This window comes from Pedobacter gandavensis (genome assembly GCF_014172405.1).
Lineage (GTDB): Bacteria > Bacteroidota > Bacteroidia > Sphingobacteriales > Sphingobacteriaceae > Pedobacter > Pedobacter gandavensis.
This window is the reverse complement of record NZ_WNXC01000004.1, coordinates 1-115,343: the sequence shown is the minus strand read 5'-3', so window position 1 is coordinate 115,343 and position 115,343 is coordinate 1. Positions and strand designations below refer to the sequence as shown.

Annotated in this window: 89 protein-coding genes and 1 tRNA gene (1 of these 90 running past the window's edge); 51 read left to right on the top strand and 39 right to left on the bottom strand. The window is 40.7% G+C overall.

The window, feature by feature from the left end:
- The 4 genes from GM920_RS12750 to GM920_RS12735 all read left to right on the top strand — a co-directional run.
- Positions 1-8,474, top strand: partial view of an Ig-like domain-containing protein gene (locus tag GM920_RS12750; protein WP_182957806.1) — the 3' portion only. 2,446 nt of this gene lie to the left of the window's left edge; the window shows 8,474 of its 10,920 coding nt (coding positions 2,447-10,920); the start codon falls outside the window, past its left edge; its stop codon occupies positions 8,472-8,474.
- Between the two features lie 16 nt (positions 8,475-8,490).
- Positions 8,491-9,486 (top strand): PorP/SprF family type IX secretion system membrane protein, encoded by a 996-nt coding sequence (locus GM920_RS12745; protein WP_182957804.1) that lies wholly within the window; start codon positions 8,491-8,493, stop codon positions 9,484-9,486.
- An 11-nt stretch (positions 9,487-9,497) separates the two neighbouring features.
- Positions 9,498-11,498 (top strand): OmpA family protein, encoded by a 2,001-nt coding sequence (locus tag GM920_RS12740; protein ID WP_182957801.1) that lies wholly within the window; start codon positions 9,498-9,500, stop codon positions 11,496-11,498.
- A gap of 168 nt (positions 11,499-11,666) precedes the next feature.
- Positions 11,667-15,197: a T9SS type B sorting domain-containing protein gene (locus GM920_RS12735; protein ID WP_182957799.1), complete on the top strand. Its 3,531-nt coding sequence runs from the start codon at positions 11,667-11,669 to the stop codon at positions 15,195-15,197.
- Here the strand turns inward: GM920_RS12735 and GM920_RS12730 are convergent.
- Positions 15,194-16,204, bottom strand: coding sequence for a PorP/SprF family type IX secretion system membrane protein (locus tag GM920_RS12730; protein WP_182957796.1), 1,011 nt, complete (start codon positions 16,202-16,204; stop codon positions 15,194-15,196). The genes GM920_RS12735 and GM920_RS12730 overlap by 4 nt on opposite strands.
- Before the next feature lie 87 nt (positions 16,205-16,291).
- Here GM920_RS12730 and GM920_RS12725 point away from each other — a divergent pair, with 87 nt between their 5' ends.
- From GM920_RS12725 to GM920_RS12715, 3 genes are all read left to right on the top strand, one after another.
- Positions 16,292-16,483, top strand: coding sequence for a hypothetical protein (locus GM920_RS12725; protein WP_182957792.1), 192 nt, complete (start codon positions 16,292-16,294; stop codon positions 16,481-16,483).
- Positions 16,484-16,870: 387 nt separating this feature from the next.
- Entirely contained in the window at positions 16,871-17,383 is a 513-nt protein-coding gene (locus tag GM920_RS12720) for a GAF domain-containing protein (protein WP_182957790.1), read from the top strand.
- Complete coding sequence (locus tag GM920_RS12715; protein ID WP_235964518.1) at positions 17,380-17,823, top strand: GNAT family N-acetyltransferase; 444 nt, start codon at positions 17,380-17,382, stop codon at positions 17,821-17,823. Before GM920_RS12720 ends, GM920_RS12715 begins: the two co-directional genes overlap by 4 nt.
- Here GM920_RS12715 and GM920_RS12710 read toward each other — a convergent pair.
- From GM920_RS12710 to GM920_RS12695, 4 genes are read right to left on the bottom strand one after another with little or no spacing between them, the layout of a single operon-like run.
- Positions 17,813-18,667, bottom strand: a complete 855-nt coding sequence (locus tag GM920_RS12710; protein ID WP_182957788.1) for an N-acetylglucosamine kinase — start codon at positions 18,665-18,667, stop codon at positions 17,813-17,815. The two genes, GM920_RS12715 and GM920_RS12710, sit on opposite strands and share 11 nt — an antisense overlap.
- Positions 18,668-18,685: 18 nt before the next feature.
- A complete protein-coding gene (locus tag GM920_RS12705; RefSeq protein WP_182957786.1) occupies positions 18,686-20,026 on the bottom strand; it encodes a TolC family protein in 1,341 nt (446 codons plus the stop codon).
- Positions 20,023-23,148 (bottom strand): efflux RND transporter permease subunit, encoded by a 3,126-nt coding sequence (locus tag GM920_RS12700; RefSeq protein ID WP_182957784.1) that lies wholly within the window; start codon positions 23,146-23,148, stop codon positions 20,023-20,025. Before GM920_RS12700 ends, GM920_RS12705 begins: the two co-directional genes overlap by 4 nt.
- A 9-nt stretch (positions 23,149-23,157) precedes the next feature.
- Entirely contained in the window at positions 23,158-24,234 is a 1,077-nt protein-coding gene (locus GM920_RS12695; RefSeq protein ID WP_182957783.1) for an efflux RND transporter periplasmic adaptor subunit, read from the bottom strand.
- Between the two features lie 259 nt (positions 24,235-24,493).
- On the opposite strand from GM920_RS12695, the gene GM920_RS12690 reads away from it, so the two are divergent.
- Positions 24,494-26,281 carry a M61 family metallopeptidase gene (locus GM920_RS12690; RefSeq protein WP_235964517.1) on the top strand — a complete coding sequence of 596 codons (1,788 nt, stop codon included), beginning with the start codon at positions 24,494-24,496 and terminating at the stop codon, positions 26,279-26,281.
- A 130-nt stretch (positions 26,282-26,411) separates the two neighbouring features.
- Here the strand turns inward: GM920_RS12690 and GM920_RS12685 are convergent, their stop codons facing one another.
- The gene (locus GM920_RS12685; protein ID WP_202986105.1) at positions 26,412-26,891 is read right to left on the bottom strand and encodes a hypothetical protein; all 480 of its coding nucleotides are present in this window, start codon (positions 26,889-26,891) and stop codon (positions 26,412-26,414) included.
- Positions 26,892-27,186: 295 nt separating this feature from the next.
- Here GM920_RS12685 and GM920_RS12680 point away from each other — a divergent pair, with 295 nt between their 5' ends.
- From GM920_RS12680 to GM920_RS12665, 4 genes are all read left to right on the top strand, one after another.
- Positions 27,187-28,959: an AMP-dependent synthetase/ligase gene (locus GM920_RS12680; RefSeq protein WP_182957781.1), complete on the top strand. Its 1,773-nt coding sequence runs from the start codon at positions 27,187-27,189 to the stop codon at positions 28,957-28,959.
- Positions 28,937-30,661, top strand: coding sequence for a gamma-glutamyltransferase (ggt, locus tag GM920_RS12675; protein WP_182957778.1), 1,725 nt, complete (start codon positions 28,937-28,939; stop codon positions 30,659-30,661). The genes GM920_RS12680 and ggt overlap by 23 nt, the downstream gene beginning before the upstream one ends.
- Before the next feature lie 123 nt (positions 30,662-30,784).
- Positions 30,785-32,098 carry a DUF6089 family protein gene (locus tag GM920_RS12670; RefSeq protein ID WP_182957775.1) on the top strand — a complete coding sequence of 438 codons (1,314 nt, stop codon included), beginning with the start codon at positions 30,785-30,787 and terminating at the stop codon, positions 32,096-32,098.
- A gap of 320 nt (positions 32,099-32,418) precedes the next feature.
- On the top strand, positions 32,419-33,255 hold the full coding sequence (locus GM920_RS12665; RefSeq protein ID WP_182957773.1) for a DUF6266 family protein: 837 nt from the start codon (positions 32,419-32,421) through the stop codon (positions 33,253-33,255).
- 25 nt (positions 33,256-33,280) lie between these two features.
- Here the strand turns inward: GM920_RS12665 and GM920_RS12660 are convergent, their stop codons facing one another.
- On the bottom strand, positions 33,281-33,661 hold the full coding sequence (locus tag GM920_RS12660; protein WP_182957770.1) for a DUF488 domain-containing protein: 381 nt from the start codon (positions 33,659-33,661) through the stop codon (positions 33,281-33,283).
- Positions 33,662-33,791: 130 nt separating this feature from the next.
- Between GM920_RS12660 and GM920_RS12655 the strand changes: the two genes are divergently transcribed.
- The 6 genes from GM920_RS12655 (at position 33,792) to GM920_RS12630 (ending at position 41,174) form a co-directional block, all read left to right on the top strand.
- Positions 33,792-34,250: a MarR family winged helix-turn-helix transcriptional regulator gene (locus GM920_RS12655; protein ID WP_182957767.1), complete on the top strand. Its 459-nt coding sequence runs from the start codon at positions 33,792-33,794 to the stop codon at positions 34,248-34,250.
- Positions 34,231-36,636, top strand: a complete 2,406-nt coding sequence (locus GM920_RS12650; RefSeq protein WP_182957763.1) for a 3-hydroxyacyl-CoA dehydrogenase/enoyl-CoA hydratase family protein — start codon at positions 34,231-34,233, stop codon at positions 36,634-36,636. Before GM920_RS12655 ends, GM920_RS12650 begins: the two co-directional genes overlap by 20 nt.
- Positions 36,637-36,661: 25 nt before the next feature.
- On the top strand, positions 36,662-37,840 hold the full coding sequence (locus GM920_RS12645) for an acetyl-CoA C-acyltransferase (protein ID WP_182957760.1): 1,179 nt from the start codon (positions 36,662-36,664) through the stop codon (positions 37,838-37,840).
- 9 nt (positions 37,841-37,849) lie between these two features.
- Complete coding sequence (locus tag GM920_RS12640; RefSeq protein ID WP_182957757.1) at positions 37,850-39,640, top strand: acyl-CoA dehydrogenase family protein; 1,791 nt, start codon at positions 37,850-37,852, stop codon at positions 39,638-39,640.
- A gap of 130 nt (positions 39,641-39,770) precedes the next feature.
- A complete protein-coding gene (locus GM920_RS12635) occupies positions 39,771-40,262 on the top strand; it encodes an FKBP-type peptidyl-prolyl cis-trans isomerase (protein WP_235964516.1) in 492 nt (163 codons plus the stop codon).
- Positions 40,263-40,271: 9 nt separating this feature from the next.
- A complete protein-coding gene (locus GM920_RS12630; RefSeq protein WP_182957751.1) occupies positions 40,272-41,174 on the top strand; it encodes an FKBP-type peptidyl-prolyl cis-trans isomerase in 903 nt (300 codons plus the stop codon).
- A gap of 15 nt (positions 41,175-41,189) precedes the next feature.
- Here the strand turns inward: GM920_RS12630 and GM920_RS12625 are convergent, their stop codons facing one another.
- Positions 41,190-42,497, bottom strand: a complete 1,308-nt coding sequence (locus GM920_RS12625; protein ID WP_182957748.1) for a cryptochrome/photolyase family protein — start codon at positions 42,495-42,497, stop codon at positions 41,190-41,192.
- 49 nt (positions 42,498-42,546) lie between these two features.
- The gene (locus GM920_RS12620) at positions 42,547-43,455 is read right to left on the bottom strand and encodes a TIGR01777 family oxidoreductase (protein WP_182957745.1); all 909 of its coding nucleotides are present in this window, start codon (positions 43,453-43,455) and stop codon (positions 42,547-42,549) included.
- 153 nt (positions 43,456-43,608) lie between these two features.
- On the opposite strand from GM920_RS12620, the gene GM920_RS12615 reads away from it, so the two are divergent.
- Positions 43,609-44,904 carry a DASH family cryptochrome gene (locus GM920_RS12615; RefSeq protein WP_182957743.1) on the top strand — a complete coding sequence of 432 codons (1,296 nt, stop codon included), beginning with the start codon at positions 43,609-43,611 and terminating at the stop codon, positions 44,902-44,904.
- Here GM920_RS12615 and GM920_RS12610 read toward each other — a convergent pair.
- Positions 44,901-45,389 carry a hypothetical protein gene (locus tag GM920_RS12610; protein ID WP_182957741.1) on the bottom strand — a complete coding sequence of 163 codons (489 nt, stop codon included), beginning with the start codon at positions 45,387-45,389 and terminating at the stop codon, positions 44,901-44,903. The two genes, GM920_RS12615 and GM920_RS12610, sit on opposite strands and share 4 nt — an antisense overlap.
- Positions 45,390-45,727: 338 nt before the next feature.
- On the opposite strand from GM920_RS12610, the gene GM920_RS12605 reads away from it, so the two are divergent.
- The 8 genes from GM920_RS12605 to GM920_RS12570 all read left to right on the top strand — a co-directional run bounded on the left by GM920_RS12605 (position 45,728) and on the right by GM920_RS12570 (position 58,957).
- The gene (locus GM920_RS12605) at positions 45,728-46,432 is read left to right on the top strand and encodes a LytR/AlgR family response regulator transcription factor (protein ID WP_182957739.1); all 705 of its coding nucleotides are present in this window, start codon (positions 45,728-45,730) and stop codon (positions 46,430-46,432) included.
- Between the two features lie 57 nt (positions 46,433-46,489).
- On the top strand, positions 46,490-47,368 hold the full coding sequence (locus GM920_RS12600; RefSeq protein ID WP_317171544.1) for a MerR family transcriptional regulator: 879 nt from the start codon (positions 46,490-46,492) through the stop codon (positions 47,366-47,368).
- Between the two features lie 64 nt (positions 47,369-47,432).
- Positions 47,433-50,225 (top strand): 2-oxoglutarate dehydrogenase E1 component, encoded by a 2,793-nt coding sequence (locus GM920_RS12595; protein ID WP_182957737.1) that lies wholly within the window; start codon positions 47,433-47,435, stop codon positions 50,223-50,225.
- Positions 50,226-50,245: 20 nt separating this feature from the next.
- Positions 50,246-51,469, top strand: coding sequence for a 2-oxoglutarate dehydrogenase complex dihydrolipoyllysine-residue succinyltransferase (gene odhB / locus GM920_RS12590; protein ID WP_182957735.1), 1,224 nt, complete (start codon positions 50,246-50,248; stop codon positions 51,467-51,469).
- A gap of 149 nt (positions 51,470-51,618) precedes the next feature.
- Entirely contained in the window at positions 51,619-52,218 is a 600-nt protein-coding gene (locus GM920_RS12585) for an RNA polymerase sigma factor (protein ID WP_182957733.1), read from the top strand.
- A gap of 63 nt (positions 52,219-52,281) precedes the next feature.
- Entirely contained in the window at positions 52,282-53,505 is a 1,224-nt protein-coding gene (locus GM920_RS12580) for a FecR family protein (RefSeq protein WP_182957732.1), read from the top strand.
- A gap of 169 nt (positions 53,506-53,674) precedes the next feature.
- Positions 53,675-57,106 carry a TonB-dependent receptor gene (locus GM920_RS12575; RefSeq protein ID WP_182957730.1) on the top strand — a complete coding sequence of 1,144 codons (3,432 nt, stop codon included), beginning with the start codon at positions 53,675-53,677 and terminating at the stop codon, positions 57,104-57,106.
- Between the two features lie 21 nt (positions 57,107-57,127).
- A complete protein-coding gene (locus GM920_RS12570) occupies positions 57,128-58,957 on the top strand; it encodes a RagB/SusD family nutrient uptake outer membrane protein (RefSeq protein ID WP_182957727.1) in 1,830 nt (609 codons plus the stop codon).
- A gap of 89 nt (positions 58,958-59,046) precedes the next feature.
- On the opposite strand, the gene GM920_RS12565 is transcribed toward GM920_RS12570, so the two are convergent.
- The 3 genes from GM920_RS12565 to GM920_RS12555 form a co-directional block, all read right to left on the bottom strand.
- Positions 59,047-59,781, bottom strand: a complete 735-nt coding sequence (locus GM920_RS12565) for a head GIN domain-containing protein (protein WP_182957724.1) — start codon at positions 59,779-59,781, stop codon at positions 59,047-59,049.
- A gap of 64 nt (positions 59,782-59,845) precedes the next feature.
- On the bottom strand, positions 59,846-61,504 hold the full coding sequence (locus tag GM920_RS12560) for a M1 family metallopeptidase (protein ID WP_182957722.1): 1,659 nt from the start codon (positions 61,502-61,504) through the stop codon (positions 59,846-59,848).
- A 6-nt stretch (positions 61,505-61,510) separates the two neighbouring features.
- On the bottom strand, positions 61,511-63,388 hold the full coding sequence (locus tag GM920_RS12555; RefSeq protein ID WP_182957719.1) for a CocE/NonD family hydrolase: 1,878 nt from the start codon (positions 63,386-63,388) through the stop codon (positions 61,511-61,513).
- Between the two features lie 148 nt (positions 63,389-63,536).
- Between GM920_RS12555 and lpdA the strand changes: the two genes are divergently transcribed.
- Positions 63,537-64,943, top strand: coding sequence for a dihydrolipoyl dehydrogenase (lpdA, locus tag GM920_RS12550; RefSeq protein WP_182957716.1), 1,407 nt, complete (start codon positions 63,537-63,539; stop codon positions 64,941-64,943).
- Positions 64,944-65,096: 153 nt separating this feature from the next.
- On the opposite strand, the gene GM920_RS12545 is transcribed toward lpdA, so the two are convergent.
- The 5 genes from GM920_RS12545 to GM920_RS12525 all read right to left on the bottom strand — a co-directional run bounded on the left by GM920_RS12545 (position 65,097) and on the right by GM920_RS12525 (position 72,103).
- Positions 65,097-68,288: an efflux RND transporter permease subunit gene (locus GM920_RS12545; RefSeq protein ID WP_182957713.1), complete on the bottom strand. Its 3,192-nt coding sequence runs from the start codon at positions 68,286-68,288 to the stop codon at positions 65,097-65,099.
- A 38-nt stretch (positions 68,289-68,326) separates the two neighbouring features.
- Positions 68,327-69,391 carry an efflux RND transporter periplasmic adaptor subunit gene (locus GM920_RS12540; protein ID WP_182957710.1) on the bottom strand — a complete coding sequence of 355 codons (1,065 nt, stop codon included), beginning with the start codon at positions 69,389-69,391 and terminating at the stop codon, positions 68,327-68,329.
- A complete protein-coding gene (locus GM920_RS12535) occupies positions 69,388-70,719 on the bottom strand; it encodes a TolC family protein (protein WP_182957707.1) in 1,332 nt (443 codons plus the stop codon). The genes GM920_RS12540 and GM920_RS12535 overlap by 4 nt, the downstream gene beginning before the upstream one ends.
- 53 nt (positions 70,720-70,772) lie before the next feature.
- Positions 70,773-71,378: a TetR/AcrR family transcriptional regulator gene (locus tag GM920_RS12530; RefSeq protein WP_182957704.1), complete on the bottom strand. Its 606-nt coding sequence runs from the start codon at positions 71,376-71,378 to the stop codon at positions 70,773-70,775.
- A 116-nt stretch (positions 71,379-71,494) separates the two neighbouring features.
- Positions 71,495-72,103, bottom strand: a complete 609-nt coding sequence (locus GM920_RS12525; RefSeq protein WP_182957701.1) for a TetR/AcrR family transcriptional regulator — start codon at positions 72,101-72,103, stop codon at positions 71,495-71,497.
- Between the two features lie 151 nt (positions 72,104-72,254).
- Here GM920_RS12525 and murB point away from each other — a divergent pair, with 151 nt between their 5' ends.
- The 4 genes from murB (at position 72,255) to GM920_RS12505 (ending at position 74,996) form a co-directional block, all read left to right on the top strand.
- Positions 72,255-73,271: a UDP-N-acetylmuramate dehydrogenase gene (gene murB / locus GM920_RS12520; protein ID WP_182957698.1), complete on the top strand. Its 1,017-nt coding sequence runs from the start codon at positions 72,255-72,257 to the stop codon at positions 73,269-73,271.
- Positions 73,272-73,440: 169 nt separating this feature from the next.
- Entirely contained in the window at positions 73,441-73,971 is a 531-nt protein-coding gene (locus GM920_RS12515) for an RNA polymerase sigma factor (protein WP_062546813.1), read from the top strand.
- A 120-nt stretch (positions 73,972-74,091) separates the two neighbouring features.
- On the top strand, positions 74,092-74,763 hold the full coding sequence (locus GM920_RS12510) for a lycopene cyclase domain-containing protein (protein WP_182957696.1): 672 nt from the start codon (positions 74,092-74,094) through the stop codon (positions 74,761-74,763).
- A complete protein-coding gene (locus tag GM920_RS12505) occupies positions 74,763-74,996 on the top strand; it encodes a cytochrome b5 domain-containing protein (protein ID WP_182957693.1) in 234 nt (77 codons plus the stop codon). The genes GM920_RS12510 and GM920_RS12505 overlap by 1 nt, the downstream gene beginning before the upstream one ends.
- A 73-nt stretch (positions 74,997-75,069) precedes the next feature.
- Here GM920_RS12505 and GM920_RS12500 read toward each other — a convergent pair whose 3' ends face one another.
- Positions 75,070-75,990 (bottom strand): PfkB family carbohydrate kinase, encoded by a 921-nt coding sequence (locus GM920_RS12500; RefSeq protein ID WP_182957690.1) that lies wholly within the window; start codon positions 75,988-75,990, stop codon positions 75,070-75,072.
- A gap of 145 nt (positions 75,991-76,135) precedes the next feature.
- Between GM920_RS12500 and GM920_RS12495 the strand changes: the two genes are divergently transcribed.
- From GM920_RS12495 to GM920_RS12460, 8 genes are all read left to right on the top strand, one after another.
- Positions 76,136-76,212 (top strand) — tRNA-Asn (locus GM920_RS12495).
- Positions 76,213-76,286: 74 nt separating this feature from the next.
- Entirely contained in the window at positions 76,287-76,523 is a 237-nt protein-coding gene (locus tag GM920_RS12490) for a hypothetical protein (protein ID WP_182957687.1), read from the top strand.
- Between the two features lie 23 nt (positions 76,524-76,546).
- Positions 76,547-77,092 carry a 3'-5' exonuclease gene (locus GM920_RS12485; RefSeq protein WP_182957684.1) on the top strand — a complete coding sequence of 182 codons (546 nt, stop codon included), beginning with the start codon at positions 76,547-76,549 and terminating at the stop codon, positions 77,090-77,092.
- A 111-nt stretch (positions 77,093-77,203) separates the two neighbouring features.
- Positions 77,204-78,268, top strand: coding sequence for a sensor histidine kinase (locus GM920_RS12480; protein ID WP_182957681.1), 1,065 nt, complete (start codon positions 77,204-77,206; stop codon positions 78,266-78,268).
- Positions 78,261-78,953 (top strand): LytR/AlgR family response regulator transcription factor, encoded by a 693-nt coding sequence (locus GM920_RS12475; RefSeq protein ID WP_202986104.1) that lies wholly within the window; start codon positions 78,261-78,263, stop codon positions 78,951-78,953. The genes GM920_RS12480 and GM920_RS12475 overlap by 8 nt, the downstream gene beginning before the upstream one ends.
- Positions 78,954-78,972: 19 nt before the next feature.
- Positions 78,973-80,715 (top strand): CocE/NonD family hydrolase, encoded by a 1,743-nt coding sequence (locus GM920_RS12470; RefSeq protein WP_202986103.1) that lies wholly within the window; start codon positions 78,973-78,975, stop codon positions 80,713-80,715.
- Positions 80,716-80,795: 80 nt separating this feature from the next.
- Positions 80,796-81,683: a DUF3078 domain-containing protein gene (locus GM920_RS12465; protein ID WP_182957679.1), complete on the top strand. Its 888-nt coding sequence runs from the start codon at positions 80,796-80,798 to the stop codon at positions 81,681-81,683.
- Between the two features lies 1 nt (position 81,684).
- Positions 81,685-82,014, top strand: a complete 330-nt coding sequence (locus tag GM920_RS12460) for a DMT family transporter (protein WP_182957676.1) — start codon at positions 81,685-81,687, stop codon at positions 82,012-82,014.
- Between the two features lie 75 nt (positions 82,015-82,089).
- Here the strand turns inward: GM920_RS12460 and GM920_RS12455 are convergent, their stop codons facing one another.
- Positions 82,090-83,007 carry a LysR family transcriptional regulator gene (locus GM920_RS12455; protein WP_182957673.1) on the bottom strand — a complete coding sequence of 306 codons (918 nt, stop codon included), beginning with the start codon at positions 83,005-83,007 and terminating at the stop codon, positions 82,090-82,092.
- 231 nt (positions 83,008-83,238) lie between these two features.
- On the opposite strand from GM920_RS12455, the gene GM920_RS12450 reads away from it, so the two are divergent.
- From GM920_RS12450 to GM920_RS12440, 3 genes are all read left to right on the top strand, one after another.
- Entirely contained in the window at positions 83,239-83,859 is a 621-nt protein-coding gene (locus GM920_RS12450; protein ID WP_182957670.1) for an NAD(P)H-dependent oxidoreductase, read from the top strand.
- 130 nt (positions 83,860-83,989) lie between these two features.
- The gene (locus GM920_RS12445; protein WP_182957667.1) at positions 83,990-84,880 is read left to right on the top strand and encodes a pirin family protein; all 891 of its coding nucleotides are present in this window, start codon (positions 83,990-83,992) and stop codon (positions 84,878-84,880) included.
- A 56-nt stretch (positions 84,881-84,936) separates the two neighbouring features.
- Positions 84,937-85,218, top strand: a complete 282-nt coding sequence (locus GM920_RS12440) for a GNAT family N-acetyltransferase (RefSeq protein ID WP_182957665.1) — start codon at positions 84,937-84,939, stop codon at positions 85,216-85,218.
- Positions 85,219-85,354: 136 nt separating this feature from the next.
- Here GM920_RS12440 and GM920_RS12435 read toward each other — a convergent pair whose 3' ends face one another.
- The 7 genes from GM920_RS12435 to GM920_RS12405 form a co-directional block, all read right to left on the bottom strand.
- On the bottom strand, positions 85,355-86,635 hold the full coding sequence (locus GM920_RS12435; RefSeq protein ID WP_182957663.1) for an acetyl-CoA hydrolase/transferase family protein: 1,281 nt from the start codon (positions 86,633-86,635) through the stop codon (positions 85,355-85,357).
- A gap of 141 nt (positions 86,636-86,776) precedes the next feature.
- Positions 86,777-87,670 carry a sterol desaturase family protein gene (locus GM920_RS12430; protein WP_182957661.1) on the bottom strand — a complete coding sequence of 298 codons (894 nt, stop codon included), beginning with the start codon at positions 87,668-87,670 and terminating at the stop codon, positions 86,777-86,779.
- 1 nt (position 87,671) lies between these two features.
- Positions 87,672-88,466, bottom strand: a complete 795-nt coding sequence (locus GM920_RS12425) for a DUF4249 domain-containing protein (RefSeq protein ID WP_182957659.1) — start codon at positions 88,464-88,466, stop codon at positions 87,672-87,674.
- 20 nt (positions 88,467-88,486) lie between these two features.
- Positions 88,487-91,132, bottom strand: a complete 2,646-nt coding sequence (locus tag GM920_RS12420; protein ID WP_182957657.1) for a TonB-dependent receptor — start codon at positions 91,130-91,132, stop codon at positions 88,487-88,489.
- Between the two features lie 107 nt (positions 91,133-91,239).
- Positions 91,240-92,262 carry a FecR family protein gene (locus GM920_RS12415; RefSeq protein WP_182957655.1) on the bottom strand — a complete coding sequence of 341 codons (1,023 nt, stop codon included), beginning with the start codon at positions 92,260-92,262 and terminating at the stop codon, positions 91,240-91,242.
- Positions 92,263-92,297: 35 nt separating this feature from the next.
- Positions 92,298-92,906 (bottom strand): RNA polymerase sigma factor, encoded by a 609-nt coding sequence (locus tag GM920_RS12410; RefSeq protein ID WP_182957653.1) that lies wholly within the window; start codon positions 92,904-92,906, stop codon positions 92,298-92,300.
- Between the two features lie 65 nt (positions 92,907-92,971).
- Positions 92,972-94,099, bottom strand: coding sequence for a metallophosphoesterase family protein (locus GM920_RS12405; RefSeq protein ID WP_182957651.1), 1,128 nt, complete (start codon positions 94,097-94,099; stop codon positions 92,972-92,974).
- A 212-nt stretch (positions 94,100-94,311) separates the two neighbouring features.
- Here GM920_RS12405 and GM920_RS12400 point away from each other — a divergent pair, with 212 nt between their 5' ends.
- Positions 94,312-94,770 (top strand): GyrI-like domain-containing protein, encoded by a 459-nt coding sequence (locus tag GM920_RS12400; protein ID WP_182957649.1) that lies wholly within the window; start codon positions 94,312-94,314, stop codon positions 94,768-94,770.
- A gap of 67 nt (positions 94,771-94,837) precedes the next feature.
- A complete protein-coding gene (locus GM920_RS12395; protein ID WP_182957647.1) occupies positions 94,838-96,880 on the top strand; it encodes a M13 family metallopeptidase in 2,043 nt (680 codons plus the stop codon).
- Positions 96,881-96,956: 76 nt separating this feature from the next.
- Here GM920_RS12395 and GM920_RS12390 read toward each other — a convergent pair whose 3' ends face one another.
- The 4 genes from GM920_RS12390 to recJ form a co-directional block, all read right to left on the bottom strand.
- Positions 96,957-97,385, bottom strand: a complete 429-nt coding sequence (locus GM920_RS12390; protein WP_182957645.1) for a CBS domain-containing protein — start codon at positions 97,383-97,385, stop codon at positions 96,957-96,959.
- A gap of 71 nt (positions 97,386-97,456) precedes the next feature.
- Positions 97,457-98,971 carry a GH3 auxin-responsive promoter family protein gene (locus tag GM920_RS12385; protein ID WP_182957643.1) on the bottom strand — a complete coding sequence of 505 codons (1,515 nt, stop codon included), beginning with the start codon at positions 98,969-98,971 and terminating at the stop codon, positions 97,457-97,459.
- An 18-nt stretch (positions 98,972-98,989) separates the two neighbouring features.
- Entirely contained in the window at positions 98,990-99,724 is a 735-nt protein-coding gene (lptB, locus tag GM920_RS12380; protein WP_182957641.1) for an LPS export ABC transporter ATP-binding protein, read from the bottom strand.
- A gap of 40 nt (positions 99,725-99,764) precedes the next feature.
- Positions 99,765-101,465 carry a single-stranded-DNA-specific exonuclease RecJ gene (recJ, locus tag GM920_RS12375; protein ID WP_182957639.1) on the bottom strand — a complete coding sequence of 567 codons (1,701 nt, stop codon included), beginning with the start codon at positions 101,463-101,465 and terminating at the stop codon, positions 99,765-99,767.
- A 177-nt stretch (positions 101,466-101,642) separates the two neighbouring features.
- On the opposite strand from recJ, the gene GM920_RS12370 reads away from it, so the two are divergent.
- Positions 101,643-102,407 carry an MBL fold metallo-hydrolase gene (locus GM920_RS12370; protein WP_182957637.1) on the top strand — a complete coding sequence of 255 codons (765 nt, stop codon included), beginning with the start codon at positions 101,643-101,645 and terminating at the stop codon, positions 102,405-102,407.
- On the opposite strand, the gene GM920_RS12365 is transcribed toward GM920_RS12370, so the two are convergent.
- The 5 genes from GM920_RS12365 to GM920_RS12345 all read right to left on the bottom strand — a co-directional run bounded on the left by GM920_RS12365 (position 102,394) and on the right by GM920_RS12345 (position 107,902).
- Complete coding sequence (locus tag GM920_RS12365; protein ID WP_182957635.1) at positions 102,394-102,810, bottom strand: response regulator; 417 nt, start codon at positions 102,808-102,810, stop codon at positions 102,394-102,396. The two genes, GM920_RS12370 and GM920_RS12365, sit on opposite strands and share 14 nt — an antisense overlap.
- Positions 102,811-102,955: 145 nt before the next feature.
- Positions 102,956-103,546: a YceI family protein gene (locus GM920_RS12360; RefSeq protein ID WP_182957633.1), complete on the bottom strand. Its 591-nt coding sequence runs from the start codon at positions 103,544-103,546 to the stop codon at positions 102,956-102,958.
- A 96-nt stretch (positions 103,547-103,642) separates the two neighbouring features.
- Positions 103,643-106,522: an aminomethyl-transferring glycine dehydrogenase gene (gene gcvP, locus GM920_RS12355; RefSeq protein ID WP_182957631.1), complete on the bottom strand. Its 2,880-nt coding sequence runs from the start codon at positions 106,520-106,522 to the stop codon at positions 103,643-103,645.
- Positions 106,523-106,597: 75 nt separating this feature from the next.
- On the bottom strand, positions 106,598-107,170 hold the full coding sequence (locus GM920_RS12350) for a hypothetical protein (RefSeq protein WP_182957628.1): 573 nt from the start codon (positions 107,168-107,170) through the stop codon (positions 106,598-106,600).
- A gap of 12 nt (positions 107,171-107,182) precedes the next feature.
- Positions 107,183-107,902, bottom strand: coding sequence for a pyridoxine 5'-phosphate synthase (locus GM920_RS12345; protein ID WP_182957625.1), 720 nt, complete (start codon positions 107,900-107,902; stop codon positions 107,183-107,185).
- A gap of 70 nt (positions 107,903-107,972) precedes the next feature.
- Here GM920_RS12345 and GM920_RS12340 point away from each other — a divergent pair, with 70 nt between their 5' ends.
- Positions 107,973-109,538, top strand: coding sequence for a mechanosensitive ion channel family protein (locus tag GM920_RS12340; protein ID WP_182957622.1), 1,566 nt, complete (start codon positions 107,973-107,975; stop codon positions 109,536-109,538).
- A 143-nt stretch (positions 109,539-109,681) separates the two neighbouring features.
- Here the strand turns inward: GM920_RS12340 and ahcY are convergent, their stop codons facing one another.
- The gene (ahcY, locus tag GM920_RS12335) at positions 109,682-110,998 is read right to left on the bottom strand and encodes an adenosylhomocysteinase (RefSeq protein WP_182957619.1); all 1,317 of its coding nucleotides are present in this window, start codon (positions 110,996-110,998) and stop codon (positions 109,682-109,684) included.
- Between the two features lie 249 nt (positions 110,999-111,247).
- Between ahcY and GM920_RS12330 the strand changes: the two genes are divergently transcribed.
- The gene (locus tag GM920_RS12330; protein WP_182957616.1) at positions 111,248-112,486 is read left to right on the top strand and encodes a hypothetical protein; all 1,239 of its coding nucleotides are present in this window, start codon (positions 111,248-111,250) and stop codon (positions 112,484-112,486) included.
- 282 nt (positions 112,487-112,768) lie between these two features.
- Here the strand turns inward: GM920_RS12330 and GM920_RS12325 are convergent, their stop codons facing one another.
- Positions 112,769-113,734, bottom strand: a complete 966-nt coding sequence (locus tag GM920_RS12325; protein ID WP_182957613.1) for a S41 family peptidase — start codon at positions 113,732-113,734, stop codon at positions 112,769-112,771.
- A gap of 428 nt (positions 113,735-114,162) precedes the next feature.
- On the opposite strand from GM920_RS12325, the gene GM920_RS12320 reads away from it, so the two are divergent.
- The 3 genes from GM920_RS12320 to GM920_RS23720 are packed head-to-tail and all read left to right on the top strand — an operon-like array spanning position 114,163 to position 115,077.
- Positions 114,163-114,516, top strand: coding sequence for an ISAon1 family transposase N-terminal region protein (locus GM920_RS12320; protein ID WP_182957610.1), 354 nt, complete (start codon positions 114,163-114,165; stop codon positions 114,514-114,516).
- The gene (locus GM920_RS23725) at positions 114,509-114,763 is read left to right on the top strand and encodes a hypothetical protein (RefSeq protein ID WP_235964515.1); all 255 of its coding nucleotides are present in this window, start codon (positions 114,509-114,511) and stop codon (positions 114,761-114,763) included. The genes GM920_RS12320 and GM920_RS23725 overlap by 8 nt, the downstream gene beginning before the upstream one ends.
- Positions 114,764-114,765: 2 nt before the next feature.
- The gene (locus GM920_RS23720) at positions 114,766-115,077 is read left to right on the top strand and encodes a transposase (RefSeq protein ID WP_394367961.1); all 312 of its coding nucleotides are present in this window, start codon (positions 114,766-114,768) and stop codon (positions 115,075-115,077) included.
- Here the strand turns inward: GM920_RS23720 and GM920_RS12310 are convergent.
- Positions 115,052-115,343 (bottom strand): transposase (locus tag GM920_RS12310; RefSeq protein ID WP_182957608.1); only part of this gene is annotated, 292 nt, incomplete at its 5' end. The two genes, GM920_RS23720 and GM920_RS12310, sit on opposite strands and share 26 nt — an antisense overlap.

Below are 115,343 nucleotides of genomic sequence, written 5' to 3'. Positions count from 1 at the left end.
CCAGTACCGGACAAAACATCTGTTCCGGAGCAGTTACTACTTTAACCGCAACACCTGCAGCAGGGACTACACTAAACTGGTTCGCAAATGCTACCGGAGGAGCTTCTTTAGCCAGCGGAAATACTTATTCGCCAACAGGCTTAACCACAACTACTATTTATTATGTGGAAGTAAGTAAAGCCGGTTGTGCCAACACGGATCGTGTGCCAGTTACAGTAACGGTGAATCCTGCGATTGTGTTTGCCACAACCACTTTAAACAATGCAACCGCAGCGTCCTTATACTCAAAACAAATTACTGCAGCTACTGGTGGAACACCCGTGTTTAGTTATTCGTTAGCTCCTGATGGTAACTTGCCTGCAGGTTTGAGCCTGTCAACTACAGGGCTGATCTCTGGTACACCAACTGCAAACGCGACCACTGATTATAATTTTTCCATCATTGCGAAAGATAGCAAAGGATGTATCGCAACAACCGCGTTTAACTTGACACTAACCTCAGCACTAACACTTCCTTCTGCAACATTACCCAATGGAGTGGTAACTGTTGTTTATCCAAACCAACCGCTGCCAGTAGCAACGGGAGGGACAGGGCCATATACTTATGTGGCTACGAACACGCCTCCTGGATTAACATTTAACACCAGTACTCCAGGAATCTCAGGTACACCAACACAAGCGGGTACTTATCCGCTGAAGGTAACCGTAACCGATATTAATGGAAATACCATCACTCAAACTTATACCATTGTGGTAAAAGAGCTGTTGGTATTGCCTCCAGCTTCCTTAGCCAATGGTACCGTGGGGATCAATTATCCAGCACAAAAAATTCCTGAAGCAACCGGCGGAACCGGACCTTACACTTATACCGCCACCGGACTTGCACCAGGACATGATTTCAACATCAGTACACGTGAAATAACAGGGATACCTACTACAGCAGGTTCTTATGCAGTACTGGTAACGGTAACAGATGCAGAAGGAAAAACGGCAAGTAATACTTATCCAGTAAACGTTGGTCCTGCATTAGTACTTCCTCCAGCTACACTTGCAGATGGTAATGTTGGCGTAGCTTATACTCCTCAAACGATTCCAGCCGCAACGGGTGGAACTTCACCTTATACCTATACCGCATCGAATCTTCCACTGGACCTGACTTTTGATCCAATCACAAGAGTGATTTCAGGAACACCTGCACAATCTGGTTTGTACAGTGTTTTAGTAACTGTTACGGATAATATGGGAACTAAAGCAACCAATACTTATTCATTAAGAGTCATTGGTGCCCTCTCTTTACCTTCCGCAGCTTTAGCGGATGGAACTGTAGGTACAGCTTACCCAGCAGTAGTATTACCCTCAGTAACCGGTGGAACAGGTCCTTATACTTATACTTCGGCAAATGTGCCAGCAGGATTAACTTTTGACCCAGCTACCAATACCTTGTCAGGAACACCAACAATTGGCGGAACATTTACCTTCCAGATTACTGCAAAGGATGCAGCTAACAATACCACGACTACGGACTATGTCATTAAAGTGAAAGTAGCAGATCCGGTACTGGCATCTACTGGTGCTTGTTCAGGAACAACAGCAACGCTTAGTGCAACGAACTCCCTTCCGGGAATCACCTACAACTGGTATGCTGCAACCGGAAACACCCCAATCTTTACAGGTAATTCCTTTACTACGCCAGCATTAACAGCCAACACTACTTATTATGTGGAGGCGGTTTCCGGGACAGCAGTTAGTAATCGTATTTCGGTTATCGTAACCGTACGTCCAACTCCGGCCTTGGCAGTGGTTACTGGAAACCAAATCATCAGTGCCGGACAAACGGCAACGTTAGTGGCTACTGCTGACGCTGGAAATACCATCAGCTGGTTTAGCACTCCAACAGGAGGAAGCGCGCTTTCAACCGGTGCCAGCTTTACCACACCAACATTAACAGCCGATGCTACTTATTATATTGAAACTCAAAATACATCTGGTTGTGTGAGTGCAACCAGAGTTCCGGTATTGGTTACCGTAACACCACTGCCAACCAATGCGAATTGTAATGCGGCAACAGGACAGCAAACTGCAATTGATGGCATTTGTCTACTTTGTGGGATCACCAATGCAGGAGGATCTACCGATGGAGATCCTGCCACTTTCAGTAGCATTCACTTAACTGTTGGGCTGGGTGCAACCGGGTACCAACGTTTGATCTTTGCAAACCCAGGTAACGCTGCAGATAGCATCCGCCTGGATCTTGGTTTCCCTGTCGGATTAGCAGATGTGGGCGTTCTAAGTGCTGCTACCGTAACCGTTTTTAACGGCACAACCATAGTAAGTACTTACCCATTAAATTCTACTTTAATCAATCTTTCGCTGTTAAATCCAAACAGATTACTGGCTACTGTTCCAGCAGGTGGCGTCTATGACCGTATAGAAATTCGTTTCGGCGCATTAGTTTCTGCCTTAAGTACACTTGATATCTATGGTGCTACCGTGATTTATCCAAATCCAACAGTAGCTGCCGCAGGTCAGACGACTTGTGCAGGAAGCAGTACTACCTTAACTGCTACCGCAAATGGAGATACCAATCTAAAATGGTATGCTACTGCAAATAGTGGAACGGTATTGGCATCAGGGCCAACTTTTACGACACCAATCTTAAATGCAACAACAACCTATTATATAGAGGTGAGCAGAGGTACTTGTGCCAACCTGCAACGTATACCGGTTACAGTAACCATTACTCCTGCACCGACAGAGCCAGTATTGGCTACGGAATTGCCGGTATGTTATGGCAGCACAGCGAGTTTGACGGTAAATAATGTAGTTCCAGGTCTAAATTACAATTGGTATACTGCTGCGACAGGAGGTGCTTCCGTATTCAGCGGTGCAACATTTGTAACCCCAGCCTTAACAGCGAGTACCACTTATTATGTGGAAGCAAACAGTCCTGGTTGTGGTAGTTCTACCCGTACAGCAGTACCGGTAACGGTTAACCCAATCGTGAACCTACCACAAGTTACAGCTTCTGCTACCACAGTTAACGCCGGACAAACGGTAATTTTAAACATCAGCCCGGTAATAGCCGATGTGACTTATAACTGGTATACTGATCTAAATGGAACCAGCCCGGTTTATAGTGGTCCAACTTATATAACCCCTCCACTATTAGTAAACACCACTTACTATGTGGAAGCGAAATCAAACCTGACCGGCTGTCTTTCTTCAAGCCGTGTACAGGTAACCATCAATGTAAACAATGGTGGTAATCCAAATCCAGTACCATGTGAGGCCGCCATTTCAGAAACCAATGGTGTCATCGGTGTAGCCTTGCTTTCAGGAGTATTTAACCCTCAACTGGCATTTGATAATGATACGCAAACAGGGTCATCACTGTTGATGCCTGTAGGTGCTTTAGGTGCCTATGTTTATCAACGTCTCAACTTTGGTAGCATTTCTACTGTTGGAGATACCGTTAAAGTTTTATTAAATACCCCAGGTAAATTACTATCGCTTGGCTTATTGTCAAATATTCAAGTCGGAACCTATAATGGGGCGACTAGTAACAATGATGCAGTTGAAATCAGCAATAACCTGGTTAGCCTACAGCTGTTAAGTAATGATACCCAGGCCTTACTTACTTTTGTGCCTACAGTGCCTTTCGATCAGGTAGAAGTTCGCTTAAATTCTGGTCTTGCCGGTGTATTGTCCAGTGTGAATCTAAACTATGCACAAAGAGTTATGGTGGCGCCAATATTGACCGTTCAAAACCCAACAGCATGTGCCAACCAAGCCCTTACTTTATCGGTGCTTAACCCAAATCCAAGCCTTAGCTATAAATGGTATGATGCTACAGGAGCAACGGTACTTTCAACCGGACCAAGCTTTAGCCCTACAGTAACTGCCAATACCATTTTCTATGTATCCGCAAATACAGCAACTTGTACGAGTTATAAAACAAAAGTTTCTGTAACGGTAACATCCATTCCTGATGCGCCTACCTTACTTGCCGCTAACGTCGAAACCTGTTCAGGAAGCGATGTGGTGCTGACTGTGAAAGACCCCATCAATGGAGTAACTTACAGGTGGTACGATAGTAACAACGTGTTGCAAGCAGGTAAAGATGGTCCTACATTTACCATCCAGAATGTAACCGTTAATGCAACCTATTCAGTAGAGGCCTTCATCAGCTCTTGTAACCTCATTTCTGCCACTAAAACAACGGCTACAATTGTAGTTGGTAACTTAAGTAATCCTGTGGTATTGCCAGAATCAGTGACTGTAAGTTCAGGTGCTCCTGCAGTATTAACTGCAACTTCGAGCACCGCTGGTGCCATCTTTAAATGGTATACTACAATAGATGCTGTTGACCCATTCTTTACCGGTGCTATTTTACAAGTACCTGGAGTAGTTAATTCAGGTGCAGCCAATCTGGTCACTAATTATTATGTAACCGCAGAGCTCCCTGGTGGATGTGCTTCTGTTTCCAGATCTATGGCTACAGTTACCGTACTTCCAGCTGGCCCGGCAGTAGATGCACCTTGCGAGTTTGCCTCCGTTCAGGTCAACTCAGGTGTTGATGGTGTTGCGGTATTAACAGGGGTATTTAATCCTGAAAATGCAGTGGATAATTCTGCAACAACAGCCTCATCATTAGTAATGCCTGTTGGCGCGCTAGGTGCCTCAGTTTATCAGACTGTTGGATTTACCAGCCTGTCGAATATCGGAGATACCGTTCGTGTTCGTGTCACCACACCAGGTAAATTATTGAATCTGGCCTTATTGTCTTCTGTAGAGTTAACTACTTATAATAATTTGGTGAGTAATAATGACATGCTGACTGTAAGTAATCCATTAATTACACTTCAGGTGTTAAGCAACGATAGCGAAGGAATCATTTCTTTCGTGCCGGCAAGACAATTTGATGCGGTAGAATTGAGGTTGAAATCTGGTCTGGCTGCAGTTTTAAGCACCATAGACCTGAACTATGTACAACGCGTACAAATTGCACCAAAAGTAGCAAGTGCCACGGTTTCCGCTTGTGTGAGTACTGGTGCTGTGTTAAGCGTACTTAACCCTAACCCTGATTATATTTATAAATGGTATATCGGAACAGCAACTACAGCCGCTGCAACCGGACCAAATTATTCCACCGCCAGCAACCTTACTGTTGGGGCTTATGACTATTATGTAAGCGTTACCCGCAACAATTGTGAAAGTGCAAAAACTAAAGTCACGGTTACGGTACTCGCTGCACCAGATGCACCGGTAGCTGTAATTGGAAATCCAACAACCGTTTGTCCAAATGCACCTGCGACTACATTGGCAGTAACTGCTGTAGCAGGGGTAACCTACAATTGGTATGATGCCTTAACCGGAGGAAATCTACTGGCTGCAAATACCAGTACTTATACTACCACAGCAAACCTGAGCGTTGGGGAGCACAATTTCTTCGTTGAAGCAGTGAATGCAAATTCATGTGTAAGCACTACAGCGAGAACAAAAATCACCCTCACTGTAAACCCTTCAGCAACAGCTGCTGATATCACGGTGGCAGGTGCTGACCTTCCTTTATGTAATAACAATACAGCTACGCTAACGGCAAACAGTACTACCGTTGACAATCCTGTATTTAACTGGTATAGCGATGAGACCTTGAGCACATTGGTGTTCACAGGACCAATCTTTAAACCGGTTCTTACCGCAAGCACGATCTTCTATGTAACGGTAAGTGGTGATAACAAATGTGCGAACAATGCAGCCAATGCAAAAATAATATCCATTGTCGTAAATCCTCCTGCAATTGCCAGCGACATTAACGTGTCTGGTGCAGGTACGCTATTCTGCGCAGGTTCAAAAGCCAGTTTATTGGCTAGCAGCCCTAATGTGGTAAAACCTGTGTTTACCTGGTATAGCAACGCCGCACTGACAGACCTATTATTCACCGGTCCATTATATGAGCCAGTAGTTACCGCAAGCACCACTTTCTTTGTGAGTGTAAGTGGCGACAATAAATGTCCAAACCTTCCCGGAACTGGTAAGGCGGTAGCCATTACCGTAAATACACCAGCTACTGCCGCTGATATCACCGTAACCGGTAATGGCAGTCCTTTCTGTGCGGGTACAAAAGCAGGCTTAAGCGCAAGTAGCAATACGGTGGACAACCCTCAGTTTGTGTGGTACAGTAATGCCGCACTCACAGTAGAAGTTTTCAGAGGTGCATTCTATGAACCCATTGTAACCGCAAGTACAACCTTCTATGTAACTGTAAGTGGTACGAACAAATGCAGTAACAATGTTGGAAATGCACAAACTGTGGCCATTGTGGTGAATGCTCCGGGAACACCTGCAGATATCAGCATTGCGGGTGTCAATACCAATTACTGTAAAGGTTCCACAGCCAGCCTTAAAGCCAGCAGCGCTACTGTAGATACCCCAATATTTACCTGGTATAACGATGTAAACCTGACGGATGTAGCTTTCAGCGGACCAGTGTTTGAACCAGTATTGAGTGCAACTACAACTTACTATGTAACCGTAAGGGGTGTCAATAGATGTGAAAATGGAATCGCTGGAGCTAAAATAGTCACCATTGTAGTGAACCCTACAGGCCTGGCTTCTGATATCAATGTTGCCGGTAACAATACACCATTCTGTGTGGGTACTAAAGCATTACTAACCGCAACAGCAGATCAAGTGAGCAGTCCGGTCTTTACCTGGTACAGTGATGCAGCGCTTACCGTTGTTGCCTCAAATGGCCCGGTATTCGAACCTGTGGTAACCAGTACAACGACCTATTATGTAACGGTATCCGGTTCAAACAGATGCCAGAATGCCCTGGGTGATGCTAAAATTGTAACCCTGATCGTAAACCCACCAGCAACAGCACTAGACCTGATCGTTTCAGGTGCGGAAGCGCCGGTTTGTGAAGGAACATCAGTTAAATTAACAGCAGCCAATACCACCATTACCAGTCCGGTATTTACCTGGTATACCGATGCTGCATTAACCAATGCAGTATTTACCGGACCGATATTGGAAAAAGTGTTTACCAATACCACCACTTACTATGTGACGGTAAAAGGAGCCAATAAATGTGAAAACCTTCCTGGAACAGCTAAGGAGGTGATCGTAACCGTTAATGCATTGCCAGAAGTACCAGTAATTGTGAATGGTGGAAGTCTGGGAATTTGCGCAGGAGAAAACACCACCCTAAGTGTACAAAGCCCAAGAACAGGAACAACCTACCAATGGTACGATGCCGCAACAGGTGGTACTTTACTAGGTAGCGGATCATCTTTACCAACAGGAGCATTAATCCTGACTAAAGATTACTATTTGCTGGCCACCAATACTTCAGGATGTGGTTCGTCAGCAGGAAGAGTAAAAGTAACTGTAACCGTTAATGTGAAACCTGATGTGCCTTCGGTAGTATCAGCAGCCGTAACCGCTTGTTCAGGTACAAAAGCAGTATTGTCGATCGCCAATCCAGTTGCTGGAATTACCTACAATTGGTACAATACTGCAACTGCAGGAACCGCATTAGGAACCGGCGTTGATTTTACAACCGGTCCAATCAATGCAACCAGTACTTTCTACGCAGAAGCGGTCACAGCCACTTGTGTCAGCACCAGCCGCACTATGGTCGTAGTTTCTGTTTCCGCATTACCAACTGCACCAGCATCGGTTTCCGGAGCAACAGACCCTTTATGTAGCAGTAACACCGCTATATTAACGGTCAACAGTCCAGACCCAACATTGACTTATCGTTGGTACAGTGTAGAAACCGGTGGAACCCACATCATTGAAGGAACCAGCTTTACTACACCTGGATTAACAGCAACCACCACTTATTATGTAGGTAGTGTAAATCCAGCGACCGGTTGTGTCAGCAGCAGTCGTACCACAGTAACCCTGACGATCTTGCCAAAACTTGCTGCACCAATGGTTGCTCTGCAGTCAGCTACCGCAACAAGTATCACCTTCATGTGGGCCGCAGTAACAGGCGCAAGAGGTTATGAAGTATCTGTAGATGGTGGTACCACCTGGTTGACGCCAAGTTCAGGAACAACGGGAATGACGCATATCATCCAAGGCTTAAAACCAGATCAGGATGCCGCAATCAAAGTGAGGGCAATCGGACAATTGGCTTGTCAGATGAGCGATGCAACAACCTTTAGTTCAAAAGCAGATAACCCTGCCGGTAACCAGATATTTATTCCAAATACATTCACTCCAAATAATGATGGTAAGAATGATTTATTGTTTGTGTATGGAAATACAATCGCCAGGATGAAACTCCGCATATACAACCAATGGGGTCAGTTTCTTTTCGAGTCCAATAACATTCAAAATGGATGGGATGGTACTTACAAAGGCGAGATACAGCCGAATGGAGTCTATGTCTACCAGTTTGAAGCCGAACTGAAAGATGGTTCAAAAACAACTAAAAAAGGAACAATAACCCTATTGAGATAATATAAAAACATTTGTTATGAAGAACCTAATTCGAATAATTATACTAAGCGCGTTTTTAAATCTGGGAGCAGAAAGGGTTATCGCACAGATAGATCCGCATTTTTCACAGTATTATGCCCATCCGTTATGGCTAAATCCAGCCCTAACGGGGGTTATTGATGGAGATTATAGAGTGTCTATCAACGCAAAGCAACAATGGGGGTCCGTTTCTAATTCGTTTTTAACCGGGGGCGCGTCATTCGATATGGCCCCCGTTAAAAATCTTGCCTTTGGTGGGATGATCTTAAATCAGCGGGCCGGAGATATTGGATACAATCACTTGTCCGTTCTGGCCTCCGCTGCTTACCGCATTCACTTCGGACAAACCGGAATGAACATGGTCAACTTTGGAGTTCAGGCGGGCTTCCTCAATAAAAGTTTTGATGCCTCCAAAATTACTTTAGGAAGTCAGTTTAATCCGATAACCGGTTATGACCCTAATTTTGGGATCAATGAAAATTATTCCGCAACCAATTCTTTCGTTCCGGATGTGAATGTAGGGATCATGTATTTTGATGGAAACCCAGATCAGGCAGTGAACATATTTGGCGGTGCCATGGCCGCCCACCTCACCAGACCTGTCGACAAGTTTTTGGGTGCAGATGTTAAAATGCCAATTCGCTATGCCGTTCATGGTGGAGCGAGAGTAATGGTAACCGATATGTTAGACATTACGCCCAATGCCCTATACATGAAGCAAGGGACCGCCCGCGAAACCTCTTTTGGTGCTTATGCCAAAGTGACGTTGAACAATGAAACCGACCTGATGTTTGGATCAAACTATCGGGTTGATGATGCCGCCATTGCCTTCTTTGGTATCAATATTAAAAATATGGTGGTTGGATTAAGTTATGACTTCAATACCTCAAGTCTCAATAAGGCTACCCAAGGACAGGGAGGTCTGGAATTGTCTATCTCCTTTACCAGAAGAAAAGGGATTTTTGGCCCTAACTTCTTTTGTCCAAGATTATAACCCTACGTATCATGAAACATAGATTAATACTCGTATTTATGCTGCTCAGCAGTATTGCTTCTGCCCAGTTTGTCACCAATAGTAAAAGGGTTGCAGATATATATTATCAAAATAAAGAATACTATGCTGCTGCGGAATATTATAAAAAAGCCCTGCAGATTTCAGCAGATTCTGCCGGATTTGTAGTGCCTTATGGTTTTGAAAGTAAACTCAAAAAAGATAACCCAAAGAAAGAAGACTATGAACATAGTGTCTACCAGTTGGCAGAGTCTTTAAGGCAATATAAAAATTACAGAGATGCCGAAAAATGGTATGCCGTTGCCCTTAATTTTAATAACCCTAAGTACAGCCTGTCCGATTACTGGTATGGCGTTACTTTAAGAGCCAATCAGAATTATGAGGAGGCAATTACTGCTTTCAAAACTTTTCTAAATAAGAATAAAGGGGAAGGAGAATACCTGGAAAAAGCGAAAACAGGGATTGCTTCCTGCGCGTTTGCCCTGTACGAAGTGAGCCACCCAAGGCTATTTAAACTAAACAGATTAAATAATGACATCAATCAGGCAGGTTCCAATTATACGCCTTTATGGAGCGGCAGTACTCTATATTTTACCTCCTCCAGACCAACAGGAAGTAATGGGAAAAGTGTAGTCTTATCTGATGATAAAAATGCACGTGTCGCCAGAAAACAAAGCCCTTACATCAATGCCATCTATGAAGCTACAGGAAATCTGAGGAAAGAAAAGATTACACTGAGCAAAGTGGCAACCAATGTAAAAGGTAAAGAACTCGCAGCACCAGCATTCCTTCCAAATGGAAGGGTGATGTTTGTGACCATGTGGGACGCTAAAAATACGAGAAAGCTTTATCAGCTGAAGCGTAGCACCAGTGATAAAGATTGGTCGGAACCAGAAGAACTCAGCGCAAATATCAATGTCAATGGTTTCAATGCGATGCAGCCTTTCGTCAGTAGGAATGGAAAATACCTGGTCTTTTCTTCTGATCGTCCAGGTGGATTCGGTAAATATGATTTATGGTATTGCGCCATCCGCGCTGATGGGTCTTTTGGTCAGGCCGTTAATATGGGAAACACCATCAATACTGCCGGTGATGAGGAAGCTCCTTATTACAACAGTAGAACTAAAAAATTACTGTTCAGCAGTAATGGGAAAGTAGGCCTTGGTGGCTTCGACTTCTATGAGAGCGAAGGGGATTTTGACAGCTGGTCTGATCCGCGCAATCTCGGCTATCCACTCAACTCTTCTAAAGATGATCTTTATTTTACACCAATTGATGAAGATGATGTGGAAGGATATATCAGCTCCGACAGGGAGTCTTTATGTTGCCTGGAGGTCTTTTACCTCAAACGCGAATTCCTGAATCTAAGGGGTCAGATCTTCGATTGTAAAACCGGTAAACCATTGGAAAATGTGCTGGTTACCGTATCGGATTCTTTACAAGACTTCATGTTTACCACCAGTACAGATGGAAAATATAATTTTAAACTGAACACCAATCGAAAGCTAAAAATTACCGCTCAAAAAACAGACTATTTTATCAAAACACTCTCGTATTCTTATGATCAGCTCGCGCAAAAAGACACCTTGATTACAGAGGAAATCTGCTTGCTGCGCATTCCTCCACCGGATACGGCGATTGTGCTAAAGGATGTCCTTTATGAATTTGATAAGTATGATCTGACAGAAGATTCCAAAGGAAAATTAGATTTCCTATATACCATCATGGTAGATAATCCAAAGATTGAAATTGAATTGAGTGCCCATACCGATAGCAAAGGTACACCAGAGTATAACCTCGATCTGAGTGATAAAAGGGCGAAAGCTTGTGTGGATTACCTGATCGGTAAAGGAATTGATGCAAGCCGTATGACCAGTAAAGGGTATGGAATGAGCATGCCGGTAGCTCCAAATCATTTGCCAAATGGAAAAGATAACCCAGTTGGAAGAGCCTTAAATAGACGAACAGAATTTAAGGTGACTAAAAGAGAATAAATATCCAGGTTAATATCATAAATTCCCAGGTAAACCCCGGTTTCTGAATCCAATATGATTGGCTTCAAGAGCCGGGGTTTTACTTTTCAGTTCATAATCAGTACTTTGTTGAAAAAACTTTTACCAATGCATTGTCTAAAAATGTAAATTGGTCCTTATTTTTCAACTATGCTCTACTCAAAATATACCATCCTGGTATTTCTGCTCTTTTACTTTGGGATTTCTTATGGACAAACAGTTCAAGTGACAAATGTTCAGGATGCAGGTCCGGGTTCATTAAGGGCCGCTTTGGAAGGAATTCCAAGCTTGAGAACCCTTCCGTATATTATACAGTTCAGTATTCCCGGGCCAGCAACAAATGATGGTTCCCGTACCATCCGTTTACGTACCGCTTTGCCAGTCATCCCTTCTAATGTAACCATCGATGCCAGTACACAGCCCTGGACTGCATTGGGGATATCAGGCGCCAAAGTAATCCTGGAACCAGAAGTGCCAGGGACCACTTTTTCCGGCCTGAGGATCGGAGAGGGTAATGTGTATTTAACACCAGTTTCTAATGTGGAAATCTATGGTTTGTACCTTAAAGATTTTGCAAAGATCACCGATTTAAGGAATGTAAACCAAAATCAGGGTTCAGGAATCGTGGTCAACTACCGAAGTAGTGACCTCAAAATCGGGGCACCAGGTAAAGGGAATGTCATCAGTGGGAACTTAAACGGAATCTGGATTCAAACCCCCTATTATAATTCAGCAGCCACGGTTATTAGTCCAATCAGCATTCAATCCAATTTAATCGGCGTCAATTATGATGGAGTCACTGCAAAATCAAATGTCGCCGGGATTAAAGCAAGCCTCGATGAGACCTCGATAAATATTGGTGGAGATAATGCCAATGAAGGAAATGTGATCTCCGCAAACCAATATAACCTGGTCATTGATCGGATAAATCAATACAATAATCTCCGTTATGAAATCAATATTATAAACAACAAAATTGGAACTGACTACAGCGGAACTATCGATTATCAACGATTGGCATTGTTCCTTTCTTCTGCCGCTTTGGAGATTTCAGGAGTAAAAATCAATGCCATGAGCGCAAACCTCACCATGCGGAACAATGTAGTTTCCGGCAATAGAACGGTAGGTATTTCGATTAAAAGTTCCGACTTTGTCCTGACGGGGAATAGAATAGGTACCGGCATCACCGGAACAGAAAATTTAAAGAATGGTATCGGGATAAAGATTGAAACCGATGCAAAAGGAACCATTGGTGGCGGTGATACTGGTGACGGAAATGTCATTGCCTTCAATGATTTTGGTTTTGAATCCGTATCCAGTAAGTCGGTGAAAATTACCCGGAATAGTTTCTACTGTAATGTCAATACCGGAATCGGGCTGAGCAATTTTATCCCGCAACCTTACATTCAACTCCTGGTAAAACGACCAGGTTTTGTCTCCGGGAAAGCAACACCCAGTTCCGAGGTGGAATTGTTTTATACAGACAACTGCCCCAATTGCGAAGGCAAGGAATATTTTGCCACTATACTAACGGGAAGCGATGGCCGATGGCAATACAATGTGCCACAAAATAGAAATGTGACTGCAACCGCCAGTTTGCAAAATATGACCACTTCCCCATTTGCAAACGGGGATCTGTTACCAAATGAGGCGATCGTGGAAGATGTGACCTGTTTAGGCAATGGCTCCATAAAAGTATTGGAACCGAGGGTAGGCATTATCTTTAAATGGAATAAGGTGTTGTCGGATGGTACACGTGTGCCACTAGGCAATGCGCAAGAAATTCTGAACCTGGAAGAAGGACAATATGAGCTCATCATCAATGATGGTTGTAAAATAATTGAACATGCACCCTTATTTGAGATTAAAGATCAGCGTCTCGGGGAAGCAGTGATTATTGCACCTACACCTGCCTGTGGCCAAAATACTTTTACCTTGACTGCCCATGCAGAGCGGGGGAAGGGAGCTGTCGCTTACGAATGGTTTGATCAGGTAACCGGAGCATCAAAAGGCTTTGGTCGACAGATTACGCTGCCGCAAGGAAGTTATTATGTAATCGCAAGAGATGAGGCAGGATGTGAAAAAACTTCTGCCGTGGTGACGATCAATAGAAAACCAATGCCGGTTGTCATGACCAATGCACTGCAAATTACGCAGGCCAGCTGCGGTCAGGCCAATGGTGCAATCACTGGTTTAACCATAGACGATGTGACCGGGACAGTCAGCTATGTCTGGGATAAGTTAAATGAAAATACGAATGCAGTGCTCATCGCAGGCATTGCGACCACACTGGATTTAACAGGTCAGGAGGGAGGAAGATACCGCTTAACTGTAACGGATAACGGGAGCTGTTCCCCGGTAATCAGAGAATTTAATATTACCATTAGAAATACCATCAGCATCACCGCTGGGCAGATAAGAAATACCACCTGTAACCTGGATAATGGAAGAATTAGCAATGTGGTCATTTACAATGCGGATCAATACGAATGGTTTGACCCTGCAGGGATCAGCCTTGGTAAAAAGTTAGGTTATGTGTCAGGTACAACGCTACCTCTGATGCTGGACCTGAAAGTTGGAACTTACCGTTTACTGGCAAGCCTCAGCAATGCAACCTGTACACAATCAAGCACCTTTACAGTAGCTGCAACCCCGCTACCAGATTATCAGTTTACGCCAAGCATAAGCCCAACTACCTGTGAACTGATTAATGGAAGAATTGTATTGAATTATGCAGCTGGTTCGCCAATTCCTGTTGCTCACCAATGGAAGGACATTAACAATGTGGACCGGACAGGAACGGTCAGGGAATTGAAGGACCTGGAGGCCGGAACTTATACTTTATTTACTTATGATGGGAATGGTTGCGAAGTTAAGTTAGGGCCATTTGTAGTTGGATATACACCTTTACTGGTCATTGAGCCTGCGAGTGGCGTCGTCACTGATGATGGCTGTAGCCTGCTGCGGGGTTCTGTTAAAGAAGTTCGTGTGAATGGAGGAATTGCACCTTATACTTTTACCTGGACCAATGAGGCCGGTGCAAGGGTGCAGTCTACCCAAGACCTGATCGGGGTGCCGGGAGGTAAATATACACTGACTGTAAAAGATCAGACCGCCTGCGGATTGGCGATAAGTCAGGTTTATACCGTCGGCAATCCATCCTTTGTCATTCCAACGCCTGTGATGCATGACCTGAGGGTGTGTTATGCCACGGAAATTATGTTGCCGGTGATTACTCCAGAAGAAGGTACTTATCAGTTGTTTCAAAACGAAGCAGATGTCACACCAATTATGGAATCTACCAATGGACGTTTTGTTTTTAAAGCTTCTAAAACCGCAGATTATTTTCTGAGACGCAAGCTTGGAAGTTGTACCAGTGAGTTTAAAAAGGTCAAGGTGGAAGTAACCAATGATAACCTTGATATCAAAAATACGATGACCCCAAATGGCGATGGGATGAATGATTATTGGTTGATTGCCGGACTGCCGGAAAAGGTGAATGTTGACATTAAATTGTATAGTAGAAGTGGGCAATTGGTCTATGAGTCTTTGGGGCAATACGACAAACCTTTTGACGGCCGTTTTAGAGGGAAGGACCTTCCTGCCGGAGTTTATTATTATGTTATAGACCTTAGAGCAGATTGCAAACCTTTAGGAGGGAGTTTAACGTTATTGCGCTAAAATTGTCTGGTGGCGCATTTTGCCTGATACCTGTTGTTGAGCAAGATGCCCAGTACAATTTCATGGGTGCCATTATTTACCGATCTTAAAGCGGAACTGGTCACATCATAAGAATAACTGACATTCACAAAGGATCCTAGATTTAAGCCTGCAAGCGCAGAAAAGGAGTCGTTGTTCCGGTAACTTCCGCCGAGCCAAAACTTATCCTGGTAAGCAATTTTTAAGCTGGCATCCAGTGTAGGGGGAGCAGAGATCCAGTAGCTGAGCAAAGCGGAAGGAATCATCGCTACATCTTCGTCTACAAAGAATTTATATCCTGCAGTACCATAGAAAACAGTAGTCTGGTAGGCCGATAAGCTTTTGCTTTTTACAGCTGTCGGCACGCGGTAGCCCAAGAGTTGTTTGGCCGAGCCACCAAGAAAGAACCGCGGACTGTATAACCATACTCCAAAACCGACGTCAGGTCTGATCCGGTTGTTGTAATCAGCAGTCAGTAAAGGATCAGAACTGTTGTCTACATTTACACTTTTTACGTCAATGCTGGTAGAGCCCATGCCACCCGAAATACCTACAGAAAGATTGAGGTCATAGCTGAGCCCTAAGTGATAGGCATAAGTCGCATTGACATTTGTTTGCCTCACGCGTCCCGCCTTATCTGTCATCGCATAAAAACCAATCCCATGGTGAGGTTCGGCAGCCGTATAAGAATTCACATAACTACGACTAAGTGGGTTATCTCCATTTCCAGAAAAGGAATTGACGGAACTTCTGACAAAATCGTCCCCTATTGGCGCATGAATAGAAACATACTGGGTAACTGGTGCGCCCTCCAGTCCCCTCCACTGGCTTCTATATCCAAGTTTTAGATCAGTATAGTTGTCGATCCCCGTAATTGCAGGATTGAACAAATAGTTGTTGAAAATGTATTGCGTAGAACGCGGGTTTTCCTGTGCCAGTCCATATAGACTTAACAACAGGAAAATTAAGAGGCTAATTTTTGATTTCATTGTAACTAATTACTAAATCACCTCCAATAATAAGATAAATTTTACTGATAATGAACATGATACTGATTTCTATCCTTAGATTTGTATATGAATTACCCAGAAAGTCACATACAAATGGTTGCCGATACCTTACTTCCCGGCTTTTTACCCAAAGATCCTGAGGAAACCTTATTGGTTTTTCACTTCACTTTACCCCCAAATGAGAGCTATAAAGTAGAATACCTGAAATCTGCTAAAAATGTATGGGAATTTAGTAAATCGGAAAAAGTGATCCGTTAAAAAGTTACATTTATCTTTTATTAAGAAACCACAGGAATTTGATTACTTTTGGTTGATATTCAGTCTGATAGGCTGGATTGGTGTGTGGGCACCTCTATTTAATATGGGATATTAAAGTATTTATAAATTCAATAGCCAAAATAAACAGGCTATAAAATCATCAAATTGTGTAATAATTACCCAGATTGTATCAGGGGATTTGTTGCCCAATTTTTATTGCCTATTATACGAGTAATGGGCAGTCCAATAGCACTCCGCATGAATTATCGTGCAAAGCGCCGTAGGGGTTGATTTATTTCTAATACGCTTTTCTTCCTTTTTACCATAGAGATAGATCATACCTTGGGTATGGTAATTGTTAAAAGGTAATAATTAGATCTTATAAAATTGGAAAACAACACGGGGGGTGTCTTGATTTCATCAAATGAAGAGGCAAGATTAGAAAATTTAAAGAAGTACAAAATCCTATATACGAAGACAGAGCCGTATTTTGATCAGTTGGCAGCAATCACTGCAACGATGATGAATACGCCTATTGCGATGATTAATTTTGTCGATAGGGACATCGTTTGGACAAAAGCTGACCAGCATGGCCAGGCGGGAAAAGAGATGGATCGGGAACTCAGCTTATGCTCTCTCGCCATCTTAAATGAAAGTGTGACGGTCTTTGAGGACTTAATCCAGGATCCAACCATGATGTCTAATCCATTGTTTGTGGGGGAGTCCGGATTGCGTTTTTATGCTGCGGCAGCCATTACCACAAATGAAGGTTTTAGAGTAGGTTCTGTCTGTATCGTGGATAAAAATCCAAGGGTATTTGGAGAAGAAGAGCGTAAGAAACTGGAAAGAATGGCCTTGATGGTCAGATTGGAAATGAACCGTAGAATAGGAATCTCTTGAAAATCGTAAGAACAAAGGAAGCGATTCCTATGGAATTGTTCCTGCTCGCAGATCCTGAAGTAGACAATATCCTGGGTTACCTACACAATGCTTTGGTATATGTGGCGAAGGTAAAAGAGGAAGTGGTAGGGGGCTATATCCTACAAGCTACCGGACATGATCTTTATGAACTTAAAAATATAGCCGTTGCTACTGCTGTTCAGAATAAGGGTTTGGGCACCAGGTTGTTGAACCATGTGATTGAGGTGGTGAAAGAGCTGGACGGCAAATATCTTGAAGTGGGAACCGGAACTTTTGGCTACCAATTGAGTTTTTATCAGCGGGCAGGCTTTAGGGTAGATCGGGTGGATAAAGACTTTTTTCTGTTAAATTATAATGAAGCCATTTTTGAAAATGGCATTCAGCATAAAGATATGTTGCGGTTATTACTTAAACTGTAATACCTTCTTTTCTCAAAATATAGTTGAATATACCAGTAATTGGCTTCTGGTAGATCTTGCCTACACGTACCTGATTTTTTAAGCAGATTTCCCGAAGAATGTCCTGGTAATAAAAAGCAATAGAACCTACAAAGTGGCAATCCAAGGTCTTATAATTGCTGTAATCTTTGATGTTACTGTCTACAAACTCCTGAAAACCATCTCTTAAAATTTGTATGATGTAGGGGTGATCCATATGATCTGCCATAAAACGACTGATCGAGGCGAGGTAGGTATTTGGTGAGGGCTTTTGATATAAATTAGTCACCACTGTTTCTTTATCAATCGGATAAGCCTTAGCGAAAGCTGCACGAAGTTCTGCAGGCATCGTTTCATAAAGGTAACCGGTGATCATCTTACGGCCAAAATAGGTTCCTGAACCTTCATCACCCAAAGCATAACCAAGTCCGTGACGACCGCTATGAACATTCTTTCCATCATAATAAGAGATATTGGACCCGGTACCCAGAATACAGGTTAGGCCTTCTTTATCTCCGCAGGTGGCATACGCAGAGCCAATTAGATCATGCTCCACAGAAACATAAGCCTGTGTAAAAAAAGAAGATATCCCGTTAGAAATGACCTCTACTTTGTCTGGCGAGGAGCATCCTGCACCAAAAAAATAAATTTCTTTAACCTGATCGGCATAGGCGGCAATGTCTTTTTTCCTCGAGAAAAGCTTGAAAATGTCATGCGCATTCAAGAAATAAGGATTAATTCCTTGAGTGCTAAAACTAATGGTTTCTTCTGGGGTGTACCCCATCCAATCCGTTTTAGAGGAACCGCTGTCTGCTACTAATATCATTTGCTAAAAATAACAATCTTATTGAATATTTAACGTTCCGCTGATTTCTTTTAGGCTGATTTCTGTCAATTTTGTCTGATATTGTGCGTCCAGGTATCTGGTAATGGCCATAATCGAATTCCTTTGTGCTTCCCTGAGCTCCAATGGCGCAATGCTGCCCAATCGGTATTTTGCCAGCGTAATGTCCAGGTTTTGTCTGGCAATATCCAGGTTATGCTGCTCTACCTTGAGCAGCTCAAGGTTGGTTTGGTGATTCTGAAAAGCGGTTAGTAACTGGGCATTCAGGTCTAAACGTGTTTTTTCCAGATTGAGTTCCGTAGAATTGATTTCGATTTTCGCATTGCGCTCATTTTGGCGCTGTAAAAAACCATTGAATAGGTTCAGACTGGCGGTTACGCCATAAGTAAAGCCTCTGGCGCGGAACTTTTGGTTAAATCCCGTCGGACTGGTGCTATTGGAAAATTCATAACCACTATTTAGTCCGATGGTCGGATATCTTTGGCCTTTCACCTGCTTTAAGCTCAATTCTGCAATCTTTTTATTGATAAATGCGGATTGTAAAGTTGGACTCAACTGCTCGGTTAAGCCTAACAGTTCCGTATAATTCAGGTTTTTCTCTATTTTAATGGCTTCCTCTACCTCAAAAACCAGGTTCAGGTCTCTGGCCATCACTTGATTTAAACTGACCATGCTATTTCTCAAGAGGTTTTTCTGTTGCAGATAAGTGGAAGTATCCGTATTGTAATCTACAGATGCGGCGAGAACATCTAATTTGGAACCCCTTCCAATAGCCAGTTTATTTTGAGCAATGGTTAATCGCATTTTAGAAATGTCGAGGGCAGTATCTGTCGCCATCACCAGTTGCTGTTGTCTGGCAACGGCATAATACCCACTGATCACATCGCCAACTGTGGTTAGGATGGTTGCTTTCGCATTCACTTCTCCCAGTTTTTGCAGTTCTTTAAGTCGATCGTAATTGGCAAACATCTGAAAACCATCAAAAATGGTCCAGCCTAAGGAAGCGCCATAACTTTGGTTGGTACTCCTTACACCATTCGATTTTTTCTCTACACCGGTAGATGCAGTTTGGACGGTATTCTGCTTGCTGCCACCCTTGCTGTAATCGGCAGTCAGCTGTGGCAGCATTCCTGCATTTCCAGGGTTCACATTGTTCTTCGCAATGCGGATATCATTGTTTACGAGCTTGATGTCGTAGTTGTTCTTTAAAGCAGTGCTGATGGCTTCTTCCAGACTCAGTTTTTGCTGTGCAAATCCTGTCGTACTGCCAACTAGCAACAGGGCAATGGGGAACAATAGGTTCCTGATTTTTAGGTGCTGATAGTGTTTAAACTGGATCATGATTTCTTAGCGTGTTTTTCTGAGGCTTCCTCTGCCAAAGCGGCTTTCAATGAAAGTTCTAATTCTGTATTTGCTTTATGTTCTTTCGACCAGTAGGAATAAATGGCGGGGATCACAAATAAGGTCAGGATCAGGGCAAATAATGTTCCCCCAACGATGACAATACCCATGCCCATCCTACTTTTTGCTGCTGCACCTAAGGCCATTGCAATTGGCAATGCCCCAATGGCGATCGCCAGACTGGTCATTAAAATTGGTCTTAATCTGGAAACCGAAGCTTCACGAATCGCATCATGAACACTTTTTCCAGTTTCTTTCAGCTGATTGGCAAACTCCACAATCAGGATCCCGTTCTTCGTCACCAGACCGATCAGCATGATGGTTCCAATCTGACTAAAGATATTCCAGCTTTGCCCAAATAGCCAGAGTGATAAAAATGCACCGGCAACGGCCATAGGTACGGTAAGGATGATGATGACCGGATCAACAAAGCTTTCAAACTGTGCAGCCAGGATCAGGTAAACCAGCAATAAAGCCAGGCCGAAGGCAAACATGGTATTGGAAGAACTTTCCTTGAAATCTCTGGACTCACCTCCTAAATCTGTCGAGAAGGAATCGTCGAGGATCTTTTCGGCAATCTTGTCCATGGCAGCGATTCCATCTCCTATACTTTTGCCGGGTGCCAATCCTGCGGAAACGGTTGCTGAAATGAAACGGTTGTTTCTATACAATTGTGGCGGACTACTTTTCTCTCTCGCCGTCACCAGGTTGTCAATCTGGATCAGTTCCCCTTTGTTATTTCGAACATAAACGGAGCTGAGGTCTAAAGGATCTTTACGGTCGTCCATTTCAAATTGCCCAATCACCTGGTACTGCTTGCCATTCATAAAGAAATAAGAGAAACGTTGTCCACTTAATCCCAACTGTAAGGCTAAACCAATATCGGAAACCGATACACCCAGGTTTTTCGCCTTGTCACGGTCGATCGTTAAATCAATCTCCGGTTTATTAAATTTAAGGTCCACATCGGAAGTCGTAAAGGTTGGATCTTTTGCCACCTCATCCATAAACAATGGTACTTTCTCCCGTAGTTTTTCGAAGTTCTGTGCCTGAATAATGTAGTTGACCGGCAAACCTCCACGACGGCCCACGGAAATCGTTGGTTGCTGTGTAACCACAACTTTCCCTTCGGTATACCCTCTGGTAATTTTAGTCAGCTTTGCTGCCAGTTGATCCTGTGTCATTTCACGATCTCCCGGATCGGTTAAACCCATCCTGATGAATCCACTATTTGTAGATCCTGAGCCCCCAAATCCCGGAGCAGTAATCGTAATGTTTACCTTTTTTTCCGGAATAGAATCCTGGATCATTTGCGCAATTTTCATCATGAAACGATCCGTGTATTCAAAAGAAGAACCTTCCGGAGTAGTGATCCTCATATTGATGGCACTACGGTCATCATAAGGAGCGGTTTCTTTTGGTAGAATTTGCCAGAAGATCCCAATAACAGCCACACAGACCACAATAATCGGGATAGCCATCCATTTTTTATTCAGGAATTTATTCAGATTTTCTGCATAACTCTCATTTAACCTCACAAAATAAGGTTCTGTCAAGTTGTAGAATTTAGATTTCTCATGCCCTGTTTTTTTCATCAGGTAGGCATTCAACATCGGTGTTAAAGTCAGGGATACGAATGCGGATATGAGGACGGCGGCGCCGATCACAATTCCAAACTCCCGAAAGAGCCGCCCCACAAATCCTTCTAAAAAGATAACCGGCAAGAATACTGCGGCCAGCGTTACCGAGATCGAAATCACGGCAAAGAAAATCTCATTGGAACCTTTAATTGCGGCTTCAAAAGGAGAATAGCCCTCTTCCACCTTTTTGAAAATGTTTTCCGTCACTACAATCCCGTCATCCACCACCAATCCGGTGGCCAGTACAATCGCCAATAGCGACAATACATTGATGGAGAATCCGAAAATATACATGATAAAAAAGGTAAAGATCAAGGATACCGGAATGTCCAGTAAAGGACGGATGGCAATGGCCCAATCCCTAAAGAACAGGTAAATGATGAGAATCACGAGAATCAGGGAAAGGATAATCGTTTCCGCAACCTCTGTGACCGACATCTTGATGAATTTTGTATTGTCTAAAGAGATATTCAGCTTAATATCCGCTGGAATATCTTTCTTTAACTGCTCAAATCTTTTGTCGAATTCTTTGGAAATCTCCAGGTAATTGGCCCCCGGTTGAGGGATTAATCCTACGGCAACCATTGGTTTTCCGGATTCTCTTAAGATAGTTTCTTCATTTTCAGAACCTAAGGCGGCATAGCCGATATCTTTTAATCGGACCACATGATCACCGTCATTTTTCAGGATCAGATTGTTGAATTCGTCTTCATTGGTCAGTTTGCCCAGCGTTTTAACAATCAGTTCCGTATTGGCTCCGGTTATTTTTCCGGAAGGCAGTTCCACATTTTCATTGTTCAAGGCCGTCACAATATCTTGTGTAGTCAGGCCGTAAGCAGCCAGTTTATCCGGAGAGATCCGGATGCGCATGGCATATTTTCGTTGTCCTTGAATTTGAACGCTACTCACGCCGGTAATGGTCTGCAGACGGTCGGCAATTACGTTTTCTGCATAATCACTGAGCTCCATTACATTCCTTTTGTCACTCTGAATGGTCATCGTAATGATGGCATCAGAGTTGGCATCAGCTTTACTGACCACCGGATTCCCATCAATGTCTTTTGGTAAACTTCTTGCCGCCTGGGAAACTTTATCCCTCACGTCATTTGCCGCATCATCAATGTCTTTATTCAGGTTAAATTCTATCGTAATGTTACTGCTTCCCTGATTACTCGAAGAGGAAATGTTCCTGATCCCATCGATCCCATTGATGGATTTCTCCAGAGGTTCTGTAATCTGTGATTCAATGATGTCTGAATTGGCTCCAGGATAGGAAGTCCGCACAGAAACCACAGTAGGGTCGATGTTCGGGTACTCCCGAACACCCAGAAAATTATAGCCGATCACTCCAAAAAGGAGGATCATCAGGTTCATCACGATGGCCAGAACGGGCCTTTTTATACTGGTGGTAGAAATACTCATAAATACAACTTAATTTTTAACCACAGTTACTTTCACAGGAGCATCCTGCTTTAACGACATTGCACCGGTGGTGAGTACGGTATCTCCTACACTTAATCCTGAAGTGATCACAATATGTTCCGCAGTACGGGTTCCTGCTTCTACAGGAATTTGCTGTGCTTTTCCATTTTTACTAATGAACACGGTTTTTCCTTTTAATACCGGAATAATGGCCTCATTTGGAATGAGTATCGCATCTTTTGTAGTATTCAGCGCAAGTTTTATCTTGGCAAAAGAACCTGGACGAAGCTCCTGACTTGCATTTGGAACCATTGCTTTGATCTGAAGTGTTCTGGTGGCAGTATTGATACCAGGCTCTATGGCAAATACGCGTCCTGTAAATGTTTTTGGGTAACCATCGGTCGTAAAGGAGATATCCGCACCCGATTTAATTTGTCCGATGTATTTCTCCGGAACAGAAAAACTGAGCTTTAAAGGGTTGATGCTCGATAAATTGGCAATCACCATAGTTGGAGTTAAATAAACACCCTCAGAAATGGAGCGAAGCCCGATTTTTCCAGAGAATGGTGCATATATAGCGGTTTTGGCCAATTGTGCCCTCACCAGGTTTGCTTGTGCTTTTAGCGATTGCAGGTTGGCTAGAGAAGTATCATACTCTTCCTGACTGATTGCTCCTTTGTCCAATAATTGTTTGGATCGGCTCTCAATTGTTGCACTCAATTTCTGCTTGGTCAAGGCATCCTGTAATTGTGCCTGTATGTCGCGGTCGTTGATTTTTACCAATAAACTGCCTTTCGTTACATTTGAGCCTTCCTGGAAATTAATTTTGGTGACGAGTCCGGACACCTCGCTCCGAAGATCTACTGTCTCATTGGCTTCCAGCGTTCCGGTAATGTCCAGGTTGCTGCTGAAATCACTGGTACTCACCACCACACCATTCACTTGTAATCCTTTGGCCGGGCCACCTTTGCCTTTTGACATTCCCGGGCCATCCCCAGCTATTTTCTTATTGGCAGAAATTCGATAATAAACTAAATAAGCGATGCCTAGAGCGATGAGGATATAGATAATGTACCTTAGTTTCATATTTGTGTGGTGAATGGGATGGTTTAATAAGCAAAAATATTTATTTAAACCGCCTCTAATAGCTTGTATTAAGTATGTTACAGCTTAATTTCCATTTTAAAGGCAACCAAAAAGGATAAATTATAAATTTGCGAAACAGTATGACCATGAAAATGACAGATGGTTTAGCGTAATTTCAGATATTAATAGTAAAACACCAGAGAAAACGCAATTTCTTTAATTGCATTAGGGGAATATTAAAAAAAGTAGGGACAATTCAATGAAAAAAACATTAACAGGATTAGTAATATTACTAGCATTAGGTATGACCGCAAAATCGCAAGTAAAAGTAGGCTTCGAAGTGAGCTTTATAGAACCACAAGCTCATTATGTAGAAATGGAAATGAACATTTCCGGATTAACTAAAGATTATGTGGATGTGAAAATGCCAGTATGGGCACCAGGTTCTTACCTGATTCGTGAGTTTGAGAAAAGCGTAGAAGATTTTACGGCTACGGCAAATGGCAAACCAGCAAAATTTGAGAAAGTAAGAAAGAATGCCTGGAGAGTATATGCTAACAAGGCAAAAAATGTTAAAATCAAATATAGAGTGTACGCATTTGAAGTTTCTGTACGTACTTCTTTCATTGACGACCGTCATGCTTTCCTATCTAGCACAGGTATTTTTATGTATCCTGATGGGATGCTAAACCTGCCAAGCACTGTGAAAGTGATTCCTTATAAAGGATGGACGCAGGTATCTACAGGTCTAGAGCCAGTTGCCGGACAAGCTTTCACTTATAAAGCTGCAGATTTTGATATTTTGTTTGATAGCCCGATAGAAGTTGGAAACCAGGATATCTTTGATTTCGAGGCTTCAGGTGTAAAACATACCGTAGCGATGTTTGGTGGTGGTAACTACGATAAAGAGCGCTTAAAAGTAGATATGGCGAAATTGGTAGAGCAGGGAACAGCCATTTATGGTGAAAACCCGAACAAGCATTATACTTTTATTGTACATAATTTTCAAAGAGGTGGCGGTGGTTTAGAGCATTTAAACTCTACCGTACTTGGTGCTTCGCGTAATGCTTACAATACGCCAGAAGGCTATTTAGGCTTCATGAATTTGGTTGCCCATGAATACTACCATTTATGGAATGTGAAAAGAATGCGCCCGATTGCTTTAGGTCCATTCGATTATGACAATGAAAACTATACCACTAACCTATGGGTTTCTGAGGGTTTCACTTCTTACTATGAGAACAAACTGGTATTGCGTGCCGGTTTTATTGATCAGCAAGGTTTTGCAAGTGCATTAGCAACTGCAGTAGCCAATGTAGCCAATACCCCAGGTGCTAAAGTACAATCGGCGGCAGAATCTAGTTATGATGCCTGGATCAAGGGATATAGACCAAATGAAAATTCTAACAACACCGGCGTTTCTTATTACAGCAAAGGTGAGGTGGTAGGTCTGCTCATGGATATCGAGATCTCCAATGCCACAAATGGTAAAAAGAGCTTGGATGATGTCATGAAAGCGATGTACCTGCAAGGCAAGAAACTGAACAGAGGATATACTGATGCGGAATTTAAGGCAATGGTAGAAAAAATCAGTGGTAAAAGTTTTACTGATTTCTGGGCTAAATATGTGACGGGTACGCATCCATTGGAGTATGATAAATACTTTGGTTATGCAGGTATCAAGATTAAAAATGAAAATGAAGGAAAACAAATTCCTTATATCGGCGTAGCTTCTAAGAAAACAGAAGGTAAAATCTACATCTCTGCGGTATCGAGAAATTCTTCCGCATGGGTAGATGGCCTGAATGTAAATGATGAGGTGGTGAGTGTAAACGGAATTCCGGTTGAAGCTGCTTTAGAGCGTATGCCTGTGATTTCAGGTAGCAAGGTTGGTGATGTCATCACGGTGAAAGTGAAAAGAGACGGAGAAGAGCGTGATTTCAAGGTAACACTAAAAGCAAATCCAAACATAAAACTGATTGCAGAGATCGATCCGAATGCTACAGCAGCACAAGTTGCCGTACGTAAAGGTTGGATGGGCGTTTAAACGTCAATAGATCAGGGTTATTTTAAAGTATAGCCAAAAAGAAAAGGGTTAATTGCATGATTCATGCCATTAACCCTTTTCTTTTTATTCGGTTTTTCTAAGCTGGAATTACCCAGTAGAACGAATTGCTTTAGAAAGTAAAACGTAAAGATAGTCCTACACCTGAAGCGTCAAAATCTGTCTCAGGAACCAATCCAATTGCTGGTTTCCAATCTAAGGAAAGGTTGATTGGCGCATCCGCAAATTTGTAATCCAGACCCAATACACCATCTAAACCTAAATAAAGATCGCTTTCGTTATGTGGTTTGTATTTTACAGATCCTACAGTACCACCAATACCATAATACCAGTTTAAACCAGAAGCATTGCTGATGGGATTATAAATTTCATATAAGCCCGTTACACGGAAATAGCTGTAGTTACCATTTGATCTAAAGTTGGCAATTAAGTCTATCATTTTGTTACCACCCAATGTTGTTTTAAAAGTAACTCCATTAGCTGCACCAAAACGTCCACCAATAGCATTCTTATAACTTTGCGCGTTTGAAGTAGATTGGAATGCAAATGTAGCAATCACGGATAAACAAATAATAGTAAGTAATTTCTTCATAATTGTGTTTTTAATTAATTTTTGTAACCAAGTAGCACCCCTTACAACTATTGTGCCGTTAAGTCATTTTAAAGTATTTTTCTTGTATTATTTATATCGAACATGAGATTGAATTCCTGTTTCATCTGGGTTTTTGCATGGAAATAACGCTTTATTTTAGGCAAATCTGCAACAGAATCTTATCCTGATTCTTCTTAAGAAAAGAAAACATACCATTATAATAATTGGTTTTAATAGCACATATAATTTGTTAGATTTGAGAAAGACCAGATAGAAAATATAAAAATAACCGTATATGGCTGTAAATATCACACGCGTATTTGATTTACTTCAATACAATTTAGAGAATTTTCCCAAAGAGGAGTTTATCAGTGGTAAGGTTAAAGGGGAGTGGAAAAAATATAGTACATCACATTTCTGTGAGACCGTTGATGCCCTCAGCAGAGGTCTGATCGGTATTGGTGTCGAGAAAGGTTCAAGGGTGGCAGTCATGTCTGCCAATAGGCCAGAATGGAACATCAGCGATTTCGCCATCATACAGTTAGGAGCTTATCAGGTTCCTTTATATCCTACACTTGCGGAGCATGACATCAAATTTATTCTGGAGAATGCGGAGGTGACCATCGTGTTTGTGGCAGATGAGCTGATCTATGAAAAAGTGAAGCTGGCTTGTGCAGCTTTACCGCATGAGGTTAAAATTTATAGTTTCAGTCCGGTGAAAGGCGTTCCTTCCTGGGAAGCGCTGATCGAGGCTGGGAAAGCAGCTTCAGATTTGGACCTGGAAGTTTACCGTAGCCAGGTCACACCAGAAGATATCTTAACCTTAATATATACTTCAGGAACTACCGGTACGCCTAAGGGGGTGATGCTGACTCATGATAACCTGGTGAAGAATTTTGAGAAATCTTCGGTGCTGGTTCCCCCCGGACTAAACAAGGCATTGAGCTTTCTCCCTTTGTCGCATATTTTTGAAAGGATGATTGTTTACCTGCACATGTATAAAGGTGCAGCCATTTATTATGCAGAAAGTATGGAAACGATTGTGGCTGATATCCAGTTTGTCAAACCAAATGCTTTTTCTACGGTTCCAAGGCTCCTGGAAAAGGTGTACGATAAAATTATGGAAAAGGGAAAGGCGCTTACCGGAATTAAAAGGGGGATCTTCTTTTGGGCGCTTTCAGTGGCAGAGAAATTTGAATTCGATAACGGTTCTTTTTATAAGTTTAAACTGGCGATAGCCAGGAAGCTGGTCTTTAAGAAATGGCAGGAAGCCCTGGGTGGAGAGATTGTGGTGATTGTTTCGGGTGGAGCAGCGCTGAATGCTCGTTTGTGTCGGATCTTCTGGGCGGCTGGCATGCCGGTGATGGAAGGATACGGTTTAACGGAAACTTCTCCGGTGATCACAGTGAATTATATCGGGGCCACCAGATTTGGAACGGTAGGTCCAACGATTGAAGGGGTAGAGGTTAAAATTGCGCCTGATGGTGAAGTATTGGTTCGTGGACATAACGTGATGAAAGGTTATTACAACCGGGAAGACTTAACCGCTGAGTCGATCGATAAAGAAGGTTGGTTCCATACCGGAGATATTGGTGAAATGGTAGAGGGTCGGTTCTTAAAGATCACCGATCGTAAGAAAGAGATTTTTAAAACTGCAGGCGGTAAATATGTAGCGCCACAAATGCTGGAAAACAAACTGAAAGAGTCTCCCCTGATCGAGCAGGTGATGGTACTGGGTGAAAATAGAAAATTCCCATCGGCTTTAATTATTCCTACTTTTGCAGCGCTAAAAGCATGGTGCGAAAAAAAGGGAATTGCTTATACCAGCAATGAACTGATGATCAAAGACCCACAGGTCTTGAAAAAATACGATGAAATTGTGGCTTATAGCGGCAAGGAATTTGGCAAATGGGAACAAGTGAAGCGCGTGGCTTTGCTTTCCAAAGAATGGAGCATTGAGGGCGGTGAACTTACCCCTAAATTAAGCTTAAAAAGAAAGGTCATTCTGGAGAAAAACGGAGTGATTATAGAAAAAATTTATACAGATGCAGCAGATTATAAAGGCTAAGTTATTGAAGCGTGAAGGTTTGTTTTTAAAGGTACTGGCAATTGCCTTTGTATTGTCGGGCTGTGCCGGAAGGCCATTGGGAAAAAACAGCCCTACCACATACCGCAATGGGATGGTGGTTTCTGCCAGTCCATTGGCTTCAAAAGTTGGCCTGGAAATCTTGAAAAAACATGGGAATGCAATAGATGCAGCAGTGGCTGTGCAGTTTGCACTGGCTGTAGTGTACCCTAATGCCGGAAATATTGGTGGCGGTGGTTTTATGGTCTATCGCTCTGATAGCGGTGAAACCAATACTTTGGATTTTAGAGAAAAAGCTGGAGCTGCAGCATCCAGAGATATGTACCTCGATGCATCCGGTGCACCAATTGTAGACAAAAGTCTTTACGGGCAATTGGCCGCAGGTGTTCCTGGCTCAGTAGCAGGAATGGTAGCCGCCCATAAAAAGTATGGGCATTTGTCTTGGGCAACATTATTAGAACCAGCGATTTTGCTGGCCAGAAATGGTTTTCCACTGAGCAGCCAGCAGGCAGATGAACTTAATGAACTTTCCAGCCGTTTATTGGAATTAAATCCCGATGGGACCGCTTTGTTGAAAGCTGGAAAATGGGCTGCAAATGATTTATTGAAGCAGGAGGAGCTGGCGGTAACGTTGGAGCTGATCCGCGATCAGGGAAAGGCTGGCTTTTACGAAGGTAAAGTTGCCGATCAAATTTTGCAGGAGATGAAACGTGGTGGCGGTATCTTAACCAAAGCAGATTTACAAAACTACCAGGCTGTTTGGCGCAAAGCCATTACCGGCCCCTATAAATCGTATAAGGTTATTACCATGCCTCCGCCTTCCAGTGGTGGGATTGCTTTGATTCAGTTGCTCAAATCCGTGGAACCTTATCCTTTGAAAAGATGGGGCTTTCAGCAGGATTCTACCGTTCAGTTAATGGTAGAGGCGGAGCGAAGGGTATACGCGGATCGTGCCACGCATCTTGGTGATCCGGATTTCTATGCCGTTCCGGCAAAAGCCTTGATGGAAGATCAGTACATTAAGCATAGAATGAAGAGTTTTGATTGGTCGAAAGCCGGTTCAAGCACAGCGATTAAAGCAGGTGTAGTTTCAGGAAAGGAGCATGAAGAAACGACACATTTTTCTATTGTCGATAAAAGTGGAAATGCGGTATCTATTACGACAACCTTAAATGGTTCTTATGGAGCGGGTGTTGTGGTCAAAGGTGCGGGTTTCCTACTGAATAACGAAATGGACGATTTTTCCGTGAAACCCGGTGCGCCTAATATGTATGGATTAGTGGGTGGCGAAGCCAATGCCATTGAGCCAGGAAAGCGGATGTTAAGTTCAATGACGCCATGTATCCTTGAAAAAGATGGAAAACTCTTTATGGTGGTTGGTACCCCAGGTGGCTCAACAATTATAACGTCTGTTTTTCAGACCATTCTAAATGTGATCGAATTCGACCAGAATATGCAGCAGGCGGTTTCTGCTAAGCGGTTTCACCACCAATGGCTCCCTGATGTAATCTATACAGAAAAAGGAGCAATCGATTCAATTACCCGCGTTAAACTGGAAGCTAAAGGCTATGTCATCACACCAAGAGGTCCGATGGGAAGAGTAGATGGGATCCTAAAAACAAAACAAGGTAATTATCAAGGTGGAGCAGATCCACGTGGTGACGATCAATGGCTAGGTTGGTAGCTGTCTAAAATTCTGCACAGTTCAAACCTAATTATAGTCGTTTAAAGCAGTTTTAATAATTGGCCTGAGTATTGAAATGAGTTGCATGATTAAACATTGTAATAATTATTCAATACTTATCTTATGAAACAAAATTTTATTAAAACCCTGCCTGTAGCTATTGCTGCGCTCCTAGTTGGAGGTTCTGTTCAGGCGCAGGATCAAGCAGGTGCAAAGTCTAGTCAGTTGACTACTTGGTCGATTGGTGTAAATGCTGGGGTTTTAACTCCATTATCTCCTTTGGGTGGGAAAAATGATTTTTCCAATTCAAAATCTAGTCTTGGTTACGGTTTGTATATTAAGAATCAGATTACTCCTTATTTCTCTCTACGTTTAGACGGGGTTAGAGGTAAATTGAAAGGTGATAACTCTGAAAACTGGAAAAGCGGTGCGCCAAACACAAGTGCTGTAAATTCCTTTGAAACTAACCTGGAGTATTCAGGAAGTTTAAATGCAGTGGTAAATTTATTTAACATCAGTATGTTCAATGCCAACAGTGCAGTACAATTGTATGCTTCTGCGGGTGCTGGTTTGGCGGGCTACAAAGTAAAAACTTCGGGTACTGTTGATGGTCCATTGGTTGATTATGCAGGAGATAAAACGATCTCTGAATTGATTATTCCGGTTGGATTGGGTGCTAAATTCAAATTGACAGAACGTATGAACTTAGATTTAGGCTGGACTGTTAACTTTGTTGATGGTGATAACCTGGATGGAGTTTACCGTGGTAATAATGACAAATATAACTATGGTTATGCAGGTCTTGAATTTGCCTTAGGAAAAGGATCAAAACAATTGGCATGGCACAATCCGGTAGCTTTAACTTATGAAGAAGCCTTAGCTGCAAAACAAACTGCAAATGCATTGAAAGCTGACAATGATAAATTGAGAGCTGATATGAATGATTTGTTGAAAGATTCTGATGGTGACGGTGTTGCTGATAAATTGGATAAATGTCCAGGTACACCAGCGGGTATCGTTGTTGATGGTGCTGGTTGTCCTTTAAAAGTTCCGGTTCCAGTAATCCAAGAGAAAGTAATCATTACTGAAGCTGATCGTAAGGTAGTAGAAGAAGCGATTAAAAACTTAGAATTTGATTTAGGAAAAGCAACGATCCGTGAAAAATCTTATCCTACTTTAAACCGTGTTGCGGCATTATTAGTAGAGAAAAACTTTAGCCTGAAATTAGGTGGTCATACTGATAACACAGGTTCTATGGCTTTAAATATGCGCTTGTCGAAAGAAAGAGCAGAATCAGTAAAAGCTTACTTAGTGTCTCAAGGCGCCAACCCTTCACGTATTGAAGCGGTAGGTTATGGTCCAAATCAACCAATTGCAACTAACAAAACTGCAGCTGGTCGTCAATTGAACAGAAGAGTAGAATTTACACTTTACTAGTCCTGATTTAATTTCATTTGAAAAGCGTCTTACCTCTATAGGTAAGACGCTTTCTTTTTGTTTTAACTTTTATTTGCAAACCATGCTGGAGTAATTAGGGTTAATATGGCGTTTAATTGCAGTAATTCTTATGCGGGTTTTAGGGGTAGGTTGCTAGGGCCATGCTTGCTTAATTTGCTTGTGAAAGCTGATAAAATGGGGGTTGATATAGGGTGATTTTTACTAAAGTAATTAGTATTATTTCGGTCGATTACTAGTATATGCGATTGTTTATGAGTAGCTTGGTTCCAGTCAATTCAGACGAATTAATCATTTATATCATGGCAATATGCAAAGTGGGGCCTTTTGGGCATCCTTCCGGAAAAATAGGAAATATGGTTTTTTATATGTTAAATGGGCAAGCGGTGTGCCGGAGCAAGGGAAAACCGGGGAAACCAAGTCTAAAACAGAAAGCCAATCAAGAGGCGATGAAGCTGACGATGGAGTTGCTTAAACCGATGAAGGATTTTATCAATGTCAGTTTTAAGCAGGAATCAGCGGGTTCCATTAAAAATCCGCATAATCTGGCGACTTCCTATAACAAAAAACAAGCTTTAACAGGGGAATACCCCAATATAAAAGTCGATTATAACGAAGTGATCCTGAGCCGTGGTACACTGGAAATGGCTGAGGACCTCAAAGTAAGTAAAGGAGTAGAAGGGCTTGATTTAAGCTGGGATTCCGGTATAAAGGAGAACGGTGCTGCTGATGATATCCTGATGGTATTGGTCAGTCACCCAACAAAAAAACGTGCAAGTACTTTTCTTAATGCGGCAAAAAGAGCAGATGGGAGCTGTTTTATCCCGCTAGACAGAGAATGGATGATGACGGAGCAAATGGAAGTTTATGTCTGTTTAAAATCTTCCAATGAAAAATTAATCTCCGACAGTGCTTATGTAGGAAACCTGAATGGTGCTCCGGATAGTCCGCTGGAGAAAGCAGAAAAAATGAAGTTTTTTGCTATTAAAGCCCGTTTTGATCAGGTGGCTGCGGATTATGAAAAGAAAAAAATGGACTATGCGGAGGGCGTCATTGGTACCAAAGCATTCCGATACCTGGAAAAAGAATACCAGGTGTTGAGGGATAAATTGAAACACCTGCCCGGGAAGCCTTCCTGATATATTTATCTTTTGGCTGGCTTTGTTAGCCCTGCATCAGCTGTTCTTCTAGAAAACCAAGCAATACCTGCGCGTGGTTATAGGTCTCGCTATGCGCGGCATATAACAAGGTGATGTGGGCCTGTGTCTTTGTTTTTTCAAGGAGCTCGGCTACTGCCGGATTCTTTGCCAGTTCTTCTTTGTATTGCAGGTTGAAACCTGACCATCGTTCCGGCTGGTGATCAAACCATTTTCGGAGTGCTACACTTGGGGCAATTTCTTTAAGCCAGCAGTCCAGCGCTGCGTCCTCTTTTTTTAAGCCTCTGGGCCAGAGCCGATCCACAAGTATTCTGAACCCATCGCCTTTGGCGGGTTTTTCGTAAATTCTTTTGGTCTTAAAAATCACCTGCTTACTGCGCTTACTCATTGCTATGGAATTTACGATTTATTGTGTAATCAGCCTGATTTTCTGTCTAATAAAATAAAATAATATTTTTTTTCTTTGCTTGCATTTGATTTATTTATTCGATAGCTTTGTTATGCAAGCATAGTAATTAATGAAACAACAAGAGACAGTAGATTATTTCCTGAAGGTGGTTTGGCAGAATGTTTCCAACACCTATAATCAGATCGCTTCCGGGTTCGGAATCACACAGGCCATTGGTTATGTGCTGATCAATATTGAAAAAGAAGGGACCGCTGTTTCCAAACTGGCAGGTTTACTGGGAGTGAAAGCAACCAGTTTATCCAGGATGTTAAACAATATGGAAGAACAGGGGTTAATATATAGAGAAACTTCGATTGGCGACAAGCGTTCGGTGAAAGTTTTCCTGACTGATTTGGGTCGTGAAAAAAGAGCGCTCGCAAGAGAGGTCGTAATTTCCTTTAACGAATACCTGAATACCCATTTTAGTACGCAGGAGAAGAATAATTTGATCGCCTCATTACAGAAACTGAATAAACTTACACTGGCATATAAAATTCCTACTGAAAATTATGAACAAGAAGATAAATAGAGTAGCAGTATTGGGCTCAGGAATTATGGGTTCACGTATTGCTTGTCACTTTGCGAACATTGGAGTTGAAGTACTTTTACTGGACATTGCTCCAAAAGAGCTGAGCGCGGAGGAGCAATCTAAAGGATTGAGCCTGGACCAGCCAGCAGTGAAGAATAGAATTGTAAATGCTGCTTTACAAAACACGGTGAAGACCAATCCTTCCCCTGTTTATACCAAAAAGGTATTGAATAAAATTACCACAGGAAACTTTACCGACGATATGTCAAAGATTGGGTCTTACGACTGGATCATTGAGGTGGTGGTAGAAAACCTGGATATTAAAAGAAAAGTATTTGAACAGGTAGAGCAATTCCGTAAACCGGGTTCATTGGTGACCTCTAATACTTCGGGCATCCCGATTCACCTGATGGCAGAAGGAAGGTCTGCAGATTTCAAAGCAAATTTCTGTGGAACGCACTTTTTTAATCCACCGCGCTACCTGAGGTTGCTGGAAATCATTCCTACACCGGATACACATCCGGAACTGGTGGATTTCTTAATGCATTACGGAGACAAATTTTTAGGAAAAACAACGGTTTTATGTAAGGATACGCCAGCATTTATTGCCAATAGGGTAGGTGTATATTCGATCATGTCTTTACTGCATTTGGTAGAGAAAATGGACCTTACGGTAGAAGAAGTAGATAAATTTACGGGTCCGGCTTTAGGAAGGCCAAAATCGGCGACTTTCCGTACCACAGATGTGGTTGGTTTAGATACGATGATTAAAGTTTCTAAAGGACTTTACGACAATTGTCCGGATGATAAAGCCCATGATCTTTTTAAGCTTCCCGCTTATGTAGAGAAAATGGAAGCCAACAACTGGCTGGGTGATAAAACCAAACAAGGGTTTTATAAAAAAACAAAAACTGCTGATGGCAAAACCGAAATTTTAGCCCTGGATTTAAAAACCCTGGAATACCGTCCTCAGGAGAAAGTGAAATCAGCCACATTGGATATCACTAAATCTATTGAGAATGTAAAAGATAGAATGAAAGTTTTTGCCGCAGGAAAAGATAAAGCCGGAGAATTGTTCCGCGCGTCTTTCTTCGGACTGTTTGAATATGTATCGGATCGCATTCCGGAAATCTCAGACGAGCTTTACCGGATTGATGATGCCATGCGTGCCGGATTTGCCTGGGATTTAGGCCCTTTTGAGGTTTGGGACGCAGTAGGTGTTGCCGATGCAATTGAAGGAATGAAAAAGTATGGACACGAGGCAGCGCCATGGGTTCATGAAATGCTGGCCGCAGGTCATACGGCCTTCTATAAAGTGGAAGATGGTGTAAAAAAATACTATGACATTCCTTCCAGAACTTATAAAGCAGTTCCAGGAACAGAGGCTTTTATCATCCTTGATAATTTAAGAGCCAATAAAACGATCTGGAAAAATGGTGGTGCTTCCATCATTGACCTTGGGGATGGTATCCTGAATGTCGAATTCCATTCCAAAATGAATACCATTGGTGGCGATACTTTACAAGCCATCAATAAAGCGATAGACCTTGCGGAAAAAGAATATAGAGGAGTCGTGATCGGAAACGATGGCGCCAACTTCTCGGCCGGTGCCAATGTGGGTATGATTTTCATGATGGCCGTAGAGCAGGAGTGGGAAGAATTGAACCTGGCCATTCGCATGTTCCAGAACACTTCCATGCGTATCCGGTATTCTTCGATTCCAGTAGTCGTTGCGCCACATAATTTAACGCTGGGTGGTGGTTGTGAATTTAGTTTACACGCCGATCATGTGCAATTGAACGCAGAAACGTATATGGGATTGGTAGAGTTTGGTGTTGGTGTGATTCCTGGCGGTGGGGGGACCAAAGAATTTGCTTTGCGTGCTTCCGATGAGTATAAAGAGGATCAGATTGTGCAAAATGTGTTGAAAGACAGGTTTCTGACGATTGGGATGGCAAAAGTATCGACCTCCGCTGTAGAAGCTTTTGAACTGGGCTATTTGCAGAAGGATAAATATTCGATTTCGATGAACAGGAGCCGTTTGATCGCGGATGCGAAAGCAAAAGCAATTGAGTTGGCTGATGCAGGTTATACGAAACCAGTACCACGTAAGGACATTAGGGTGTTGGGAAAACAAGGTTTGGGCATCGTTTATGCCGGCGCAAATACCATGTATTCCGGTCAGTACATTTCTGAACATGACAAGAAAATTTCGGAAAAGTTGGGTTGGGTCATGTGTGGTGGAGATCTTTCCGCACCAACAGAGGTCACAGAACAATATTTGCTGGACCTGGAAAGGGAGGCTTTCCTATCGCTTTGCGGGGAACGTAAAACATTGGAGCGTATTCAAAGTATTGTGACCAAAGGGAAACCTTTAAGAAACTAATTTTTTCTATTAAAAGACACAGATCATGCAAGAAGCATATATTATAGCAGGATATCGTACCGCAGTAGGCAAGGCTCCACGTGGTGTATTTCGTTTTACCAGAGCTGATGATTTAGCAGCAGATGTGATTAGGCAGTTGGTGGCTTCGGTACCCAATCTGGATACCACACAAATTGATGATGTGATTGTTGGAAATGCAACTCCAGAAGCGGAGCAAGGCCTGAATATCGGGCGTATGGTTTCACTGATGGGCTTGGATACGGATAAAGTACCAGGCGTAACCATCAACCGTTATTGTGCTTCAGGATTGGAAACCATCGCAACAGCGGTGGCAAAGATCAAAAGCGGAATGGCAGATTGTATTATTGCCGGGGGAGTAGAAGTCATGTCGGGTATGCCTTTTGGCGGATGGAAAGTTGTTCCAAACCCTGATGTGGCCATGAAAAACCCGGATTGGTATTGGGGAATGGGCTTAACTGCAGAAGCAGTGGCCAATGAATATAAAGTAAGTCGGGAAGATCAGGACGCTTTCGCTTTTCAATCGAATATGAAAGCAGTGGAAGCGATTAAAAACGGTCACCTGAAAGCAGGTGTTGTGCCGATCACGGTAGTGGAAAATTACCTCGATGCCAATATGAAAAAGAAAAGCCGTAGTTATGTGGTGGATACAGATGAAGGACCAAGAGCAGATACTTCCTTGGATAAGCTCGCAAAATTAAGACCTGTTTTTGCCGCAAATGGTAGTGTAACTGCCGGTAATTCTTCTCAGACTTCTGATGGGGCAGCTTTCGTACTGGTTGTTTCTGAAAAGAAAATGAAGGAATTGGGCCTGGATCCGATTGCACGTCTGGTTAGTTATGGTATCGCTGGTGTTCCACCAAGAATTATGGGGATCGGGCCGATTGAGGCGATTCCAAAAGCCTTGAAAATGGCAGGTATGAAACTGGAAGAACTAGACCTGATAGAGCTGAATGAAGCCTTCGCTTCTCAGTCGCTGGCCGTAATCCGAACTTTAGGTCTTGATGCCGAAAAAGTAAATGTGAACGGTGGTGCAATTGCCCTTGGGCATCCACTAGGTTGTACCGGCGCTAAATTATCAGTACAGTTATTTAATGAATTGAAACGAAGAGATCAGAAATATGGTATGGTCACGATGTGCGTAGGTAGCGGACAAGGTGCTGCTGGAATTTTTGAAATGCTTTAATAAGATATTATGGAAACTACAGACAAAAAAACAATTAAAGGTGGAGCGTTTTTAATTACAGAAACCGATTTCCAGGATGTATTTATTCCTGAAGAATTTGATGAAGAACAACAAATGATTGCGCAGACTTGTCGCGATTTCCTTGCAGCAGAAGTTTACCCAAACCTGGATCGTATCGATACACAGGAAGAAGGATTAATGCCTTCGCTCATGGATAAAGCTGGGGCATTAGGTATTCTAGGTGTTTCCATCCCTGAAGAATTCGGTGGTTTTGGAAAAAACTTCAATACCTCGATGCTGGTTGCCGATGTGATTGGTGCTGGTCACTCTTTTGCCGTGGCACTTTCTGCACATACAGGAATTGGTACACTACCTATTTTGTATTATGGAAATGAAGCGCAAAAAGCGAAATACATTCCTAAGCTGGGAACGGGTGAATGGAAAGCAGCATATTGCTTAACAGAGCCGAATTCTGGTTCAGATGCCAATTCGGGAAAAACAAAAGCAAAGCTTTCTTCGGATGGTACGCATTACCTGATCACTGGTCAGAAAATGTGGATTACCAATGGTGGTTTTGCTGATATCTTTATTGTGTTCGCTAAAATTGATGACGATGCCAACCTGACTGCTTTCATTGTGGAGCGAGATTTTGGGGGCATTACCATGAATCCAGAAGAACATAAAATGGGAATTAAGGGTTCTTCGACCAGACAGGTATTCTTTAATGACTGCCCGGTACCGGTGGAAAATATGCTTTCTGATCGTCAGAATGGTTTTAAAATTGCCGTGAACATTTTAAATATTGGCCGGATTAAGTTATCAGCAGCAGCAATTGGTGCTTCTAAAGCGGTGATCGATACAGCGATTAATTATTCCAATGAAAGGATTCAGTTTGACCGTCCGATTTCTAAGTATGGTGCCATCAGGTATAAACTTGCGGAAATGGCGGCAAAAGTATATGCTGTAGAATCGGCTAATTATCGGGCAGGTCAGAATATTGACGATGCCTATGAGCGATTGGTTGCCGGGGGGATGGATGCCAGTAAGGCGAAACTAAAATCGACGGAAGAATATGCTGTAGAATGTGCAATCCTGAAAGTATGGGGTTCTGAAGTGCTGGATTATGTAGTAGATGAAGGGGTGCAAATTTATGGTGGGATGGGATTCTCTGCGGAAGCGCCGATGGATCGTGCTTATCGTGATGCGAGGATCAACAGGATCTTTGAAGGTACCAACGAAATCAACCGTTTATTGACTGTTGACATGATGTTGAAACGCGCCATGAAAGGCGAGTTGGATTTGATGACACCTGCAACAGCAGTGGCGGCAGAGTTGATGTCTATCCCGGATTTCGGAGAAGAAGACGATGCTTTGTTTGCGGCAGAAAAGAAAATCATCAAAAACCTGAAGAAAGCAACTTTAATGGTTGCTGGTGCTGCGGTTCAGAAATTGATGATGAGCCTTTCTAAAGAACAGGAGATTTTGATGAACATTGCAGACATGGCCGGTTATGTATATGTGGCAGAATCAGCCATGTTGAGGACAGAAAAACTGGTGAGTCTTTCTGGAGAAGCCGCTTGTGAAGGGCAGCTGAACATGATGCGCATCTATTTCGTGGAGGCCGTTGATGCCTTGCAAAAAGCAGGTAAAGAAGCTTTATGGGCTTTCGCCGATGGTGATGAACAACGCATGATGATGGTGGGCTTACGTCGCTTTACCAAAATGGAAGCTTTCAATGTTAAAGAAGCTCGTCAAAAGGTCGCACAGCAACTTATTGCGGCGAATAAATATTGCTATTAACGTATTGATTCATAATTAAACTGGACGCTCTTAATCTGATTAAGGGCGTTTTTTTTGACCAGGTTTTTTCTATTTGTTAAAATTGGTTAAAAATTGCGCCATCGCCAATAAAAGAGTATTTTTGTCTATTATGTTAAAAAATGAGATTTTGCTGTCGTTGTTTCTTTTATGCGGTTTATTTGCTGCATGTCAGAAAACACCTCCCTATGATGAGGAGAAACAGTCGGATCGTGATGCTTCAATTATAGCAAAATATAAAAAGGATAACAACTTGGATAGTGTAAATGTTGATTCTTCAGGTTTGAATTATCGGTTCATAGAGAAGGGTACAGGAACCGTTTTTCCTAAACTAAGCGATAGTATTGTTGTGTCTTTTGAAGCCCGTCTTTTAGGAGCTAGTGCTGCTTTTCAGACCGTTGCGCAAACAGATTCGGTGACGGTAAAGTTGGCGGATGCGATGGAAGGCTGGAGAATCGGACTCCCTAAAATCACTAAAGGAGGGCAAATCAGATTGATTATTCCTTCTGGCTTAGCTTACAAGGATTTTGGCAGTCCTGGTGGAAGCCCTATACCTCCATTTGCCATATTAGATTATACCATTAGGCTAAAGAATATAAAATAGAAAATACAAATGATTAAAAAGTTATCACTTTATACCATTGCCTTCCTGGCGACCATCGTTATTTTTAGTTCCTGCAAAAAGGATGATCAGACTGTTCAGCAGATAGATGCCACTAAACTAACAGCGTACTTTGCAAAAAACAACATTAAAGCCACTCCAGACTCTGCTAATACAGGTTATTATTATGTTTTGAACCAACCTGTTGGCAGTACTGCGGCAACGTATAAAGGTTCAGATTCAGTAAGATACAGCATTAATCTTACTGGTTTATCTACCGGAACGGTATACACTACCACACCTTCGCTTCGTAATGAAGGACAGCGTGTAGGTTCTACTTTTGGTTTTTATGGTAAAGCCATTCCTGCAATTAGTAGTGTATTACAGAAATTACAGCCAGGTGGTAGTACTCAGATTTACCTGCCTTCTAATTTGGCTTTTGGTAAAAATGGTTTCCCAACTGCGGGTATCCCTTCCAACGAAGTAATGGTGGTGACAGTGACTACTTATAAAGAGTCTCAAAAGGCTTTAGATGAGGCGCATATTAAATCTTATTTAACAGCAAATTCTATTGTTGCAGTTAGAGCTGATTCTGGAATCTATGTTCAGACAATTACAGCAGGAACAGGACCAGAGGTGATTGATCAATATTCATTGGTGAATTTCACTTATACACTAAAAACATTTGATAATTCGATTAATGAATCATCTACGTTGATCAGTAGCCCTAAATCGCTGATTCCTGGATTTAAAATTATCATGCCTAAGTTCAGTAAAGGAACTAAAGTGAGGATGTTTATTCCTTCTTGGTTGGGCTATGGAAATGCAGCTACGTCTTCGGCAAATGGAGCGCCATCTATTCCTGCAAACTCTTGTTTGGACTATACTATAGAAATCACAGCAGTGACCAACTAAAATACAAAGGCGGCATTATTCATTTAATGCCGCTTTGAAAGCTTTCAATACTCTTTCTCTAGCAAAAGCATGATCAACAATAGGTTGGACATGCTTTAATTGTTTATAGGCAGGTACCCAATGATCTACATACGCTAGTTTTGGATCAAATTTCTTCATTTGGAGCTCCGGGTTAAATACCCTGAAATAAGGTGCGGCATCATTCCCGGATCCACAGGCCCATTGCCATCCCCCTACATTGCTGGCCATTTCATAATCCAATAATTTTGCTGCAAAATAAGCTTCTCCCCATCTCCAATCGATGAGCAGATGTTTGCAAAGGAAACTCGCCACTACCATACGTACCCGGTTGTGCATGTATCCGGTCGCATTGAGTTGTCGCATTCCTGCATCTACTAATGGGTAGCCGGTATTGCCCTGACACCAGGCTTCAAATTCTTCCGGTCGGTTTCTCCATTGAATATGGTCGTATTTAGGTTTAAATGAACGTACAGCGGTTTGAGGGAAATGCCATAAAATCATTTGGTAAAAATCTCGCCAGGCAAGTTCAGAAAGCCATTTGTCTGCCTTTTGTTCCAGGGCTGCTCTCACTGCTTTTCGAATGCTGATGGTGCCGAAACGGAGGTGGATGCCAATATGTGAAGTCGCATCTGCCGCAGGGAAATCCCTGCTTTTCTCATAGCCTTCCAGCTTGTCTTCGAAATCTTTACCTGGAAATTGTGGTGTACTGATTTCAAATCCGATCTCCTTTAAGCTGGGAATGGGAAAGGGCGCGGTTGACCAAAAATTCTGGAAGTACCTTTCCGTCGGGTAGGCACTCGAATAAAAACTGTTGAGCTTCAGTTGCCATTGACGATAGTAAGGTGTGAATACGGTATAAGGATGCCCATCAGACTTGGTGATCTCATTTTTTTCAAAAATCACCTGGTCTTTGTAACTGTAGAATTTGATGTTTTTTAACTGGAGTTGTTCGCTGATAGCCGCATCTCTTTTGATGGCATCAGGTTCATAATCATGGTTGGCATACACTGCCTTAATCTGGTAATTTTCACAAAGTTCTGCCCAGACTTCTATGGGTTTTCCATATTTGATCAAAATGGATGTACCCTGATTTTTCTGAAGATTGTTGCCGAGTTCTGTTAAAGTTTGATGCAGGAAATTGACCCTGGCATCTTGTTTATTGTCCAGTTTTTCTAAAATAGTTTGATCGAAAATGAATAAGAGCATTACCGGATGTTCGCTTTTTAGCGCATGGTATATGGCCGCATTGTCGTCGACTCTCAGGTCTCTTCGTAACCAGCAGATGTTAATTTCCGGCTTCATGATGGATGATTGGTGATTGGAATATTTATACCTTTTGTTTTTTGCGTGTTTATGCGCGGTAAATATCGGATAAAGCGAGATCAAGTTCCGGATATTTAAATTTAAATCCCGTATCCAAGAGTTTTTTTGAACTTGCATTATTGCTGTTGAGCACCAGTTCACTGAGTTCTCCCAGGATAATCTTTAAGATAAATTCAGGTACATTGATTGGCCAAACGGGGCGATGCAATTGTTTGGCTATCGCTTTTGTGAGGCTAAGATTGCTAGCCGGATGCGGTGTACAGGCATTGTATGCACCGGAGTAGCGCTGGTTTTCAATGGAATCGCTAAACATTTTAAGGAGGTCATCAATGTGCAGCCAGGGAGTCCATTGTTTTCCACTACCGAGTCCAGTGCCCAGGTAATAGCGAATCGGTTTGTCCATTGCTTTGAGGGCACCTTCGTTATGGGCCAGGATAAATCCTATTCTCCATTTCACTACTCTGATCCCCATGGAGAGACCTTGATCGGCTGCTGCTTCCCATTCCCGACAGCAAAGGGCGAGGAATCCCTGGCCATTCGGGTGCTCCTCAGTTACTATTTGATCGCCAGTATCCCCATAATAACCCAGTGCAGAGGCAGAGATGAAGTTTTTAACGGGGGCTTTTTGTTCTTTTATAGTTTTGTATAGGAGCTGCGCCGATAAAACACGGCTATTGATGATTTTTTTCTTGCGTGCTGCGGTCCATTTTTCTGAGGCAATATTCTCCCCTGCGAGGTGGATGATGGTATCTACGCCTGACAAGCAATCCGGGTCAATAGTGGATTGATCTAGGTCCCATAAATATACTTTTACCCCATTGATCTGAATCTTTTTTCTCGACAATATAGAGACTTGATAGCCTTTATCCAGGAGTATTTGAATGAGTTTTTGGCCAATCATTCCAGTTGCTCCGGTAATTAGTACCTGTTTGTTCATGTTTTATATAACCAATAATTATGTGATTAGTTTAATATCACTGATTTATCTGCAAATGTTTGTTGCGCTTTTGTAAATATTGCTTTATGAATTCGTACTAAGCTAAAAATTCGTATATTTTTGTTCATTGTTATGTCAGTTATTCAGTCCTTAATGAAATCTAAAAGAATACTAGTCTGGTTTAGAAATGATCTTCGATTACACGACAATGAAATGTTGGTTGAAGCGCTTGCTAAATCTGAGAGTATTTTGCCGGTTTATTTTTTTGATCCTCAGTATTTTCAGGAGACCAGGTTTGGAACTTTAAAGACAGGTTTCCATAGGGCAAAATTTTTATTGGAAAGCGTAGCCGCCTTAAGGTTGTCTTTTCAAAACCTTGGTGGTGATATCTTGTTGGTTCATGGACGTCCGGAAGATTTTATGGCAAAACTAGTGACTGATTTTGACATTTCTGAAGTCTACCACCACCGGGAAGTGGCTCCGGAAGAGACTATGGTCTCGACCAGAATAGAAGATCTTTTGTGGAAACAGAAGGTCAACTTAAAACATTTTATTGGCCATACCTTATATAATAAGGAAGACCTTCCTTTTCCTATTAAGGATATCCCAGATGTTTTTGCACAATTCAAGAAAAAAACAGAGCGGGACGCAATGGTGAAATCTTGTTTTCTCAGTCCTGAGGAGATCATTTTTGTGGAGAATGAAGATTGGGGCGTTTTACCAAGTCTTGCCGATTTAGGTTTTGAAGCCGATCGCGAGGAATTTCCTGCTTTTGAATTTATTGGTGGCGAGGATGCCGGATTAGCACATTTGAAGGAATTGTTGCTGGAAGGTGCAGAAATTCATCAGAAACCATTAAAAAACACAGGAGATAAGCCAGGTTTTTCTTCCAGATTATCTGGATGGCTTTCCATAGGTTGTTTGTCGCCAAGGAAAGTATATTGGATGCTGAAGGAGGGGGAAGCGGAATTTGGCGGGAATACGAATTTTAATCACATTCTTTTGGGTTTATTGTGGCGCGACTATTTCAGGTTCATGTTTAAAAAACATGGCATCGCATTTTTTCAGGATCCGGAAGCTTTTGAGCAGGAGTTTTTCAATCCTACGGAAAATGAACATCCTGATTTGCTGAAATGGAAAAACGGCAATACTGGTCACCCAATCATTGACCGATACATGCAGGAATTAAATACGAATGGTTTTATCACCCATACCGGACGCTTACTGGTATCCACTTTTCTAATTCATATTTTGAAAATACACTGGACCAGTGGTGCATTGTATTTTGAGGAAAAGTTGATAGACTATGCACCGGCAAGCAATTGGGGAAATTGGGCAAATGTTGCCGGCGTAGGTAAGGACCTTAAATCTAAGAATACTTTTGACCTGGAAAAACACATCAAACTATTGGAAGTGCAGGTTACTGATACGCCTTCTTTAGCTAGCTAAGGTTTTTGGAGGGTATCGATCACACTGATGTCTTCATCTGTAGCCCTGACGATCAGAATCCTTTTATTACTTTCTAAATTGACCAACCAAATTACATCATTTCCTGTTTTCACCTTGATGGCAGAAGTGATGTCAAAGTCTTGATACGTTTCTTGAATTTGTTTTTTAATCTGATCAGGGAGGTTTTTTGCTGCGTCGTAACTAAGCTGATACATCAATAAGCCACCTTTTGTAAATACGGCTTTATTTTTTTGGTCATCCAGAATGAAATTGACAACAAATCTTTTGTTTATTTCCAGCCATTGAGGTTGAGTTGCATCTTTAAAAAAATGGTTGAAGGAATTGGCTACCTTTTCTGAGACCACCGCTTTTGTACTATTCCCTTTGATGGTAACAGTTTCAAGGGTAATCTGTGCATTTGCATTTTTCAGGCCCATGAACATCAGAGAAGCGGTCATCGCGAGGGAAATGATTAACTTTTTCATTTTAATAGGATTTAAATGTCTAATAAATATAGCTGACTTGGGGATACTAAAAATCAAATTTATCCCGATACCAGAAGTCTACGTTTATACAACCTATTTAATCGCATAAACTGAATTGTGGATTGAAAATTGGAGTTGAGGGTTAATATCAGGTCGTTGGTATCTGATTTTATGTTGTTTCATGGAAAACGTTTTGTGCTGTTCCGGTGTTGTTACAATAGTGCTGGTTTTTTATGGAAAGCCCGTCCTGAATTCATCCCCCGAATTTGTGTTTTAAATTTATGATCCGTCTTTTGGACAAAGACTGGGTTTTTATAATTTTTCAAAAGACGTAAAAGATGAACTTAAAATGTTTACTGGTAGATGATGAGTTAATTGCACAGAAGATACTCAAGCAGTACATTTCTCTTGTGGATCAGTTGGAACTGGTTGGTGTTTGCAGCAATGCTTTTCAGGCGATGGAAATTTTGAAGACAGAGAAAGTGGATTTAATATTTCTAGACATAGAAATGCCCCGGTTACTGGGGACAAGTCTGATTAAAACGCTGCAACATCCGCCCAAAGTGATCTTTGTCACCTCCCATGAAGCTTATGCGGTAGAAGCATTTGAATTGGATGCTGTGGATTTTTTGCTAAAACCGGTTAGTTTAGAGCGGTTTCTGAAGGCCGTAAATAAAGTGATCGATAGGGGAGTTCCTGTTCAGGATAAATTTCCTGAATCCAGCTTGGATTTTATTTGTTTTCGTGCGAATAGAAAGACGGTAAAAGTCTTTTTAGACCAGATTATCTATATAGAGAGCATCAAGGATTATATTAAAATTTATCGGGACCAGGAGGCACCTTTGTTGGTTAAGCACTCCCTAAGTGCATTGGAATCAATGTTGTCACATCAGCTGTTTATGCGGATTCACAGGTCTTTTATTGTTTCTATAAAACGAATCACCGCTTTTACCAGTTATGATGTGGAGATCAATACGCTTGAAATCCCAATAGGCAGGCGTTTTGCAAGCCAGGTGAAGCGGTTATCCTTAATGAAAGGCTGATTTTATGCTGGTTTTGTTTTTTAAACAAAGCGCAGAAACGTTTGTTGTCCCTATAACGTGAGGAAATTTTCAATAAGTGATATCGAAGGCCTGATTGGTATTAAAGCGCATACCATCAGGGCGTGGGAAGTGAGGTATAACCTGGTCCCACCAAAACGTACCGCAACCAATATCCGGTTTTACAACGAGGAGGACCTCAGAACCTTGCTGAATATAGTGGCTCTGAATGAGAATGGCTATAAGATCAGTAAGATTGCGCGGATGGACAGGGCGGTGATTTCTGATCTTGTCGGGCAGTTGAAAAATGAATTGAATCCGGAGTCTTTGCAGATGATTGGTTTGTGTAAAGCAACCATTGCTTTTGATGAACCTGAATTTGTGAAGGTGATGAACACTTGTATTGTAGAAATGGGTTTAACGAAGACCATGGATTTGGTGATTTTCCCATTTATGAAAAAAATTGGGATGCTCTGGCAAACTGGTTCAATTGACCCTGCACATGAACATTTTGCTTCCAACCTCATTCGGGAAAGGATCATTATTGAGATCAATAAAGTGGGGCAACCCAAGCGGTCAAAAATGAAAAAATTCCTTCTTTTCCTTCCGGAGGCCGAAATGCATGAAAATGGCCTGCTTTTTGCCCGTTACTTATTGAAGAGCCGGGGACATGATAGTTTGTATCTCGGATTAGAAACCCCTTATTCAGATCTAAAAAAAGTTGCAGATTCGTATCGGCCAGATTTTGCCTTTACGGTTTTAACCTCTTTAAATCTGGGTAAAAATGTAAATAAAATTATAGGCAAAGTGATGGATCACCTTAATGTGCCCCTGTTAGTTGCAGGCAGTTTAATCTCTGAATTTGATATCCTTGTTCAAGATCGGCTAACACCGCTAAAGAATGTCCGTGATATGACGGATTTTTTGGAATATTTATAAAGAAAATTGCCCTACTTAATAGGTAAAATCCTAATTTTGCTTCAATATAGCATATATACACATAATGGATAATTTATCTTATCTCAGCGGCGAAAATGCCGAATACGTAGAGTCCCTTTATCAAGCATTTAAGGAAGATCCCAATTCGGTTGAATTTGGTTGGCAGAAATTTTTTGAAGGCTTTGACTTCGGCAGAAGCTCATCTCCGGTAACCGGAGAGGAAACGCCTGAACATTTCCTAAAAGAAGTTAGTGTTTTAAACATGATCAACGGTTACCGTCAGCGTGGCCACTTGTTTACTCACACGAACCCGGTTAGAGAAAGACGTAAGCATTTGCCGACTTTAGATCTGGTAAATTTCAATTTGTCTGATGCTGATCTGGATACTGTATTCAATGCAGGTATCGAGCTGGGAATCGGAGCGGTTAAATTAAGCGAAATCGTTGCTTTCTTAAACCAGACTTACTGCCGTTCTATCGGTGCGGAGTACAAGTACGTACGTACCCCGGAAGTATTGACCTGGATTGAGAAAAAAATGGAAAGTGTTCGCAATACGCCTAATTTCTCTATCGACGAAAAAACAAGAATCCTTACCAAATTGAATGAGGCTGTATGCTTTGAGAATTTCCTTGGAACAAAATTCCTTGGACAAAAAAGATTCTCTCTGGAAGGTGCTGAGGCATTAATCCCGGCATTGGACTCTGTGATTGAAAAGGGTGCTGCATTAGGTATTCAGGAATTTGTAATTGGTATGGCGCATCGTGGAAGGCTGAACGTTTTGGCTAACATCATGCAAAAGTCTTACAAGGATATTTTCGCTGAATTTGAAGGTAAAGGATATAGCGCAGAATCGCCGTTTGGTGGTGATGTGAAATATCACTTAGGTTATTCTACGGATGTAACCACCAATGATGGTAAAAATGTTCACTTGAGCTTATGCCCTAACCCTTCGCATCTGGAAACAGTAAACGGAGTGGTTGAAGGAATGACCAGGTCGAAAATAGATTTTAAATATGATGGTGATGATGCCCGTATAGCACCAATTCTGATTCATGGTGATGCTTCTATCGCTGGTCAGGGGATTGTTTATGAAGTGATTCAAATGGCTGGTTTAGATGGTTATAAAACCGGAGGTACCATTCACCTGATCATCAACAACCAGATTGGTTTTACCACCAACTATAAAGATGCACGTTCGAGTACTTATTGTACAGATATCGCTAAAGTAACTTTATCACCGGTTTTCCATGTAAATGGTGACGACGTAGAGGCTTTGGTTTATGCGATTAATCTGGCCATGGAGTACCGTCAGAAATATAAAAATGATGTGTTCATCGATATTTTATGCTACCGTAGATTCGGTCATAATGAGTCTGATGAGCCTAAATTTACCCAACCTTTATTGTACAAAGCGATTGAGCAACATGCAAATCCTCGTGATATCTATGTAGCACAATTGGTTAAAGAAGGTAAATTAGAAGCTACTGCTGCAAAAACAATGGAAAAAGAATTCCGTGGTATTTTGCAAGAAAGCTTAAATGACGCTAAAGCGATCACTTCTACGTATCAGGATGTGAAATTTGGTGGTGCATGGAAAGATATGCGTATTGCTACCGTAAAAGATTTCGAAACTTCTCCGAATACTTCAGTAGATGAGGCCACTTTATTGGAGGTAGCGAAAGCGATCTCTACGCTTCCTTCGGATAAAAAGTTCTTCAAGAAAATTGAGAAGCTTTTTGACGAGCGTAGCAAAATGGCCAATACGACACATGTGTTTGATTGGGCAATGGGCGAGCAATTGGCTTATGGTACTTTATTGGCCGAAGGCAAACGTGTTCGTTTGAGTGGTCAGGATGTGGAAAGAGGAACATTCTCTCACCGTCATGCGGTATTGACTTTGGAAGATTCTGAAGAAGAATATATCCCATTGGCACATGTATCAGCTAGTCAGGCTTCTTTTGATATTTACAATTCTCACTTGTCTGAGTATGGTGTATTGGGCTTTGAATATGGTTATGCCATGGCAAATCCAAATGCATTAACGATTTGGGAAGCACAGTTTGGTGATTTCTTCAATGGTGCTCAGATTGTAGTAGATCAATATATTGCCAGTGCGGAAACGAAATGGCAACGTGAAAATGGTTTGGTGATGTTATTGCCACATGGTTATGAAGGCCAAGGTCCGGAACACTCTTCCGCACGTATTGAGCGTTTCATGGAGCTTTGTGCAGACTATAACATGCAAGTTGCCAACTGTTCAACGCCTGCAAATTTCTTCCATGCGATCCGCAGACAATTTAAACGTGACTTCAGAAAACCATTGGTGATCTTTACACCAAAGAGTCTTTTACGTCACCCTGCCTGTGTTTCTAAATTAGCCGACTTTACGGAAGGTAAATTCCAGGAAGTGATTGATGATGCAAATGTGAAAGCAGCTGAAGTAACCAGAGTATTATTCTGTAGCGGTAAAATTTACTACGAGCTATTAGAAAAACAACAAAAAGATCAGGTTAAAAATGTGGCTATAGTAAGGGTAGAGCAATTGTACCCAACTCCGGTAGCACAGATGGAAGCTGTTTACGCTAAATATAAAAATGCTAAGGAAGCGGTTTGGGTTCAGGAAGAGCCTGAGAACATGGGCGCTTGGCCATATTTGTTGCGTAGGTTAAGAAAAACTATCTTTAGTGATATCGAAGTGATTTCAAGAAAAGAAAGTAGCAGTACAGCTTCTGGTTTTGCAAAACAACATGCGGATCAGCAAGCGTATATTTTAGCGAAATCTTTTGAAGTAGCTGTTTCTAAAACAGAGCAAGACATTGCTAAAAAGTCTGTGAGTAAAGTATATAATGTAGATTAGAAAAATATAATACATCAGTTATGAGTATAGAAATAAAAGTTCCGCCGGTAGGCGAGTCAATCACCGAAGTTGTTTTATCACGTTGGGTGAAAAATGATGGTGATGCAGTGGAAATGGATGAAGTGATTGCGGAATTAGAATCTGATAAAGCAACTTTTGAATTAACTGCAGAACAGGCTGGAACTTTAAAGATTGTTGCTGCTGAAGGGGATACCCTGGCTATTGGTGCAGTCGTTTGTAATATTGAAGAAGGTGGTGCTGCTCCTGCTGCTAAAGCAGAGGAAGCTCCTAAAGCTGTTGTTGCTGAAGATAAAGCTGCCGCTCCTGTGGCTGCTGCAAAATCTGGTGACAGCTATGCAACGGGTACGCCTTCTCCATCTGCTGGAAAAATCCTTGCAGAAAAAGGTGTTGATGCTGCGGCTGTAAAAGGTACAGGTGTTGACGGAAGAATCACTAAAGAAGATGCTTTAAAAGCAGAAAAAGCAAGCCCTAAAAAAGCGGCTGCTCCTGCTGCTGCTCCAGCTGTAACTGCGGTTGCAGGTGCAAGAGGAGAACGCAGACAAAAGATGTCGCCATTGCGTAAGACAGTTGCCAAACGTTTGGTAGCGGTGAAAAACGAAACGGCAATGTTGACTACTTTTAACGAGGTAAACATGAAGCCAATCATGGACCTTCGTTCGAAATATAAAGATCAGTTTAAAGAAAAATATGGTATTGGACTAGGTTTCATGAGTTTCTTCACTAAAGCAGTTTGTGAAGCAGCAAAAGATTTCCCTGCAGTAAATGCAAGAATCGATGGTGAAGAGGTAGTTTACAATGATTTTGTAGATGTTTCTATCGCTGTTTCTGCACCAAAAGGATTGGTTGTTCCAATCATTAGAAATGCAGAAAGCATGACTTTGGCTCAAATTGAGAAAACAGTTATTGAATTGGCGACTAAAGCTCGTGATAGCAAATTGACTATCGAAGAGATGACTGGTGGTACCTTTACAATCACTAACGGTGGTGTATTCGGTTCTATGATGTCTACGCCAATCATCAACTCTCCACAATCGGCAATTTTGGGTATGCACAATATCATTGAGCGTCCTATTGCAGAAAAAGGTGAAGTTGTGATTCGTCCGATGATGTATTTAGCATTGTCTTATGATCACCGTATCATTGATGGTAGAGAATCTGTAGGTTTCTTAGTAAGAGTGAAACAATTATTAGAAGATCCAGCTAGATTACTTTTAGGCATCTAAGCTTAATTTTTCAAGTATATGAAAAGAGGTTGCTTCATCTGTAAAAGATGAGCAACCTCTTTTTTTTGGAACTTAGGGAGGATTTAAAGGGCTGTTTATCTGAGTTAAGTTATTATATTTGGTTATCAACTTAGACAAATATATGCTGAATGGCTGAGCAACAGTTAGAAGATATTGGCCAAATAGAATTGCTACTTAAACTTAAAAACGGCGATGAATCTGTATTTACCCATTTTTATAAAATGTACAGTGGGCAGATGTATGTGAATATCCTGAAAATGGTGAAAGATGAACAAATTGCCGAAGAGTTGGTTCAGGAGCTTTTTACAAAAATCTGGCATAAAAGAGAACTGATCCATACCGTCGTCGATTTTAAGGCCTACCTCTATAAAACAGGACAAAATCTGGTTTACGATTTCTTTAGAAAGCTTCAGCGGAACCAGAAGATGCAGGAGCGATTTCGTAAGGTCGTTACTGAATATTATTCTCATATCGAAGAATCTTTGCATTTGAAACAGAGTGAAGAACTGCTGGAAAAGGCATTAAATAAATTATCTGTCCAGCAACGAAAAGTATATCAACTTTGTAAAATTGATGGCTATACCTATAAAGAAGCCGCAGAGGAAATGGGTATTTCTGTCCATACTGTCAAAGAGTATTTAACTAAAGCCAGTTTTTTAGTGAAAGAGTACCTGATGGGGCACCTCGATATCTCGCTGAGTATCCTGCTCTTTTTATTGCTGAAATAAAAAATAAATAGCCCCCCCCTATATTCTTTTTTGAGGCGTCTTTAGTCAAAGAATGCTTTATATATGGAGGATCATATTTTAACGGAATTTCATAGGTTATTGAATAATCAATGCTCTGAAGCAGAACTTGAGGCCTTCCTTGACAAAGTAAAAGAGGATCAATATCAGGAAATTTATGGTCAGTTAATTCGGAATACCCTAGCTAAGGAGGTTTTTCCAGCGGAAATTGATGCAGGTGTTCAGGAACGACTTGACCAGCGATTGGCTCTTATTTTATCGAAGTCGAAAGCTGAACAAAGCGTTCAAAGCAATCCGCGCATCATTTTAAAAGCACCGATGAAATACCGGGTCTTTAAATACCTGGCGGCGGCCTCCATTTTATTGATTGTGGCTGTTGGATTGGTGTTTTTTGGCCATCAAAAATTCTTAAAATCAGGGGATGGGCTTGCCAGCAAAATGATTGCTCCTGGTGGTAACAAAGCAATATTAACCCTTTCGGATGGCTCCCAGTTGTTTTTGAATGATATTAAAAACGGTAATCTGGCTCAAGAATCTGGAATTTCCATTGTAAAAACCAAGGATGGAGAATTAATTTATCAAACGTTGGGAGATCCGAAAGCAGGTCAGGTTTCTGAGCTGCCTGCTCCTGAAAAATATAATATTTTGGAAACTCCTAAAGGGGGACAATACCAGATCATACTACCAGATGGGACTAAAGTGTGGCTGAATGCCGCTTCCACGCTGAGGTTTCCTGCAAGTTTTGCTAAGCTTGAAAAACGGGAGGTGTTGCTCAGTGGGGAAGCTTATTTCGAAGTAGCCAAAGACAAACTAAAGCCATTTAAGGTGACGGCGGTGGGTGCTGCTGGTTTAACAGAAGGGGTGGAGGTATTAGGTACACATTTTAATATCAGCAGCTATCCGGATGAATCTAATCTTAAAACCACCTTGCTGGAAGGTGCGGTAAGAATTGGAAATCAGGTATTAGCACCAGGGCAGCAATCGGTCAGGACTCCTGCAGGGTTGAAAATCAAACAAATCGATGTCGAGGAAGTGATTGCCTGGAAGAATGGTTTTTTTGTTTTCGAAAACGACAACCTGGAAGGGATCCTAAAGAAGTTATCGCGCTGGTATGATGTCGATATTGTCTATGATGGTAGCCTCAACCATGTAAAAGTGATCGGATCCGTATCCCGGGATAAAAATTTAGAGGAGGTACTTCGTCTGCTCGAAAAAACAGACAAATTCAAATTTAAATTAAAAGGAAGGAGGGTTTTCGTGATGCCATAATGCTACTAGATTACGCTTACTAACCCCTAAAAAAGCCGGAGTGTTCACAGCACTCCGGCTTATAAAAGTTTGGATTAGTCTGCCAATTACGTTCAAATAATTTATCTGCAACCGAAGATGAAGGGGTATTCTTTTGTCCTCATTTTCCTAAACCAAACTAACCAAATGTATGAAAATTTACGATTTTAAATCGTACTGGAATTCCAGTATGGGAAAGAAAATTATACTCAGCATGAAGCTTACTGTTATACTGCTAACCACAGTTCTACTGCATGTCAACGCCAGCACCATTGCTCAGAAAAAAGTAACCCTCTCCGAGACCAATGCGAAGCTTGAAACAGTTTTAAAGTCAATAAAAAAACAAACGGGTTATAACCTGCTCATTATCTCCACCAATATTGATGCAGCAAAACCAGTCACCATAAATGTTAAAAAAGCTTCCTTAGAAGCGGTTTTGGCCACTTGTTTTATCAATCAACCTTTAACCTATGTGTTAGAGCCAGGAACTATCATTGTTAAAGAAAGAGCATCCTTACCCGTGAAAAAGAGTATGGTATCTTTTAAAGTATCCGGATCGGTAAAAGATGAAATGGAGTTGCCGATACCAGGTGTTTCTGTTCGCGTCATGGGAACAGACAAGGGCACTGTGACCGGTAATACCGGTAAATATTCCATTGAGGTGGAGTTAAAGGACAGTTTGATATTTGCTTATGTCGGTTATAAAACACAAAAAGTTGCTGTGCGTGGAATAGATGATATCAACGTGGTATTGCGTGCAGAAGAAAATAACCTGAAAGATGTAGTGGTGGTGGGCTATGGTACACAGAAAAAAGAAAGTGTAGTAAGTTCCATTAGCAGTGTAAAGGGGGAACAATTGAGGTTTCCAACCCGGGATTTAACCAATAATATTGCAGGTCAGGTGTCTGGCGTACTTGCTATTCAGCGTTCCGGAGAACCTGGTTATGACAATTCCGAGTTTTGGATCAGAGGGATCAGTACATTTGCCGGGGGAAGTTCTCCCTTGATTTTAGTAGATGGGGTACCCAGAAAAATCAGTGATATTGAACCCGACGAAATTGAGACCTTCTCCGTATTGAAAGATGCAGCAGCAACGGCTGTATACGGGGCAGAAGGGGCGAATGGTGTTATTTTGATTACCTCAAAAAGAGGAAAAGTTCAAAAGGCGGTGATCTCTTTTAGAACAGAACATAGCATTGCCAAACCGACGAGATTACCTGAATTTGTAGGTTCCGTAGATTACTTGAATTTATACAATGAAGCCTTGGCAAATGATGGCTTATCGCCGATATTTTCTGAAGAGTTGATCGATAAATACCGTAATCAGGTGGATCCGGATCTTTATCCAAATACCAATTGGATGGATGAGTTGTTGAAAAAAACAACCGCAAATCATAGGTATACCCTAAATGCCCGTGGCGGGACAGAAAAAGCGCGGTATTTTGTGTCCGGTGCTTATTACGGAGAAAGTGGCATTTTTAAAGATGACCCGAGCAATAGATATGATACCAATATCGGCCTGAAAAGATACAACCTGAGAAGTAATGTAGATCTGGATGTTTCTAAATCTACTACCGTTAGTGTAGACCTAAGTGGACAGTATTTAATGACCAATTATCCGGGGATTGGTACGGGTAGTATTTTCCGTCAAATGTTATTGACGCCACCCTATGTTTTTCCTGCAGTATATAGTGATGGAACCATTGCGACCTATAGACAGGAACGTGATGCCAACATGCGAAATCCATACAATCAACTGATGAATTCTGGTTATGCGAAAGAATGGAGAAGTGGGATACAGTCTAATGTGCGTATCGTTCAGAAATTAAATTTTATCACCGAGGGACTTTCTTTAAGGGGAAATGTTAGTTATGACTATGACGGTTTTTTTGGTTCTCGCCGTTCCTATAATCCGAGTCGTTACTTCGCCACGGGCAGAGATGCAAATGGTAAATTGATCTTTTCAAAGACCTTTTCTGGAACTCCGGATCTGGGAGCCGCAGGCGCATCGAGCAGCTCAGTAAAGAAAATTTATATGGAAAGCTCATTGAACTATAACCGAACTTTTGGAAAGCATACCTTAGGTGCAATGGGCTTATACATGCAAAAGGAAACCCAGAATCATGATGACCCGCTACCCTTTAGAAAGCAAAGTGTGGTGGGTAGGGTAACCTACGGATATGACGACCGCTATTTTGTGGAAGGGAACTTCGGTTATACCGGGAGTGAGGCTTTTGCAAAGGAATTCCGCTTTGGATTTTTTCCAGCTGTTGGTGTTGGCTATCAGGTGTCTAATGAGAAATTTTATCCGGAGGCCTTGAAACAGGTACTTTCAAACTTGAAATTACGCGCTTCCATCGGACGTACGGGGAATGACAATACGGGGACAGCAAGATTTCTATATCGCCCAACCTATACCATGGATGCCGCAGGTTTTAACCAGGGAATAAGTTCTGCAGGAGGTGTAAATGGCTTAGGAGCTGGAATTGTGGAAGGTAGATTTGAAGCACCATATTTGGTTTGGGAGATTGAAGACAAACAAAATTATGGTGTTAACCTGGGGCTGTTTAATGGAAGAATTGAGATTGAAGCAGATTATTTTAAATCTGAAAGATCGGGGATCTTACTTCAAAGAAAGACCATTCCAAATCTGGCAGGTTTTAGATCGGCACCATGGCAAAATTTTGGTAAGGTAAAGAATCACGGAATTGATGGGACAATTAATGCCCGACAAAATTTCGGGGAGTTTAAACTGAGTGGTAGAGGTACTTTTACCTTTGCCAGAAACAAAATCACCGAGTTTGATGAACTGAAACAACCGTATCCATGGATGGCTACGACCGGGACAAGAGTTGGAGAGCAGGTGCTTTACATTGCGGATGGACTTTACACCAACGACGATTTTACAATCAGCAACAACAGCAATGGAACTAAATCCTACAAGCTTAAACCAGGCTTGCCAACGCCAACGCTAGGAGGTTTAATAGGCCCGGGAGACATCAAGTATAAAGATCTAAACGGGGATGGAAAAATCGACGCCTATGACAGGCAAAGAGGTGGTCATTCTTATCCGGATAAGCCAGAAATTGTCTATGGTTTTGGATTAAATGCAGAGTATAAAGGCTTTTATGCCAGCGCATTTTTTCAGGGAACTTCCAATACCTCAGTTATCCTTGGCGGTGCAACCCCAGAAGGTTGGTATCCTTTTGCCTGGGGAAATGACCAGTCTAACTATAGAACTTTCGCTTTAGACAGGTGGACTGAAGCCAATCCGAATCAAAATGCATTGATGCCGAGAATCCACAGTGGGGGTACAAATAACGCGAACAATACCGTAGCCAGCACATTCTGGCTCAGGAGCGGTAATTTCCTACGATTAAAAAACGTAGAGGTTGGTTACAACTTACCGAAGTCGTTTTTAAAGAAAGTCCTGTTGCAAACGGCTAGAGTTTATGTCATGGGTTATAATCTGGGTGTTTGGGACGATGTGAAATATTGGGATCCTGAAGTTGGGAATGCCAATGGAGGAAATGCCTATCCACTGCCAAGTACTTACACCTTCGGTTTAGAAGTTACTTTTTAAAACCCCTTAAAAAAGAGAAACATGAAATTAAAAATATGGGTTATTGTAATTTTCTTAATGTCAGCTATGGCTGCTTGTAAGAAAAGTTATTTAGATGTATCAAATGAATTGGCAGGGGGCTTAACCTCCACAGATCAGATTTTTGACAATCCGGGTTATACCAAACGATGGTATGCCAATGTCATGTCTGGAGTTCCCGATTATTCTACCATCATTGGTGTTGGTATGAACGGGATTCAAAACCCATGGACATCGATGACTGATGAGGTCATAGCGGGCTATGGGGATGCAGCAAGGTATAATATTTCTGCTAAGAACAGCATAACTATGGGCTTTCAAAGATGGGGAACCTTATATCCCTTGATCCGACAGGCAAATATTTTCCTGGAAAAGGCGAAGCCAATTTTAGCGACTGGAACGGATGCAGATCAGCTGACAGAGGCTGAATTTAAAACCATGAAAGCCAATACATTGTTCATGCGTGCCTATTATCATTATTTGTTGTTTGAGCAATATGGACCTATTCCAATTCTTGATCGTGTGCTTGCACCTACGGATGATTTGGATTTGCCAAGACAATCTGTGGATGATGTGGTTGCTTTTATTGATAAGGAATTGACCAATGCCGCGACTTTATTACCACAGTCGGCGATTACAGATGAACAATATTTAGCTAATCCCACTAAAGGAGTGGCTCTGGCAGTGAAAGCGAAATTATGGATGTACGCCGCTAGTCCTTTGTTAAATGGGGGATATGCACCAGCTTTAAGCCTGGTGAATCCAGACGGGAAAAAGTTATTCCCAGCAAAAGATCCTGCGAAATGGGCGAAAGCTGTTAACGCATTGAAGGAATTTATAGATTTTGCGGAACAGGGAAATTATGAGTTGTATAAAGCGTATACCAACGGTGTACTTGATCCTGATAAATCTGTGTATGATCTTTTCCAGGTGTATAACAAGGAGATCATTTGGGCGACTTCAAAGAATGGATTTGGAGGGATGGATGGGGATCAGTTAGATCGCCGATCTACCCCTAGAAGCGAACCTAACGGTTTAGGAAGCACGGGTGTGTTGCAGGAATTGGTGGATGATTTCTATATGAAAGATGGTTTGCCGATAAATAATGCTGGATTTTTACCTGCCTCCCCATTGTATTCAGAGGCTGGTAAAAGCGCTTATAATGGCGTTAATGTATCCAATATGTACATCAATAGGGAAGCACGTTTTTACAATACGGTATTTTTTGCCGGAAGGAAATGGCACATTTCAAATAAAGAGATTAATTTCTTTGTGGGTTCTCCTAATGACCGCAGTGGTCAGTATACTGTGAGTGGTTATATGCTTTATAAACGTTTCAATAGGAAAGTACATAAAACCAGTCCGGGGGTTGCCAGTGTATTCAGGCCTTCTATTGTTTTCAGGTTAGCAGAATTCCATTTGCTATATGCTGAGGCTTTGAATGAAGTTGATCCTTCAAATGCATTGATCCTTAAATATGTGAATTTGGTTCGGGAAAGAGCTGGTATTCCTCAATTAGAAGTTCTTAACCCTTCGATTTCCGGAAATCAGGAGCTTCAAAGAGCAGCGATCAGAAGAGAAAGCAGGGTAGAGCTTTGTACAGAAGGGCAGCGCTATTTTGATGTGAGGCGCTGGATGATTGCCGAGAATCCTTCCGGAAAAGATAAACAAGGTGGAAGTTTTTATGGGATGAACATGAACGGTGATGCAAATACATTTTTTCAGAGGTCAGTGGTAGAAACCAGGGTTTTTGAAACGAAACAATATCTTCAGCCGATTGCCTATAATGAATTAGAGAAAGGAAAAAATCTGGTACAGAATCCAGGTTGGTAATATAAAAGGCCCTGAAATTATTACTTCAGGGCCTTTTTGAATTATTTTAAGCGTTTCCCAATTATAGGAATAGCTTTCTGTTTTTTTGATTAGTCAGTTTTTCTTAGTTTCCCAGAACCTGCTAATGCTTTTTTTATGGTCGGGTTACCAGCGTAATTGATGTTTCCAGAGCCACTGATTGCAGCAGTCAGGCTTTCTTTAGCACCGATATAAATTGATCCGGAACCACTAACATGCGCCTCAACATGATCTGCAGAGAGTGCTCTACCATTGAAATTTCCAGATCCGCTAATGGCTACTGTTGCTGTTTTTGCTTTTCCACTAATGTTCAGTACGCCGGAGCCACTGATAGAAGATTGGAAGCTTTGGCAGTTTACAGTTGCTTTGATATTTCCGGAGCCACTAATTGCTGTACTGAATGCATCAGCACTGATGGCTTGTTCTACTTCAATATTCCCTGAACCTGACACGGCTAAACTGGTTAACTTTTTAGCGGTGATGTAAGCAGTAACTTTAGAGTTGTTAAACTTTTTGAACCATTCTTTCCATTGTGATCTTTTAGGTCTGATGGTTAAAGTTCCATCTTTTACTTCTGAAGTCAGCTCATCTATGGCCTCCTGATCACCTTCCAGCCTTAAGCTTTCCGTATTTCCAAGTTTCACATAAACTTTAAGGGAACCACCAATGGCTATTCCATTGAAGTTGCTCACTTGTCTGTCTTCTTTTAAAAGGTGAGAAGCGCTGATTCTTATGGGGTTTTTAGCTTGGCTACCTAGCCCAAGACTTAATAATGCGATGGTGAATAGTAAACTTAATTTTTTCATATTGTTTTTCGGTTTTCTATAAGACGCCATGCAATTCCAATTTGTTGCAGAATTGCGCGATTATTTAAAAAATATTTTTAGTTTTTATATAAAAGTTAGGGTCTACTTTGAAATTATCCTTGGTTATTTCGGCTGTTAAGGGGATGGTTTTCCATTTATTACTTGGGTAAATGAAAGAGAATTCCCCTGGTTTCAAGCTTACTTTTACCGGCATATCGAAATCTTTTATGGTATCCGTCCAGCGGTAAGTCAATTTATTTCCATCGATTTTATATTCAAGAACAGGCACCATAGTGGTTCGTAAATATTGATCAAAGACTTTTTTGAGCTTTAATCCGCTTTGTTTGGCGATATAGTTTTCTATTTCTGCGGTGGTAACGGTTTTATGGTAAAAGGTTTTGTTCATACCCCTCAGGATGTTCCTGAACTTTTCATCATCGTTGATTAGTTGTCTGATGGTATGCACCATATTGGCTCCTTTATAATACATATCTCCCGAGCCTTCATGGTTGACGCCATAAGTACCAATGATGGGAATGTCATTTGCAATGGCTTTTCTGATGCCAATGACATAGGCTGAACCTGCTTCTTTTCCTTGTGTGGACTCCGTAAACAGGGCTTCAGAATAATTGGTGAAGCTTTCATGGATCCACATATCGGCAATATCTTTGGAGGTGATGTTGTTTCCAAACCATTCATGACCGCTTTCATGAACAGTAATAAAATCGAACTTCATACCATAGCCAGAACCGGAAAGGTCTCGGCCCAAATAACCTTTTTTAAACTGGTTACCATAGGCGACTGCGCTTTGGTGTTCCATTCCGAGGTGTGGGGCCTGCACCAGCTTATAGCCATCTTCATAAAATGGATAAGGGCCAAACCAATGTTCGAATGATTTGAGCATGGGCTTCACATCAGCATCCCAGTGTGGACGTGCTTTGGCACTGTCTTCTTTTAAAGACCAGTAGTCAATGCTAAGTTTTCCTTTTTCCCCTGGGAACTCATCGCTCCAGTGCGCATATTTTCCGATGTATAGGGCAACATTATAGTTGTTGATGGGATTGCTCACAAACCAGTTGTATTGGGTATAGCCATCAGGTTTTTCCACTACACTTCTTAGGCGACCATTAGAAACGTCCTGAAGATCTTTAGGTACGCTGATGCTGATCATCATGCTGTCTACTTCATCGCTTTGATGGTCTTTGGTAGGCCACCAACTGCTTGCACCTAATCCCTGACATGCCATCGATACCCATGGGTTTCCAGATTTGTCTTTGCTGAAAATGAATCCGCCATCCCATGGTGGGGTTTTGGCAATGATGGGGTTACCGGAGTAAAATACCGTAAAACTTTCTTTACTGCCTTTTTTTATGGTTTCTGGGAAGGTCACAAACACGGCATTGAACTCTCTTGTGAAAGGGAGTTCTTGATTTTTGTAGACTACTTTTTCCACTTTCAGGTTGGCAAACAGGTCAAATTGAAGCTTGTTGAAATTTTGTGTGGCCGTAAAGCGAAATTCATTGCTACCAGAGATGGACTTCTGATCAATGTCTACTTTAACATCCAGGTGATAGTAATTGATATCGTAGCAGCTGCGCAAAGGGCTTAAAGTACCTCTTAGAGTATCTGCGCGACTAAATGCTGGTTTTGGCTTCATCAACTGAGCCTTAGCCAGCTGATTGATACTGGCTAGGGTCAGGAATAGGTATAAAATCTTTTTCATCTTAAATTAGGGCTTTAACAGGGTTACTGAAATCGCTGAGGCATTGTTGGCATCGTGGTAAATGCGGTGGGTAGCTTTTTTGAAATCGCTGTCCGCAGCATGGTAAATATCGGTGAAAACTTGTGGGTTTCTATCGACCAATGGGAACCAGGAGTTTTGAACCTGGATCATAATGCGGTGTCCTTTTTTGAAGGTATGCGCCACATCAGGCAGACTATAATTTACTTTGGTGATTTGTCCAGGGGTAAATGGTTCTGGTTTCTCGAAACTATTTCTGAATTTTCCGCGCATGACTTCGCCACGCACTAACATTTGATAGCCACCCATGATGATGTTCTTAGGGTTTGGCACCATTGCCTGTGCATCTTCCGGATAAACATCAATCAGTTTAACGACATAGTCTGCATCTGTTCCTGTAGTAGAAACGACCAGGTTTGCCATTAGCGGGCCTGCCATGGTCAGGTCTTCAGTCAATATTGCAGTTTGAAAAACCTGAACATCTGGTCTGCGGGCAGCAAAGCGCTGGTCATCGATCATGTATTCTCTGGTTCTTCTCGCTTGCACGCCATCCTGATAAGGAACTGGTGCATTTGGGTCACTTTCATATTGGTTAAAGCTTTCCGGAGCTGTTGGTTTTTCGAAGCTCAAACGTCCTTCAGGTTGGAAGTAAAGGGTTTTGTTTTCTGTGTTTCTTGGCGGCCAGGTTTCGAAACCTTTCCATTCATTGCTTCCTGTGACAAAGATATTGGCTTCTGCAAGTTTAGCATCCGGGGCATCTTTCAGGTATTGCATGAAGAATGGGAATTCCAGAGTTTTCTGATAGCTGGTGCTGGTCGCTTGTCCGAATTTGATGTCTCCGAAGCTTTCTCCGGTACTTCTTGACCAGCCACCATGGAACCATGGGCCCATCACAAGGTTATTTTTTGCAGTAGGGTTTTGATCTTCAATTGCTTTATAAGTATGTAATGCACCATAAACGTCTTCGGCATCAAAAAATCCACCAACTACCAAAACCGCTGGTTTTACACCTTTTAAATGCGGTCTGATGTTCCTGTTTTTCCAGAACTCATCGTAATTACCATGTGCCATCAGGTCATTCCAGAACTGAATGCTATCAGCAAAGTATTTTTCCTTTACGTTTTTCAGGGCACCTAAATCCAGGTAAAAACGGTAATTGTCGGTGATTCCATAGTGGAAAGGTTTAGGTCCTTTATCCGGGGTGATTGGTTTTGGTCTCGGTACGCCAAAAGAGGAGTAAAAGCTAAAGGCATCTGCCAGCATAAAAGCACCATTGTGGTGAAAGTCATCTCCCAAAAACCAGTCGGTAACGGGTGCTTGCGGTGACACCGCCTTCAAAGCTTTATGAGCGCCTGGCAATGCTGCTGAGGAGTAGAATCCAGGGTAGGAGGTACCATATATTCCGGCTTTGCCATTGTTATCCGGGATGTTTTTAAGGAGCCAATCAATGGTATCATAGGTATCGGAGCTCTCGTCAATGTCTTTTTTGCTTTTTTTATGGTCATTATGTGGCCTTACATCAACAAATTCACCTTCACTCATCCATTTTCCGCGGACATCCTGGTACACGAAAATAAAACCTTCTCTAAGAAATAATGGAGATGGGCCAAGGCTGGTTTTGTATTTGTCTTCACCATATGGAGCAACCGTATAAGGGGTTCTATTGATCATGAAGGGGTATTTATTCTTTTTATCCTTGGGGATATAAATGGCAGTAAACAGTTTAATGCCGTCGCGCATTGGAATATTGCGTTCAATTTTTGTGTAATTCTGGCGTACATACGCGGAATCAGACAGCTGTGCGAAGCCGGAGGTGCCTGTGAAAAGCAGCAGGACGGCCAGCCATGTTAATTTAAAGCGGGTCATGTTCGGTATTGTTTTTATGGAGGCTTAAATATACAGAAATCGTTACTTGATTTTTGGGTATGTAACATTAAAGATGAGGAAAGAATAGGTTTTAGGGGGATAATTAGGATAGGTTTATTAACTTTGTTCCACAAAAAAAAACCTTAATATGCAATACGATGTAGTTGTTATTGGCTCGGGCCCGGGCGGTTATGTTGGCGCAATCAGATGTGCTCAACTTGGCTTAAAAACGGCAGTGATAGAAAAATATAAAACTTTTGGCGGAACCTGCTTAAACGTAGGTTGTATTCCTTCAAAAGCATTGTTAGACTCTTCAGAGCATTTTCACAATGCTGCACATACTTTCCAGACTCATGGAATTAACCTTAAAGATCTGAGCGTGGATATGCCACAGATGATCGCGCGTAAGGATGATGTAGTTGCTCAGAATACTGCCGGAATTCAATACCTCTTCAAAAAAAATAAAATTGATTCTTTCCAGGGACTGGGTTCTTTCGTTGACAAGAACACGATTCTTATCACTAAAGAAGACGGAAGTACAGAAACAATTACGGCTAAAAATGTGATCATTGCTTCAGGTTCTAAGCCAACAGCATTGCCATTTTTACCAATCGATAAAAAGAGAATCATTACTTCAACGGAAGCATTGAACATCAAAGAAGTACCAAAAGAAATGGTAGTTATTGGTGGTGGTGTAATCGGATTAGAGTTGGGTTCTGTTTACGCACGTTTAGGTACGAAAGTATCTGTAGTTGAATTCATGCCTTCTATCATTGGGACCATGGATGCAGGTTTAGGAAAAGAATTGCAACGTGTGTTGAAAAAATCTCTGGGCATGGAGTTCTTTATGGGTCATAAAGTAACTGGTGCAACAACTAAAGGCGAACGTGTAACGGTGACTGCTGAAAACTCAAAAGGTGCTGTAGTTAGTCTTGAGGCTGATTATTGTATCGTTGCAGTGGGTCGTACGGCTTATACTGAAGGATTAGGATTAGAGAATATTGGCATCAAAACAGAAGATCGCGGTAACAAGATCCCTGTAAATGAGCATTTAGAAACTTCGGTTCCTGGTGTTTATGCGATTGGTGACGTAATTAAAGGTGCAATGCTTGCACACAAAGCAGAAGATGAAGGTATTTATGTTGCGGAAACTTTAGCCGGACAAAAACCACACATCAACTACAACCTGATTCCAGGTGTGGTGTATACCTGGCCAGAAGTAGCTTCAGTAGGTTTTACAGAGGAGCAACTGAAAGAAAAAGGTACTGCTTATAAAGCAGGTTCATTCCCTTTCAAAGCAAGTGGACGTGCAAAAGCAAGTATGGATACGGATGGTTTCGTAAAAGTATTGGCAGATGCAACTACTGATGAGATTTTAGGTGTACACATGATTGGTCCACGTGCAGCAGATATGATTGCTGAGGCTGTGGTAGCTATGGAATTCCGTGCTTCAGCAGAAGACATTGCAAGAATTTGCCATGCGCACCCAACTTATACAGAAGCATTAAAAGAAGCGGCTATGGCTGCAACAGAAAACAGAGCAATCCATATTTAATTGATTGTTTTGATATAAAGAAGGAACCTCACAGCAATGTGGGGTTTCTTTGTTTACAGTGGTTCTAGAGGAAGAGCAGAGGAAATTAAAATCGGTTTATAAAAAAAGAGGAATTTGCAACTGCAAATTCCTCTTTTTTTTGAGCTGGTCGGTTTAGTGTTTACCGTCCAGATCGTATTCTTTAACGTCTTTATGGTCGTATGGTTCTGCGATCAGTTCTTCCATTGATTGGCCTTTTTCATTGAAGCCAAACTTGGTTAAGATGTTATCAAAGATCTGATACATTACCGGTACTACGATTAGCGTTAGGAATAGGGAACTGGTTAGTCCACCTACGATTACCCATGCCAGACCGTTTTTCCACTCCGCACCGGCACCACTGGCCAATGCAATAGGAAGCATACCGATTACCATGGCGATAGTGGTCATTAAGATTGGACGTAAACGTGCATGGTTGGCTAGGATAAGCGCTTCATGCGTCGATTTACCTTCTGCTTTCATCTGGTTTGTAAAATCGACCAGGATGATCGCATTTTTCGCTACCAGACCGATCAGCATGATCAATCCTAAGATCGTAAAGATACCCAATGAGTTGTTGGTGATCGCTAGCGCCAGTAAGGCACCGATTACCGATAAAGGAATCGAGAACATCACCACCAAAGGATAAACAAAACTGTCGTATAAGGCAACCATGATCAGGTATACCAGGATAACAGAAGCCATCATGGCGATACCTAAAGTACCGAAACCTTCACTTTGGTTTTCCTGGTCACCACCCCATACATAACTCACGCCAACTGGTTTTTTCAGTTTGCCATTATTTTCAAGTTCTATCAATTTATTCTGTAGTTCTGTTACGATGGTACCTGTTGGTCTACCGATAGATTGAGCTTTTACAGAAACAGAAGTACTTTTATCTCTACGTTCCAGCTGACTTGGGCCTGAACCTTCTTTAATGTCTGCGAACTGAATCAGTTTGACTTTCTCCCCTTTATCATTGATAAAAGTCAGATTTCTTACGTCGTCAATGTTACGACGGTTGAAGGCTTGGAACTGGATGTTGATGTCATATTCGTATTCACCTTTACGGTATTTACCGTCTGTATTTCCACTAAATGCAGTTTGCATGGTCATACCTACGGTTTGTAGGGTCAATCCTAAGGCAGCCATTTTATCACGGTCTACCTGAACATTAATCTCCGGACTACCTTTTTCTACAGATAATTTCACCTCTGCAGAACCTGGGATGCCTCTTAAGACTTCCATTGCACCTTCTGCATATTTCATAGCGCTATCCAGATCGGAGCCCATAACTACCAGGTCAATCGGTGCATTTTCAGCAATACCTAAAATACTGATCGGTACTGTTTTTACTTTTGCACCAACCAGGAATTTCGACAATTCACGACTCACTTTTGTGGCATAAATATCAGATGCATCTTTACGATCCTTGCGTTCTACTAATTTTACGTTGATCTCAGATTTGTAGGCAGTAGCTTGAGAAGCACCCATATCACCACTGGATTGTCCAACGGTCGTAATCATTTGAGTGATCTCTGGTTTTTTCACTAAGAAAGCTTCAGCTCTTTGTGTGAACTGATTTGTTTTCTCCAGAGAGGCATCTTTAGGAAGCTCAATTTGTACCAGGAACTCTCCTTTATCACTCTTCGGGAAGAATTCTGTACCGATGAAACCACCGATGGTTAATCCACAAGAACTCAATAGCAGCATAAATACCCCAATAATGGTGATGGCTTTATGACGTAAGGTCCATTCTAAGATACCAGTTACCCAAACCGTAAATTTATGTAATTGCTTTTCGAACCATAAAATGAAACGTCCGAAAGCATTTTTACCTTCAATTTTTTCCAGTTTACCGAAACGTGAAGACAATAATGGAACAATGGTAAATGAAGTAACCAATGACAATAGGGTTGCGATAATTACCACCACACAGAACTGACGAAGGATGTTAGAAACTAATCCTGAACTCACTGCAATCGGGAAGAATACCACTACAATTACCAAAGTAATCGAGACTACAGTAAATCCAATTTCTGCGGTTGCATCATAAGCTGCACGAACTCGGTTTTTACCCATCTCCATGTGTCTGTAGATATTCTCCAATACCACAATCGCATCATCCACCAGAATACCTACCACCAGGGATAGTCCAAGAAGGGACATCAGGTTTAAGGTATAGCCAAATAAGCTCATCCCGATAAATGTAGCAATCAGGGAAGCTGGAATGGATACCATTACAATTGCCGCGTTACGTAAACTGTGGAGGAAGAACAACATCACGAAAGCTACCAGGACAATTGCCATGATTAAATCGTGGATTACCGCATCTGCTGATTCCAAGGTAAAGATGGAACTATCGTTGGCGATGATAATTTTTAAGTCGTTGGCTTTATAGTCTTTTTCAAGGGTAGCTACAATTTTGTGCATGCCTTTACTTACTTCTACCGCATTCGCATCTGATTGTTTGATGATCTGGATCGCGATCGCACCTTTTCTATCGATACGTGCGATTTTCTCTACTTCTTTTTGTGCATCCTGAACGTCAGCAACATCGCTTAATCTGATTTGTGCACCAGTTTTGCTGGTGGCAACAACCAGGTTTCTCAACTCATCTACCGATTTAAATTTACCGGAAAGACGGATCAATACATCCTGATTTTCCGTTTTCACACTTCCAGTAGGGAAGTCAAGGTTGGAAGTGAGGATTGCTTGTTGAATTTGTGGGATAGAAAGGTTGTAACCTTCAATTTTAGCCGCATTCAATCCAACTACGATTTCACGTTCAGAACCACCAACCAGGTTGACTTGCGCTACACCTGAAACCCTGGAAAGGATTGGCGCGATACGTTTATCGATCAGGTCATAGAACGCGGCATCATCCATTTTTGCGGATGCTGACATCGTGATCACCGGTAAATCATCCAGCGAGAATTTATTCAAGGATGGTTGCTTTACATCAGTTGGTAAATCCGCAAGGATTGAGTTTACTTTACGTTGGGCCTCATTCAATGATAAATCCACATTGGCTTTATCATTTAGCGTGATGGTCACAACGGATAAACTCTCATAAGATACAGCGTTCAGTTTCTTAATGTTTTCCATGGAGGAGACGGCATCTTCAATCTTCTTGGTGACGGTATTCTCCACCTCATTAGGTGAGGCTCCTGGGTATATTGTGGATATAGAGACTACGTTATTAGAGAACTTTGGTAATAATTCATAGCTCAGGCTAAAGTAGCTCAATAGCCCCATCAGCGTTAGCGCGGTAAAAACCACGATAACGAGTGTTGGGCGCTTTATAGAAATTTCTGTTATTTTCATCAGAATAGTTTTGTTATATATTCATGCTAAAGTGTTGGTTATTTTACAGGAACAACCGGCGTTCCATCAACCAAGTTGATTTGTCCACTGGTGATCACTGTTTCGCCTTCTTTCAGACCTTCCAGCACTTCCACGTTTTCTCCAAGAATTCTACCTGCTACTACTTTACGTAATACTGCTTTATTTCCTTCACCTAATACAAATAGCTGATTACTACTTACACTACCGAAGAATGCGCCACGAGGGACAATAATGGTAGGGGCAAGGTGTGGGAATTTGAATACAGCAGTACCGTACATACCTGCTTTAATGGTGTTTTTCTTGTTGTTTTCTACTAAGATTTCAACTGGAAAATTTAGGGAAGCATCTGCTTTTGCTGCGATAAACGTGATTTTTCCTTCAAAGTTATCTGTTGGGAAAACATTTGCTTTGATCGGCACCTGATCGCCAAGATTTAAGTTAGCTACCTGTGATTCGTCTACGTTTACTTTTAGCTTCAATTTAGATACATCTACCAATTCAAACAATTGTGTGCCTTGTGCATTTGCATACGCACCAACTTCCACATATTTTTTGTTCACAATACCATTGATAGGAGACCTCATGTTTGCATCGCTTACTCTTTTTTGTGAGCTTTGTAGTCTTAGTCTTGCGTTTTTAACTGCAAGTTTTGCCTGATCTAATTGTTGTTGTGTTACCCCACCCGTTTGGAAAGAGCTTGCGTATCTTGCTTCATCTCTGATCGCATTTTGTAGGTTTGCTTCTGCAGTTTCTTTGTCTGTATTTAAGATTTCTGCGTCTATGCGTGCCAATGGCTGGCCTTTCGTTACTCTGTCACCTTCTTTTACGTAAATAGCGGTCACACGACCTGCGATTTCCGCCATATAATTCAATTCCTGGATAGGAGCAAAAACACCATTAACACTGAAATCAAGATTAATAGGTTCTTTTTTTGCTACTTCCGTACGAACAGAAACTGCACCGCTACCTTCCGCAACAATTGCCGTTTTCTCTGCATTTTTCTTTTTGTTGTTTTTCAACACCAGGGCGATCCCGGCTATGGCAAGTATGATTACTAAGGCTGTAATGATTCCTTTTTTCATTGTAGTAGTGATTTTATATTTCCGTTTGATTTGATTAATTGAATTTCGGCAATCTTATAGTTCAATAAGGCCTGGGTATAGCTGTTTTGTGCTTCAGTAAGTGCATTTTCAGTATCTAATAAATCTGTTAATGCAGCAAGACCATTGTTGTAATTGTTTTGAGTGCTGTTGTATATCTCCTGAGCAAGCAATACGTTTGCACGTTGAGAGTTAATGGTGTTCACACTGTTTTTCAATTGGATCTTTGCATTCTCATAAGATAGGTTTAACGCATTGCGGGTTTCTCTTCTGTCTTCTGTGGCTTTTTTCAGGTCTACATCTGCTTGACGAACTCTGGAACGTGTAGCGAATCCATTGAAAATTGGCACCTTTAAGGTTAGGCCAACTGCTGAGGCACCATACCAGAAAGCTTGACCGTTGCTGAATAAATCAAATTTATCGCTTTGTCCGGTGTAAGAGTAGTTTGCCGATAAGGCAAGCGTTGGGTAGTATTCCGCTACGTAAGCTTTGCGTTGTAAAGTAAGCAGGTCTTTTTGAATGTTCAATAGCTTCATTTCCGTTCTGTTTTCCACGTTTACAGAATCTGAAAATTTAGGAAGAATCGGGTTGTGGTCTAATTCTGTTTTAGGTAGATTAATTACGGTTTCTACCGGCATCCCCATAGAGAATTTCAACTGATTTTCTAATTGAACAATGGCATTGGAGGTTTGTTCACGTCTGGTTTCCAGATTGGTGAGGTTTACCTTAATTCTATCTACATCAATTTTTCTGGCCAAGCCATTTTTGTATTGATTGCCAATGATCTTTTCTACCACTTTCACATTTTTGATATTGGTATCAATCACGTTCAGTTGTTGTCTATTTACCAATACCTGGTAGTAATTGTTGGCTACCTGCTCAATGATCTGCTCATCTGTTAATTCCGCGCTGGCATTGTAATAGCTTTCACTGGTTCTTGCTGCTTTTAAGCCGGTAAAAACCTGCTGATTGAACAGTTGCTGATTCAGTTGAACACCGGCATTTGAATTCCATGTTCTTCCCATTTTGAAGGCCAAATCTGGACCTACTACCAGTTGGCCGATGATTGGGTTATAAGTTAGTCCAGCATTTCCAGTTACTGTTGGAAGTGCTTGAGCTCTGATTTCTTCAGTTTTGTAACGGCCTCCTTCAATGTCTAATTTCGCTTTACGCGTATTTGCACTGTTCTGAATGGCGTAGTTTAAGGCGTCTTTTAGAATCAGTGTTTGCTGAGCGCTTGCTACATTAGATAATAACAACCCCAACAGCAGTAGCGGGATGAGTCTTACCTGTTTAATTATAGTATTCATGTTTATTATAATTTGTGGTCTATTGTTATATTAATAATCTCTTAATTCAAGGGTTATTTTAATCCTTTGATGAAAATTTTCGATAAGCTGTGCTGTTTCTCCAGAATGGTTTTCATCTCTTTTTTACTTGGGAACAGTTCTTTATTTCCATGAAGTAAGCATAGAGAGGTAATTCCTGCCTGACTATCCAGATAAAGCTCTGCCATCTTGTGCGGATCTGCGGGGGCTATTTCCCCATTGTCGATTGCCTTTTGTAAAACCTGGGCATGGAAATCTTCGTTTTTGGCTTTCATGGCCAGAAATGAAGCTCTTAGGCTATCGGAATTTAAGGAAGCATCCGGACTTCCACCAGATAGGTGAAGCATGTAGTATTTTTGAAAAAAGCGGTGTCTAATTTCAATAAATGCAGCTAAGCACTCTTCAACTGTACTTTTTGAGGCTTGATCTTTTTCCATCAATTCAAAATAGTCAGAGAAAATCTTTTCAATTACGCCCAAAACCAGACTGCTTTTGTCTGGGAAATAATAGTACAAAGAAGGCTTAGAAACTGATAAGTCGTCTGCTATTTCGTTCATTGTGGTTTTGTTGATGCCATAATGGATGAACCGCTTTATTGCGCCCTCAATAATCAATTCCCTTTTTTTATCTATCTCTACCATTCTACTTTTTTACTTTCTGACTTTTTTATTTCTACAGTCAAAAATACTACCATATTTTTGTAAGTTGGATTTTGTAACGAAAATCTAACTAAACTTACTTTAGGATGACAAATGAATTATGGCTTAGCTCTCAATCCGTCTAAGAAGATATCAGCAAACATTTTTTCTTTTTGAAAGATTTGTTTGAACTGTTCTTTTCCCGGGAACATGTTCTTATCCTTAGAAAGGATATTGAAATGGATACCTGATAGGGCATCAATAAATATTTCGGTGGCTAGTTTGGTATCTGTGATGAAGAACTCTTTATTGGCTACACCCCGACTAAATAAGGAGCCGATAATGATGAATTCAAAGGTTCTTGCTTTATGGAATTTTTCTGCCAGATTCTCTGGAAGTTCATTGCCTATGATTTGGCTGGATTCCAGGATGTTGTAGTACTTTTGGATAAAGGCTTGTCTTTTTTGTAGTAGTTTAAGGACGCCTTCGCTTGCTGTTTTAGTTTTGTCAATAGATTTGACCAGATCTCTGCTGATCACCTGCATGAGGTGTTCTATGGCACTCACATAGAGACTTAATTTGTCAGGAAAATAGTAATAGAGTAATGCTTTTGAGAAAGAGATGTCTTTTGCGATTTCAGTCATGGTTGTTTTTGCTAAACCATAATGGGCAAAACGCTTCAAAGCTGCCTCAATAATTAAAATTCTCTTTTTATCCTGATTTTCCATTTAAATTTTTTGTTCTCCTTTCTAAATAAAACCTGTTTTTTAACAATAGAGACGAAAAATAGTCAATTTTTTTAAATATTTATTTAATCATCTTGATTCCAGTCCTGAACAATTACATTTGTAGCCTATAGCAATTCAGTTCATTTTACCTATGACCATCTTCCAACAACACACTTCGTTAAAACCTTATAATACGTTTGGTATCGCTGTTAAGGCCCTTTATTTTGCAGAGGTAGTTAGCCTTTCAGACTTGCAGGAACTCCTGTCTTCGGAGCTCATTAAAACACAGCCTTTGTTGATTTTAGGAGGTGGTAGCAATGTGTTATTTACCAAAGATTTTGAGGGATTAGCGGTTAAAGTGAGCATCCCAGGTATTTCAGCGGTAGATCAAGGGGAGGATGTGATCGTGACTGCAGGGGCAGGAGTAGTTTGGAATGATTTTGTCAACTATTGTGTACAGCATGGTTATGCCGGAGTAGAGAATTTAAGCCTGATTCCGGGCACAGTTGGTGCTTCGCCAATACAAAACATTGGTGCTTACGGCGTAGAGTTGAAAGATGTATTTGAATCTTGTACGGGGATGGAAATCAGTACCGGTATTTCCAGGTCGTTTAGCCATGCGGATTGCCAGTTTGGTTATCGAGATAGCATTTTTAAAAATGAATTAAAAGGACAGTACCTAATTACTGAAGTGCGCTTCCGCTTAAGTCGTGTAGCGAAAATTAACACGCAATACGGAGCGATTCAAGAGGAGCTTGCCAAACGTGGAATCAGCAAGCCAACCATCGCCGATGTATCTGCAGTTGTTGCGCATATCCGGGTGAGTAAATTACCTGACCCTACAACTATTGGGAATGCGGGTAGTTTCTTTAAAAATCCAGTAATTTCCGCTTCTGATTTTAAAAAGCTTCAGGATGATTTTCCGGAAACAGTTCATTATCAGGTGGCTGGTGGTAAGGTGAAACTTGCTGCAGGCTGGCTGATTGAGCAATGTGGCTTCAAAGGCAAGGTCTTTGGACAAACTGGTACCTGGAAAAATCAGGCACTGGTACTGGTTAACCATGGACAGGCTACTGGACAGGAAGTGTACAGTTTTTCAGAAAATATTATAAATACCGTGGAGGCCAAGTTTGGTGTACGGTTAGAAAGAGAAGTAAATATTTTGTGACACAGGGCTCTTTGTCATAGCCAACCCCGAAAAACAATTTCTTAATATTGCTATTGATTTTTTGGTACTAATGTTGTATAGCATTTGGTGTGTAAGATTAAACAAACTAGCGAGCGCCACTCATAAATCTTTGTTTGTTTGCCTTTTTAACCTTAAAACTTAAAACATTATGACAAAAAATGAATTCAACCTCCAACTAAACGATCATTCTGTTTCGTTGCAGTCATTCGCTTTAAATTTTACTAAAGATATTGAGGATGCAAATGACTTAGTACAGGACACAATGTTGAAAGCTGTAACTTACTACAGCAAATTCAAAGAAGGTACTAATTTAAAAGGGTGGCTGTTTACCATCATGAAAAATACCTTTATTAACAACTACAGACGCTTAGTGAAAACTAACGCATTAATTACCAAATCCGACGATATTTCTTCCGCTAATTTGCACTATAGTGCCTCTAAAAATACAAGCGATAGTAAGTTCATTATAGGCGATATCAATAAAGCTTTAGCCACGCTTCAACCAGAGTATTATGTGCCATTTATCAAATATTTTGAAGGGTATAAATACCATGAAATTGCGGAGATCTTAGACATCCCTATTGGAACTGTAAAAACCAGAATCCATGTTGCACGCCAGATCCTTAAAAAGTATTTGAAGACTTATTCTAAAGAAATTTTAGGAGCAGAAATCATGTGAATTTTGAATAAACAATATATAGATGCCTTGGCGCTTGCGTTAAGGCATTTTTTGTAGGCTCAAAAAAGAAAATTGGTAAATGGGGTCAAAATCATATTTTTGGGCTTAACTAATTTATAAATGAACCTCACCTATCTGTTATTGGCCTTGGGCATGCTGATTGTTCCCATCTTGCTGCTCTTGGTTAAAAAAACAAACTTTTACCAAACGATAAAATTTGCCCTTCCAGCAGTTGTCATTACCGGATTGATCTTCTCTTTTTTCGCAACGTTATTTGTGATTTTTGGTGCATGGGATTTTAATCCTTCCTATTTATCAGGAACCCGTCTTTGGATTATTCCAATTGAAGAATTTCTTTTTTATATGACGAGTTGCCTGGCAGGAATTTCCATTTATCAAGCCCTAAATGTGTTTTTTCCAAACAATGCGCTGGATAAATTCAGCTTGTCATTTAGTAATCTAATGCTTGGAATCTGTATTGCTATGCTATTTTTTGCACACTTGAAATGGTACAGTACAGTTTCATTTGGCGTATTATTCGTCTTGATTTTTTATATTGAATACCTAAATAAATTAAGGTTTAGCTACCAATTTTACCGAGGTTATCTGGTAAGCTTGGTGTTATTCTATATTGGTTATGGAATAATTTCTGTGCTCCCCGTGATCTCTTATAAGGACACGCTTGATTTAAGAATTGGGGCGATTCCTTTTGAAAGTCACTTTTATTTCATGGGAATGCTATTGTTGAGTGTTTATTTTTATGAATGGTTTAAAAGTAGGTTTAAAGCGTAATGGAGCTACCTCTTTACACCAAACAACAACTTGCTCTTCGCAACGGACAAGATAAACCGGAGATCTGGGTAGCTTATCTGGGCTTTATTTACGATGTTACGGAAAGCCGTCTATGGCGTAATGGAAAGCATTATGAACATTGGGCAGGACAAGACCTGACAGAAGAGCTCTCCGATGCACCGCATACAGAAGGTGTTTTTGAAAAGTTTAAGGCTGTTGGAAAATTGAAATGATCATTTAAATTCATAAAAAAACGGAGTGTTCCATGGAGCACTCCGTTTTTTGTTTTACAATTGAGCCGTTTATTTAAGCCTCAATTGTAAATGAGCTTAGTTTCACAAATTCCTGAATACGTGTAGCTACTTCTTCGTCTGTCAGGTTAAGAATTTTTTCTGTTCCAAATTTCTCTACACAGAAAGAAGCTAAAGCAGAACCGTAGATGATTGCATTCTTCATGTTGTTGAAGTTGATGGTACCTACTTTTGCCAAATAACCAATAAAACCACCTGCGAAAGTATCTCCTGCTCCAGTTGGGTCAAATACCTCTGCCAATGGCAATGCTGGTGCAGAGAATATTTTATCTTCATGGAACAACAATGCACCATGTTCACCTTTTTTAATGATCAGGTATTTTGGACCCATGGTTAGAATTTTCTTTGCGGCTTTCACCAAAGAATATTCTCCAGACAATTGACGTGCTTCTTCATCATTAATAGTCAATACATCAACCAATTTGATGGTTTCCAAGAGGTCGTCCATCATGATGTCCATCCAGAAGTTCATGGTATCCAGAACGATCAGCTTTGGTCTGTTTTTTAATCTTTCTATTACTGTGCGTTGAATTACTGGTGTAAGGTTGCCCAGCATCAGGTATTCACAGTCCTGGTAATTTTCAGGAATAATTGGATCGAAATCCGCCAATACATTTAATTCAGTGACTAAAGTGTCTCTGCTGTTCATGTCATTGTGGTATTTTCCTGACCAGAAGAAAGATTTTTCTCCTTCTTTTATTTGTAATCCTTCGGTATCAATTCCGTGTTCATTAAATGTATCAATGTCTTCTTTATGGAAGTCATCACCTACAACTGCGACGATTTTCACCTTATCATAGAAGTAAGATGCAGCTAAACTTGCATAAGTAGCGGCTCCTCCGACTATCTTATCTGTTTTTCCGAAGGGAGTTTCTATAGCATCAAATGCTACTGTCCCTATGATTATCAGGCTCATAGATATTTTCTTAAAATTATTTTAAAATATTTCGCTACAAATATTGCATAAATAAATTAAAACCCCTAATATTGCATTCCCAAAACGAACGAAACTTAATGTTGTTTAAGACTTCAAAAAGACGTTTATTTTGGTTAACCAGTACTCCCGAGTAGCTCAGCTGGTTAGAGCATCTGACTGTTAATCAGAGGGTCACTGGTTCGAGCCCAGTCTCGGGAGCCAAATTGCAAAGCCTTTCAGTGAAAACTGAGAGGCTTTTTTGGTTTTCAGAAAAATTGTATGTTTGATTATAATTAATGTTCTCAGAAAATCTAAACAGCACAAAAGACTGGATGGAGCCGAAGTTATCCATTCATTCCATAATGCACCATAATACAGGTGATGCTTTTACCGCGAAATCCCTGCAAATCTTCCAAGAAAGTATTGAATTGATCAGTGATCTGAATAAGAACTATATGGGCTTGAAAAACTTGACCAGCTCAACAGCAATAATTGATTGGGATTTCTTCAATCTCTGGGAACCAAATAAATAATAATTAGATTAAATTTTTAAAGAATGGCAAATAAACTAGACAAAATAGTCATCGTAGATATCGAAGCAACTTGCTGGAATACAGGACAGCCCAAAGGAATGGAAAGTGACATTATTGAGGTTGGCGTATGCCTCCTGGATATTCGTACCGGTGAAATTTCTGAGAATAGGGGTATATTGGTTAGACCCGAAAGGTCTGAGATCAGTACGTTTTGTACTGAATTGACGACCATCAGCCTAGAGATGATTGAAAAAGATGGGATAGAATTTAAGGAAGCCTGCCGCATTTTAAAAGAGGAATACTTGTCTCAAGGCAGACCATGGGCGAGCTTTGGCGCATACGATCAGAAGCAATTTCAGAAGCAATGTACTGCGATGAGTATTGGCTATCCTTTTGGCCCTTCTCATATCAATGTAAAGACATTATTTGCGTTAAAAAAGAAACTATCCAATGAAAAGGGAATGTCAGCTGCATTGAGCCTGCTTAAGATTCCTCTGGAAGGAACCCATCACCGTGGTGTTGATGATGCCAATAATATCGCGAAAATACTAAACTGGATTTTGAATTAAGGATATATCCTTGGGGAGCTTGCTGCGTTCATCCCCAAAATCAAGCATTGCTGTACTTTGTCTTCTTTCTTGTGATTAGTTTTCGTTGATTTGTTTCAAATAGAAAAGATCTTGAAAACTAAAGCCCATTTATCACTTTACTGGAAATGTCAGCTTGCTGGCTGGACCATAGCATCTTTGTATTGGACGCTGCAAGGGTTTTTGACTGGTGGTTTCCGGATAAATCTGGCTCTGGTTCAATTGCTCTCGGACGTTCTGATTTATATTTTGATTACCCACCTGTATCGAAACTTCTCCTTAGCCCATCATTGGGAGGACCTGGATTTGAGAAGTCTGCTGATTCGTATCCTGCCAGCTGTACTAGTGATGGGAATCTTATATACTTTAATAACGATACTCAAACTTTATGGAATCAGGATACTTTTTCAATTAAACGCGCAACAAAGCATACAAGAATTTCTTAAACTAAATGGTCTTGGTATTTTTATGGCAGGGATTCGCTTAATGGCAATATGGTTGTTAGCCTATCACCTTTATCATTATGCAAAAAGAGCATTGCGTATGGCAACTGAAAAAGCAAAAATAGAATTGAGTTTAAAACAGACGCAACTGGATCACCTTCATATGCAACTCAACCCACATTTCCTGTTTAATTCTTTGAATACGATAAAATCTCTGATTTATACAAGTCCTAATTCCGCAGGAAGAGGAATTGATCTGCTGACTGAGCTTTTACGTGCCGGTCTTTATAAAGGGGAGACTTTGGTACTCCCTCTGGAAGAAGAGCTTTCCCTGGTCAAGGATTATTTGGAACTTGAGCAATTGAGGATGGGAGATCGGTTAACATTTAAAATAGCAAGCAATCGCTCATTTTCCAATATTCAGGTACCTAGGATGTGTATTCAGGGTTTGGTAGAAAATGCAGTGAAGCACGGGGTTGCGGTACAAAAGAACGGTGGATTTATTCAGGTTTTACTGACGAGATCTCCTGATTTCATGTGTATTGAAGTAATCAGTCCTGGAAGGCTATCGGGTAAAAACACTGAAAGTGGGATTGGCTTAAAAAATCTGGAGGAACGATTAAAAATCACCTATGCTGGAAATGCAAGTTTTGATCTTTATGAGCTGGAGGCAGGACAAGTGTGTGCAGTAGTAAAAATTCCGACTTATGAATAATATGATTAGAGCTATTATTATAGATGATGAGCGGGCAGCCAGGCTGGAATTGATTCGTATGCTCAAGGACTACCCACAGATCCGGGTTTTGGCAGAAGCCTCAAATGCTGATGAAGCTGAAGAGTTGATCGGTCTTTTGAAACCTGAGCTGATTTTTTTAGACATTCAGATGCCAGGACGGTCAGGATTTGAACTTTTGGAGGGACTTGACTTTGTGCCACTCGTGGTATTCGTTACTGCTTACGACCAGTATGCCTTGAAAGCTTTTGAAGTATCAGCGCTGGATTATTTGATGAAACCTATCCGGGTAGAGCGTTTTGAAAAAGCAATGAATCAGGTTGTTGAAAGGTGTTCAGGTGAATCAGAGCCAAGCATCTTTGTGAAAAATAAGGAGCGTCATTTCCTACTGAAATGGAGTACCGTTTACTTAATCGAATCTTTGGATAACTATGCCAGGCTATATTTCGGAAAAGAAGTAGTAATGATAAAGAGTTCCTTAAATAAATTAGAGGAGAAATTGGATGATAAACTTTTTTTTAGAGCCAATCGGAGTCAGATTGTCAATTTAAATGAAATAAAAACCATTATTCGGCAGGATAGTGGAATGTCAATAACCTTAAACAACGGAACGCTGGTACGTATTTCAGAACGACAGGCGGTGAAATTCAAGAACTTAAATCAGTAAAAATATAAATTTCATGATCATGAACCAGAAGAGAAAAACCTTTGGTATGGCCGCGCTATGCCTTTTATTTAGTCAGTTGGGTTTTGGACAATCCGCACTGACCTTACCTGATACACTGAACTATCACATCGCGGATAGCGTGATCATCAAAGCCCCCAATGGCATTACTTTATCCGCTGTTGTGGTTAGGAAAAAGGGAGCGCCACTGAAGCAACCAACTGCCTTAATGTATTTTATTTATTCAGACACTAAAAGAAGTCTTGCTGAGGCTAAATACTCAGCAGATCATGGGTATGTGGGCATTGTAGCAGATTCAAGAGGGAAGCGCCTCAGTCCAGACGATATGGTACCTTATGAAAAGGAGGTGGAAGATGTGAATGCGGTTATTAATTGGATTGTACAACAACCTTGGAGTGATGGGAGCGTAGGCATGTATGGAGGAAGTTATTCAGGTTTTGCGCAATGGGCAGCAACAAAAAACTTAAACCCCGCCTTAAAGACGATTGTTCCTTATGTAGCAGCGATTCCCGGACTCGGCCTTCCCATGGAAAATAATATTTTTTTATTGGCCAATTATCAGTGGGCATTTTATGTGACGAATAATAAATATACAGACAATGGCGTCAATGATGATGGAGCACGTTGGCGGAAAATGCGTAATAAATGGTGGCAATCAGGCCTGCCTTTTAACAAGGTAGACAGTTTGGATGGTACTGCGAATCCATGGTTTCAAAAGTGGTTGTTGCATCCGGATTATGATGCCTACTGGCAAGCGATGGTGCCCTTTAAGCAAGAGTTTTCAAAGATAAATATTCCGGTTTTGACAATTACAGGTTACTATGATGATGGTCAGGTTTCGGCACTTGAATATTTAACAGAGCATTACAAATATCTTCCTAATGCGGAACATTACCTGATTATTGGCCCATATGATCATTTTGGTGCACAACAGGGGGGGATCCCAAATTTAAAAGGTTATCAGGTGGATGATGTTGCTTTGATCAATACCCGGGAAATTACTTTTCAATGGATGGACTATATTTTAAAAGGTGGTCAGAAGCCCAAGCTTTTAAAGGATAAGATAAATTTCGAGGTGATGGGAGCCAACACCTGGAGGCACGTGCCTTCAATGGGAAAAATGGAATCTTCAAAAATCAGGTTTTATCTGGACAAAAGCGGGACTGAATATCGTTTGTCTGCTGTTAAACCAACCAAAAGCCATTTTATGGATCAATCTGTTGATCTTGCGGATAGGAATAGTACCAATAACGATTACTATCCTGATCCGATTATTAAAAATGAGCTAGACAGGAGTAATGGCTTGTTCTTTTTAAGCCAGCCATTTGACTCAGCGGTTTCGCTGAGTGGTAAGTTGGAAGGCGTATTAAAAGCAATCATCAATAAAGGAGATATGGATATTGGCCTGACTTTATATGAGCTGACTCCCGACGGTCAGTATTTTCAACTTTCCTATTTTTTAGGCAGAGCGAGTTATGCACATGATATGACGCAGCGGAAATTGTTGGTGCCTGGGAAGGAGGAAACCATCCCTTTTCATCGTTCCCGGGTATTTAGCAAACAGTTAAAAAAGGGAAGTCGTTTGTTGCTGGTGCTCAATATTGATAAAAATCCTTTTGCACAGATCAATTATGGAACAGGAAAAGAGGTAAGTCGGGAAAGTATTCTGGATGCGGGCCAGGCTTTAAAGATCAAGTGGTCTACGGGCAGCTTTATAGACCTTGGTATTTCCAGAATTAACTAGTAAACACCAATTGGTTTCAGGCACATTATTTGTGTTTTCTAGTTTAGTCTTTTAATACTCAACCCATTAAACTTACCATTATGAAAAGATTACTACTACTCATCCTTGTTTCAGGTTTCAGTTTATTCAGCTACGCGCAGGGGCCTGCCGCCGTAGATACTACTAAAAGGTGGACGATTCACGGAGAAAACACGTTTTTAATTAACCAGAGCTCCTTTAGCAATTGGGCAGGAGGAGGAGTGAATGCCTTCGCTGGTAATATCCTATTTAACTACGATTTCAATTATAAAAAGGACAAATTGAGTTGGGATAATAAAGTCATTCTTGGTTATGGCTTGAGTAAACAGCAGGATGTTGGGGTTCGAAAAAATGATGACAGGGTGATCCTGAATAGTTTGGTAGGATATAAAGCTGCCAGATACTGGATGTATACCTTTTATGCAAATTTTCAGACACAGTTTGCCAATGGCTATAATTATCCTGCTAGTGGAAGAACATTGATTTCAGCAGCTTTTGCGCCGGCATATTTAACATTTGGGCCTGGTTTTGCTTATAAACGTTCTGATAATTTCAGAGTTAACATTTCTCCGGCCGCGGTAAGAATTGTGATGGTCACCAATAAAGAGCTGTCGGATGCCGGGGCATTTGGAGTAGAACCGGGTAAGAAAAGTGATTTCCAATTTGGTGCTTCACTGGATGCTTATTATAAGATCAACCTTATGGAAAATATTGGTTTTGAGAATATTCTGAAATTATATTCGAATTATCTGGATAAACCTCAAAATGTGTACACAGATTATACCGCCAATCTATTTATGAAAGTAAACAAGTTTGTCACTGTGAATGCTGGTGCAGAATTTATCTATGATGATAAAACTAAAATTGCAAGGAATGATGGATCTGGAACAGCTCGTTCTGTATTGCAAATAAAACAGATCTTTGGGGCAGGTTTAACTTACAAATTTTAACATGAAGTTTCTTTATCTGTTCATTGCGATTATTGCGGAAGTATTTGCTACAAGTGCCTTGAAAGCCTCTGAGCAATTTTCCAAACCCATTCCTTCTATAATTGTGGTGGTTGGATATTTGGTTGCTTTTTATTTTCTGAGTTTAACGTTAAAGACCATCCCTGTGGGGATTGCCTATGCATTATGGTCGGGTGTGGGCATCGTTTTAGTTTCCGCAGCAGGTTATTTTCTTTATAAACAGACACTGGATTTACCTGCGCTTCTGGGAATTGGATTGATCATTCTTGGTGTGATTGTAATCAATGTTTTCTCGAAATCAGCAGCGCACTAGTCAATTGAATTTAGAAATGAGTTTAGCTTTTCAAAAACTGAACTCATTTCTTTTATAAATCAGCCTCTTGGCTCATTAAACTATTCCTTTGATCAATCCACCCATCTCTTTGATAAAGATCTCTTCGATCATTTTGATTTCTTGTGCATAGATGGTCTTTTTTCTCGTAGAAAAGTAAAGCGTATTTTCAATCACATCATTTCCTTCCCAGATCACTTTAATCTGACCACTATCTATCTCTTTTCTACATAAGAAGTCCGGAATGATGGCTACACCGTTTTGCCCACTGATACAGCGCACAATGGAGCTGAGGTTGGGCACGATGTAATTGGGTTTGAAGTCTGGGCGCTTATTGAAGTTCAAGTGCCAGAAGCGCCTTAAATGCTCCATGTCTGCAGTTGTGCCATACCAGGTTTGATGTTTAAGCCAGGCATGAATTTCATTCATGTCTCCTTTTTGCAGGAGTTCTTCAAAATTACCCGTGTCTGTCTGACTTCCTCCGACCAACACAATTTTTTCTTTTGAAAATGGTTGATAATTGATATTGTTTGCATCTCCTTTTTGTGGGGTAATGATTAAGTCGAGGATACCATTGTCCAGATCACTCAGCATTTCCGGGTAATCTCCGAATTTGATAATCACATTAAATGGGAGGCTGGGAAGATAGGATTCCAGGGTAAATTGAAAAGTTTCAAAGCACATTCCAATGCTGATGGTTGGCGTGTCTTTTTCAGTGCTCTTATGAAAATGGTGCTCAGCAGTTTCCAACTTGGTGATGGCATCAAGGATATAGTTGTAAAGCACTTTTCCTCTTTCCGTAGAGACCATTTTTCTGGAAGTTCTATCGAATAGTTTATAGCCTACATAGGCTTCCAGTGAATTGAGATGTAAACTTACGCCCGGCTGAGAAATGTATAAAACTTCTGCTGCACCAGTTAGCGTCCCTGTTTCATAGATCGCTTTAAATGTCCTGAACCACTCTAAATTTACCATTTGTGATGTATTAGAATTCTTAGTGTTGTATTATAATTATAATACAAAGGTATGATTTAAGTTATTTTAATTATACGAAAAAGCTGGTTAATTTTGTATCACTGAATTTTTATTCTTGCCATCGTTCAGCTAATAAGGTGTTTATTCTAAGATTGGCAAGAAGTTCAGACAATTGCTCAGGGATTAATTCCGGGTATTAATGAATTTAATCAGCGTTAAAAAAATATAAAAATGAAAGTATTTGTAATCAATGGTGGACAGGTTTTTGGTCATTCTGGTGGCCGTTTCAACGCAACAATTACTGAAGAAACGATCAGTTTTTTTCAGAATCAACCTGGCTTTGAAGTAAAAACAACAAATGTAAATGAGGATTATGATCCATTAGCAGAAGTAGAAAAGTACAACTGGGCCGATGTGGTGATCTATCATACCCCAATCTGGTGGTTTCAGGTTCCTCATGGATTAAAAAAATATATTGATGTGGTGTTTACTGCGGGGCACAACAAAGGGATTTATAAAAGTGACGGGCGTTCTGCTGAAAATCCAACGATTAATTATGGTACTGGTGGATTGTTAACCGGCAAAAAATATATGTTAACAACCTCCTGGAATGCACCAAAAGAAGCCTTTACAATCCCAGGAGAATTTTTCAACGAAAGAAGTGTAGATGATGGCCCATTATTTGGATTTCACCGCATGAATGCATTTACCGGGATGAAGCCATTGCCAGGGATTCATTTTCATGATGTAGAGAAAAATGCAGATCTGGAGACTGACCTTAAAAGGTATCGTACGCATTTAACTGAACACTTTAGTGTGCAGTTGGCAGAAGTTCAATTACAGGAAAACTAAGCGTTTTCATCCTGGAAATAAGGCTCTATTCCGTCATGGGATAGGGCTTTTCTTAGTGATAAGTTAAAATCTAATTAATTCTTTATTTGCCCCTCATTTAATGGTAACTTAGAATAAAAGAGAATCCCTTATGTCGAATATCAAATTGATAATTGAAGAGAGAGCCAGTAATATTGGCAATTTTATGGTTGGTAGGTTGTTGCCCTTCCGAGAAAAACGGATGGTAGGCCCATTTGCCTTCATTGATCACATGGGACCTGTTTGTTTAAATGACCATGAAAATCTTGACGTTCCTCCACATCCACATATTGGCCTTTCAACGCTGACCTATCTTTTTGAAGGGAGTATTATGCACAAAGATAGCTTGGGCAATGAAGTAGAAATCAAACCCGGACAGGTGAATTGGATGACTGCGGGAGCAGGAATTGTACATTCTGAACGGACGCCAGCCTATCTGCGTCATTCTGAAAAAATGTTGCATGGTTTGCAAATTTGGGTTGCTTTGCCTAAAGAAATAGAAAAGATGGCACCCGAGTTTTTTCATGTCGAATCTAACGATATTCCCTCTTGGGAAAGTGACGGTATTTCATTTAAACTGATTGCTGGGGCGGCTTTTGGAAAAGAATCTCCGGTACCTGTATATAGTCCGCTTTACTTTTTGGAATTGAAAACAAAGGAGCGTAAAACGGTTAAAATTGGAGATGATCTATTTGGCGAAAGTGGGCTGTATATTTTAGAAGGAGCTATAGAAAGTGAAGGCTATACTTATGAACCAAAACAGCTTTTGGTTGCTAAGGATAGTAAATTATGTGAATTTGTGATGCAGGAAAATACGACGGTTTACATTTTTGGTGGTACCGCTTTTCCGGAGGAGCGTTTCATTTATTGGAATTTTGTGGCTACGACTAAAGATATTATAGAGGAAGCGAAAACTAAATGGTTGGAACAGTCTTTCGATAATGTACCTGGTGAAGCCGACTTTGTTCCTTTACCAGAGCAAGGAAGAAGTATTAAAAATTAAACACGAGAAATCCTCATTTAAAGGGTCTTCATACTTGAACCAATAAATTTATTCTTATGAAAATTGAACATCTAAATGAAAATAAAGGTGGCTATTTTAAAGCTGTAAATGAGGGCAAGATCGCAGCAATGATGAATTATGCCTGGGCGGGGCCGGTAAAAATTGTCATAGAACACACAGAGGTGAAACCTGATTATTCCGGACAGGGTTTAGGGAAGGCCTTGGTTTTAGCGGCTGTTGATTATGCGCGGGAACAGAAAGTGAAAATTCTGCCGCTGTGTCCATTTGCTAAGAGTATTTTTAATAAAGATGATCGTTTAAATGATGTTCTTTTTTAAATAAAAACCCGGCAGTAATCCTCACATTACTGCCGGGAACAATCCATTAAATTGTTAGTACAAATTGGTCTGTTTAAGTATTGGAATAAAATACCTAACCTTAGGTATTTTATTCCAATACTTTATAAGATTCAAATTAATGGTTAAAACGATCATGGAAAGCGCGTTCCAATTCTTCTCTATGCATGGGATGAGCTAGATTGATTAGTGCTTTTGCCCTCTGTTTTAAGCTCATTCCAAAGAGGTTCACTTTTCCATATTCTGTGACAATCCAATGTACATGCCCCCTTGTGGTCACTACGCCGGCTCCTTCTTTTAAGAAAGGAACAATTCTTGAAACGCCTTTTGAGGTGACAGAAGGTAGGGCGATAATTGGTTTTCCTCCTTCAGAAAGAGAGGCTCCATGAATAAAATCCATTTGTCCACCAATACCGGAATATTGATAAGTACCCATAGAATCTGCACAAATTTGCCCGGTTAAATCCAGTTCGATAGCAGAATTGATTGCCGTTACTTTAGGGTTTTTTCTAATGATACTGGTATCATTTGCATAAGCAATATCCATTACGCGGATAATGGGATTATCATTTACAAAATTATATAGTTTTCTGGTACCAATCATAAAAGAGGTGATTGACTTTCCGCGGTTTATTTTCTTTTGGCTATTGTTGATGACCCCACTCTGAATTAATGGAATGACCCCATCGGAAAGCATTTCTGTATGTAAGCCCAAGTTTTTATGACCAGTTAGATTTTTTAATACCTGATCCGGAATGCCACCAATCCCCAATTGTAAGGTTGCGCCATCTTCTACTAAAGACGCAATGTGCGCACCAATGGTAATTGTTGCTTCACTCGTCTTTGCTGAATAATCTACTTCAGGTAATTCTTGTTCAAAATGAACCAAGGCATCTATTTGACTAATGTGGATGAATCCATCACCATGTGTCCTTGGCATCTTTGGATTGACCTGGGCAATGATGTGTTTTGCGGTATCTACCGCTGCTCTTGCAATGTCTACTGAAGTTCCCAGAGAACAATAACCATGGATATCAGGCGCTGATACTTGTACCAAAGCGACATCAATGGGTAAAAAACCTTCCTTAAATAATTTGGGGATCTGGCTCAGAAAAATAGGGATATAATCACCATGTATGCTATTGGCTACCGCTCTGGTATTTGCCGATACAAATAAGGAATTCACAAAGAAGCTGTCCCGGTAAGGACTTTGGTTAAAATCGATATCCCCAAGTGTGGTAATACTCGTGATCTCTACATTTTTTAGCTCTTGATATCTTTTTTGTAGGGTTTTTACCAAGTGAATTGGTGTGGCTGCGCTGCCGTGGATAAATACGCGATCACCTGATTTAATGAATTGTAATGCTTGTTCTGCGGTACTGTAGTTTGGGATATTCATAGATTTTGATCAGCTTTATAGGAATTTAGCGTTTAATTCTTTACCTAACAAAAAGATAAGGATTTTGTGCTAAATCTCTTGACTAATCAACAGAAAGCAGCTGATCAAAATCATTTGAATAATTGACCTTCGTCAAAAAAATTAAGATTGATTCCTAAGCTCTTTTTGAAGTACTTTAGAAGTTTTTCCGGTCCCATCATGGTTCCATCCTGGTGGATTAAACAGGTATTTCAGCTTGTTTTTCCAGCCTGGTGCCTTTTTTACATCATCAGACAGGGCAATCAGTTCATGAAAAATGATATTTACTGCACCATGGTCCTCGGGTTGGCTGGTTAATCCATAATGAATTTCCTCTTCTGGAAGTTCTTCCTGAAAAGTACCGAACCATCTGTCCCACAAAATGAGTACCATGCCCATATTCTTATCCAGATAACGGATATTGCTGGCATGGTGAACGCGGTGATGAGAAGGGGTCACAAAGATGTATTCAATCCATGGATGTAATTTTCCTATCGTTTGAGTGTGTACCAAATTGCCATAAATCTGAGTAATCAGATAGGCAAAAAGAATGTCAAAAGCATTGAAACCCATGAAAGCCAATGGCAAATAGAAGAATACGCGGTACAAAGGTTCAAATACCGTAGACCTGAATCCGGTAGTCAGATTGAAAAATTCTGAAGAATGGTGGGTCACATGCATTGCCCAAAATAAACGCACATAGTGTCCGGTGGTATGTAATAACCAATACAGTAAATCTTGTGCGAGGATCAATACAATCCAATATACCCAGACATTGGAAATTTCAAAAAGGCGGTAATGGTTATAGCAATAATCCAGTAAAAAGAAAGTAGCCGTCTTCATGCCGAGGTTTACTACAAAAGCGGCAACCATCAGGTAAACATTAGTCAAAGTATCACGTCCATGATACATTTTTTTATCATGGACGTAGCTAAAGTACATTTCTACTAAGGTAAGGATTACAACAAATCCAAAGAGAGTAACAATACTCAGATTTTTGTCTAATAACTCATTCATCTTACGGAATCACTAATGTTCTTTTCTGTGTGGTATGTGCACTAAAAAAGCCCAGTGCACCACCTTTTAAATTGCTCAGTGGATTGGCTGGGGCAGCTCCATTATCAGAGCCTTCTGCAGCAGATAAACTGAAGAGGTAAAGGTAAACAGAAGCATCAATACTGTGCATTTCTAGCGCTAATTTGTCTCCTTTTTTAAAATTCCTTGACAAATCATCAGTTTTATTCTGAAAAATAATTGGCGTGGTTACTTCCTGACCCGGAGTGAATTGGTCGTTCATCAAGCTGTAGTTTCTTTGTCTTTTATCATTGACAAACAGCTCAAACCAGTAAAAGTTTGTCTCGTTTGCAGGATCCTTATACTTCACATAAGTGATAGTCCTCAGGCTATCAAAATCTTTCGGTTTCAAGTAAAAGTCATCAAAAGGAACTAGCGTTGGCATCCTGCTGGAAGCGCTAAAAGTTTCACCCTCGACGCTTACAGTCAATTGATACGTTTGACCAGGAACACCTATTAAGGTAGCCAGTTTATACACCCCGGGACGATCTTCCAATAGCGTATAAGTATTGCCGTTGTTTTCTATTTTCACTGAAGCACCACTTAAGCCATTAAAGGGATTGCTGTCTTTGAAGTTTCTGGTTTTACTAAGTAAGACGGTGCAGCTACCAGGCTCATTGGTTATTGTACCTTCAATCACGTACTTTACTTCATTATCCGTGTATTTTAAATCGATTACCTTATCACAGGAACCTAATAATACAGGTATTAATAATAACAAATAGGATATGTTTTTCATGTAGTTAATCTTTTGGGAGTTTAAAATTTGAAATCGTAAGACATGGAAGGAACGAACCTGAAGAGGCTGGTCATTACAGCTTCCGTCGAATTGGGATTCTTTTCATTTTCTCGGAACGCGATTCTATAAGCATTTGATCGCCCATATGCATTGTATAAGCTAAAGCTTAGCTCTGAAGAGAAATTCTTTCTTTTCTTCAAGATGTGCGTAGCACCTAAATCCAAACGGTGATAAGCTGGCATACGATCTGCATTTCTCGCGGAGTAATAAAAATAACTCTCCCCAAGCAGGGTGTACTTCCCATTTGGGAAAGTCACCGCATTACCAGTCGCAAAAACCCAGTTCGCAGATAAAGACCATTTTTTGCTCAACTCATATAAGGCTACAAAGGAGATATCATGAGTTCGGTCTTGTCGGGTATTGTACCATTGGTTGTTGTTGATGCCATCAACTTGTCTTTCTGATTTGGAAAGGGTATAGGCCAACCAACCGGTTAGTCTTCCTGTTTTCTTTTTCAATAGCCACTCTACTCCGTAAGCACGTCCCTTACCAAAAAGCAATTGTGTTTCTATAGGTTTGTTGGTATATATATCGGCCCCATTTCGGTAATCGATCTGGTTTTTTAGATCTTTGTAATAGGTTTCTACGGTAAGCTCATAACGGTCTCCGGCCAGGTTTTTATAATAACCTAAGGACAGCTGATCACTAAGTTCTGGTTTAATAATATTGGTGCTAGCTGTCCAACGGTCTACCGGCGAAGCAGAATTGGAGTTGGAAATCAGGTGTAAGTTTTGTGAATTACGTACGTAGGACGCTTTTATAGCAGCGGACTCACTGAGTTGAACGGATGCAGCAACTCTTGGTTCCAGATTGACATAGGTTTTTACCACCTCAGCCCTTTTATAGGTCGTTTCTCCAATCACCTGGCCAGCATTATTTAGCTCATAATAGGTGCCCCTACCCAGGATGCTAAATGCCGATAAGCGTAATCCGTAAGTCAGGCTGAAGCCTTCAGTTACCTTCCAGGTATTACTCGCGTAAATGGCGTTGTCCAGGGAGTATCGGTTTTCAAGATCCTGCGAAACCAGACCAGAATTACCTTCTGCCCTTACTTCTCCAGGTTTGATGGTATGGTAGATGGAATTTAGACCAAAGCTCAGGGTATTTTTATCGTTGATATACCACTGCAGGTCTTCTTTAAAATTAAAATCTCTGATTTGAGAGAATAAAGACAAGGAGCTTTCTTCTTCATCTGAAGTGATTTTGTAATTATAGTTACTGAAAATCAGGGAAGTGTTGGAGAATAGTTTGCTGCTAAAGAGGTGATTCCAGCGAAGTGTTGCGGTTGCATTCCCCCAGTTGATCCCGGCTAGTTTGTCCGCAGACAATACATCTCTACCAAAATAACCAGATATATAAAGTCGGTCTTTATCACCCAGAATGTAATTGGCTTTGGCATTTACATCGTAAAAATAGAGGCTACTGTTTCGAATGGTCGAATCTTTTGATAATTTTAAGAAAGCATCGAGATAGGTTCTCCGGGCAGAAATCAGGAAAGAGGATTTTTCTTTTTGTATTGGACCTTCTACATTTAACCGGGCAGCAATCATCCCTACGCCACCACTTACGCCGAATTTTTGAAGATTTCCATCGTTCATTTTTACATCCATCACTGAAGAAAGTCCGCCGCCATATTGCGCAGGCATCCCACTTTTATAAAGTGTTACGTTTTTGATGGCGTCTGAGTTGAAAGTAGAAAAGAAACCCAGGAGGTGGGAGGCGCCATAAACCGGGGCTTCGTCCAGGAGGATCATGTTCTGGTCTGCGCTTCCTCCGCGGACAAAAAAGCCTCCAGAACCTTCTCCTGAGGACTTTACACCCGGTAGAAGCTGCAAAGTTTTGATCACATCACGCTCCCCCAATACCATAGGGATATTTTTCGTTTCCTTGAGGTTAATGCGCTCCATGCCCATCTGTGGGTTATCTATACTTCTTTTTGTTGGGCTAGAGGTAATGCTCACTGTTTCCAGTTCATTTGCATCTTCTTCTAAAGCGAAGTTCAAGCGTATTGGGCCATTCAGGGCGACTGTTTTGATGAGGCTGCGGAAACCAATTGCAGAGACCTCTACTTGTTGTTTTCCTTGGGGTAAGGAGATCGTGTAAAAACCATATTCATTACTGATGGTTGCAACCTTGGTTCCTACCCAGCGTACCGTAGCTGCGATCAGTGTTTCTCCGGTTTTAGAAGAAGAGATTGTGCCACTTAGGCTGTATTTTTCTATGTTTTTCCCCGGATTTGCCGCCGGATCGGCTACCGGCTTTTTTGCTTTCGTCGGGTCATATTGCAGGTGAATTTCCTGGTCCAGGACATTGAATTTAAAAGGCTGACCTGAAAGTGCCGTACTCAGTACTTCATTTAAGGTTTTATTTTTTGCATCGACGGAAACTTTTATGGTGCTATTAGCGACCTGCTCATTATAAGTGAATTTTACCTGAGCTAGCTTACTGATCCTATCTAGCGCGGTTTTTATAGGTTCTTCTTTTAGATTGATGGTCAGACGCTTCTCCAATGGTGTTTGTGCATGGGTTGTTAATTGCATCAGGAGTACAAATAGTAACATTAAGGCGATAACAGCCAGGAACCTTTTAGGTCCGTATTTTTTCATAACTTTATATTAAATATTGATTTTATCTGCCCATAAGTTCTCAAGGCTCGGGCATTTTTAAATTGATTTAGGTATTTGTCCGGTTTTCTTTGATGGAAGCCGGACATTTATTTTTTGATTACATACTGCCCTCCATTTTTTTCCCAACTAACTTCCATCACAGTACAAAGTTTTTGTAGGGTTTGTGTGATTGCGGTGTTCATATTCAAATGACCATAAAAGCGGTGGTTTTGCAGCTCCGGAGAAAGGCTGATTTGCAGTTGGTATTGCATCTCCAGATCTTCAATTACTTCCGATAACAGTGCTCCCTTATAGTCGAAAAGCCCTAAACGTCTGTCCAGAAAATCTTGGGCATCCGGGAAATTTATAGTGCTGATGGTTTCCTGTTTTTTATCGACAGATACGCGCTGATTGGCAGTAATGATAGCTTCTTTGGCTTTTCCTTGCCCATCCAGCGATACCGCAACTTTTCCACTAAGCAGGGTAATCTGGACATCTTCCTCATTAGGATAGGCAGATAAGCTGAAACTTGTACCTAAAACCCGGGTGCTTACTTTTCCTGATTTGATGATAAAAGGTTGGTTGGCATCATGAGCCACTTCAAAAAAAGCTTCTCCTTCCAGGTTTACCAAACGGTTATTGCCATCAAAACTAGCTGGGTAGGTTAATTTACTATGTGGACTTAGCCATACTTTTGTGCCATCTGGAAGTTGGAATTGCCTGCGATCATGGGTAACGCTTGCGATTTCCATTTTTGACCCTTGTGGGATATTGCTCCAAAATTCAGTGCGGTAGAAGTAAATGGTACAAAGCAGAAGTAGTATGGCTGCAATAGCCCCAACATACCTGAGCATTGGATATAGTTTTTGCGGAGGGATATTTGAGCGATTAACATTTGGACTTGGAATTGTTGTGCGTTGCTTTTGATTTTCTTTCGGGAGAAAATAAGGCAGCAATCCATTTTCCGGCACCAGAGGGGTTTGATCCCAGGTGACCGACAACAGTTGAACGAGGTTTTCCTCCTCCTTTCCCTTATTGATAAGGTTAAAGAAACGATTCAACTCTTCCGCTGTACAGCGGTTGTTCAAATACAATTGATATAGATGGGTTAGTTCTTCTTTTTCTTCCATGACTACTTACCATACAACTGTAATGTTAGGTAGGACTAGTTGGAATGAAAATAATTTGAAGAAGCGAGGATAAAACAGATTACCCCTCCGTTTTTGCGGACATATTCCCTGACAAATTTGCTGGCCTCCACCATGTGATTTTTGACCGTATTTTTGGAGATATTTAGTTTTATAGCGATTTCCTCATGACTGAGTTCTTCAGAACGAACCAGATGATAAATCAGTTTTTTCTGTGCAGGAAGTTGTGCAATTGCCTCCTCATAGACTTTTCGAAGTTCTTTTTCTAGTAAATGGTCCTCAGCCCGGCCCGTGTTGCCCGAAATATGATGGAATACTTCTTCCTGTAAAGCCTTTTCACGAGCCACCTTTTTCAGGTGATTTAGCACATGATTTAACGTAATTTTTTTAATATACCCTGAAAAAGAGAGGTCGGTATTGATTTGTCCGCGTTTTTGCCAAAGCCTGATAAATACTTCCTGAACAATCTCTTCGGCTGTATCTGCGGATTTGCTGAGCTGATAAGCATAGTTATACACCTTATTTCGGTACTGATTGTAGATTTTTACAAATGCAAGCTCATCTCCCTCTTTCAATTTAATGAGTAGTTCCTTGTCTTCCAGTTGCTCCAATCTTTGTATTTCCATGAATATCCCGCCCAATGTTATAAAAAATAAACAAGAAAACAGAAGGGCAGGCAGGCAGTTGAATCTTACCTGCCGGTAAGATCCACCGTGAATTCATCGAATAATCGTGCCTCTTGATCATTATTTCCATGATCTTCAGTGGAAATTGTATAGTATTCTCCCTTGATGGTAAATTTAAAAGGTGTTTTTTCAATGGCAATTCTTAGGAAACCATGTCGGTTATCGCAATAGTTTTCCAGGATCACCTGATCGAATAATTCGTTCTCGGTATGGTAGCTAGGTTCTTCCGGATCAGCTAAAGCATGAAGTTCGTCGAATCCCCCCGCTCCTGCAACTACAAATGGGAGGGTTTTCCCATCGGGATAATGCTTGGTAAAGCGCTGGTAATTGTGAACATGGCCACTGAAAATCACGTCGGGTTTTACACCCGCTGCTGCAAATGAAGCTTCTAAAAACTCAACCATTGGCATACTGGATCCATGGTTTACATCTGCCGAGTATGGGGCATGATGCATACATACAATGATCGCTTTTTCTGGGCTGTATTTTGCAGCATGTTTCAGCTCTTTAATAAACCAATCTTGTTGCTCTTTTTTAATGCAGCCAAACTTAGGTACATTGGTATGCAGACCGATAATCGTGGCTAAAGGGCTTTCCATTGTCCAATACACATTTGGCTGTACCTGACTTTTTCTAGATACTCCTGTTCCAAAATGAAGAGTAGCAGGACAGGTGTTACAAAAGGCGGTATAGAATGCTTCAAGAGGCTCCTGACGTTCTACTGCATTGGGATTTACATCTGTATCGTGGTTTCCTGCAATGGCGTAAATAGGCCCAGGGTAACTTTCATATGGTTTCAAAAACTGATCTTGATATTGATCAGGCTCGCCGAAATGATAAACAATATCTCCTAAATGATATAAAAAAGAAGGGCGCTCTTCCGGGCAAGCGGCTTGTAAATACTGTTGAGCCATTTGGCTGGCGATTTGTTTCTGCAAATCTGGTTGCTTAAATCCGCCGGTATCACCCACCATGTGAAACATCATCTGTGGCTTTCTAGTACCGGATTGTTGCTCCAGATTTAGACGGTAAGGGTAGCTTCCCGATGGTAATGGCAATGGTTGGAAAGTATGACTGTCATCTACCTGATCTTTTTTTAATACTGCTTTATAAAGAATCTTTGTACTGATCATCGTCCTGTGTTTTTGATTTACTATGAAGTTATGGGCTTCATGTTAAGTGAGCATTAAGGACTAAATATTTAACGTAAATTTAAAGGGGAGATCATATCCAGGGCAAGATTTCGATCAATTGTTGACATTATAGTGTTAAACAAAGGGCTGCTGACATAGGGTTGTCATCTCTTCATTTAAATTCGCAGCACAAATCATAAGAAAATTATAAAATGGAAAAGATAACACTAGATCCCTTTTTTGTAGTGGGTATTGCTGTAAGAACCAGTAATGCACCAGGTAAAGCCGCAATTGATATTCCTGAATTATGGATGAGGTTTAGTACTGAAAATATTGCGTCAAAACTTGAAAATAAAGTTGGTGATGAGGTCTATAGCGTTTACACCGATTATGAAGGAGACTATACCCAGCCTTACACCACATTGATCGGATATGCGGTTCGGAACCTAGATCAAATTCCTGTAGGAATGCGAGGCGTAACCATTGCTGCCGGCCCCTATCAAAAACATGTGCTGAAAGGAAATATGAACGAGGGGTTAGTGTTTAATGGCTGGTTAGCCATTTGGAAATCAGGAGTATCCCGTGCGTATACGACTGATTTCGAAGTCTATGGCGGAAAAGCACAGCAGCCTGAAATAGCAGAAGTCGATATCTTTATCGCATTACGCTAATTTCTGGAGCCTGACCGGGGATTCCATATCTTTTGTTAAATTTGATATATACCTATATTATTTTTTTATGATAAATATCAAAAAATCGATTGGAATCCAGGTGGTTGCAGGATCTATGTTGCTGCTCTCAGCTTGTAGTAATTCCGACAAAAGCACTGAATTGCATTCAGGAATTGTACTTAAAAACATGGATACCACAGTGGCTCCAGGAAATAATTTCATGGAATACGTGAATGGAACCTGGATTAAAAACACGAAGATTCCTGCTGATAAATCTTCTTATGGTGCAGGTGCCATTGTGAATGACAAAGCGCAGGAAGATGTCAAGGAAATCATCGAAAATGCAGCTAAAGATAAGTCTGCGGATGGATCTGATCAGCAAAAGATTGGCGATTTCTATGATTCCTACATGAACATGAAAGTTCGTGATTCTATTGGATTAGCACCAATGCAGGCTGAATTCAAAAAGATCGATGGCATTGCCTCCAATAAAGACCTTGCTGCTTATTTCGCTTATGCCAATAAAATTGGAAACTATATCCCTTTTAGTGTAGGTGTTATTGAAGACTTTAAAGATCCTAAAAGATATATGTTGTATACCTGGCAAGGTGGTCTAGGTTTACCAGAAAGAGAGTATTATCTGCTTCAAGATGCTAAATCAAAGGAAATCCGCAGTAAATACGTTGCGCACATTGAAAAGATGTTAACCCTGGCAGGTGTAGCAGATGGGAAAGCAAAAGCAAGTCAAATTATGGCTCTGGAGACTTCAATCGCTGCTAAGCACATGAAAAAAGAGGAAACCAGAAATATGGCGGGTTTATATAATAAATATGCCATTAAAGATTTGAATAAATTGACTCCTGATTTTGATTGGAATACTTTATTGTCAGAAGCTGGGGTTAAAAATCAGGATAGTTTGGTAATTACCCAGGTAGCATACACTAAAGATCTGAATACGATCTTCAAAAATACACCACTGGACACTTGGAAAACGTATTTAAAATGGAGTGCCTTGACAGGAGCCGGTTCTGCTTTGACTACCACTATTGATGAGGAAAATTTTGATTTCTATGCTAAAACACTTTATGGAGTAAAAGAGCAGAAACCAAGATGGCGCCGGGCGGTAGACGTAGTAAACAATAGTCTGGGTGAAATGGTTGGTAAATTATATGTTGAAAAGCATTTCCCACCTGCTGCGAAAGAGCGTATGATGAAACTGGTGGATAACTTGTTGAAATCCTATGAGGCTAGTATTAAAGCACTGGATTGGATGAGTCCGGAGACTAAAAAACAAGCTTTAGTGAAAATCAGTAAGTTCACTCCGAAAATCGGATATCCTGATAAATGGAGAGATTATTCTTCATTGAAAGTGGTTAAACATGACCTTTATGGAAATGAGAAACGTTCAGCTGAGTTCGAATACTACCGTAACCTGAATAAATTGGGTAAACCAGTAGACCGCTCAGAGTGGGGTATGACGCCTCAAACGGTGAATGCTTATTACAACCCGACAATGAATGAAATTGTATTCCCTGCGGCGATCTTACAACCTCCTTTCTTTGATATGAACGCGGAAGATGCAGTAAATTATGGTGGTATTGGTGCGGTAATTGGTCATGAGGTTGGACATGGTTTTGATGATCAGGGAAGTACTTTCGACGGTGATGGCGTGATGCGTAACTGGTGGACTCCAAAGGATAACCAAGAGTTTAAAAAGAGAACTCAGGCTTTGATTGCACAGTATAGTGCATTTAAAGTATTCCCGGACTTAAAAGTAAATGGTGAATTTACCTTGGGAGAGAACATCGGCGATCTAGGTGGTTTAAGCATCGCATTAAAAGCCTATAAAGCGAGCTTGAATGGTAAACCAGCACCGGTAATGGATGGTTTCACAGGAGAGCAAAGGGTCTTTATTGGTTGGGGACAAGTATGGTTGAACAAATCAAACGATGAGTCGCTGAGAAATCAGGTAAGTACAGATCCACATTCACCAGCTCAGTTTAGAGTAAACGGTGTGGTAAGAAATATCCCTGATTGGTATACTGCATTCAAAGTCACTCCTAAAGATTCTTTATATCTGGCTCCGGAAAAACGTGTTAAAATCTGGTAAGCACAAAAAGTTATAGTCTAAAAGAGAAGCCGGTTCTGTATGATCAGAACCGGCTTCTTTATGTATAAAAATTGCTTTAGCTGCTGATGTAATGTTCCAGCTGAGAAATGGTTTGTTTTTGATCTTCAATGATAAATTTTACCACATCCCCAATAGAAACCATGCCTATTAATTCCTGATCCTGAATTACTGGTAAATGCCGGATATGCTTGTCTGTCATGGTTTGCATACAATGATCGAGACTATCTGCTGAAGAGACTGTAATTGGCATAGTAGTCATGACCTCGCTCATCGGGGTATCAATAGATGTTTTCCCTTGAAGAATGATCTTTCGGGCATAGTCCCTTTCCGTAAAAATTCCTAATAATTTGCGACCATCCATAATGAGGAGCGCGCTGATATTTTTTTCCATCATGACCTGGAGCCCATCTAACACCGATATATCGGCGGAAACAGAAAAAATTTCAGATGATTTAGTGCTGAGTAATTGCTTTACGGTTTTCATAACACATTAATAATTAGCTAATTAAATTTAACTAAATAAAAGCTAATTTCCAATAACACCAATCAAAAAAATTATTTATTCATCATGGGCAAAATTTCTTCTACATAGGTACGTTCGTTTGCCAATCGGGGAACTTTATGCTGTCCACCTAATTTTCCTTTTGACTTCAACCAATTGTAAAACGTGTTGTATGGGGCATTGTGAACCTTTGGTCTACGTAGGGCCATATCTTTAAAACGCTTTGCATCGTAGTCTGAATTCACTTCCCTTAGGGTATCATCCAAAATATCTACAAACTTTTCGAAATTATTAGGTTGCTGGTCAAATTCTATGATCCATTCATGGCCTCCAACCTCCTCTCCTTTGAAATAAATAGGGCAGGCAGTATAATCTTTAAAGACGGCGCCTGTTTCGGTACAGGCCTTACAAATGGCTTGCTCTGCATTGTCGATAATCACCTCTTCGCCAAAAGCATTGATGAAATGTTTGGTGCGACCAGTAATTTTTATTCGGTATGGAGACAGGCTGGTAAACTGCACGGTATCCCCAATCATATAGCGCCAAAGCCCACCATTGGTAGAGATGATGATGGCGTAGTTTTTATGGAGTTGAACCTGGTCCAGCGCTAAGGTTTCCGGGTTTTCGGAGTCCAGGTGCTCAATTGGTAGAAACTCGTAATAAATCCCATAATCCAGCATCAGTAGGAGCTCATCGGAATCTACCTCATCTTGAATTCCGAAAAAGCCTTCCGAGGCGTTGTAAGTCTCCAGGTAATACATCTGGTTAGAGGGAATCAATTCTCTGAACTGTTCTCTATAAGGTTTAAAGTTAACGGCACCATGGATGTATAATTCGAGGTTTGGCCATACCTCCAACAGGTTTTTCTTGCCGGTAATTTCTAATACTTTTTTCGCCAGAACGATGGTCCATGTAGGAACGCCTGCGATATTTGTTACATTTTCTTTGATGGTTGCCTCAGCCATCTTTTCCATTTTCTGCTCATAGTTATCCATCAGCGCAATGGAAATGTTTGGCGTTCGGTAGTATTCCGCCCACATGGGTAAGTTTTTAATCAACACTGCAGATAAATCACCGTAAAAAGAGTCTTCGTTGAGTTGATTAATCTGGTGACTACCACCCAGTACCAATCCTTTTCCAGTTAAAATCTGGTTGTCTGGTCGGTTATTACAAAAGATCGATAGCAAGTCTTTTCCACCTTTAAAGTGGCACTCCTGCAAGGATTCTTCGGATACCGGAATGAATTTACTCCGGTCGCTGGTGGTACCGGAAGATTTGGCAAACCACTTAATTTCCGTAGGCCAAAGGATGTTTTGCTCCCCTTTGAGCATCCTTTCTATATATGGTTTTAGGGTGTCATAATTTTGTATCGGAACCCTTTGCTTAAACTGTCTGGGAGAGAGAATAGACCGGTAATCATATTTTGTTCCCCATTCTGTATCTGCAGCACTGGAAATCAGTTTCTGAAACCACTCCTCCTGTACATCATGTGGATATTTCATGAAAAGCTCAATCTGATGGACACGCTTTTTCATATACCAGGTAAAAATCGAATTTACTATAGCCATGTGTGGGGATAATAAGGGTTATAATTTTTTAGTACGGAGCACGAAGTTTGAGCCTAGATATACACGTCTAACCATTTCATTGGCAGCCAGTACTTCTGGTGTTCCGGATTCTAATATTTTACCTTCAAATAGTAAATAGGCCCTGTCGGTGATGGAAAGTGTTTCCTGCACGTTATGGTCAGTAATTAAGATACCTATGTTTTTCTCTTTTAATTTATGGACGATCCCCTGAATTTCCTCTACGGCAATAGGGTCTACCCCTGCAAAAGGCTCATCGAGTAAGATAAAGTTAGGACTTGCAGCCAATGCTCTTGCGATTTCCGTTCTACGACGCTCTCCTCCAGAAAGTAGATCGCCCCGGTTTTTACGCACTTTATGTAAGCTGAATTCATTGATGAGTTCTTCCAGTTTTTCATGACGTTCTTCTTTGCCCATTTTGGTCATCTCCAGGATGGCCATAATGTTATCTTCAACAGATAATTTCCTAAAAACAGAAGCTTCCTGAGCAAGATAACCGATTCCTTTCTGTGCCCTTTTGTACATGGCATCAGAAGTAATGTCTTCATCATCTAAAAAAATAGTGCCTTCATTCGGTTTAATTAAGCCCACAATCATATAGAATGAGGTGGTTTTCCCCGCTCCGTTAGGCCCGAGTAAACCTACAATTTCTCCCTGGCTCACAGAAAATGAAACGTCATTTACAACGGTTCTCTGTTTGTACTTTTTGATTAGATTCTCAGCTCTTAATATCATTTATATCTTAATCTCAATTTTTATATGGTACGAATGATCGCTAATTAATTTTTATTCCTTTGATGTTTAATTGCAAACGCCTCTGGTCTCTCCAAACATTTTCTTCAATCGTATAACAAATGGAGAAGGGTTTGTTTGGTTGTAAAAGGGCTTCATATTCTGCCAGTCCAAATCCAATGCTTTCAAAAATAACTGAATTTTGTTGTTTTATACTCAATTTTAAATGTTTTGTCGCAACAACATGTGGCTTTCCTGCCAAACTCAGTCCATGACTTACAAAAACCGGGGCAGCATTATGTGGACCGAAGGGGGCCATTTGTGAAATAATGCGTTGAAATTTACCGTCAATCTGTGAGAATTGGAGCTCTGTATCAATCTTAATTTTCGGACATAACATATCCTCAGTAATTGTAGAGGATACAATTTGTTCAAATCTATCGGCAAAAACGTCGATATTTTCCGGCTTCATTGTTAAGCCTGCTGCAAACTTATGTCCACCAAATTGAACCAATAAATCCTGGCATCCCAATAGTGCTTCATAAAGGTCAAATCCCGGAACTGACCTTGCAGATCCGGTCAACAAACCATTTGATAAAGTAAGAACGATGGTTGGGCGGAAATATTTTTCCGTTAAGCGGGATGCAACAATTCCAATTACCCCTTTGTTCCAACTTTCATGGTAAACAACGGTTGTTTTTTTCTGTATTAAAATATCACAGTCGCCAATTAGGGCGAGTGCCTCAGCAGTGATGGTATGGTCTGTAGTCTTGCGGTCTGAATTCTGAAGATTAATGTATTCACTCTGTTCTAATGCCAGGTCATCTTCAGTACAAAGCAGCATTTTTACGGCTTGATTGGCATGGTCCATTCTTCCGGCAGCATTGATTCTTGGAGCTAAAGAAAATACCACATCAGTAAGTGTATAGTCTTTGTTTTTTCCGGAGATTTTCATCAAGGCTGCTAGTCCCTTTGAAGGGTTTGTATTTAGCTTAATTAGCCCATGATAGGCCAATATTCGGTTTTCATCTGCTATGGGAACGATGTCTGCACCAATGCTAACCATAACCAGATCCAGGTATTGTTCATATCCTGCTGCGGGTAAATGGTGCTCGATGCTATAAGCTTGAGCAAGTTTAAAACCGATGCCACAACCTGCAAGTTCTTTAAATGGATAGTTGCAATCGAGACGTTTTGGGTCTAGGACAGCTACTGCATTGGGTAATTCATCTCCAGGCAGGTGGTGATCGCAGATGATAAAATCTATGGCTAAGCTATTCGCATAAGCCACTTTATCTACTGATTTAATCCCACAATCCAAGGCAATGATTAGGGTAATCCCTTGCTGCTTGGCATAATCAATCCCTTGTGTAGAGATCCCATAACCTTCTTTATGACGGTCGGGGATATAATATTCTATGTTTTCTGTAAATTGGCTAAAGAAGCTATAGGTGAGCGCCACAGAAGTAGTGCCATCCACATCATAGTCACCATAGATCATGATTTTTTCCCTTTTGCCCAGGGCGAGGTCAATTCTTGCGATTGCCTTTTCCATGTCTTTCATCAGGAAAGGATCATGTAATTTACCCATATCCGGCCGGAAATAATCCTTGGCTTCGTCAAAGGAGGCAATACCTCTTTGAACTAAAACTTCGGCTAAACTCTGATCTATATTTAACTGTTGTGCAAGCAGGTCAATTGTTTCAAAATCACTGTTTACTACCTGCACCCATCTTTTTTCCATTAGTGTCTATTGTCTTTTTGTCGAATTATCGATTATTTGCAGCGAACATTTCTGAATTGCTCAGGCCCGCTGAACGGTTTTGACGCTGGTATGAACCGGATTTCAGCCAGGTTCCCTATCTTTGCAATGAATCGTAAATATATCATTTAATTATTTCTTCTTAAAATAACTACGCCATTGCAAGTATTCACTTTGTTCGAAGGAACCTATTCTGTAGATGCAACTAAAAAGTTTCTGCCATTTAATCCTGCTGTAGATCAGCCGAAAGACCGTCCGGCATCCTTGTTTATCAATGTACAGCCATTTTTAGTAAAAATGGAAGACCAATTAATTTTGTTGGATACAGGATTGGGATATAGTAACGAAAAAGGGGAGTTGATCTTACATGAAAATATTAAGAAGGCAGGTTTTAATCCAGAGGATGTAACGATGGTATTGATGTCTCATTTACATTTTGACCATTCCGGCGGTATGATTCACCATTTAAACGATCAGATGGATTTGAGCTTTCCGAACGCTGTTTATGTAATTCAGCGTGGGGAATGGGAAAATGCTTTTACCAATACATCTTCTTCGTACCACACAGAAATTTTTGAATACCTGCAGCGGAATGCGCAGTTGGTATTTATTGAAGGCTCCGGACAGTTAAGCTCAGAGATCAGCTATGAACTTACGGGGGCGCATACACCTTTTCACCAGACCTTTTTATTGGATGATGGAACGGATAAAGTATTTTTCGGGGGGGATGTTTTACCAGAGCCGGAAGAGTTAATAAGAAAGTTCATTGCTAAATATGACTTTGATGGCAGAAAAGCAATGGAACTTAGGGAGGTCTTCGGTCAGAAAGCTGCGGTAGAAAATTGGAATTGCTTATTCTATCACGGCAAGTCCAAGGCAACCGGATTCGTCAGTTTGACAGATGGGCAGTTTAGGATTCACTAGACTGCTGTTCCACAATTTTAAATAGCTCTGTCAGGCGTTCAATGGAAAGTGGTTTAGAAATAAACCCTTTCACAGTCTGATAGGTTTTTGCCTTTTCTATGTCATTCTCGTACACGGAAGAGGAAAGCATATACATATCTATTTTCTGATTGATATTTAGCTGTCCGTAAGCATCTAGGAATTCCCATCCATTCAGGACAGGCATGTTGATATCAATTAAGATTAGTTCAGGTAGGTTTTCCTGTAAAGAGAGCGTCATGGTGATATAATCAATCGCCATTTGGCCATTTGTTTTGGCTACCATTTCGACATTGTACCCCGTTTTCTCTACTATTTTCTTTATAATGAAGATATTAATGTCATCATCATCAATGACAAGTAGCTTAATTTTTGAGGTCATCATAAAGTTCAAAGGGTAACTGTGAAAATTGTTGTGTGTAATGTATAAAGTTATGAATTATGTAGCTATGGTAGAAATGGTATCTGTTATGTTACAAAAAAAAGGCCACTATACGATAATGGCCTTTTTTTTAATGAAATAAATCGAATTATTTTTTTGCTACCAGTTTAACGGAAAGCTCAAACTCATCATTGATCATCTTGTTTCCAATTTCAGGGAAAATACTTTTCGATCTGAACTTGATGTCATATTTAGTTCTGTCCACAATAACTTTGTCTGCAGTAGCAGTTACAGATCCATCTGCATTCCACGCTAAAGTAGCAGGGAAGCTGATTGGGTTAGTAATACCTTTGATGGTCAAATCACCTGTAACGGTTGCAGCAGCATCGGTTCCAGTTATTTTTTTAACTACAAAAGTTGCTGTAGGAAATTTTTCTGTGCCAAAGAAATCTTCTGATTTCAAGTGGTTTTCTAAGTTGGCACTTTTGTCAGCATCTTTAATACTGTTCATGTCCATCACGAAGTTACCGCCAGTTAATTTCTTTCCATTGAATGCTAAAGTACCTGATTGTAAATTAATCGTTCCATTATGGCTACCTGTAAGTTTTTTTCCTATCCAGGTGACCGAAGATTTTGAAGCGTCTACTTTATAGGTATCAACTTTAAATACCGGAGCAACAAATGCTGAACTAACGATCACTACAAAAAGTAGTGCTAATGAGGTGAATTTTGATTTCATATTCTTGTTTAATGGTTTAGGTACAGGTCAGTATAGACCTTTTAATACATTTAAGATCTAAATATATTAAAAGGTTTAACTGAACAGGTAAATTTTTTAAACAGTTTCTTCTTCCATGTAACTTTCAATCGGTGGACAAGCACAAACTAATGACCTATCACCAAACGAATCGTTCACTCTACCTACTGAAGGCCAGAATTTGAAAGCAGCAACATAAGGAAGTGGGAAGGCAGCAGTTTGTCTGCTGTATCCATGGTTCCATTCGTCAGCAGTTACAATAGTAGCAGTATGTGGTGCATTTTTCAATGGGTTATCAGTTTTATCTAAATCACCATTTTCTACTGCAGTCACCTCTTTTCTAATCGCAATTAAAGCATCACAGAATCTGTCTAATTCATGTTTAGGCTCACTTTCTGTCGGCTCAACCATTAGCGTTCCTGCTACTGGGAAAGATACTGTTGGTGCGTGGAAACCATAATCCATTAAACGTTTTGCAATGTCAACTACCTCGATACCGAAGTTTTTGAAACCTCTACAGTCCAGGATCATTTCGTGTGCACAACGACCGTTTGCACCAGAGTACAATACTGGGTAATGTGTTTCTAAACGCGCTTTCATGTAGTTGGCGTTAAGAATTGCATTTTTCGTTGCATTCATCAATCCGTCGCCACCCATCATTGCGATATAGGCATGAGAGATAACTAAGATTGAAGCAGAACCCCAAGGCGCAGAAGATACAGCTGGGATAGATTTTTCTTTATTGATATCTACTACAGCGTGAGCAGGAAGGTAAGGAACCAAGTGTTTAGCAACACCGATTGGACCCATACCAGGACCACCACCACCGTGAGGGATACAGAAAGTTTTATGTAAGTTTAGGTGACAAACGTCAGCACCGATATTACCTGGGCTGGTTAATCCTACCTGAGCATTCATGTTTGCGCCATCCATGTAAACTTGTCCGCCATTTTCATGGATGATGTTACAGATGTCGATGATACTTTCCTCAAATACACCATGTGTAGAAGGGTAAGTTACCATTAAGCAAGAAAGGTTTTCTTTGTTCTCTTCTGCTTTTAATTTTAAGTCAGCTACGTCAATATTTCCGTTTTCCAGAGATTTAACGATGATGATTTTCATTCCAGCCATTGCTGCAGAAGCCGGATTGGTTCCATGCGCCGATGAAGGAATTAAAGCAACATTACGGTGATGATCACCACGATCCTGGTGGTAAGCTCTGATCACCATTAGCCCTGCATACTCACCTTGAGCGCCAGAGTTTGGTTGTAAGCTCATCGCCGCAAACCCAGTGATTTCACTTAACCATTTGTCAAGCTCATTGAACACGGTATAGTAACCTGCAACCTGATCTGCTGGAGCAAATGGGTGGATTCTACCGAATTCTGGCCAGGTTACCGGAATCATTTCTGTAGTTGCATTCAGTTTCATCGTACATGAACCTAAAGCAATCATAGAGTGACAAAGAGAAAGATCTTTTGCTTCCAGAGATTTGATGTAACGTAACATCTCATGCTCTGAGTGGTGTGAATTAAATAACGGGTGTGTTAAATATTCAGAAGTACGTTGTAATGCAGTTGGAATTACTGTTGCTGGATTTTCCTCAGACATTTCCACGCTATCAGCAGCGATACCTTTTACTTTAGCGAAGATTTTAACCAATAATTTCACATCTTCCAGGTCTGTAGTCTCATCTAAAGAGATGGTCACTACACTACCATTGTAATTTAAGTTGATCTCATTGTCTACACACTCTCTGTGGATAGAATCAACAAGGTTCCCTAAATCTAACTGGATGGTGTCAAAGTAAGATTTATTCAATTGCGTATAACCTGCTTTTTCTAATGATTCAGCTAAGGTTACGGTTAATCCATGTGTACGTTCTGCGATCAGTTTCAATCCTTTTGGACCGTGATAAACTGCGTAGAAACTAGCCATGATTGCTAATAACGCTTGTGCAGTACAGATGTTGGAAGTCGCTTTATCTCTACGGATATGTTGTTCCCTGGTTTGCAAAGCCATACGCAATGCATAGTTGTTGTTGCTGTCAATCGTTACTCCGATGATACGTCCTGGAATAGAGCGTTTGTACTCATCTTTAGTCGCGAAATAAGCAGCATGCGGACCACCAAAGCCCATTGGTACACCAAATCGCTGCGTTGTACCTACTACTACATCAGCACCCCATTCACCTGGAGGCGTCAATAAGGTTAAACTTAAAAGGTCGGCAATTACAGTCACCTTTACATTTACCGTATGTGCAGTTTTAGCGAAACCAGTATAATCGAAAACCTCACCATTACCAGCTGGGTATTGAATAATTGCACCGAAGAATTCTTCATTAAGCGCAACAGTTTGGTGATCACCGATCACTAACTCAATTCCAAAAGGATTGGCACGGGTTTTTAAAATGTCAATAGTTTGTGGGAAGATTAATTCAGAAACGAAGAATTTCGTTGCTTTTGAATTTTTACGCAAGCTGAATTGCATGAACATCGCTTCAGCAGCAGCAGTACCTTCATCCAATAGAGAAGCATTTGCAATTTCCATTCCAGTAAGGTCAATTACTAAAGTTTGGAAATTTAATAAGGCTTGCAAACGACCTTGTGCAATCTCTGCCTGGTAAGGTGTATATTGTGTATACCATCCTGGGTTTTCCATTACGTTACGCAAGATTACTCCTGGCGTAGTCGTGTCATAGTATCCCTGACCGATATAAGACTTAAATACTTTGTTTAAGGAAGCAGTTTTCTTTAAGCTGCTCAGGTAATCCTTTTCAGATTTCGCCTTTGGCAGGTTTAATGGCTGTTTTAATCGGATCGATTGAGGAACCGTTTGTTCTATTAATTCGTCAACAGAACCCAAACCAAGGGTGTCTAACATGGCATTGGTATCCTCTGTATTAGGAGCAATGTGACGATCTTTAAAGTCTTCTTTGTAATGAATATTTAAGCTCATGAAATCTATATATAAAAAGTTCCGCAAAGGTAATAAAAAATACACTTAGCTCTAAGCGGAATTGATCATATATCGCTATTCTCCAACGAGTATCCAGCCGCTATCTTTTTTATACTTTAATTTATAAGATTTAGTGATGTAGTTGCTCGCTGTTCCTTTGTTTTTCAGCCAGATAGCGAAATCATTAGGTTCCTTTTTTAGGGATACCGTGACGCGGGCAACTCTGGAATCTCCTTTGATCATGGTGATCGGTTTTTCGGAATCCATTACATAATCCAAGGCACGCAAGGTGGCCTGTGAAACATTCTGTTTCAAAATGTAAGGTTTACTCTTGTCTGTTAAGGCAATTTTATAAGTGAAAACGCTGTCTTTCGACAAGAATCTCTTCTTTTGATCCTGCAGGGCCAGTGTTACCCAACCCTTTTCCTGCAGGCTTTTGTATTTTTCTAATGCCAACTTATCGTTTTTACTTTTGAACCTGATTTCTCCGACTTCCATCTTTGCCTCTTCATAAACCGGATTGGTTTTCAGATAAGTGGCAATGACGTCTGTTGCTGTGCTTTCGTCTAAATTTTCAGCAGCGCCTTTACAGCCGGTGATCAACAAAATAAACAGTGCGGAAAGGGTAAGGAGGTTCAGCGTTTTCATAAGGACTTTAGGTTAATCTTGTAATTGACGGAGGTACATTTGAATGGTGTTTTCTAATCCAAGGTAAAGGGCGTCGCTGATTAATGCATGACCGATGCTGACTTCCAATAAACCCGGAATATTTGCTGCAAAATATTGAAGGTTTTGTAAGTCTAAATCGTGACCGGCATTGATGCCCAGGCCTAGTGTGTTTGCTGTTTTAGCTGCAGCGATATAAGGTTTGATTGCCTGCTCACGATTTTGATGAAAATGACGGGCATAATCTTCTGTGTACAATTCAATGCGATCTGTACCACTGTTTGCGGCAGCTTTCACCATTTCTTCTACCGGATCTACGAAGATGGAAACGCGGATGCCCTGTGCTTGAAAAAGCTGCACCATTTCTTTTAGGTAGTCTTGATGTTTGATGGTATCCCATCCATGGTTTGAAGTGATTTGTCCTTCAGTATCGGGTACTAAGGTCACCTGTGCAGGTTTATTGGCCAAAACAAGGTCTACAAATTTCTGCTCTTTACAGTTCCCTTCAATGTTAAATTCTGTTGCAATCACTGCTTTTAAGTCGAACACGTCCTGGTAACGGATATGTCTTTCATCTGGACGCGGGTGTACCGTGATGCCCTCTGCTCCAAAGCGCTCACAATCTAACGCTACCTTTACTAAATCCGGATTATTTCCCCCGCGACTGTTTCTTAACGTCGCAATTTTATTGATGTTTACAGATAAATTTGCCATGAGGTAAAAATAGCAGATTATTTCCTTATTTTGTTGTAAGCAATGCCCCTAATTTCTTAAGCCATTTTCCATGAAGTTTCTTTTTACATTTCTATCCCTGTTGAGTTTACAAAGCCTGGTGCATGGGCAGGATGCGAAGGTGGTCTTGAAAGGTTATCCTGTCATTGCACACCAGGATACCTTGTTTTTTATTCAGAATAGGTTAGGCTCACTATCAGCAAAAGAAAGGGCGGAAAGAACTTCTGAAAAAGTAGGTAAACTGGCAGATGACCTGTTGTTTGTGGCTGATTCTGTGAAGGTGGTCAAGGATTCACTGGTGATGGATATTGACTACAAAGGCGATATCCTGATGAGTTTATCTAATTTGGATGGCGATTCGGTGAATATGGAAAAGGAAGTGCTGGCGAAAACCTACCGCCAGATCATTGTAGATAATGTATTGGAATATAAAAAGGAAACTGATGTGGTGGAGCTGTTGAAGCGCGCCGGAATGGGAATCCTTATTTTGTCAGTACTCGGTGCCTGTCTTTTTTACCTGAACAAGTTTTTCAACCGTTTTCGTGGCTGGATCAGCAAAAGACTCCATCAGAAACTGAGTAAGCTTCGGATCAAAGATTATGAACTGATCAACCGTAAAAATGAGCTTTCGCTCATCAATAAGGTATTACATCTGCTAAAATTAGTATTGATGTTTTTGCTGGTTTACCTGACCCTACCATTGGTGTTCCGCCTTTTTCCCTGGACAAAGCCATTGGGAGATCATTTGATGAACTTTGTGCTGAATCCGCTCAAAAACATCTTCTCTTCGCTGATCAATTTTATTCCCAATCTGATTACCATCCTGGTGATTTTCTTCGTTTTTCACTATGTGAAAAAGGTGATTAAATTCTTAGCAGGAGAGATTGAATCTGAGAAGCTGAAGATCAATGGCTTTTATCCTGACTGGGCAAAACCAACCTATAATATTGTAAAAATCATTTTAAACGCCTTTATGGTAGTGGTGATATGGCCGTTTATTCCAGGTTCAAATTCAGAGATTTTTAAGGGGGTGTCTGTGTTTTTAGGGGTGCTGATCTCTTTTGGTTCTTCTTCCGCAATCAGCAATGGGGTAGCGGGAATGGTGATTACCTATATGCGGCCCTTTAAGGCTGGTGACGTAGTGAAAATCGGTGACATCACCGGTACGGTACTCGAAAAATCTTTGTTGGTAACTAGATTAAAGACGATTAAAAATGAAATTATTACGATCCCTAACAGTGCGATTCTGAATGGGAACACGGTAAATTATACGAGCTTATGTGTGGTCGATGGGTTGATTATTCACACCACGCTTACTTTGGGTTATGATATTCCATGGCCTAAAATCCATGACTTGCTGATCAATGCGGCATTGGCAACGGAAGGGGTGATCAAGGAGAAACAACCTTTTGTATTGCAAACAAGTCTGGATGACTGGTACGTTTCTTATCAGCTCAATGCTTATGTGTCCAGACCAGATATTATGGCCGTGATTTATTCCGAGCTGCATAAAAATATCCACATGGCTTTTGACGAGGCAGGAGTGGAGATTATGTCACCGCATTACCAGGCTATTCGAGATGGGAATGCAACTACTTTACAACAAAAAGAAGGATAAGGTAGTTTAGGAGGGTTGTTATGTTTCCGGCTACCGTATTTCGGAGCGCCTGTCTCATAAAAAAAGGGATGTTGTCTTTGAACAACATCCCTTTTATATTTTCAGGATCCAGTAGATTTTTATCCGCTGAATACAGATTTCACTTAGTATCTGTAAGCCTCAGGTTTGAATGGACCTTCTACAGGAACACCAATATAATCTGCCTGGTGCTGATCTAAAACGTCTAATTCTACGCCGATTTTAGCTAAGTGTAAACGTGCTACTTTCTCATCTAAATATTTAGGAAGCACATAAACTTTGTTCTCATAATTAGCAGTGTTAGTCCACAATTCTAATTGAGCTAAAGTTTGGTTAGTGAAAGAGTTTGACATTACAAAACTTGGGTGGCCAGTAGCACAACCTAAGTTTACCAAACGTCCTTCAGCCAATAAGATGATATCTTTACCGTCAATAGTGTATTTATCAACTTGTGGCTTGATCTCAATTTTGGTATCACCATAGTTTGAATTTAACCAAGCTACGTCGATTTCATTGTCAAAGTGACCAATGTTACAAACGATTGCTTTGTCTTTCATTGATTTGAAGTGTTCTGCACGAACGATATCACAGTTACCAGTTGTAGTAACTATAATGTCAGCTTCTTTAACAGCAGTAGCGAATTTCTTCACTTCATAACCTTCCATTGCTGCTTGTAATGCACAGATCGGATCAATTTCAGAAACGATTACACGTACGCCTTGTGAGCTTAATGATTCCGCAGAACCCTTACCCACATCACCGTAACCAGCAACAACAGCTACTTTACCAGCCATCATTACATCAGTTGCACGACGGATCGCATCAACTAATGACTCACGGCAACCGTATTTATTGTCGAATTTAGATTTAGTTACTGAGTCATTAACATTGATCGCAGGTAAATGTAAAGTGCCATTTTTCATGCGCTCATATAAACGGTGAACACCCGTAGTCGTTTCTTCGGAAAGACCTTTGATTGCCGCAATTAGCTCAGGATATTTATCGAAAACCATGTTGGTTAAATCACCACCATCATCTAAGATCATGTTTAATGGCTGACGTTCCGGACCGAAGTGTAAAGTTTGTTCAATACACCAGTCGAAATCTACTTCATTAAGACCTTTCCAAGCGTAAACCTGGATTCCTGCAGCAGCAATCGCAGCAGCAGCATGATCTTGTGTGGAGAAGATGTTACATGATGACCAAGTTACTTCAGCACCAAGTTCTACCAATGTTTCGATCAAAACAGCAGTTTGAATCGTCATGTGTAAACATCCTGCGATGCGTGCACCTTTTAGTGGTTTCGAAGGACCGAATTCTTCGCGTAATGACATTAGTCCAGGCATTTCTGCTTCTGCTAATCCAATTTCTTTACGACCCCATTCCGCCAGTGAAATGTCCTTAACTTTATACGGGACATAAGTTGTCTCTACTGATGACATATTTCTATATTTAAGTGATTAAATGCGAACTTTTACCTTGTTTCTGATAAGTAGACTGTTGTTTTACAGTGATCCTTTTTTAAACAGGCTAATTACGCGACAAAATTACACAATAGTTTGGCCAAATTCAAAGGCTTGAGGTTTAAAGAATTCTATTACTATAATATAACCTTTATATGGCAATAAAGAGGCCAGATTACATCTGGCTTGTAGTAGGGAAGAGTGCTTAATCTTGTTTACAGAGGAGTGATGTCTTGCTTATTTAAAGGGAGATATAATTTCTATATTTACGATTATATTTTACGAATGAATTATATGGTGAACTCGAGGTATTTTCTCCTTTTATTTGTGTTGTCTTTATTTTCCTGTAAGGCTCAGGTTAAAACAGATCTCTCTAAATTGTCCCTTGATGAACCGATTACGGAGCTCATAGATTTCAAGAATAAAAATCTAATTGGCGTAGAAACTGTTGAATATCCTTTTTGCTTATTGATTGAAATAGAAAACGGGTCGAAATTTAGTTTCGATGGCATAGACTTAAAGAACCAGAAAGTATTCTTCCAGATTAATGCTGAAGCACTTAAAACAGATAGTCTTACCAAAGGTGGTGGCGGCCATGTCAGCTTTGAACCCTTTAAAAACAAAGAAAAATTAGACTCAATTCTAACTAGTTATCAGGCAAGTCAAGTGATCTATGGTTTTAGGATAGAAATGAAGGATGAAAATCTGCAAAAGGAGCTGTTAAAGAAAGTTGAAAGCAGATATGGTAAAGGCACTAAAAATACCAACACAGATCATGGGCTTTACTGGAATTTAAAAAAGGAGCATAAATATATCTTTTTTGCGCCTGATTATGACAGGCTTATTGTTTTAAACAATACAAATCTGTCAAAAACCTGCTATTGGGATTTAATGAATGGCATGATCGATTTTGGAGGTTGTGATAAAGAGGGCTATAGTAAAGAGTTAATGAAAAATGCTAAAAAGGTGGCTGAGGTTAAAGAAAAACCTTCGCTAATCATAGATAGTAACTGGAACCCTGATCCGTTGATCTTGGGGGAAACCAATGAAAACGATTTTGTGAAATCAAGGCTGAATAGAAATTTTGAACGCAAATTAATATGGGATGATGCGGATTCGCAAGTTATTTATGAAAATCCTAATAACAACCTTTTTTTGCAGTTTACACTGAAGAATGGTGGTGACGAAAATCAAAAAGTCAATATTTTTGAAGGCTATTATATGGAGGATTTTAAGCGTGTAAACGTTTCGTTCCAAAATGGGATAAAACCTTTTGCTAGAAAAGTCGATGTCATTAAACTTATTGGTAAGGATCAAATTGTAGACTATGATGAAGTTAAATTTTCAAATTATCTAGAAATCAAAAATCCAGACTATCAGATCAGGTTGTTGTTTGCTACTGACAAAGACATCAACAAAGCGTTATTTGAGAAAATTTATGTGACAAAAAAAACTAAGCAGGGATAGGTTACTATGCAAACAAAAAAATCCCGTTTCTTTGTGAGAAACGGGATTTTTTTGTAATCTACCGACTTGTAGATTTGTGCTCCAGAGACTGTGTGCTTTTCAAGAAATTTGCTTGATGACTTGACTAGAATTTCAAAAATTGGTGAAGATTCTTTAGAGTAATTTAATAGAATGTAATTTCGATTAGCAAATTCTAAAATGTCTGCCTATTAATTTAAGTTAGTCATTAACGCTTTACATTTGATTGAAAATACTTTACTGAGTTACCCAAATTTCAGCTATCTACTGTAACAACCATTTTTTCGCTGCTAAGATTACCCCATCACTTTTAGTATTGCTCAAGTCTTTCACATGCACATCGGGTATAATCATATCCTTGTAGGGTTTACCGGTTCGGTCGGCTACAAATTGGACTGCTAGCAGCAATTGCGATCCATTTGATAAAAAATAGGTTTGATTTGCCGTGGTATAACCTGCGGAGGGTTGTCCAAACGTTTTGACATTTGGTAGTCCAAGAAAGGAGATTGCCGTCATTTCTCCACTGCTTCCCGTCATGGAGTCAATAAGAACCGCAATTTTAACTTTGATATTCTCAATTTTATAATTATTGATGGTTGAGGAATTTAATTTTCCATTTTGGCTGATCCACGGTTGTTTTTTATTTGAATTAGGATCCACGAAGTAACCGACCGTTCCATTCTCAATAAGCGCATTTAGCCCCGCAAGCATAGGCCACATATTTCCTCCTGTGTTATGGCGAAGATCCACAATCCACCCTGAAACCTTTTGTCCAGAATCAATTCTTTTTATTTCTGATCGGATCGTATTGGCAAAGGCTTTATCCTTTACGGCGTCAAACGTTAAACATGGGGGAACTTTTACCCATGCAATCCCCTCACCTAGATAGTCGGCTTGAGGAGGAATTGGTAACTGTGTCTCAATAATTTTGGATATGGATTTCTTAGATATAAAAAATGAGTGCTTATCTCCAACTTTCCTTAGTTTTTGAGTAAAAAAATCGAATAAAATTTTAGTATCCGTACTATCATTCCCATTTAATTTCAACGCATCAGATTCTCGGGCAACTTCATTCCAATCAAGGGAGTTGGTAAACATTGAATTCTTTTTAATTATCTTAAAAATCTCCTTTTTCAGTTTAATTACTTCAGCGCTTGCTAAATTTTTATCCTTCTGGCCGTACATAACCAAAGGAGACATGAAAAACAGGAAGAAAATATACTTAATCATTATGTTCAATCAATCTAATTAATAATAAAATCTAATGGTTGCTACAGGGCTTTCATAAGTGTAAACCTATTACTGATCTGCGTCTTTTTATTATGATGTATTTTAACACACAAAGGTTGCAAAGCAATATGAAAAAACACCAATCTTCGTTTTAGGCTTTGTGAAAAGGTTATTATAAACAGTTGAACCAATATATTCCTTGTGCTTAGAGCGCTAACGTAATATTCCCCACAAAAATATTTGGAATATTATATAATTAACAAAATCTCTTATCACCAAAAAGGTAATTTAAGACTTCAAAGCCAAAGGAACAATTCTTTCAGAAGAAGATGCGGAGAAATGTATTGATCTAAGATCAAGCGGAATTCTTGGGGGGAATAAAATAAATTCTTTCTTTTGCATTTGTAAACCAACCGAGAATTTTCATTTTGAGTGACGCTGCAGAAACCCTTATCAGTTTATTATTACCAGAGGGTATCCTTGATTATTTTGAGTTAACCAAAGTAGAGAAAGAAGCTAAGATGCTGAACATCTACCTTGAAGAGAAGAATATAGCCCCGGAAGGCTATGATAAAAAAGATCTTGAATCCAAAGGATTCTTCCCAGAAGTTGGCATTCAGGACTTTCCAATTCGTGGTCAGAAAGTAGCCTTATGCATTAAAAGAAGGCGTTGGACAGTTAAAAATACTGGAGAAATCATCAGCAGGGATTGGGATTTAGTAAGAAAAGGGGCACGAATGACAACGGAATTCGGTCTTTTTTTAAAAGGAATATTTGGATAACCATCCGATTAGCTGTTATCATTTAGGTCATTATTTCCAGGTGGATGGTAAACAGCTGCAAGAACAATACAAAGAGCATATCAGTGATTACAATGCCTGGGATCAGAAAGATCATGCAGACCAGTGGATGCTTTTCACCAAGAATGTTAGCCCGTATTTGAGTATCGACGAAACAGCCATATCCAATGGGAGCTATATACGATCGTCACCAATAAAGGGGCAAAAGGACTTAAAGGCGCTATTGTAGCGATGATCAAAGGCACGGTGGCCGAAGATATTATTGATGTACTGAAGAAAATACCAGAAAGACTTCGTAAAAAGGTCCAGGAAGTTACTATGGATATGGCTGCAAATATGCAATTGGCGATTAAGCGATGTTTTACCAATGCACACAGGGTTATTGACCGGTTTCATGAAAAGCTTGCTTATGATGCCGTACAGGAGTGTAGGATAAAGTACCGTTGGGAAGCTTTGGATACAGAAAATGAAGGGATCAATCCCAAAACTTGTGGAGCACTGATACTTTTTTTCGATTTTATGCATACAACTGGGTTAGCCTGAAAAGGAAGAATTCAATATTTTTTACCCCTCTAAATTGCGATCTGAATGCCTTTATCTTTGCATTAAAAGATTCCGCTGAAGCATTCGTAGATCTACGATCAAAGTAATTTAATATAGTTTGGTAATGGTTCTGTATCGACTTTGTAATGGTATTGAAGGACTTGAAACCTGTTTGCCTTACTTTCTCATGCCATTTGGCCAGATTGGCTAGCGCAAAGACCTTGTCTTTTGTGTTTTCGAATAGCTGACTAAGACCCATACTTAGT

Coding starts and splice junctions, on each gene's coding strand:
- GM920_RS12745 (WP_182957804.1), top strand. CDS start 8,491: ATGAAGAACCTAATTCGAATAATTATACTAAGCGCGTTTTTAAATCTG.
- GM920_RS12740 (WP_182957801.1), top strand. CDS start 9,498: ATGAAACATAGATTAATACTCGTATTTATGCTGCTCAGCAGTATTGCT.
- GM920_RS12735 (WP_182957799.1), top strand. CDS start 11,667: ATGCTCTACTCAAAATATACCATCCTGGTATTTCTGCTCTTTTACTTT.
- GM920_RS12730 (WP_182957796.1), bottom strand. CDS start 16,204: ATGAAATCAAAAATTAGCCTCTTAATTTTCCTGTTGTTAAGTCTATAT.
- GM920_RS12725 (WP_182957792.1), top strand. CDS start 16,292: ATGAATTACCCAGAAAGTCACATACAAATGGTTGCCGATACCTTACTT.
- GM920_RS12710 (WP_182957788.1), bottom strand. CDS start 18,667: ATGATATTAGTAGCAGACAGCGGTTCCTCTAAAACGGATTGGATGGGG.
- GM920_RS12705 (WP_182957786.1), bottom strand. CDS start 20,026: ATGATCCAGTTTAAACACTATCAGCACCTAAAAATCAGGAACCTATTG.
- GM920_RS12700 (WP_182957784.1), bottom strand. CDS start 23,148: ATGAGTATTTCTACCACCAGTATAAAAAGGCCCGTTCTGGCCATCGTG.
- GM920_RS12695 (WP_182957783.1), bottom strand. CDS start 24,234: ATGAAACTAAGGTACATTATCTATATCCTCATCGCTCTAGGCATCGCT.
- GM920_RS12690 (WP_235964517.1), top strand. CDS start 24,494: ATGAAAAAAACATTAACAGGATTAGTAATATTACTAGCATTAGGTATG.
- GM920_RS12685 (WP_202986105.1), bottom strand. CDS start 26,891: ATGAAGAAATTACTTACTATTATTTGTTTATCCGTGATTGCTACATTT.
- GM920_RS12680 (WP_182957781.1), top strand. CDS start 27,187: ATGGCTGTAAATATCACACGCGTATTTGATTTACTTCAATACAATTTA.
- ggt (WP_182957778.1), top strand. CDS start 28,937: ATGCAGCAGATTATAAAGGCTAAGTTATTGAAGCGTGAAGGTTTGTTT.
- GM920_RS12670 (WP_182957775.1), top strand. CDS start 30,785: ATGAAACAAAATTTTATTAAAACCCTGCCTGTAGCTATTGCTGCGCTC.
- GM920_RS12665 (WP_182957773.1), top strand. CDS start 32,419: ATGGCAATATGCAAAGTGGGGCCTTTTGGGCATCCTTCCGGAAAAATA.
- GM920_RS12660 (WP_182957770.1), bottom strand. CDS start 33,661: ATGAGTAAGCGCAGTAAGCAGGTGATTTTTAAGACCAAAAGAATTTAC.
- GM920_RS12655 (WP_182957767.1), top strand. CDS start 33,792: ATGAAACAACAAGAGACAGTAGATTATTTCCTGAAGGTGGTTTGGCAG.
- GM920_RS12650 (WP_182957763.1), top strand. CDS start 34,231: ATGAACAAGAAGATAAATAGAGTAGCAGTATTGGGCTCAGGAATTATG.
- GM920_RS12645 (WP_182957760.1), top strand. CDS start 36,662: ATGCAAGAAGCATATATTATAGCAGGATATCGTACCGCAGTAGGCAAG.
- GM920_RS12640 (WP_182957757.1), top strand. CDS start 37,850: ATGGAAACTACAGACAAAAAAACAATTAAAGGTGGAGCGTTTTTAATT.
- GM920_RS12635 (WP_235964516.1), top strand. CDS start 39,771: ATGTTAAAAAATGAGATTTTGCTGTCGTTGTTTCTTTTATGCGGTTTA.
- GM920_RS12630 (WP_182957751.1), top strand. CDS start 40,272: ATGATTAAAAAGTTATCACTTTATACCATTGCCTTCCTGGCGACCATC.
- GM920_RS12625 (WP_182957748.1), bottom strand. CDS start 42,497: ATGAAGCCGGAAATTAACATCTGCTGGTTACGAAGAGACCTGAGAGTC.
- GM920_RS12620 (WP_182957745.1), bottom strand. CDS start 43,455: ATGAACAAACAGGTACTAATTACCGGAGCAACTGGAATGATTGGCCAA.
- GM920_RS12615 (WP_182957743.1), top strand. CDS start 43,609: ATGAAATCTAAAAGAATACTAGTCTGGTTTAGAAATGATCTTCGATTA.
- GM920_RS12610 (WP_182957741.1), bottom strand. CDS start 45,389: ATGAAAAAGTTAATCATTTCCCTCGCGATGACCGCTTCTCTGATGTTC.
- GM920_RS12605 (WP_182957739.1), top strand. CDS start 45,728: ATGAACTTAAAATGTTTACTGGTAGATGATGAGTTAATTGCACAGAAG.
- GM920_RS12595 (WP_182957737.1), top strand. CDS start 47,433: ATGGATAATTTATCTTATCTCAGCGGCGAAAATGCCGAATACGTAGAG.
- odhB (WP_182957735.1), top strand. CDS start 50,246: ATGAGTATAGAAATAAAAGTTCCGCCGGTAGGCGAGTCAATCACCGAA.
- GM920_RS12585 (WP_182957733.1), top strand. CDS start 51,619: ATGGCTGAGCAACAGTTAGAAGATATTGGCCAAATAGAATTGCTACTT.
- GM920_RS12580 (WP_182957732.1), top strand. CDS start 52,282: ATGGAGGATCATATTTTAACGGAATTTCATAGGTTATTGAATAATCAA.
- GM920_RS12575 (WP_182957730.1), top strand. CDS start 53,675: ATGAAAATTTACGATTTTAAATCGTACTGGAATTCCAGTATGGGAAAG.
- GM920_RS12570 (WP_182957727.1), top strand. CDS start 57,128: ATGAAATTAAAAATATGGGTTATTGTAATTTTCTTAATGTCAGCTATG.
- GM920_RS12565 (WP_182957724.1), bottom strand. CDS start 59,781: ATGAAAAAATTAAGTTTACTATTCACCATCGCATTATTAAGTCTTGGG.
- GM920_RS12560 (WP_182957722.1), bottom strand. CDS start 61,504: ATGAAAAAGATTTTATACCTATTCCTGACCCTAGCCAGTATCAATCAG.
- GM920_RS12555 (WP_182957719.1), bottom strand. CDS start 63,388: ATGACCCGCTTTAAATTAACATGGCTGGCCGTCCTGCTGCTTTTCACA.
- lpdA (WP_182957716.1), top strand. CDS start 63,537: ATGCAATACGATGTAGTTGTTATTGGCTCGGGCCCGGGCGGTTATGTT.
- GM920_RS12545 (WP_182957713.1), bottom strand. CDS start 68,288: ATGAAAATAACAGAAATTTCTATAAAGCGCCCAACACTCGTTATCGTG.
- GM920_RS12540 (WP_182957710.1), bottom strand. CDS start 69,391: ATGAAAAAAGGAATCATTACAGCCTTAGTAATCATACTTGCCATAGCC.
- GM920_RS12535 (WP_182957707.1), bottom strand. CDS start 70,719: ATGAATACTATAATTAAACAGGTAAGACTCATCCCGCTACTGCTGTTG.
- GM920_RS12530 (WP_182957704.1), bottom strand. CDS start 71,378: ATGGTAGAGATAGATAAAAAAAGGGAATTGATTATTGAGGGCGCAATA.
- GM920_RS12525 (WP_182957701.1), bottom strand. CDS start 72,103: ATGGAAAATCAGGATAAAAAGAGAATTTTAATTATTGAGGCAGCTTTG.
- murB (WP_182957698.1), top strand. CDS start 72,255: ATGACCATCTTCCAACAACACACTTCGTTAAAACCTTATAATACGTTT.
- GM920_RS12515 (WP_062546813.1), top strand. CDS start 73,441: ATGACAAAAAATGAATTCAACCTCCAACTAAACGATCATTCTGTTTCG.
- GM920_RS12510 (WP_182957696.1), top strand. CDS start 74,092: ATGAACCTCACCTATCTGTTATTGGCCTTGGGCATGCTGATTGTTCCC.
- GM920_RS12505 (WP_182957693.1), top strand. CDS start 74,763: ATGGAGCTACCTCTTTACACCAAACAACAACTTGCTCTTCGCAACGGA.
- GM920_RS12500 (WP_182957690.1), bottom strand. CDS start 75,990: ATGAGCCTGATAATCATAGGGACAGTAGCATTTGATGCTATAGAAACT.
- GM920_RS12490 (WP_182957687.1), top strand. CDS start 76,287: ATGTTCTCAGAAAATCTAAACAGCACAAAAGACTGGATGGAGCCGAAG.
- GM920_RS12485 (WP_182957684.1), top strand. CDS start 76,547: ATGGCAAATAAACTAGACAAAATAGTCATCGTAGATATCGAAGCAACT.
- GM920_RS12475 (WP_202986104.1), top strand. CDS start 78,261: ATGAATAATATGATTAGAGCTATTATTATAGATGATGAGCGGGCAGCC.
- GM920_RS12470 (WP_202986103.1), top strand. CDS start 78,973: ATGAACCAGAAGAGAAAAACCTTTGGTATGGCCGCGCTATGCCTTTTA.
- GM920_RS12465 (WP_182957679.1), top strand. CDS start 80,796: ATGAAAAGATTACTACTACTCATCCTTGTTTCAGGTTTCAGTTTATTC.
- GM920_RS12460 (WP_182957676.1), top strand. CDS start 81,685: ATGAAGTTTCTTTATCTGTTCATTGCGATTATTGCGGAAGTATTTGCT.
- GM920_RS12455 (WP_182957673.1), bottom strand. CDS start 83,007: ATGGTAAATTTAGAGTGGTTCAGGACATTTAAAGCGATCTATGAAACA.
- GM920_RS12450 (WP_182957670.1), top strand. CDS start 83,239: ATGAAAGTATTTGTAATCAATGGTGGACAGGTTTTTGGTCATTCTGGT.
- GM920_RS12445 (WP_182957667.1), top strand. CDS start 83,990: ATGTCGAATATCAAATTGATAATTGAAGAGAGAGCCAGTAATATTGGC.
- GM920_RS12440 (WP_182957665.1), top strand. CDS start 84,937: ATGAAAATTGAACATCTAAATGAAAATAAAGGTGGCTATTTTAAAGCT.
- GM920_RS12435 (WP_182957663.1), bottom strand. CDS start 86,635: ATGAATATCCCAAACTACAGTACCGCAGAACAAGCATTACAATTCATT.
- GM920_RS12430 (WP_182957661.1), bottom strand. CDS start 87,670: ATGAATGAGTTATTAGACAAAAATCTGAGTATTGTTACTCTCTTTGGA.
- GM920_RS12425 (WP_182957659.1), bottom strand. CDS start 88,466: ATGAAAAACATATCCTATTTGTTATTATTAATACCTGTATTATTAGGT.
- GM920_RS12420 (WP_182957657.1), bottom strand. CDS start 91,132: ATGAAAAAATACGGACCTAAAAGGTTCCTGGCTGTTATCGCCTTAATG.
- GM920_RS12415 (WP_182957655.1), bottom strand. CDS start 92,262: ATGGAAGAAAAAGAAGAACTAACCCATCTATATCAATTGTATTTGAAC.
- GM920_RS12410 (WP_182957653.1), bottom strand. CDS start 92,906: ATGGAAATACAAAGATTGGAGCAACTGGAAGACAAGGAACTACTCATT.
- GM920_RS12405 (WP_182957651.1), bottom strand. CDS start 94,099: ATGATCAGTACAAAGATTCTTTATAAAGCAGTATTAAAAAAAGATCAG.
- GM920_RS12400 (WP_182957649.1), top strand. CDS start 94,312: ATGGAAAAGATAACACTAGATCCCTTTTTTGTAGTGGGTATTGCTGTA.
- GM920_RS12395 (WP_182957647.1), top strand. CDS start 94,838: ATGATAAATATCAAAAAATCGATTGGAATCCAGGTGGTTGCAGGATCT.
- GM920_RS12390 (WP_182957645.1), bottom strand. CDS start 97,385: ATGAAAACCGTAAAGCAATTACTCAGCACTAAATCATCTGAAATTTTT.
- GM920_RS12385 (WP_182957643.1), bottom strand. CDS start 98,971: ATGGCTATAGTAAATTCGATTTTTACCTGGTATATGAAAAAGCGTGTC.
- lptB (WP_182957641.1), bottom strand. CDS start 99,724: ATGATATTAAGAGCTGAGAATCTAATCAAAAAGTACAAACAGAGAACC.
- recJ (WP_182957639.1), bottom strand. CDS start 101,465: ATGGAAAAAAGATGGGTGCAGGTAGTAAACAGTGATTTTGAAACAATT.
- GM920_RS12365 (WP_182957635.1), bottom strand. CDS start 102,810: ATGATGACCTCAAAAATTAAGCTACTTGTCATTGATGATGATGACATT.
- GM920_RS12360 (WP_182957633.1), bottom strand. CDS start 103,546: ATGAAATCAAAATTCACCTCATTAGCACTACTTTTTGTAGTGATCGTT.
- gcvP (WP_182957631.1), bottom strand. CDS start 106,522: ATGAGCTTAAATATTCATTACAAAGAAGACTTTAAAGATCGTCACATT.
- GM920_RS12350 (WP_182957628.1), bottom strand. CDS start 107,170: ATGAAAACGCTGAACCTCCTTACCCTTTCCGCACTGTTTATTTTGTTG.
- GM920_RS12345 (WP_182957625.1), bottom strand. CDS start 107,902: ATGGCAAATTTATCTGTAAACATCAATAAAATTGCGACGTTAAGAAAC.
- GM920_RS12340 (WP_182957622.1), top strand. CDS start 107,973: ATGAAGTTTCTTTTTACATTTCTATCCCTGTTGAGTTTACAAAGCCTG.
- ahcY (WP_182957619.1), bottom strand. CDS start 110,998: ATGTCATCAGTAGAGACAACTTATGTCCCGTATAAAGTTAAGGACATT.
- GM920_RS12330 (WP_182957616.1), top strand. CDS start 111,248: ATGTCTTGCTTATTTAAAGGGAGATATAATTTCTATATTTACGATTAT.
- GM920_RS12325 (WP_182957613.1), bottom strand. CDS start 113,734: ATGATTAAGTATATTTTCTTCCTGTTTTTCATGTCTCCTTTGGTTATG.
- GM920_RS23720 (WP_394367961.1), top strand. CDS start 114,766: ATGATCAAAGGCACGGTGGCCGAAGATATTATTGATGTACTGAAGAAA.